Origin of the sequence: Polaribacter sp. P097 (assembly GCF_036864555.1) — a bacterium.
Lineage (GTDB): Bacteria > Bacteroidota > Bacteroidia > Flavobacteriales > Flavobacteriaceae > Polaribacter.
The window spans coordinates 115,343-230,685 of the sequence record NZ_JAZETJ010000003.1 but is presented as its reverse complement, the minus strand read 5'-3'; the positions used below and the strand labels follow the sequence as shown (position 1 = coordinate 230,685).

Annotated in this window: 93 protein-coding genes and 4 tRNA genes (2 of these 97 running past the window's edge); 40 read left to right on the top strand and 57 right to left on the bottom strand. The window is 30.7% G+C overall.

Annotation, left to right across the window (positions count from 1 at the left end):
* The 14 genes from tuf to V7R38_RS12650 all read right to left on the bottom strand — a co-directional run.
* Positions 1–430, bottom strand: partial view of an elongation factor Tu gene (gene tuf / locus V7R38_RS12715; RefSeq protein ID WP_015480736.1) — the 5' portion only. The gene continues 758 nt to the left of window position 1, outside the view; the window shows 430 of its 1,188 coding nt (coding positions 1–430); its start codon is at positions 428–430; its stop codon lies beyond the left edge, outside the window.
* A gap of 60 nt (positions 431–490) precedes the next feature.
* Positions 491–563 (bottom strand) — tRNA-Thr (locus tag V7R38_RS12710).
* Between the two features lie 17 nt (positions 564–580).
* Positions 581–653 (bottom strand) — tRNA-Gly (locus V7R38_RS12705).
* 14 nt (positions 654–667) lie between these two features.
* Positions 668–749, bottom strand: a tRNA-Tyr gene (locus V7R38_RS12700).
* 41 nt (positions 750–790) lie between these two features.
* Positions 791–864, bottom strand: a tRNA-Thr gene (locus tag V7R38_RS12695).
* Between the two features lie 97 nt (positions 865–961).
* Positions 962–1,270, bottom strand: a complete 309-nt coding sequence (hpf, locus tag V7R38_RS12690; protein WP_015480737.1) for a ribosome hibernation-promoting factor, HPF/YfiA family — start codon at positions 1,268–1,270, stop codon at positions 962–964.
* A gap of 3 nt (positions 1,271–1,273) precedes the next feature.
* A complete protein-coding gene (locus V7R38_RS12685; RefSeq protein WP_334059071.1) occupies positions 1,274–2,161 on the bottom strand; it encodes a tyrosine-type recombinase/integrase in 888 nt (295 codons plus the stop codon).
* Between the two features lie 100 nt (positions 2,162–2,261).
* A complete protein-coding gene (gene rpsU, locus V7R38_RS12680; protein ID WP_015480739.1) occupies positions 2,262–2,459 on the bottom strand; it encodes a 30S ribosomal protein S21 in 198 nt (65 codons plus the stop codon).
* A 307-nt stretch (positions 2,460–2,766) separates the two neighbouring features.
* Positions 2,767–3,933 carry an acyl-CoA dehydrogenase family protein gene (locus V7R38_RS12675; protein ID WP_334058986.1) on the bottom strand — a complete coding sequence of 389 codons (1,167 nt, stop codon included), beginning with the start codon at positions 3,931–3,933 and terminating at the stop codon, positions 2,767–2,769.
* Positions 3,934–3,953: 20 nt separating this feature from the next.
* On the bottom strand, positions 3,954–4,859 hold the full coding sequence (locus V7R38_RS12670; protein WP_334058984.1) for a helix-hairpin-helix domain-containing protein: 906 nt from the start codon (positions 4,857–4,859) through the stop codon (positions 3,954–3,956).
* Positions 4,860–4,870: 11 nt separating this feature from the next.
* The gene (locus tag V7R38_RS12665; protein WP_334058982.1) at positions 4,871–6,463 is read right to left on the bottom strand and encodes an alanine/glycine:cation symporter family protein; all 1,593 of its coding nucleotides are present in this window, start codon (positions 6,461–6,463) and stop codon (positions 4,871–4,873) included.
* 88 nt (positions 6,464–6,551) lie between these two features.
* Positions 6,552–7,451: an SDR family oxidoreductase gene (locus V7R38_RS12660; protein WP_334058980.1), complete on the bottom strand. Its 900-nt coding sequence runs from the start codon at positions 7,449–7,451 to the stop codon at positions 6,552–6,554.
* Positions 7,452–8,450, bottom strand: coding sequence for a potassium channel family protein (locus tag V7R38_RS12655; protein WP_334058978.1), 999 nt, complete (start codon positions 8,448–8,450; stop codon positions 7,452–7,454).
* A 2-nt stretch (positions 8,451–8,452) separates the two neighbouring features.
* Positions 8,453–8,689: a PspC family transcriptional regulator gene (locus tag V7R38_RS12650; protein WP_015480745.1), complete on the bottom strand. Its 237-nt coding sequence runs from the start codon at positions 8,687–8,689 to the stop codon at positions 8,453–8,455.
* 100 nt (positions 8,690–8,789) lie between these two features.
* Here V7R38_RS12650 and uvrA point away from each other — a divergent pair, with 100 nt between their 5' ends.
* The 6 genes from uvrA to V7R38_RS12620 all read left to right on the top strand — a co-directional run bounded on the left by uvrA (position 8,790) and on the right by V7R38_RS12620 (position 21,609).
* On the top strand, positions 8,790–11,612 hold the full coding sequence (uvrA, locus tag V7R38_RS12645; protein ID WP_334058975.1) for an excinuclease ABC subunit UvrA: 2,823 nt from the start codon (positions 8,790–8,792) through the stop codon (positions 11,610–11,612).
* 54 nt (positions 11,613–11,666) lie between these two features.
* Entirely contained in the window at positions 11,667–12,374 is a 708-nt protein-coding gene (locus tag V7R38_RS12640; protein WP_334058973.1) for an LOG family protein, read from the top strand.
* A gap of 4 nt (positions 12,375–12,378) precedes the next feature.
* Positions 12,379–13,656: a T9SS type A sorting domain-containing protein gene (locus V7R38_RS12635; RefSeq protein WP_334058971.1), complete on the top strand. Its 1,278-nt coding sequence runs from the start codon at positions 12,379–12,381 to the stop codon at positions 13,654–13,656.
* A 1-nt stretch (position 13,657) separates the two neighbouring features.
* The gene (locus tag V7R38_RS12630; RefSeq protein ID WP_334058969.1) at positions 13,658–16,465 is read left to right on the top strand and encodes an aminopeptidase; all 2,808 of its coding nucleotides are present in this window, start codon (positions 13,658–13,660) and stop codon (positions 16,463–16,465) included.
* A 144-nt stretch (positions 16,466–16,609) separates the two neighbouring features.
* Positions 16,610–19,063 (top strand): alpha-ketoacid dehydrogenase subunit alpha/beta, encoded by a 2,454-nt coding sequence (locus V7R38_RS12625; RefSeq protein WP_334058968.1) that lies wholly within the window; start codon positions 16,610–16,612, stop codon positions 19,061–19,063.
* 122 nt (positions 19,064–19,185) lie between these two features.
* Positions 19,186–21,609 carry a zinc-dependent metalloprotease gene (locus V7R38_RS12620; RefSeq protein WP_334058967.1) on the top strand — a complete coding sequence of 808 codons (2,424 nt, stop codon included), beginning with the start codon at positions 19,186–19,188 and terminating at the stop codon, positions 21,607–21,609.
* Between the two features lie 3 nt (positions 21,610–21,612).
* On the opposite strand, the gene V7R38_RS12615 is transcribed toward V7R38_RS12620, so the two are convergent.
* Positions 21,613–22,884, bottom strand: coding sequence for a DUF2851 family protein (locus V7R38_RS12615; RefSeq protein ID WP_334058966.1), 1,272 nt, complete (start codon positions 22,882–22,884; stop codon positions 21,613–21,615).
* A gap of 110 nt (positions 22,885–22,994) precedes the next feature.
* Between V7R38_RS12615 and V7R38_RS12610 the strand changes: the two genes are divergently transcribed.
* The 10 genes from V7R38_RS12610 to V7R38_RS12565 all read left to right on the top strand — a co-directional run bounded on the left by V7R38_RS12610 (position 22,995) and on the right by V7R38_RS12565 (position 31,766).
* Positions 22,995–23,627 (top strand): NAD(P)H-dependent oxidoreductase, encoded by a 633-nt coding sequence (locus tag V7R38_RS12610; protein ID WP_334058964.1) that lies wholly within the window; start codon positions 22,995–22,997, stop codon positions 23,625–23,627.
* Positions 23,628–23,710: 83 nt separating this feature from the next.
* On the top strand, positions 23,711–25,174 hold the full coding sequence (locus V7R38_RS12605) for an aminoacyl-histidine dipeptidase (RefSeq protein WP_334058962.1): 1,464 nt from the start codon (positions 23,711–23,713) through the stop codon (positions 25,172–25,174).
* A gap of 177 nt (positions 25,175–25,351) precedes the next feature.
* Positions 25,352–26,116 carry a ParA family protein gene (locus tag V7R38_RS12600; RefSeq protein WP_334058960.1) on the top strand — a complete coding sequence of 255 codons (765 nt, stop codon included), beginning with the start codon at positions 25,352–25,354 and terminating at the stop codon, positions 26,114–26,116.
* Between the two features lies 1 nt (position 26,117).
* The gene (locus tag V7R38_RS12595; RefSeq protein WP_015480756.1) at positions 26,118–27,002 is read left to right on the top strand and encodes a ParB/RepB/Spo0J family partition protein; all 885 of its coding nucleotides are present in this window, start codon (positions 26,118–26,120) and stop codon (positions 27,000–27,002) included.
* The gene (locus V7R38_RS12590) at positions 27,003–27,602 is read left to right on the top strand and encodes a DUF5683 domain-containing protein (RefSeq protein ID WP_334058957.1); all 600 of its coding nucleotides are present in this window, start codon (positions 27,003–27,005) and stop codon (positions 27,600–27,602) included.
* Positions 27,603–28,304 carry a 4-hydroxy-tetrahydrodipicolinate reductase gene (dapB, locus tag V7R38_RS12585; protein WP_334058955.1) on the top strand — a complete coding sequence of 234 codons (702 nt, stop codon included), beginning with the start codon at positions 27,603–27,605 and terminating at the stop codon, positions 28,302–28,304.
* An 81-nt stretch (positions 28,305–28,385) separates the two neighbouring features.
* Positions 28,386–30,086 (top strand): signal peptidase I, encoded by a 1,701-nt coding sequence (gene lepB / locus V7R38_RS12580; RefSeq protein ID WP_334058953.1) that lies wholly within the window; start codon positions 28,386–28,388, stop codon positions 30,084–30,086.
* 36 nt (positions 30,087–30,122) lie between these two features.
* Positions 30,123–30,719: a WbqC family protein gene (locus V7R38_RS12575; RefSeq protein WP_334058951.1), complete on the top strand. Its 597-nt coding sequence runs from the start codon at positions 30,123–30,125 to the stop codon at positions 30,717–30,719.
* A 44-nt stretch (positions 30,720–30,763) separates the two neighbouring features.
* Entirely contained in the window at positions 30,764–31,339 is a 576-nt protein-coding gene (locus tag V7R38_RS12570; RefSeq protein WP_334058949.1) for a Crp/Fnr family transcriptional regulator, read from the top strand.
* Positions 31,340–31,460: 121 nt separating this feature from the next.
* A complete protein-coding gene (locus V7R38_RS12565; RefSeq protein WP_334058947.1) occupies positions 31,461–31,766 on the top strand; it encodes a DUF6122 family protein in 306 nt (101 codons plus the stop codon).
* Here V7R38_RS12565 and V7R38_RS12560 read toward each other — a convergent pair.
* The 7 genes from V7R38_RS12560 to V7R38_RS12530 are packed head-to-tail and all read right to left on the bottom strand — an operon-like array spanning position 31,747 to position 40,055.
* A complete protein-coding gene (locus V7R38_RS12560) occupies positions 31,747–33,243 on the bottom strand; it encodes a lipopolysaccharide biosynthesis protein (RefSeq protein WP_334058945.1) in 1,497 nt (498 codons plus the stop codon). The two genes, V7R38_RS12565 and V7R38_RS12560, sit on opposite strands and share 20 nt — an antisense overlap.
* Positions 33,244–34,503 carry a glycosyltransferase family 4 protein gene (locus tag V7R38_RS12555; protein ID WP_334058943.1) on the bottom strand — a complete coding sequence of 420 codons (1,260 nt, stop codon included), beginning with the start codon at positions 34,501–34,503 and terminating at the stop codon, positions 33,244–33,246. It lies immediately after the preceding gene.
* A gap of 6 nt (positions 34,504–34,509) precedes the next feature.
* A complete protein-coding gene (locus tag V7R38_RS12550; RefSeq protein ID WP_334058941.1) occupies positions 34,510–35,721 on the bottom strand; it encodes a glycosyltransferase in 1,212 nt (403 codons plus the stop codon).
* Between the two features lies 1 nt (position 35,722).
* Positions 35,723–36,814 carry a non-hydrolyzing UDP-N-acetylglucosamine 2-epimerase gene (gene wecB, locus V7R38_RS12545; RefSeq protein ID WP_334058939.1) on the bottom strand — a complete coding sequence of 364 codons (1,092 nt, stop codon included), beginning with the start codon at positions 36,812–36,814 and terminating at the stop codon, positions 35,723–35,725.
* On the bottom strand, positions 36,815–37,333 hold the full coding sequence (locus V7R38_RS12540; protein ID WP_015480767.1) for a methyltransferase: 519 nt from the start codon (positions 37,331–37,333) through the stop codon (positions 36,815–36,817).
* On the bottom strand, positions 37,323–39,755 hold the full coding sequence (locus tag V7R38_RS12535) for a YfhO family protein (protein WP_438825605.1): 2,433 nt from the start codon (positions 39,753–39,755) through the stop codon (positions 37,323–37,325). Before V7R38_RS12535 ends, V7R38_RS12540 begins: the two co-directional genes overlap by 11 nt.
* 45 nt (positions 39,756–39,800) lie before the next feature.
* Complete coding sequence (locus V7R38_RS12530) at positions 39,801–40,055, bottom strand: DUF4834 family protein (RefSeq protein WP_015480769.1); 255 nt, start codon at positions 40,053–40,055, stop codon at positions 39,801–39,803.
* A 163-nt stretch (positions 40,056–40,218) separates the two neighbouring features.
* Between V7R38_RS12530 and V7R38_RS12525 the strand changes: the two genes are divergently transcribed.
* From V7R38_RS12525 to V7R38_RS12500, 6 genes are all read left to right on the top strand, one after another.
* Positions 40,219–41,238 carry a transporter gene (locus V7R38_RS12525; protein WP_334058935.1) on the top strand — a complete coding sequence of 340 codons (1,020 nt, stop codon included), beginning with the start codon at positions 40,219–40,221 and terminating at the stop codon, positions 41,236–41,238.
* A 19-nt stretch (positions 41,239–41,257) separates the two neighbouring features.
* Positions 41,258–42,379, top strand: a complete 1,122-nt coding sequence (locus tag V7R38_RS12520) for a GTP cyclohydrolase (RefSeq protein ID WP_334058933.1) — start codon at positions 41,258–41,260, stop codon at positions 42,377–42,379.
* Between the two features lie 34 nt (positions 42,380–42,413).
* Positions 42,414–43,121, top strand: coding sequence for a 16S rRNA (uracil(1498)-N(3))-methyltransferase (locus tag V7R38_RS12515; protein WP_334058932.1), 708 nt, complete (start codon positions 42,414–42,416; stop codon positions 43,119–43,121).
* 39 nt (positions 43,122–43,160) lie between these two features.
* Positions 43,161–43,802, top strand: a complete 642-nt coding sequence (locus V7R38_RS12510) for a DUF4159 domain-containing protein (RefSeq protein ID WP_334058931.1) — start codon at positions 43,161–43,163, stop codon at positions 43,800–43,802.
* A complete protein-coding gene (locus tag V7R38_RS12505; RefSeq protein ID WP_334058929.1) occupies positions 43,786–44,721 on the top strand; it encodes a bile acid:sodium symporter family protein in 936 nt (311 codons plus the stop codon). Before V7R38_RS12510 ends, V7R38_RS12505 begins: the two co-directional genes overlap by 17 nt.
* A 124-nt stretch (positions 44,722–44,845) precedes the next feature.
* Positions 44,846–45,898 carry a lysophospholipid acyltransferase family protein gene (locus V7R38_RS12500; RefSeq protein WP_334058927.1) on the top strand — a complete coding sequence of 351 codons (1,053 nt, stop codon included), beginning with the start codon at positions 44,846–44,848 and terminating at the stop codon, positions 45,896–45,898.
* Between the two features lie 71 nt (positions 45,899–45,969).
* Here the strand turns inward: V7R38_RS12500 and V7R38_RS12495 are convergent, their stop codons facing one another.
* From V7R38_RS12495 to V7R38_RS12480, 4 genes are read right to left on the bottom strand one after another with little or no spacing between them, the layout of a single operon-like run.
* A complete protein-coding gene (locus V7R38_RS12495; RefSeq protein ID WP_334058925.1) occupies positions 45,970–48,888 on the bottom strand; it encodes a glycoside hydrolase family 3 N-terminal domain-containing protein in 2,919 nt (972 codons plus the stop codon).
* A 21-nt stretch (positions 48,889–48,909) separates the two neighbouring features.
* On the bottom strand, positions 48,910–49,395 hold the full coding sequence (locus V7R38_RS12490) for an ABC transporter ATPase (protein WP_334058923.1): 486 nt from the start codon (positions 49,393–49,395) through the stop codon (positions 48,910–48,912).
* Between the two features lie 26 nt (positions 49,396–49,421).
* Positions 49,422–50,249: an exonuclease domain-containing protein gene (locus tag V7R38_RS12485; RefSeq protein WP_334058921.1), complete on the bottom strand. Its 828-nt coding sequence runs from the start codon at positions 50,247–50,249 to the stop codon at positions 49,422–49,424.
* A gap of 55 nt (positions 50,250–50,304) precedes the next feature.
* Positions 50,305–51,159 carry a PPK2 family polyphosphate kinase gene (locus tag V7R38_RS12480; protein WP_334058919.1) on the bottom strand — a complete coding sequence of 285 codons (855 nt, stop codon included), beginning with the start codon at positions 51,157–51,159 and terminating at the stop codon, positions 50,305–50,307.
* A gap of 161 nt (positions 51,160–51,320) precedes the next feature.
* Here V7R38_RS12480 and V7R38_RS12475 point away from each other — a divergent pair, with 161 nt between their 5' ends.
* The gene (locus tag V7R38_RS12475; protein WP_334058917.1) at positions 51,321–52,274 is read left to right on the top strand and encodes a hypothetical protein; all 954 of its coding nucleotides are present in this window, start codon (positions 51,321–51,323) and stop codon (positions 52,272–52,274) included.
* Here the strand turns inward: V7R38_RS12475 and V7R38_RS12470 are convergent.
* Positions 52,271–54,001: a glycosidase gene (locus V7R38_RS12470; RefSeq protein ID WP_334058915.1), complete on the bottom strand. Its 1,731-nt coding sequence runs from the start codon at positions 53,999–54,001 to the stop codon at positions 52,271–52,273. The genes V7R38_RS12475 and V7R38_RS12470 overlap by 4 nt on opposite strands.
* Before the next feature lie 7 nt (positions 54,002–54,008).
* Positions 54,009–54,929: a carbohydrate kinase family protein gene (locus V7R38_RS12465; protein ID WP_334058914.1), complete on the bottom strand. Its 921-nt coding sequence runs from the start codon at positions 54,927–54,929 to the stop codon at positions 54,009–54,011.
* 188 nt (positions 54,930–55,117) lie between these two features.
* On the opposite strand from V7R38_RS12465, the gene V7R38_RS12460 reads away from it, so the two are divergent.
* Positions 55,118–56,767 carry a solute:sodium symporter family transporter gene (locus V7R38_RS12460; protein WP_334058913.1) on the top strand — a complete coding sequence of 550 codons (1,650 nt, stop codon included), beginning with the start codon at positions 55,118–55,120 and terminating at the stop codon, positions 56,765–56,767.
* 10 nt (positions 56,768–56,777) lie between these two features.
* Positions 56,778–58,439 carry a glycoside hydrolase family 13 protein gene (locus tag V7R38_RS12455; RefSeq protein ID WP_334058911.1) on the top strand — a complete coding sequence of 554 codons (1,662 nt, stop codon included), beginning with the start codon at positions 56,778–56,780 and terminating at the stop codon, positions 58,437–58,439.
* Between the two features lie 7 nt (positions 58,440–58,446).
* On the opposite strand, the gene V7R38_RS12450 is transcribed toward V7R38_RS12455, so the two are convergent.
* From V7R38_RS12450 to V7R38_RS12360, 19 genes are all read right to left on the bottom strand, one after another.
* Positions 58,447–59,613, bottom strand: coding sequence for an MFS transporter (locus tag V7R38_RS12450; RefSeq protein WP_334058910.1), 1,167 nt, complete (start codon positions 59,611–59,613; stop codon positions 58,447–58,449).
* A 4-nt stretch (positions 59,614–59,617) separates the two neighbouring features.
* The gene (locus V7R38_RS12445; protein WP_334058909.1) at positions 59,618–61,651 is read right to left on the bottom strand and encodes a glycoside hydrolase family 65 protein; all 2,034 of its coding nucleotides are present in this window, start codon (positions 61,649–61,651) and stop codon (positions 59,618–59,620) included.
* Positions 61,652–61,663: 12 nt separating this feature from the next.
* A complete protein-coding gene (locus V7R38_RS12440) occupies positions 61,664–62,701 on the bottom strand; it encodes a cellulase family glycosylhydrolase (RefSeq protein WP_334058907.1) in 1,038 nt (345 codons plus the stop codon).
* Between the two features lie 22 nt (positions 62,702–62,723).
* Complete coding sequence (locus V7R38_RS12435) at positions 62,724–64,574, bottom strand: trehalase family glycosidase (protein ID WP_334058905.1); 1,851 nt, start codon at positions 64,572–64,574, stop codon at positions 62,724–62,726.
* The gene (locus tag V7R38_RS12430) at positions 64,574–65,800 is read right to left on the bottom strand and encodes an MFS transporter (RefSeq protein ID WP_334058903.1); all 1,227 of its coding nucleotides are present in this window, start codon (positions 65,798–65,800) and stop codon (positions 64,574–64,576) included. The genes V7R38_RS12435 and V7R38_RS12430 overlap by 1 nt, the downstream gene beginning before the upstream one ends.
* 15 nt (positions 65,801–65,815) lie before the next feature.
* The gene (locus V7R38_RS12425; protein ID WP_334058901.1) at positions 65,816–67,150 is read right to left on the bottom strand and encodes an MFS transporter; all 1,335 of its coding nucleotides are present in this window, start codon (positions 67,148–67,150) and stop codon (positions 65,816–65,818) included.
* Between the two features lie 312 nt (positions 67,151–67,462).
* Complete coding sequence (locus tag V7R38_RS12420; protein ID WP_334058899.1) at positions 67,463–68,809, bottom strand: vanadium-dependent haloperoxidase; 1,347 nt, start codon at positions 68,807–68,809, stop codon at positions 67,463–67,465.
* Between the two features lie 13 nt (positions 68,810–68,822).
* Entirely contained in the window at positions 68,823–72,050 is a 3,228-nt protein-coding gene (locus V7R38_RS12415; protein WP_334058898.1) for a VCBS repeat-containing protein, read from the bottom strand.
* A 2-nt stretch (positions 72,051–72,052) separates the two neighbouring features.
* Entirely contained in the window at positions 72,053–75,298 is a 3,246-nt protein-coding gene (locus tag V7R38_RS12410; RefSeq protein WP_334058896.1) for a VCBS repeat-containing protein, read from the bottom strand.
* Positions 75,299–75,302: 4 nt separating this feature from the next.
* Positions 75,303–75,881: a hypothetical protein gene (locus tag V7R38_RS12405; protein WP_334058894.1), complete on the bottom strand. Its 579-nt coding sequence runs from the start codon at positions 75,879–75,881 to the stop codon at positions 75,303–75,305.
* Between the two features lie 4 nt (positions 75,882–75,885).
* The gene (locus tag V7R38_RS12400) at positions 75,886–79,149 is read right to left on the bottom strand and encodes a VCBS repeat-containing protein (protein WP_334058892.1); all 3,264 of its coding nucleotides are present in this window, start codon (positions 79,147–79,149) and stop codon (positions 75,886–75,888) included.
* A gap of 191 nt (positions 79,150–79,340) precedes the next feature.
* Entirely contained in the window at positions 79,341–80,948 is a 1,608-nt protein-coding gene (locus tag V7R38_RS12395; RefSeq protein WP_015480796.1) for a RagB/SusD family nutrient uptake outer membrane protein, read from the bottom strand.
* Positions 80,949–80,960: 12 nt separating this feature from the next.
* Complete coding sequence (locus V7R38_RS12390) at positions 80,961–83,945, bottom strand: SusC/RagA family TonB-linked outer membrane protein (protein ID WP_015480797.1); 2,985 nt, start codon at positions 83,943–83,945, stop codon at positions 80,961–80,963.
* Positions 83,946–84,109: 164 nt separating this feature from the next.
* Entirely contained in the window at positions 84,110–84,892 is a 783-nt protein-coding gene (locus V7R38_RS12385) for a 3-keto-disaccharide hydrolase (RefSeq protein ID WP_334058888.1), read from the bottom strand.
* A 25-nt stretch (positions 84,893–84,917) separates the two neighbouring features.
* Entirely contained in the window at positions 84,918–85,976 is a 1,059-nt protein-coding gene (locus V7R38_RS12380) for a sugar phosphate isomerase/epimerase family protein (RefSeq protein ID WP_334058886.1), read from the bottom strand.
* Between the two features lie 20 nt (positions 85,977–85,996).
* Positions 85,997–87,136, bottom strand: a complete 1,140-nt coding sequence (locus V7R38_RS12375) for a Gfo/Idh/MocA family protein (protein WP_438825604.1) — start codon at positions 87,134–87,136, stop codon at positions 85,997–85,999.
* Positions 87,137–87,142: 6 nt separating this feature from the next.
* Positions 87,143–88,372 carry a nucleoside permease gene (locus tag V7R38_RS12370; protein WP_334058884.1) on the bottom strand — a complete coding sequence of 410 codons (1,230 nt, stop codon included), beginning with the start codon at positions 88,370–88,372 and terminating at the stop codon, positions 87,143–87,145.
* 17 nt (positions 88,373–88,389) lie between these two features.
* Positions 88,390–89,385 (bottom strand): sugar phosphate isomerase/epimerase family protein, encoded by a 996-nt coding sequence (locus tag V7R38_RS12365; RefSeq protein ID WP_334058882.1) that lies wholly within the window; start codon positions 89,383–89,385, stop codon positions 88,390–88,392.
* An 84-nt stretch (positions 89,386–89,469) separates the two neighbouring features.
* A complete protein-coding gene (locus V7R38_RS12360) occupies positions 89,470–90,489 on the bottom strand; it encodes a helix-turn-helix domain-containing protein (RefSeq protein WP_334058880.1) in 1,020 nt (339 codons plus the stop codon).
* Positions 90,490–90,607: 118 nt separating this feature from the next.
* On the opposite strand from V7R38_RS12360, the gene V7R38_RS12355 reads away from it, so the two are divergent.
* From V7R38_RS12355 to V7R38_RS12345, 3 genes are read left to right on the top strand one after another with little or no spacing between them, the layout of a single operon-like run.
* A complete protein-coding gene (locus V7R38_RS12355) occupies positions 90,608–92,323 on the top strand; it encodes a GMC oxidoreductase (protein ID WP_015480804.1) in 1,716 nt (571 codons plus the stop codon).
* A 10-nt stretch (positions 92,324–92,333) separates the two neighbouring features.
* Complete coding sequence (locus tag V7R38_RS12350; RefSeq protein WP_334058878.1) at positions 92,334–92,930, top strand: gluconate 2-dehydrogenase subunit 3 family protein; 597 nt, start codon at positions 92,334–92,336, stop codon at positions 92,928–92,930.
* Positions 92,931–92,977: 47 nt separating this feature from the next.
* Positions 92,978–93,769 (top strand): 3-keto-disaccharide hydrolase, encoded by a 792-nt coding sequence (locus tag V7R38_RS12345; RefSeq protein WP_334058876.1) that lies wholly within the window; start codon positions 92,978–92,980, stop codon positions 93,767–93,769.
* A gap of 14 nt (positions 93,770–93,783) precedes the next feature.
* Here V7R38_RS12345 and azu read toward each other — a convergent pair whose 3' ends face one another.
* Positions 93,784–94,320 (bottom strand): azurin, encoded by a 537-nt coding sequence (azu, locus tag V7R38_RS12340; RefSeq protein ID WP_334058874.1) that lies wholly within the window; start codon positions 94,318–94,320, stop codon positions 93,784–93,786.
* A 120-nt stretch (positions 94,321–94,440) separates the two neighbouring features.
* Here azu and V7R38_RS12335 point away from each other — a divergent pair, with 120 nt between their 5' ends.
* The 4 genes from V7R38_RS12335 to V7R38_RS12320 all read left to right on the top strand — a co-directional run bounded on the left by V7R38_RS12335 (position 94,441) and on the right by V7R38_RS12320 (position 96,989).
* On the top strand, positions 94,441–95,484 hold the full coding sequence (locus V7R38_RS12335) for a LacI family DNA-binding transcriptional regulator (protein WP_334058872.1): 1,044 nt from the start codon (positions 94,441–94,443) through the stop codon (positions 95,482–95,484).
* A gap of 76 nt (positions 95,485–95,560) precedes the next feature.
* On the top strand, positions 95,561–95,722 hold the full coding sequence (locus V7R38_RS12330; protein WP_015480809.1) for a hypothetical protein: 162 nt from the start codon (positions 95,561–95,563) through the stop codon (positions 95,720–95,722).
* Positions 95,719–96,507 carry an SGNH/GDSL hydrolase family protein gene (locus V7R38_RS12325; RefSeq protein ID WP_334058869.1) on the top strand — a complete coding sequence of 263 codons (789 nt, stop codon included), beginning with the start codon at positions 95,719–95,721 and terminating at the stop codon, positions 96,505–96,507. Before V7R38_RS12330 ends, V7R38_RS12325 begins: the two co-directional genes overlap by 4 nt.
* A complete protein-coding gene (locus V7R38_RS12320; RefSeq protein WP_334058867.1) occupies positions 96,489–96,989 on the top strand; it encodes a cupin domain-containing protein in 501 nt (166 codons plus the stop codon). The genes V7R38_RS12325 and V7R38_RS12320 overlap by 19 nt, the downstream gene beginning before the upstream one ends.
* A gap of 59 nt (positions 96,990–97,048) precedes the next feature.
* On the opposite strand, the gene V7R38_RS12315 is transcribed toward V7R38_RS12320, so the two are convergent.
* The 3 genes from V7R38_RS12315 to V7R38_RS12305 form a co-directional block, all read right to left on the bottom strand.
* Positions 97,049–97,306, bottom strand: a complete 258-nt coding sequence (locus V7R38_RS12315; RefSeq protein WP_334058865.1) for a DUF6952 family protein — start codon at positions 97,304–97,306, stop codon at positions 97,049–97,051.
* Positions 97,307–97,309: 3 nt separating this feature from the next.
* Entirely contained in the window at positions 97,310–97,618 is a 309-nt protein-coding gene (locus V7R38_RS12310; protein WP_015480813.1) for a thioredoxin family protein, read from the bottom strand.
* Between the two features lie 62 nt (positions 97,619–97,680).
* Complete coding sequence (locus V7R38_RS12305) at positions 97,681–98,322, bottom strand: peroxiredoxin (protein WP_334058863.1); 642 nt, start codon at positions 98,320–98,322, stop codon at positions 97,681–97,683.
* Between the two features lie 231 nt (positions 98,323–98,553).
* On the opposite strand from V7R38_RS12305, the gene katG reads away from it, so the two are divergent.
* Positions 98,554–100,758 carry a catalase/peroxidase HPI gene (gene katG / locus V7R38_RS12300; protein WP_334058861.1) on the top strand — a complete coding sequence of 735 codons (2,205 nt, stop codon included), beginning with the start codon at positions 98,554–98,556 and terminating at the stop codon, positions 100,756–100,758.
* Positions 100,759–100,970: 212 nt separating this feature from the next.
* Here the strand turns inward: katG and V7R38_RS12295 are convergent, their stop codons facing one another.
* The 5 genes from V7R38_RS12295 to V7R38_RS12275 are packed head-to-tail and all read right to left on the bottom strand — an operon-like array spanning position 100,971 to position 106,139.
* The gene (locus tag V7R38_RS12295; RefSeq protein ID WP_334058859.1) at positions 100,971–102,134 is read right to left on the bottom strand and encodes a sigma-54-dependent transcriptional regulator; all 1,164 of its coding nucleotides are present in this window, start codon (positions 102,132–102,134) and stop codon (positions 100,971–100,973) included.
* On the bottom strand, positions 102,135–103,007 hold the full coding sequence (locus V7R38_RS12290) for a DUF6268 family outer membrane beta-barrel protein (protein WP_334058857.1): 873 nt from the start codon (positions 103,005–103,007) through the stop codon (positions 102,135–102,137).
* A gap of 5 nt (positions 103,008–103,012) precedes the next feature.
* Positions 103,013–103,879, bottom strand: a complete 867-nt coding sequence (locus tag V7R38_RS12285; protein WP_334058855.1) for a mechanosensitive ion channel family protein — start codon at positions 103,877–103,879, stop codon at positions 103,013–103,015.
* Positions 103,880–105,205, bottom strand: a complete 1,326-nt coding sequence (locus tag V7R38_RS12280) for an ABC transporter permease (RefSeq protein WP_334058853.1) — start codon at positions 105,203–105,205, stop codon at positions 103,880–103,882. It abuts the gene before it with no gap.
* A 4-nt stretch (positions 105,206–105,209) separates the two neighbouring features.
* Entirely contained in the window at positions 105,210–106,139 is a 930-nt protein-coding gene (locus V7R38_RS12275; RefSeq protein ID WP_334058851.1) for an ABC transporter ATP-binding protein, read from the bottom strand.
* A 178-nt stretch (positions 106,140–106,317) separates the two neighbouring features.
* Between V7R38_RS12275 and V7R38_RS12270 the strand changes: the two genes are divergently transcribed.
* The 7 genes from V7R38_RS12270 to V7R38_RS12240 all read left to right on the top strand — a co-directional run bounded on the left by V7R38_RS12270 (position 106,318) and on the right by V7R38_RS12240 (position 114,899).
* Positions 106,318–106,773 carry a MarR family winged helix-turn-helix transcriptional regulator gene (locus V7R38_RS12270; RefSeq protein WP_015480822.1) on the top strand — a complete coding sequence of 152 codons (456 nt, stop codon included), beginning with the start codon at positions 106,318–106,320 and terminating at the stop codon, positions 106,771–106,773.
* A gap of 17 nt (positions 106,774–106,790) precedes the next feature.
* A complete protein-coding gene (locus V7R38_RS12265) occupies positions 106,791–109,196 on the top strand; it encodes a 3-hydroxyacyl-CoA dehydrogenase/enoyl-CoA hydratase family protein (protein ID WP_334058848.1) in 2,406 nt (801 codons plus the stop codon).
* A 4-nt stretch (positions 109,197–109,200) separates the two neighbouring features.
* On the top strand, positions 109,201–110,391 hold the full coding sequence (locus V7R38_RS12260) for an acetyl-CoA C-acyltransferase (protein ID WP_334058847.1): 1,191 nt from the start codon (positions 109,201–109,203) through the stop codon (positions 110,389–110,391).
* A 21-nt stretch (positions 110,392–110,412) separates the two neighbouring features.
* The gene (locus V7R38_RS12255) at positions 110,413–112,221 is read left to right on the top strand and encodes an acyl-CoA dehydrogenase family protein (protein WP_334058845.1); all 1,809 of its coding nucleotides are present in this window, start codon (positions 110,413–110,415) and stop codon (positions 112,219–112,221) included.
* Between the two features lie 104 nt (positions 112,222–112,325).
* Complete coding sequence (locus tag V7R38_RS12250; protein ID WP_334058843.1) at positions 112,326–113,297, top strand: M20/M25/M40 family metallo-hydrolase; 972 nt, start codon at positions 112,326–112,328, stop codon at positions 113,295–113,297.
* Between the two features lie 133 nt (positions 113,298–113,430).
* Positions 113,431–113,877 carry a KTSC domain-containing protein gene (locus tag V7R38_RS12245; RefSeq protein WP_334058841.1) on the top strand — a complete coding sequence of 149 codons (447 nt, stop codon included), beginning with the start codon at positions 113,431–113,433 and terminating at the stop codon, positions 113,875–113,877.
* Between the two features lie 113 nt (positions 113,878–113,990).
* On the top strand, positions 113,991–114,899 hold the full coding sequence (locus V7R38_RS12240) for a septum formation inhibitor Maf (protein ID WP_334058839.1): 909 nt from the start codon (positions 113,991–113,993) through the stop codon (positions 114,897–114,899).
* 55 nt (positions 114,900–114,954) lie between these two features.
* On the opposite strand, the gene trxB is transcribed toward V7R38_RS12240, so the two are convergent.
* Positions 114,955–115,343, bottom strand: the end of a protein-coding gene (gene trxB / locus V7R38_RS12235; protein ID WP_334058837.1) for a thioredoxin-disulfide reductase. The gene runs 559 nt beyond the window's last position; 389 of the gene's 948 nt are visible here — the last part of the coding sequence; the start codon falls outside the window, past its right edge; its stop codon occupies positions 114,955–114,957.

Here is a 115,343-nt window from a genome sequence, read left to right as displayed (position 1 = left end):
CATCATCCACCATATCAACTTTGTTTAAGAAAACAACGATACGAGGAATACCTACCTGACGACCTAATAAGATATGCTCTCTAGTCTGTGGCATTGGCCCATCTGTTGCAGCAACAACTAAAATAGCACCATCCATCTGTGCAGCACCTGTTACCATGTTCTTTACATAATCCGCGTGACCTGGACAGTCAACGTGAGCATAGTGACGATTTGCTGTTTGATATTCAACGTGAGAAGTATTAATTGTAATACCTCTTTCTTTTTCTTCTGGTGCATTATCAATCTGATCAAAAGATCTAGCTTCAGAGAATCCTGCATCAGCTAATACTTTAGTAATAGCCGCAGTTAAAGTTGTTTTACCGTGATCTACGTGTCCGATAGTACCAATATTTAAGTGTGGTTTCGAACGGTCAAAAGTTCCTTTTGCCATAATTATTGATTTTAATTCTTAGTTTAAATATATTTAGTGTCTAATAATACTTTTCAAATGAGCCAATGATGGGATTTGAACCCATGACCTCATCCCTACCAAGGATGCGCTCTACCAACTGAGCTACACCGGCTTTGTTGATTTTTTTAGAGCGAAAGACCGGGTTCGAACCGGCGACATTCAGCTTGGAAGGCTGACGCTCTACCAACTGAGCTACTTTCGCAAAAATGTAAATTGTGGGGAGAGCAGGATTCGAACCTGCGAAGACATAGTCAACGGAGTTACAGTCCGTCCTCGTTGGCCGCTTGAGTATCTCCCCTCAAACTTACTATTTTAATGAACTTTTGTTTCTTTTATTAGAGCCGATGGAGGGACTCGAACCCACGACCTGCTGATTACAAATCAGCTGCTCTAGCCAGCTGAGCTACATCGGCTTTTAGTTGAAAAAAACAACCCGCTATTTCTAACGGATTGCAAATGTATAAAGTTTTTTTAAATTCCAAAACTTTTTATTATTATTTTTTTATTTTTTTATGAAATTAAAGAATCTCTTAATTTCTCTTTCGATTTCTTTAACTGCCTCTTTAAATTATCAACCGCTGAATTGATGCCTTCTTCAAAGGTTTTTGTTTCTCTTTTTACCATTAATTCACTTCCAGGAATATTAATTTTAACTTCTGTAATTTTATTTTCTTTATCGCTTGTATTTTGAACTTTTAGAAAAACTTCTGCATCAACAATTTTATCATGAAACTTTACAAGGCTCTCTACTTTTTTCTCAGCGAAACTGATTAACTTACTATCTGCATTGAAATTGACTGATTGGGTAAATACTTTCATAATCTATTCATTTTTTTTGCTCTTAGGATGAGCTTGGTTATACACTTGTTTAATCGCATCTAAACTATTGTGAGTGTAGACTTGAGTAGAAGCTAAAGAGGAATGCCCTAACAACTCTTTAACCGAATTTAAATCTGCCCCCTCATTCAGCAAATGAGTTGCGAATGAGTGCCTCAGCATGTGTGGACTCTTTTTTACTTTTGAGGAGACTTTACTAAAGTAGGAATTTATAACTCTATAAACAAGGGTTTCATATATTTTGTTTCCTTTCTCTGTAATGAATAAGTATTCTGAATTATTACTTATATTTTTTCTGTGATTCAAGTAAAGATTCAGTGTCTTTAAAACTGAATTTAAGATTGGCACCAACCTTTCCTTATTTCGCTTTCCTAAGACTTTTAAAACGTTGCTGCCACTATTTATATCTTTTAATTGAATATTTATCAACTCAGCTCTTCTAATACCTGTAGAATAGAAAATTTCTACCATTAATTTATTTCTAATAGAAACAAAACTATTTTCAGTATTTGACTCCAATACAGTTGCTACCTCTTTTTGAGAAAAAGGCACCTGCACTTTTTTTGCAACTTTTAAGGCTTTATGCTTTTGCAGTGGATTACTTTTTATCTGCTCTGTTTTTTGGAGAAACTTATAAAATGATTTTAACGAACTAATTTTTCGGTTAATGGTTCTATTTGAAATCTCATCTTCAACCAAACTTACAATCCAACTTCTTATTTGTGAATAATTTACTTCTAGCAAATCCTCTTGACCAAAATTTATTTGGATAAAACTTTTAAAAGAATTTAAATCTTTTTGATAGGCAATTACAGTATGCTTTGAGTAGTTTTTCTCATGAGACAAATAATCTAAGAAGGCTTTAATCAAAATTATTCTTTTTGTGTAGAGGATAAATTTACAAAAATAGAAGCATAAAAAAACTCGTATCAAAAGAATTGATACGAGTCTAGTTTTATTTGAGGTTAATTGACTAACCTACTTCTTCTTGTGTTCTTAATCTTTGAACGTAAGAAGCTTTAATTCTTTGAGCTCTTTTAGCTACTGAAGGCTTTGTAAAGTTTTTTCTGTTACGTAAGTTCTTCATCGTCTTTGTTCTGTCGAATTTTCTCTTATAACGTTTTAAAGCTCTATCTATATTCTCTCCTTCTTTTACAGGTATAATTAACATAAGTTGGCACCTCCCTTCATAAGTATCTTAAATATTTTAATTGCAGTTAAACTGCTGATTTATAATTTTTGGACTGCAAATGTACTTATAAAAAATGAAATACAAATTTTTATATGATTTTATTTTAGACTAGCAATTTGCGTTAGGGATTGAAATGGCATCCTTTTTTGTTTTTCTCAAAAAAGATATAATGAAAAGCCCGACCTTTAGGTAACACACTAAGAAATAAAAAAGCACTCCTATTTTCTTTTACAAAAATCTGAGTGCTTTCTTAATATTATCCAAAAACAAACTAGCTCACAAAAAACTATGTTGCTGGTTTATACTCCTTTTTATCAATTACCATTTTTGCGATAATCTCTTTTAAAATTTCTGATGTACCACCACCAATTGGACCAAGTCTACTATCTCTTAATAAACGAGCCATAGGATACTCTTCCATATAACCATAACCTCCTAACAATTGAAGAGCATCGTAAATAACTTCATCTGCTATTTTTGTAGATAATAATTTAGACATACTTGCTTCTTTAACCACGTAAGTACCTTGATCTAATCTTTTGGTAATAGAATAGTTATACTCTCTACACATATCTACTTTACTCGCCATTTCTGCAACTTTATGTCTTAAAGCTTGAAACTTGTCTAAGGATTTACCAAACGCGATTCTTTCTTGCATATATTGCACTGCATAATCTACTGCGAACTCTGCTCTTGCATGTGCATTAACACCCATTATTAAGCGTTCTAATGCAAAATGCTGCATAATGTAAGGGAAACCCAGACCTTCTTCTCCCATCAAATTTTCAGCAGGAATTTCTACATTATCAAAAGCGATTTCTCCAGTATCTGATGCTCTCCAACCTAGTTTATCTAATTTGGTTGCTGAAATTCCTTTAGAATCTCTATCCACAACAAAAATACTTATGCCTTTATACTTGTCTGAAGGATCTGTTTTTGCAGCTACTATTAAGTAATCTGAATAAACTCCGTTTGTTATGAATGTTTTAGATCCGTTTAAAATGTACTTATCTCCTTGTTTAACAGCAGTAGATCTCATACCTGCTACATCTGAACCACCAAATGGTTCTGTAATACATAGACAGCCAATCTTATCTCCTTCTACACTAGGCACCAAATACTTTTCTTTCTGTTGCTGATTACCTTCTTTATTTAAATGTGTCATGGCTAAATATTCATGAGCCCACATTGCAGCAGCAAAACCACCTGAGTTAATTTTTTGTAATTCTTCTAAAAAAATCACAGTATAAAATAGATCTAAATCCATACCTCCAAACTCTTCTGGAGTAGACAAACCAAAGTAACCCATTTCACCAAACTTCTTCCAGATGAAACGTTCTATAGAACCTGTTTTCTCCCATTTTTCTATATGAGGCACAACTTCTTTTTGTAAAAAATCTTTGAAACTAGCACGAAAAGCTTCATGCTCTTCAGTAAAATACATACTGCTCATTTGAAGTGAATTTTTAATTATTATTCAGCTATCAAATATAAGACTATTCTATCATATTTATCTAAAGGAAACCCTTTGATATTTTTTAATTCTGATATGTTTTGAAGCTCTGCAACTTCATCTCTATAGTTAAATATTTTCTTACACAGCTCATAATCTATAAATGGATTTTTGAGTAACTGCTTGAACTCAACAGTATTTACATTCTGTTTTTTAATTACAGGTAATTCAATTATTTTAAAAACGGCTAATACTTTATCTGCGATTTCTGGCTCTAAACCCCAAACTTCATACAATTGAGATGGGTATGAAAAACCTTGTAATTTAGAACGATACTTAATAATTCTTTCTGAGAATGATGGCCCAATTCCGTTTATTGACCTTAAATCTTCAGCTGTTGCTTTGTTTATATCCTTAGTAGACAATTTGTAACCAACTGTTTTATCAGTTGAATAAGCGTTATTAGACCTATTTTTATTTTGATTTTGCTTTAGTGCGTTATTCCTTTTTACCACCCAATCTGGAAATTTAAAATAGGGTGAAATTTTGTTTAACAAGGAATCTGAAACTTTGGTGATCTTTTGAAAATCTTCTTTTGAATTTATAAATTTATTCGATTTTCTAAAAGCATGCAACCTATCAATCTCTTCTAGAGACATGCCCAATTGTTCGCCTTTAAAATCTGAAATATAATTTGGATTAAAAGGATATATTTTAGGCTTTCTATTTTCAATTTCAACAATTTTTAAACTATCAATTCTATGTTGAAAAGCAATTAAATCATTATCATTTATAGTTACCTTTTCTTCAGACGAAAAAGGTTTGACAAATATGATTACCTGTAGAATTGCTATTAAAACAACTAAAAGAAAAATCCCATTTCTTTGGCTTTTGTTATACCAGAAATGGGATTTAAATATTTTCATAAAACTAAATCTTATGCTTCGCTACTTTTAATAGCATTCATGTATTTTTTTAGCTCTTCTTTTACTTTAGGGGCTAATATTATTAGACCAATCATGTTTGGAACCATCATTGCAAAAACCATAGCATCAGAAAAACCAATTACTGATCCTAAACTTGCTGCAGCTCCAATTACAACGAATATACAAAAGATCACTTTATAGGTATATTCCATTTTTTTAGATCTACCAAATAAATAAACCCAACCTTGAAAACCATAGTAAGACCATGAAATCATTGAACTAAATGCGAACAATACAACTGCAACTGTTAATACATATGGAAACCATGATATAGATGATGCAAATGCACTTGATGTTAATAAAATTGCTTGAGCATCATTTGCTGGTGGATTTAATGGATCTACAAAACCAGTAATAATCAATACTAAAGCTGTCATTGTACAAACAACAACAGTATCTATAAATGGCTCTAATAATGCAACCATACCTTCACTTGCAGCATATTTTGTTTTTACAGCTGAGTGTGCAATAGATGCAGAACCAATACCTGCTTCATTAGAGAAAGCTGCTCTTCTAAAACCTTGAATTAAAACTCCAACTGCACCACCTGCAATTCCTTCAGGGCTAAATGCTCCATTAAAAATTTGACCAAATGCAGCTCCAATCATATCATAATTTGCAAAAATCACAAATAATGCAGCACCTACATAAATAGCTACCATGAATGGTACAATTTTATCTGTAACCTTGGCAATTTTCTTAATACCACCAATAATTACAATACCCACTAAAACTGCCATGATTAAACCAAACAACCATCCTTTACCTGCTAAAACAGACTCATTACCTCCTGTTATATTTTGTACTAATTGAAATGCTTGATTTACCTGAAACATATTACCACCTCCAAATGAACCACCAATTACAAATATGGCAAATGCACCTGCTAAAATTTTACCTAATACTTTAGATTTTAAACCTTTAGTTAAGTAATACATTGGTCCACCATAAACGGTTCCGTCTGCAGCAATATCTCTATATTTAACCCCCAAAGTACATTCTACAAACTTAGAAGCCATACCTAAGAAACCAGCAATTATCATCCAAAACGTTGCTCCTGCCCCACCAATTGAAACTGCAATTGCAACTCCAGCAATGTTACCTAAACCAACTGTAGCAGAAAGTGCTGCTGTTAACGCTTGGAAATGAGAAACCTCTCCATCATGACCTTCAACTCTTACAGTATCAGGGTTATCACCTGTATCTGTGGTAGACACATTACCATCTACTTCTATTGCTTTTGCTTCACCTTTTCCTTCTAAACCATCGTATTTACCTCTTACAATATTTATAGAAGTAAAGAAACCTCTAAAGTTGATAAAATTGAAATAGAAAGTAAAATACATAGCTCCTAATATTAGAGGGAACAATACCCAATAAATGCTAATTGTATCTGTAAATGGAATTTGATAAAAAATAAAGTCTACGAACCATCCTGTTGCGCTACCAAAAGCTTCATCAATTTGCTGATCTAAGCCTTTTTCTTGGGCGATTGTAAATAATGGAACTGCTAAAAAAAGTAATGAAAGAAATTTTTTCTTCATAATATATCTATGTTAGATTTTGAATTAGTAAGGCGCAATATCTTAAAAAATTGAAGTTTTGACAACTTTTATACGTTAAATATGATTTTTACATTAAGGTTTCTTTAAATCTCTGTAAATCGTCTTTAAATGTCTTTGGATAGAAGTTGAGTTCTTTATTTGTTTTTGATAAATCAAACCCTGTTTTAATTGGTCTATTTGCAGTTTGATTTAATGTTGCAGTTGAAATTGATTTTATATAAGAATCATCTAAATTAAAAACTGCTGCAACTTGCTTTGCAATATCAAAAATACTTAACAATTCTGAAGATGAGATATTAAAAATACCTGTTGCATTCTTATCCATAGAGATTTTACAGGCCAAAGCCAAATCTTCTACATAGGTTGGGGTTCTATATTGATCATCTACAATAGTTATTTCTCTTTTGTTTTCTAAAGATTCTTTAACCCAAAGTACAATATTACTTCTGCTCATATCAAACACTTTACCATACACCAAAATGGTTCTTAAAATGGTATAATTAATGTTCGATTTTTCTAAAACCTGTTCTGACTTTAATTTAGATAAACCATAATAGCTTAATGGATTAGGTTCATCTGTTTCTTTATACCAACCTTTTTTACCATCAAAAATAAAATCTGTAGAAATATGAATTAAATGCGCACTTAATTCTTGGCAAATAGCTGCCAACCACTCTACAACCTCAACATTTAGAATATCACATTTTGCTTTATCATTTTCACAAGCATCAACTTGAGTCATTGCAGCTGTATTTATAATATAATCTGGCTTGATTTTCAACAGTTCTTCAGTAAGCTGACTTTTATTAGTAATATCTATTGAAATGTATTGAAAATCATTTCTACCACTTCTATTAACTCCTCTAGAAAAACCATAAACATCATATTTATCATTCTCCTTCAGCAATAAATTTAAAAGCGATTGACCCAATAAACCATTACTGCCTGTTATTACAACTTTAATCATTTAAAACAATTCTCTTAGTTTCATTATTTGTTCTGGTCTACCTAAAACAATTAGGTGAGCACTATCAACCAAAACAGTAGATGCTTCTGGGTTTATCACATAATCTTTATCTGGATTTCTAAAACCAATTACTGTACACCCTGTTTGCCTTCTTAAATCTAAATCTAATATTGTTTTACCTCTATATTTTTGTGGTAAATCATCTACAATAATTTCTTCTAAGTTAGCAGTTGTTTCTCCTTCAATCGTAAGTCGATCTACAAACTCTATTACATCTGGAGTAGTCACTAAAGAAGCCATATGATCTCCTCCTAATTTATCTGGCATAATTACATTATCTGCACCTGCAATTTTAAGTTTACTGTAAGAACTTTCATTCGATGCTCTACTAATAATTTTCATTTGACTATTTAATTGCCTTGCACTCAACACCACAAATAAATTATTTGCATCTGAAGGCAAAGCCGTAATTAAATTATCTGCTTCTAAAATACCAGCCGCTATTAAAGTTTCATCTAAAGTAGCATCACCTTGAATACATAAATGCCCAGCAGCTTCAATTTCTTCAACAAGTTCTTTGTTTCTTTCAACTACAACAAATTCTTTGTTGTAATTCATCAATTTTACAATGGCTTGTCTTCCATTTCTTCCATAACCACAAACAATTGAATGTCCTTTTAATTTCGTTATTTTTTTCTCCACTGTTCTATGTTTAAAATAATCAAATAACTTACCACTTACCAAATATTCAGAAAAAGTAGATACTGCATAACCTAAAATAAAAATACTTGTTAAAATTAAGAAAATGGTAAATATTTTATCTTGAGGTGTAAAAGGTTTAACCTCACTAAAACCAACTGTTGTTACAGTTATTACAGTCATATACAATGCGTCTACAAAAGAATATTTAGACAAAACCATATAACCAATAGTACCTGTACCTAAAACAGATAATATTAGAAAAACAATTCTATTGATTTTTGAATCTAAAACACGCATAATTATAAATCGAATACAGAGCTTCTTTTTGTATAAATTAAATCTTTTAATTTCATTGCAAAAGCAAAGGTTAGATAAAACCCAAAAGATAAACCTACAGTAAAAAACGTAACATAGATAAAATAGATACGTACGTTTTTAGCACGCATTCCTAATCGATCTGCTAATCTTTGAAAAAAACCAAAACCATGTCTTTCAAAAAAATGACGAATTGTATGTATAAACTTGTTGTTTTTCATTTTAATGCAAGATAACAATTCTATTGATTTTTGTTCTTCAGTTTTAAATTAAAAATGCTTAGGAATCCTTAACTTTGTTCTTTTGCAAAAAACACCTTATTTGAAAGATCAAGAATACATAGAAGTTTACGGAGCAAGAGCGCATAATTTAAAAAATATTGACGTAAAAATTCCAAGAGAAAAACTGGTTGTAATAACTGGTTTAAGTGGTAGTGGAAAATCATCTTTAGCTTTCGATACAATTTATGCTGAAGGTCAAAGACGTTACATAGAAACGTTTTCTGCTTATGCACGTCAATTTTTAGGTGGTTTAGAAAGGCCAGATGTAGATAAAATTGATGGCCTATCTCCAGTAATTTCTATAGAACAAAAAACAACAAATAAAAGTCCAAGATCTACTGTTGGTACCATTACAGAAATTTACGATTTTTTAAGACTTCTTTTTGCAAGGGCAGCAGATGCCTACTCTTACAACACTGGAGAAAAAATGGTAAGTTATTCTGATGAGCAAATTAAGCAATTAATTACTACTGATTTCGCCAACAAAAAAATTGCAGTTTTAGCGCCATTAATTAAATCTAGAAAAGGGCATTATAGAGAACTTTTTGAGCAAATATCTAAACAAGGCTTTGTTAGAGTAAGAGTTGATGGTGAAATTAGAGAAATAGAAAAAGGCATGCGTTTAGACAGGTACAAAACGCATGATATAGAAGTAGTAATCGATCGTCTTTTGGTGAACGAAAAATCAGAAAAAAGACTTGAAGAAACCATAAAAACAGCATTGTATTCGGGTAATAATATAATGATGGTTATTGATGTTGATAATGAAAAACCTCGTTATTTTAGTAGAGAATTAATGTGCCCAACAACAGGAATTGCATATCCAAATCCTGAACCAAATACATTCTCATTTAACTCACCTAAAGGTGCTTGTGCTACTTGTAATGGCTTAGGCACAACTCAAGAAATTAATCTTAAAAAAGTAATTCCTGATGATAGTATTTCTATTAAAAAAGGTGGAATAGCTCCTTTAGGAGAACAAAAAAGCAGCTGGATTTTTAAGCAAATTCAAAATATTGCAGAACGTTATCAATTTAAATTATCAGATGCCATTAAAGATATTCCTAAAGACGCTTTAGACATTATTTTAAATGGTGGCAATGAATCTTTTAATATAGAATCTAAAGTTGCAGGAGTCACCAGAAATTATAAAATTGATTTTGAAGGCATCATTTCTTTTATAGATAATCAGTACAATAATGCAGAAAGCACCTCTATAAAACGTTGGGCAAAGGGTTTTATGGATGAAGTTACCTGTAAAACTTGCGAAGGCAAACGTTTAAAAAAAGAAGCGCTACATTTTAAAATTACTGATAAAAACATTAGTGATTTAGCTCAAATGGATGTTACAGAATTGGCTAAATTATTTGAAAATATAGAACAATCTCTTTCCCAAAAACAAAACACAATTGCATCAGAAATACTTAAAGAAATAAGAACTCGAATTCAGTTTTTATTAGATGTTGGTTTAGATTATTTAACTTTAGACAGAACATCTAAATCGCTTTCTGGTGGTGAAGCACAAAGAATAAGATTAGCTACCCAAATTGGTTCTCAATTGGTAGGTGTGCTATATATCTTAGATGAACCAAGTATTGGTTTACATCAAAGAGACAATCAAAAACTAATAGACTCTCTTGTAAAATTAAGAGACGTTGGTAATTCTGTTTTGGTGGTTGAGCATGATGAGGATATGATGAAAAAAGCAGATTATGTTTTAGACATTGGGCCTGGTGCAGGAAAGCATGGAGGAGAAATTGTAAGTATTGGCACTTATGAAGACATCATAAAAAACGAAACATTAACCACAGATTATTTAACAGGCAGAAAAAAAATTGAGGTTCCTAAAAAACGTAGAGAAGGAAATGGAAAATCTATCACACTAAAAGGTGCTTCAGGTAACAATTTAAAAAATGTTTCTGTTGAGTTTCCTTTAGGAAAAATGATTTGTGTTACTGGAGTTTCTGGTAGTGGAAAATCGACATTAATTAACGAAACCCTCTACCCTATATTGAATGCTAATATTTATAGAGGAGTTAAAAAACCAATGCCTTTCAAAAAAATTGAAGGCCTGGAACATGTAGATAAAGTAATTGATATAGATCAATCTCCTATTGGTAGAACACCAAGATCTAACCCAGCAACGTACACAAAAACTTTTGATGAAGTTCGCAGCCTGTTTGCAAAAACTCCAGAAGCTGCCATTCGTGGTTACAAACCAGGTCGTTTTTCATTTAACGTAAAAGGTGGTAGATGTGAAACTTGTCAAGGAGGAGGAGTTAGAGTTATTGAAATGAACTTTTTACCTGATGTACAAGTTGAGTGTGAAACTTGTCAAGGAAAACGTTTTAACAGAGAAACTTTAGAAATACGTTACAAAGGAAAATCAATTTCTGATGTTTTAGAAATGACAATAGAAGATGCTACAGAATTCTTTAAAAACATTCCTAAAATTCATAGAAAATTAAAAACAATAAAGGATGTTGGGCTAGGCTATATAACCCTTGGACAACAGTCAACAACACTTTCTGGTGGTGAAGCTCAGCGAATTAAATTAGCGTCAGAATTATCTAAAAGAGATACTGGAAATACTTTCTATATCCTTGATGAACCTACTACAGGATTACATTTTGAAGATATACGTGTTTTAATGGATGTGCTTAACAAACTAGCTGATAAAGGAAACACTGTACTTATTATAGAACATAATTTAGATGTTATAAAACTAGCAGATTACATTATTGATGTTGGTATGGAAGGTGGAAAAAAAGGTGGGAAAATTTTAACCAAAGGTACTCCTGAACAAGTTGCAAAACACAAAACTAGCTACACAGCTAAATTTTTAAAGAAGGAATTAAATTAAACTTTTTAATAAGCTTTAATTAACTAATTTAGCAAGCCTTAAAAAAAAAGACTTATGAATAACGACGATAGAAAAATAAGAGAAAAACTTCAACAAAAAACTTGGAACGAAATTAAAACCAATGACTCTTGGGCCATTTTTAAAATTATGGCTGAGTTTGTAGAAGGTTATGAACGTTTAAGTAAAATTGGACCTTGCGTTTCCATTTTTGGATCTGCAAGAACAAAACCAGACCATCCTTATTATAAATTAGCAGAAGAAATTGGTTATCAATTAACACAAGCTGGTTTTGGAGTGATTACTGGTGGAGGACCAGGAATTATGGAAGCTGGTAACAAAGGTGCCAATAGAGGTAAAGGTCTTTCTGTAGGTCTAAACATAGAATTGCCTTTCGAACAACATGATAATCCTTGGATAGATCCAGGTAAAAGTTTAGATTTTGATTACTTCTTTGTTCGTAAAGTAATGTTTGTAAAATACTCTCAAGGTTTTGTAGTAATGCCTGGTGGATTTGGAACTATGGATGAACTTTTTGAGGCAATCACTTTAATACAAACTAAAAAAATAGGTCGTTTTCCTATTGTATTGGTTGGTTCTAAATTTTGGAGTGGCTTATTAGATTGGATCAAAGACACATTAATTACAGAAAAAAATATAGGATTAGAAGATTTGAGTTTGTTTAGAGTTGTAGATACAGCAGAGGAAGCTGTAGAGCACTTTAATAAATTCTATGCTAAATATAAGTTGAAACCAAACTTCTAAACCCATGTTTCTAAAGAAGCATCTGCTTGTTTTATTTGTTTGTTTTGCATCACTTTTAAACGGTCAAACAAACATTAAAGCCATGTTTTACAACACCTTAAACTACAATTCAGACACACAAAGTCAGGAACGTACTCCTTATCTAAAAACCATTTTAGATGATTTGCAACCAGACATTTTTATGATTTGTGAGTTAAAGAATGAAATAGCCTCAAACTATATGTTTGATAATGCTATTTTACCTTTTAATGCTAACTTTAAGAAGGCAGAATTTAAACCAAGTGAATCACCAGCAACAGGTCTTTTACAAATGATTTACTACAATTCTAATAAACTAGAATTAGAGTTTAATGAGGTAATTCCTACAGGTATCAGAGACATTAATCATTATACTTTTATTGTAAAAAGCGAAGATGACAATAATGAAAATGTAAGAATTGAAGTTTTTGCAACGCATCTTAAGGCCTCTAGAGGGTTTGATAACATGGAGAAAAGACTAAATTCTGTAGAAAATTTCACAAGAGAATTAGACAGATTACCTAAAGATAGTTTTGTATTATTTGCTGGAGATTTTAACTTTTACACAAGCAACGAGCCTGGTTTTCAAAAAATTATTGATGAGAATAATTCCATTCAATTAATCGATCCTATTAACAGACTTTGCCCAAGTTTTCCAAATGATGGTGTAGACTATTTTAATGAAAACAATTTCGACTCAACTTATTTCTGGAACAACGAATCTTTTGCTGATGTACACTCTCAATCTACGAGAAATGGCCAAGTGAATGGTGATGGCTCTGGAGGTGGTATGGATGATAGATTTGATTTTATAATGATGTCTAAAAATTTTACCACCAGCTCTACTCTTTCTTACAAACCTGATAGCTACAAAACAGTAGGTAACAACAGTAATTGTTACAATTCATTTGTCAGTAATTCAACTTGTACAGGCGAATTTTCTCAAAATCTAAGAAATGCATTGTACTTTTTTAGTGATCATTTGCCTATAACCCTAGAAATGGAATTTAATCCAAGTGCTTTAAATGTAGAAAGTAATGAAGGGGTTAGCTTTTTAAGCTCAAATATTGTCAAGAATAACCTTCAATTGAATGTATCTGAAAAAGTAAATCGAATTTTTATTTATAATCAACTTGGTCAGAAAATAATTCATTTAAAAAATGTAAATTCGAAAACTTTAAAAATTGATACTGAAACCCTTAAAAAAGGGGTCTATTACATTAAAATAGACAACTATAAAGTTCAGAAATTTATAAAAATTTAATTTGAAACAAGTTTTTAATATCTTATTTGGCATTCTCTTTTGCGTTGCATGTTTTTCGCAACAGAATGCTATTAAGATTAAAGCTTCTTTAAATCCACTTGAAAACCAAATACTTGTACAGCAAGAAATAATTTTTTATAATAGTTCAGATTCAATTTTAAGTAATATTTACCTACACAACTGGGCCAATAGTTTTAGAGATAGAAAAACTCCACTTTCTAAAAGGTTCATCAAAGACTACAACAAAAATTTATACTTTGCTCCTGCTTACAAATTAGGTTACAGCAACATTAAAAACTTAAGTGTAGACTTCGAAAACATCTTTTTTAAAGAAGTAGAAGATAGAGCAGATATTCTTAAAATAAAATTATCAAAACCTTTAAAACAGAATGATACTGTAAAAATTAACATCACTTATACAATTAAAGTTCCAAGCGCAGAATTTACAGGTTATGGAAAAACAGAAAATGGTTATCATTTAAGATTTTGGTATATAACTCCAGCAGTTTATCATGAAGGCTGGGAACTTATGAGCAATTTAAATATTGATGATTTGTATGAAAAAGCGACAGATTTTGATATTCAAATGAGTGTACCTAAAGGTTATGTTTTAGAAAGTACTTTATACCAATACAAAACTGAAAAAGAACGCACAGACGACTATTATTTAATAGGTAAAAGCAAAACCGATGTTATTTTAAGTATTAATAAAAAGAAAATTTATACTGTATATAAAACAAATAACATTAATGTTTACACAGATATTTCTGATGATGATATCACACAAAAAGTATCTACAGTAATCTTAAACAAACAATTAAAATTCATTGAAAAATTTTTAGGCAAGTATCCTTACAAAGAAATTTATATTGATAGAATTACACAGAGCAAAGACCCTGTTCATGGGTTGAGCCAATTACCAGATTTTTTAAGTCCATTTCCAGAAAATTTTAAATGGGATTTCACTTTATTTAAAGCCCTAAGCAGAAAATTTATTGAGAACACTTTACTATTTAACAAGCGAAAAGATTGCTGGTTTTTAGACGGTTTGCACAATTATTTAATGTTAGAATATATAGAGCAAACCTACCCAAACACAAAACTTTTAGGACGTTATTCAGATTATTGGTTTCTAAGATCTTTCAATTTATCTAAATTAGAGTTTAACGATAAATATCCTTTAGTATATCAATTTAGTTCAAGAAGATTTTTAGATCAAGCACTTACAACATCAGCAGATTCTTTATCAAATTTTAATAGAAAAATAGCAAACAGATACAAAGCTGGTTTGGCTTTTAAATATTTAAAAGGTTATTTAGGAGATAGTTTGTTGAACAGCAGTATTAAAGAATTTTATCAAGAAAACAGAAATACAATTGTTGCTAGTTCTGATTTTAAAAAATTGATAAAATCTAAAACAGACAAAGAAATAGATTGGTTTTTTGCCGATTTTATCCAAACAAATAAAAAGATAGATTACACCATTAAAGATGTACAAATTAAAGACGACAGTATAGCTGTTTCTATTAAAAATAAAAGAAATATTACCACACCTGTTTTATTATACGGTTTAAACGATCGTGAAATTAAATATAAAAAATGGGTAAATGATATTGACAAATTAGACACTGTAAATATTCCTAAAGAAGGCATAAATAAAGTGGCCTTAAACTATGAAAATTATTATCCAGAATTAAACACCTTTGACAACTGGAAAAGTCTCGAAAATAAAATCTTTAACAAACCATTAAAAATGAGTTTAATTAAAGATGTAAATGATTCTTACTACAATCAAGTTTTTTACCAACCAAGTTTTGGCTATAATTTTTATAATGGAATTATTCTTGGTGTAAAACTACACAACAAGGCTTTAATTAAACGTAATTTCGAATTTGCGTTTAAACCTTCTTATGCTTTTAAAAGCAAAAGTATAATTGGTTCTTTTTCTGGAATATATAATCAATATTTCGAAAAAACCAAGATTTACAAAATTATGTATGGTATTTCTGGTGTAAATTTAGATTATGCACCTAACTTAAGTTACCAATCTTTGCTTCCTTTTGTGAATGTTATCTTTAAAAGAAAAAGTTTACGAGATGCAACATCAGAATCAATTAGAGCAAAATTAGTACATATTGACAAAGAAATTCCTGAAGGACAAATTAGAACAAACGAAGATAATTACAGTGTTTTTAGTTTGCGTTACAATTATGTAAATCCAGATATTATAAAAGAATTTAGATATGATTTTGGTTTAGAAGTAGCAGCAAAATTCTCTAAATTAACTGCAGATATTAGGTACAGAACTTTGTCATCATCAGACACACAATTAGACTTTAGAGTATTTGTGGGTGCTTTCTTAAAAAACAATTCAACTGGAGATTACTTTAGTTTTGGTTTAGACAGAGCTAATGACTACTTGTTTCAGTTGAACTACTTTGGTAGATCTGAAGATACAGGAATTTTTAGTCAGCAATTTATCATTGCAGAGGGTGGTTTTAAATCTGTATTACCAGTTAGGTTTGCCAATCAATACATGATGGCTTTCAATTCGAGTTTTGGTATTTGGAAATGGGTTGAATTTTATAATGATGTAGCGTTTTTAAAAAACAGAGACAACCCATTATATTTTGGTTACAATAATGGTATCCGTTTAAACTTTATTCATAATATTTTAGAAGTTTATTTTCCTATCTACTCTAACAATGGCTGGGAAATTAGTCAAGAAGCGTATCCTCAAAAAATTAGATTTACACTTACAGCCAACGTAAACCAGATTTACAATTTCTTTAGAAGAGGATTCCTATAATAACAAACAAAAGAGGTTTAATTGTATAATTCTCAACAAAACCTAATTTTACCCCGTCAATTTTAACATATTCTTAACCAGATCAAATATTTTTAAATATCAACTAAAAAAACTATCTTTGCATTCGTAAAAAACTAAAAATATATGTCAACTAAAACTGCTACACAGAGTTCTCAAGAAATTTCTTTCAGTGATTTTAAAAAAGAAGTATTGCAAGATTATAAAATTGCAAAAATTAGTAGAGAATGTAGTTTGTTAGGAAGACGTGAAGTACTTACAGGTAAAGCCAAGTTTGGTATTTTTGGCGATGGTAAAGAAGTACCACAATTAGCCATGGCCAAGGCTTTTCAAAAAGGAGATTTTAGATCTGGTTATTACAGAGATCAAACATTTATGATGGCAATTGGTGAGTTAAGTGCTCAGCAATTTTTTGCTGGTTTGTATGCACATACAGATATTGAAGCAGACCCAATGTCTGCAGGTAGACAAATGGGAGGGCATTTTGCAACACACAGTCTGCAAGAAGATGGTAGTTGGAAAAACCTTACGCAACAATACAATTCAAGTTCAGATATTTCTCCAACTGCAGGTCAAATGCCTCGTTTATTAGGTTTAGCGCAAGCCTCTAAAGTTTATAGAAATGAAAAAAGTGTAGCTCATAAAACTAATTTTTCAAATAAAGGAAATGAAGTTGCTTGGGGTACAATTGGTAATGCAAGTACCAGTGAAGGTTTATTTTTTGAAACAATTAATGCTGCTGGTGTTTTACAAGTACCAATGGTTATGAATGTTTGGGATGATGAATATGGTATTTCTGTACACGCAAAACATCAAACTACAAAAGAAAGTATTTCTGAAATTTTAAAAGGATTTCAGAGAGATGAGAAAAATAAAGGTTATGAACTCTTTGTAGTAAATGGTTGGGATTATGTTCAATTGATGGATGTATATCAAAAAGCATCTAAAATTGCAAGAGAAGAACATGTGCCAGTATTAATTCATGTCAAAGAATTAACTCAACCTCAAGGTCATTCAACCTCTGGTTCTCATGAACGTTACAAAGATCAAGACCGTTTAAAATGGGAAAAGGATCATGACTGTTTAACTAAAATGCGCGAATGGATTTTAGATTTTGAACTAGAAACAGAAACTGGAGAAACATTACGTTTTGTAGAAGGTGAAGAAGAATTAATCATTCTAGAAAAAGAAGCTAAAAAAGAGGTTACCAATGCAAAAAGAAATGCATGGAATGCCTTTTTAAATGAGATAAAATCAGAACTTTTAGAAGTTTCAGACATATTAAAAAGAGTAGCTGCAAAAAGCGTTAATGAAAACTTTATCAACAAGTATATTAACGATTTAAATGCAATTACAGAACCAACTAGAAAAGATGTTTTATCTGTAGCTAGAAAATGTTTATGGTATATTAGAGATGAAGATATTGCTGCTAAAATAGAATTGCAAAACTTTATTAAAGAAGCATTAACTCAGGCTCATGATAAATATTCATCTCACTTATTAAGTGAAACAGAAGCAAGTGCTTTAAAAGTTTTAGAAGAAGCACCAACGTATGCTCAAGAGCAAAATCTAGTAGATGCTAGAATTGTTATGAGAGACAATTTTGATGCCATTTTAACCAAGCACAAAGATGTTCTAATCTTTGGTGAAGATGCAGGTTTTATTGGTGATGTTAATCAAGGTTTAGAAGGTTTACAGGAAAAATTTGGAGACATTAGGATTTCTGATACAGGAATTAGAGAAGCTACCATTTTAGGCCAAGGAATTGGTTTGGCAATGAGAGGTTTAAGGCCAATTGCCGAAATTCAATATTTAGATTACCTTTTGTATGCACTTCAAATAATGAGTGATGATTTGGCTACTTTACGTTATAGAACATATGGTAAGCAAAAGGCACCATTAATTATAAGAACAAGAGGTCATAGGCTAGAAGGTATTTGGCATGCAGGTTCACCTATGGGTGCTATTATTAATAGCTTGAGGGGTATTCATGTTTTAGTACCAAGAAATATGACTAAAGCTGCAGGATTTTACAACACACTTTTAGAAGGTGATGATCCTGCTTTAGTAATAGAATGTTTAAATGGTTATCGATTAAAAGAAGAATTACCAACAAACTTAGGAGATTTTAAAACTAAAATCGGAGTTGTGGAAACCATTAAAGAAGGTAAGGATATTACAGTAGTATCTTATGGTTCAACTTTAAGAATTGTAGAAGATGCAGCTAAAGATTTAGCACAAGTTGGTATAGATATCGAAATTATTGATGCACAAAGTTTATTACCTTTCGATTTAAATCACGATTGTGTAAAAAGCCTTGCCAAAACTAATAAATTATTAGTAGTTGATGAAGATGTACCTGGAGGAGCTTCAGCATATATTTTACAAGAAATTTTAGAAACACAAAATGGATATCAATATTTAGATAGTAAACCAGTTACATTGTCTGCAAAAGCACATAGACCAGCTTATGGTACAGATGGTGATTACTTTTCTAAACCATCTTCAGAAGATATTTTTGAAAAAATTTATGCGATTATGCATGAGTTTAATCCTAATAAATTCAAGAGCTTATATTAAGTTTTCAGTTATAAAAAAAATCCCAATCAGCAATGATTGGGATTTTTATTTTAACAGAATCTATATTCCATTTCTTTTTAGTTTTTCTTAATTTAGAAAACTTAAATTCAAACTAAACTTTCATGAGAAAACTACTACTATTTTCTTTGATTTTAACTTTCTCTTTTCAAACTGAAGTTATTGCTCAAAAAAAGAAATCAAGAAAAAAACAAACTGAACAAGTTGCTCCAAAACCGAAAAAGAATAAAAAACCAAAGTATTCAGATTTTGTAAAATCAAGCACAAAAACCGATGATGGTTTATTTAAAGTACATAACAACAATGGAAAATTTATGTACGAAATTCCAAAAACTCATTTTGGTAAAGAAATGTTATTGGTTACCAGAATTAAAGATATTCCTGCAGGTTTAGGTGGTGGGTATGTAAACGCTGGTTCAAAAATCAATACTCAAGTTGTAGTTTGGGAAAAATTTCAAAACAAAATTTTATTAAAAGTAAAGTCTTATAATGCAGTTGCTAATGATTCTTTACCCATTTACAAATCTGTAAAAGCTAATAACTTAGAGCCTATAATTTATGCATTTGACGTTAAAACAGAAAATACAGATTCTACATCAGTTTTAGTAGATGTAACTAAGTTCTTTACTTCAGATATTAAAGCAATTTCTGCTTTACCTGCAAGATATAGAAGAACGTATAAAGTGAGAAGATTAGATGCTTCTAGAAGTTTTATCAACTCAATTAAAAGTTACCCAAACAATATAGAAGTAGTACAAGACTTTACTTTTGATGCAGATGCACCACCTAGCAATTCAAGAACGAATACTATAACAATTCGTGTAAATCAATCAATGATTGTTTTACCAGAAGATAAAATGATGCCTAGAATTTACGATAGACGAGTTGGATATTTTTCTATTGGAAATGTAGATTACAGCTCTGAAGCTTTAAAAGCAGATTCTAAAAGATATATTAGAAGATGGAGGTTAGAGCCAAAGGATATCAACGCTTATAATCGTGGAGAATTGGTAGAGCCAATTAAACCCATTGTATATTATTTAGATCCTGCAACTCCAGATAAATTAAAGAAATTTATTAAGCAGGGTGTAGACGATTGGCAAAAAGTTTTTGAAACAGCTGGGTTTAAAAATGCAATTATGGCTAAATATGCACCAACTAAAGAAGAAGATCCAGAATTTAGTATGGAAGATGTTCGTTATTCATCTATTAGATATGTTGCCAGTACAACTAGAAACGCAACAGGACCAAGTGTTTCTGACCCAAGAACAGGAGAAATTTTAGAGAGCGATATTATTTGGTATCACAACCATTTACGCTCATATAGAAATAGATATTTATTAGAAACTGGGGCTGCAAACCCTTCTGCAAGAACTTTAGATACACCTGAAGAAGAAATTGGTGAAATGATGCGTATGGTAATTTCACACGAAGTTGGTCATGCACTTGGGTTACCTCATAATATGGCAGCTAGTTATGCATACCCTGTAGATTCTTTAAGATCTGGAAAATTCACACAGAAAATGGGAATTGCTGCTACAATTATGGATTATGCTCGTTATAATTATGTAGCACAACCTGGAGATGAAAACATTAGATTTATTCGTCAATTAGGACCTTATGATCATTATGCCATCAATTGGGGGTATCGTAAACTTTCTTGGGCTAAAAATCCAAAAGATGAAGTTAAAACTTTAGATAAATGGATTGAAAGTAAAGCTAACGATCCTATTTACAGGTTTGGTGGCCAACGTTTTGACCCTTCAGCACAGACAGAAGGTATAGGAAATGACCAAGTAAAGGCGTCTACTTATGGTATAAAAAACCTTAAAATAGTTGCTAATAATTTACCTGCTTGGACCTCAAATCAAACCAATAATTATGAAGATTTATCTGAATTGTATGGTGAATTACTGGGTGTTTGGAGCAGATATGTAGGGCATGTTTCTGGAAATATTGGTGGAGTTTATGAATACAATAAAAAACCAACCCAGAATGGTTTTGTATACAAAGCAGTTTCTAAAGAAAAACAAAAAGAAGCCATGGTTTGGTTGCAAGAAAATGCATTTCAAACGCAAGAATGGCTGCTAGATGATAAAATCTTAGCAAATATTGATGAGAGTGGTTATACCAACAGAATGTTACGTTTACAAAACAGACAGCTAAATGGTTTATTAAACAAATCAAAATTAGAAAGAATGATTGATGCTTCTGTAATTGAACCTACAACATACCAAGCAATTGATATGATTAGAGATTTAAGAAACGGAATTTTTAAAGAAGCAAATTATACAAGAAATGTAGATGTGTTTAGACGTAATTTACAGAAATCGTTTATTGACAGAATGAGCTATTTACTTAATTCTAAAAATGCACAGCATGCAGATATTAATTCTATTGTTAGAGGTGAATTAGAATCACTAAACTTTCAATTAACACTTGCAAAAAACAGAAAGGTGAATAGGATTACCAGATACCATTATAAAGATTGTATAGCAAAAATTAAGGAAGCTTTAAACCCTAATTAAGAATTAACTTCTTAACAAATTATTACCTATTGCACAGTTTAAGCATTGCTTTTCTGTGCAATAGTTGTTTTTAAGCTGTAGTAATGCCTGACTTTCCATAGCATTTTTAGCAGTTATTCCTAAATCAGAAAACTTAGAAATGATATTATTCTTCTCCGACGATACTTGTTGAATTAAACTTAAAAAAGTTTCCTCATTAACCTCTCCTCTATTTTTTAAATAAACAAATTGAAAAGGAACAACCGTATTTATTAAAATTAAATCGATAAAAGACTTGGTTAGTTTCTTAGCTGATTTTTTTGATGAAGTTTCAAAAGTATAATGCACTTTCCAAAAATCATCTAAATTGAAAGAGAACAATTTGTAAAAATCTTCTTTCTTATCAATATTCATAAGCTTAGAAAATAAATTCTGATGTTCAGAAAATAAGGCTGCCAATTGTGCAATTCTGATTGTTGGAAAATTTGAAGGCCTCATTCTAAAAAATTGGAAAATATTACTGGTCTTAGGTGTTAATTGAAATTTGTGTTTTAGATAATTAAATTCTACTACTAAAGATTGGTAATATTCATTTTCAATATCTTTAGTTAAAAATCCTGCCATTCCAAAAAACAAAGCAGTAAGACTTTTTTTATCATGTGCCACTTTTCGAATTATGGAAAAATGAACAGATTTTGCCAAATCTAAAAAAGCTTCACCATTAATTTTAAGACCAAAGTTTTTAGCTATTAATTGAAATAATACTGCTTCATAATCAAATTTAAGATCAATTAATAACGCTTCTATTCCAATTGCCTTTTGCTCTAACCTTTCAAAATACAAACGCTCCAGCCAATTTTTTACTAAAAAAGAATCAAGTGTTTGCAATTGACCTTCACAAGGAATCCAATACTTGTTTGTATAAAGTAAATTATTATAATTCTTCAATACTGAATTAGCAACATAATCTTTAAGTACTAATGTAGCTAATGGTGCGTTATTTTGAGTATATATAATCGCATCATTTTCCCAAACTACATGTAAAATAACTGCATCATAATTAGCATCTGTTTCATGTTTATGCAAATACCAATCTGAAGCTTTTACATGCATTTCCACATTACCAGACCATAATTGACCATCAATAATTAATTGAGCATTTAAAAAATCTGGACCTTCATTTTTGTTTAAAGTTCCTACCTTTTTTATATCAATTAATTCATTTTGTACTGTGTATAATTTAAAGTTAGAGAAAAGTTTGTATTGCCAAACGTAATACAAGAATTCTTCTTTCATTGCTTTTTATTTTCAATGTACAAAAAATTTATAAGCTCATAAATTTAAGTAATGATTATAGCAAAACGTATTGCGTTTTATACACTATTTTTGCAGTCTAAATAAAAAAGATGAACACAATAGAAAGTTTAAATTGGAGATATGCTGTTAAGAAATTTAATAACAAAAAATTTCTTAGCCAAAAGCAAATAAATCTTCTTAAAGAAGCTTTTAACCTAACAGCTACCTCCTATGGCTTGCAGCCTTTAAAGCTTTTGGTCATAAAAAATAAAGAAATTCAAAAAGAATTGGTTGCGCATTCATGGAATCAACCACAAGTTTTAGAAGCCTCTCACCTATTGGTAATTTGTATTCCTACAAATTTTTCAAAAAATGAGGTTGAAGCCTATTTTAATTTGGTTCAAGAAATTAGAAATACACCTATTGAAATTATAAAACCATTTAAAGAATTCTTAACAGCAGAGATTGATAAAAAGTCGCAAGAAGAATTATTAAGCTGGAACAAAAACCAAGCTTATTTAGCCTTAGGTAATTTACTTACAGTTTGTGCTTTAGAAAAAATTGATGCTTGCCCAATGGAAGGTTTTATACCCGAAAAATATGATGAAGTTTTAGGTTTACATGAAAAAAACTTAAAATCAACCTTAGTGTTACCAGTTGGTTTTAGAGCAGATGATGATTATATGAAAGACCTTAAAAAGGTAAGAAAGAATACTGATGATGTTGTCATAGAATTTAACTAAAATAGCTAGCCTTCTTTATATAGAAGGCTTTTTTTTGGCCCGTAAAAAGCGTATTTTTGAGGTCTAAAAACAGAAACATCTTTATGAGCCAAGATATCAGAAATATAGCACCAGAAATAGTATGGAATCACTTTGCAGATTTAAATGCAGTACCAAGACCTTCTAAAAAAGAGGAACGAGTAATACAGTTTATGGTAGATTTTGGTAAAAGTTTACAACTTGAAACCTCTGTAGATAAAGTTGGTAATATTATTATTAAAAAACCAGCTACTTCTGGCATGGAAGATAGAAAAGCTATTGTAATGCAAGGTCATGTAGACATGGTACATCAAAAAAATGCAGACACTAATTTTGACTTTGAAAAAGAAGGTATTAAAATGTTTGTTGATGGTGATTGGGTAAAAGCAGAAGGAACCACTTTAGGTGCAGATAATGGTTTAGGAGTTGCAGCAATTATGGCTGTTTTATCATCTACTGATATTGCACATCCTGCAATTGAAGCGCTTTTTACTATTGATGAAGAAACTGGGATGACAGGTGCAATGGGTTTAGAGGCCAATGTTTTAAAAGGTGAAATTTTATTGAATTTAGATACTGAAGAAGATGATGAAATTGGTATTGGTTGTGCAGGTGGTGTAGATGTTACAGCAACTGGTAATTATACTTTAGAGCCAATACCAGAAAATACTAAAGCATTTAAAATTGCAGTAACTGGCTTAAATGGTGGTCATTCAGGCATGGATATTATTAAAGGCTTAGGTAATGCCAATAAAATAATGAATCGATTATTTTTTGACGGGTATGAAAAATATGGATTACGAATTGCTAAATTAAATGGGGGTAGCTTGCGTAATGCAATTCCTAGAGAAAGTTTTGCAACTATAGTAATTGACAAAGCATCAGAAAAATCATTTTTAGAAGAAAGTAAAGAATTGATTGCTAAAATTAAAAATGAGTTTGCATCGTTAGAAGAAAACTTGAGCATAGATATTTCAGAAACTGAAATGCCAGAGAATATTATGGATGTTCTTTCTCAAAGCAATTTGGTTAAAGCAACTTATACTACTTTAAATGGAGTATATAGAATGAGTCCAGATGTTGAAGGATTAGTGGAAACTTCTAATAATGTCGCTAAAATTACAGTCGAAAATGGCGCAATTAAAATTTTATGCCTAACAAGATCATCTTCAGAAAGTAATAAATGGGATTTAGCCAACGCTGTAAGATCTGCCTTTGAACTTGCAGGTTTTACAGTAGATTTTTCAGGTTCATATCCTGGTTGGTTACCAAACATGAAATCATCAATTTTAAAAGTGGTTGAGAGTACATATAAAAACCTATTTAATGAACAACCAAACGTAGCTGCCTGTCATGCAGGTTTAGAATGCGGAATTTTAGGTAAAAATTATCCAGAAATGGAAATGATTTCTTTTGGGCCAAATATAAAAGGAGCTCATTCTCCAGATGAAAGAGCACAAATTTCATCAACACTAAAGTTTTGGAAATTGTTAATAGAAGTTTTAAAAAACATACCTAAAAAAAGCTAATTTAAAATGGTACAGTGCTAAAATTAGGTTTAGACAATAAATTGTTTAAAAACTTTAGAAAAAGAGGTTTAACAAACTAATTCACAAAGAACTAGTCTTTTATAGTTTTGTTAACATCTTTCATTTAATTTAAACAGAAAAAAATGTAATTTTACTCTTCAGTCATAACCACTTTTCATGGGAAAAATTATAGCTATTGCAAATCAAAAAGGAGGTGTAGGTAAAACTACTACAAGCGTAAACTTGGCAGCTTCTTTAGGTGTTTTAGAAAAAAAAGTTTTACTGATAGATGCTGACCCTCAAGCAAATGCATCTTCTGGTTTAGGTATAGATGTAGAAGCTGTTGAGCATGGAACGTATCAAGTTTTAGAACATACAATTTCTGCAAAAGACGCTATTGTAAGTACAAGTTCACCTAACGTAGATATTATTCCTGCGCATATAGATTTAGTAGCTATAGAAATTGAATTGGTAGACAAGCAAGAAAGAGAATACATGCTCAAAAAGTCTATTGAAGCACTTAAAAATGAGTATGATTATATCATAATTGATTGTGCACCTTCTTTGGGCTTAATCACTTTAAATTCTTTAGTTGCTGCAGATTCTGTTATTATACCTATTCAATGTGAATACTTTGCATTAGAAGGTTTGGGTAAATTACTGAATACAATTAAAAGTGTTCAAAAAATACATAATGCAGATTTAGATATAGAAGGTTTACTTTTAACCATGTTCGATTCGCGTTTGCGTTTATCTAACCAAGTTGTAGATGAAGTTAGAAAACATTTTTCTAGTATGGTTTTCAATACAATTATTAGAAGAAATACACGTTTAGGAGAAGCACCAAGTTATGGTGAAAGTATCATTGCTTATGATGCAACTAGTAAAGGTGCTGTAAATTACTTAAATTTAGCACAAGAATTATTAAAAAAGAATTCATAACATGGCAAAAGCAACCAAGAAACAGGCTTTAGGAAGAGGATTATCTGCTTTGTTACAAGAAAGCCCTAATATAAATTCTGCCTCAGACAAAAATGCAGATAAATTAGTGGGTAATATTATTGAAATAGAATTAAGTGCTATTGAAGTAAACCCATATCAACCAAGAACTTATTTTGATGAAGAAGCCTTAAGAGAACTTGCAAGTTCAATTAAAGAGCTGGGTGTAATACAACCAATTACAGTAAGAAAGTTAGAAGGCAATAAATTTCAACTCGTTTCTGGAGAACGAAGATTTAGAGCCTCAAAATTAATAGGTAACAAAACAGTACCTGCTTACATTAGAATTGCAAACGACCAAGAAATGCTAGAAATGGCATTGGTAGAAAATATTCAGCGTAAGAACTTAGATCCTATTGAAGTAGCGCTTTCTTACCAAAGATTAATTGATGAAATTCAATTGACACAAGAAGAACTAAGCACAAGAGTTGGTAAAAAACGTTCTACAGTAACTAATTATTTAAGACTATTAAAATTAGACCCAATTTTACAAACGGGTATGAGAGATGGTTTTATATCAATGGGTCATGGACGTGCAATGATTAATGTAGATAATACAGAAGATCAATTAGCCATTTATGAAAAAATTCTACGCGAAAAATTATCTGTTAGACAAACAGAAGAACTCGTTAAAAGTTTAAAAACAGGTAAAGTTACCAAACCTAAAAAGAAGACTATACCTGCTTTTGTAAAGAATAATAAACAAACGTTTAATGATTTTTTTGGTCATAAGATTGATATTAGTGTAGGTTCTAATGGTAAAGGAAAAATTACAATTCCCTTTCATTCAGAAGAAGATTTTAATAGAATTAAAAAATTACTAGAGTAAGTGTTTCCCAAAAAATCGATACTTTTTTTTGCTATTGTATTTTTTTCTGTGAGTTTGTATTCACAGAAAGATTCAATTACAGATGTAACAAAAATTCAAGATTTAAAAATTAAAGGTAACATTAACACTTCTCAAGGCATTTACGATCCTTTAGCACCCTCTAAAGCAGCTTTTTACTCTGCTATTTTTCCTGGTTTAGGTCAAATTTATAACAAGAAATACTGGAAAGCACCCATTGTTTGGGGAGCCATGGCTATACCTGTATATTATTATCAAATTAACAATAGGGATTATAGAAGATTTAGAACTGCATACAGATTAAGGCAAAATGGTTTAACAGACGAGTTTACTATAGATGGCGTAGAAACAGTATCTACAGAAACTCTAGAAACAGCACAAGAACAACTTAGTGAAAATAGAGATTTTTCTTTATTATCAGGTATCGTTATTTACATATTACAAATTGTAGAAGCAAGTGTTAATGCACATTTAATGCAATTTAACACTGATGATAATCTAACTTTTAAACCAACATTAATTCAAGATCCAATTTCTTTTGATGCACCCACAGTTGGTTTAACTATTAAATATAACTTTTAAATGAAGATTGCACTATTAGGCTATGGAAGAATGGGAAAAGAAATTGAGAAAATTGCAATTTCTAGAGGGCATGAAATAGTAATTCGTAAAGAAGCAAATACAGAAATAGATATTACTGAAGCTGATGTTGCTATTGATTTTAGTGTACCAACTTCTGCATTTGAAAATATTACAAATTGTTTTAAAAACGGAGTTCCTGTGGTTTCTGGCACAACAGGATGGTTAGATAAATATGATGAAGCTCTTACAGTTTGTAAGGAAAATAATGGTGCTTTTATATATGCTTCTAATTTTAGTGTTGGTGTAAATATTTTCTTTGAATTAAATAAGCAACTTGCTAAAATGATGAGTAACATAGAAAATTATTCTATTGCTATGGAAGAAATTCATCACACCAAAAAGCTAGATGCACCAAGTGGAACCGCAATTACTTTGGCAGAAGGTATTATAGAAAACACCTCTAAAGAAAACTGGGACTTAGATAAAGCATCATCAGAAAATAATATTCCAATAGTTGCCAAAAGAATTCCAGAAGTTCCTGGCACACATTCAGTTTGGTATAATTCCGATGTTGATAGTATTGAGATAAAACATACTGCTCACAATAGAAAAGGTTTTGCTCTAGGTGCTGTAGTTGCTGCAGAATGGCTTCATGGTAAAAACGGAGTATTTACAATGAAAGATGTGTTAAACATCTCTTAAATACTGTAACTTTTTTTATTATTTTGCGCCCTATAAAACATTAATAGTCCTTTCTTTTTTAAAAGAAATAAAATATACGTTATGACATTTACACAATGGTTTCTATTTTTCTTAGCTGTACAATTAATTCATTTTTTAGGAACTTGGAAATTGTATGTAAAAGCAGGTAGAAAGGCTTGGGAAGCAGCAGTACCTGTTTACAATGCTGTAGTATTAATGCAAATTATTAATCGCCCAAAATGGTGGGTAATTTTGTTATTTATACCTATTGTAAATTTATTAATGTTCCCTGTAATTTGGATTGAAACCATAAGAACTTTTGGTTTTTACAAGAAATTAGATTCTCTGCTTGTTATAGTTACATTAGGTTTTTACATTTATTATATCAACTATACTGCAGAAGCTAATTATAACGCAGAAAGAAGTATAAAACCAAGATCTGAATTAGGAGAATGGATAAGCTCTATAACATTTGCCATTATTGCAGCTACTTTAGTGCATACTTATTTTATGCAGCCTTTTACTATACCAACTTCTTCTTTAGAGAAATCATTATTGGTAGGAGATTATCTATTTGTTAGCAAATTTCATTATGGAGCACGAGTACCATCTACAGTTATTGCTGCACCTATGGTTCATGATTCTCTGCCATTTACAGGTACTAAATCTTATTTGAATAAACCCCAATTACCATACACAAGATTACCAGGTTTACAAAAAATTAAGAATAATGATATTGTTTGTTTCAATTGGCCTGCAGATTCATTAGCTACAATGTGGGGTGATACTTCAGGTAAATTCACTTACAAACCTTTTGATAAAAAGACAAATTACGTAAAACGTTCTGTAGGTATAGCTGGTGATTCTTTAGAAATGAGAGATGGTTATATTTACATTAATGGTAAAAAGAACGACCTGCCTTATAGAGCAAAACTTCAATTTTACTACACTTTCGAAAGTAAAGAACCTATTAGTCAAAGTACGTTTCCAAAGTTTTTATTAGATAAAGAAAGAACAGGAGTTTATAAAATTTTATCTGAATATTGGAACAATGACAAAGTTCAGAAAGCCATAAAAGAAAACGGAAGTTTATCTAAAATTGGAGAAGATTCTTTATACACAGAAGTGGCAGGAGGTATAAATCCGCAATTTGCACAGCGCTTAAAAATGATTAATGTCGAGAATAAAATCAACATTAATATGACAGCTAAAGAAGTAGAAAGACTTAAAAACTATCCACTAACAGTATCTGTAAAAAAGGTAAATCATGGTGCAGATAAAGCAATATTTCCTCATGTTGAAGAATTAGGTTGGAGTCAAGATAATTTTGGTCCAATATACATCCCTAAAAAAGGAGCTACTGTAGCACTAAATTCAGAAACAATTCCTTTTTATGAGCAGATTATTAAGAATTACGAATCGAATGATTTAGCTATTAATGGAGAAGATATTTTTATTAATGGAGAAAAAGCTACTAGCTACACTTTTAAACAAGATTATTACTACTTAATAGGAGATAACAGACACAACTCTTTAGATGCTCGTTATTGGGGCTATGTACCTTTTGATCATGTTTTAGGAAAACCAGTAATGATTTGGTTTAGTTGGGATGCAAATGCACCTTCTTTCGCTGCAAAATTAAAGTCTATTAGATGGGACAGAATGTTTACCACTGTGCATGGAGATGGAGAGCCTGTTTCTTACAGATACCTAGTTTTTGCTTTAATTGCATTATACATAGGTTATAGTTTTTATAAAGGAAAAAAGAAAAAGACTGAATAGTAAAATTACTATAACCCTTTAAACACTTACTGGCCAATGTCGTTATTCATTCCTACCTATTTCTCACCTATTTCTCAATATTCAGAAATAATTAAATCGGATGAAATAGTATTTGAAATGGAGGATAATTTTCAGAAACAAAGCTATAGAAATAGATGCTATATCTACAATTCTAATGGTAAGCAGTTATTAAGCATACCTGTAAAACACATCAACCAAGAAGGTCGTAAAAAAACCAAAGATACTCTTGTAGAAAATGATTTTCCTTGGCAAGACCATCATTTCAAATCACTAAAATCTGCTTATAGAACATCACCTTTTTTTGATTTTCTAGAAGATGATATTGCACCTATTTTTCAAAAAAAATATAAATATTTACAAGATGTGAATATAGACACCTTTTTGTTTGTGAAAGATACATTGCAATTAGATCAAACTTTTAAGAAGACCAAATCATATCAAACAGATAGTGTTGCTAAGGATTTTAGAATTCTTGCTGATAGAAAACATCAATCTAATAAAACAATTGAGCCTTACATACAAATGTTTGATGACAAGCATGGGTTTCTGCCAAACTTATCAATATTAGACCTAATTTTTATGGAAGGCCCGAACGCAATTAGTTATTTGTAATTGCTATTCATTTTTTTATTACCTTTAAGAAAGCTTAAAATAGTATGGAATATCTTAAAAATGCTTTTCTTAGAATTCACCCAATACCAGAAGAGAGTTTAGACAAATTAATAAGTATTGCCTCTATTGAAACTTATGAAAAAGGTTATTTACTTGCAGAAGTAAATAAGTTTACCAAAAATTTTTACCTATTAAAAAAAGGATTAGTTAGCTCTTTTTACTCTGACAAAAATAACAGGAAATACATTAGAACAATTTTTACACCAGGTTCTACTACTGGTTGTATACGTTCATTGATAGAGAAAACACCATGTAATTTAACGTATGACTGTTTGACTGAATGTGAAGTATATAAGTTTGATTTTCAAAAATTTGAGGATTTTGCAAAAGACGATATCCATTTAACAAACTTGTATAATAAGGTCTTAAAAAATATATATGTAAAGCTAGAATCTAAAATTTATGATTTAGCTGTACTTAATGCTACAGAGAGATATTTAGATATGAAAAAAGAAATTCCTAATATAGAAAATCTTATTCCTCAATATCAAATTGCATCTTACTTAAATATTACACCTGTGCAATTAAGCAGAATTAGAAAGGAAATATACTCTAAATAGCGCTTCTTAACATATGTTTATATAAACTGGGATATTATTTATTAAATTTGAAATAGATAATAATTAATGTCCCCCAATATTATTTTTGAAAAAAGGTTTATTTTTAATAAACCTTTTTTTTATGGTAAAATTTATAATTCATTACTCTTTACATTTCTTATTTCCTTTGGCTATAGCTTACATCTTCTTTAAAAAGAAATGGAAAACTGTTTATTTTATTTTTTTTGCTTCTATGCTAGTAGATTTAGATCATTTGTTAGCAAACCCAATATTTGCAGAAGACAGATGTAGCATAAATTTCCATCCTTTGCATACTTATTATGCCATGGCTATTTATTTTGTAGGGCTATTTTTTAAAAAAACGAGAATTTTGGCAATAGCTTTGCTATTCCATATGCTTACAGATCTTATTGATTGCTATTTGTAAAACGATTGTACAACCTTGTAATATCATTAGAGATATTGAATTTAATAATGATAAAAAAGTAAATTAGCGTAATTAAAAGACTTTTAAGTGCAATATTGATTATTGGATGAATGGGAAAACCAAATAACTCAACAACAGGCACATTAAAATCCCAAAAATTGAATACCAAATACATCATTGCAATAATTAAAATCATAATGAAAGATTTATTGGTAAATGGAGTCATAGAAAACTTACTTTTCACAAACAATATCTTACCTGTATTTGCTGTGAAAATTACAATTAATGTTGCTAAAGCTAAACCATCTGTACCCATCTCTAAATCATAATAAAATAATTTATTTAAAAAGTAAACAGATAAAGCCATTCCTACACTAAAAGGTAAAGTTACTTTGTAGTACTTCGAATTATTAATAATAGCACCATTATTACCTAAAAATCCATTATACATTTTAAGTAAAGAAATCATAAATACAACTAGTACACCACCTGCATATTCTTGAGGTAATAAATTAAATAACTGCTGAACATTTGTATTGATTATCACAAAAAAGAAACCACTTATTAAAAGTAAATTTATAGAGCTTTTCTTGTAAAGTGAAGCAACCTCAGCATGATTTTCTTCATTCAAAGTTTTTGATGTTAAAGGCTGTAAAATATTTAACATTGCTCTACTTGGTGCTTCTATAAACGAACCTATAAAAACAGCAACAGAATAATAGGCGGCTTTTTCTAAAGACTCTTTACCTGGAATCATAAATTTATCGATATCTAAAATGATAGCACCTGCACTACCTGCAAGAATAATATAAATAGAATAACGCATGATTTCATTAAAGTTCTCTGGTCTTGAAAATGTAAACTTTGGAAAGTACAAACGAAATGCATAAAACATCATTATAAACATTCTTAGAAAGTATGCAGCTGTTAAGTAATAAATGAATTCAGCTTTAGAGATGAACTCAAAATAAACAGCAAAAAGCAAAATCATTACCACTACCCTATTCCATAATTCTTTTAAAATATTACCAAATACAGATTGAAATTGCACTTTAGCCCAAGCATAAAAAACTTCGAAATAAGCACAAGTAAAAGCAATAAGGTAGATTACGAACGTATAATTTTTTATAATCGGATTTTCTTCTGACAAGTAATTGCTAATCTGTTCATAAAACGCATTACCTAAAAACCCCATAGGTAAAGCCACCAATAATGGTAAAAATAAAATTGCAGATAAAAACTTATCCTTTTCAACTTTTGTATAATAACTAGAGAAAAATTTGACGATTGTATGATGTATACCTAATGCAATCAAAGGCATTAATAAGTTTGATGATGATAGCAAAAAAGTAACTAACCCATAGTATTCATCTTCTAAAAAGCGAGTGTATAAAAACAAGGTATTTATTCCACCAAAGACAAAGCCAAGGTAAATAAATAAGGTATTTTTAAAAGATTGCTTTAATACAATTCCCATTTAAAGAGATTTTATAATTTTTGCTAGTTGCTCCGTGAGCTGTTTTCTATGAAATTGATCAATATTTTTAGAACCTACCTTTAAATCATCATTTAAATAATCATGATAGAGAGCTAAAATTTTATTCTTAAGAGATAGTTTATCTTCATAGTTAAAAACCTCACCAGCCTTGGTATTTTCTAAAATTACAGACAAATCACCATTTTTTGGCCCAAGTGCTAAAATAGGTCTTTTTGCAGTTAAATATTCAAAAAGTTTTCCTGTTAAAATACCATCTGCATTTTCTACATTCGGAATCAATAATAATAAAACTTGTGATTTTTTTTGATATTGAATTGCCTTTTCATGAGATACGTAACCAATAAAATTTGCATTCTCTTTTAACTGATTTCGCTCTATTTCTTTTAAAACTTCATTAGAAATATCACCAATGAAATTCAATTCTAAATCATTCTTAAAATTCGCTTTTTCTAAACTAATTTCTTTTAATACTTCGAATAATATTTTAGGATTACTCTGCTTAGGTAGCAAACCAATATAAGAAATCGAAAATTTGGAATCTAAGGTAACCTCAGTATTCAGAAGAACTTCATCATCAAAACCATTTGTAATTACTTCTACTCTTTTTGAATTAAATTCAAATTCCTTTTTTAAAGAATTACTAACCGTAATTACACAATCTGCATTTTGTAAAACACTTTTTTCTAATATTAAATGTTTCTTTTTGGCAAAGGAAAGTTGATTAAATTCTTTATTGTAATACAAATTTGTCCATGGATCTCTAAAATCTGCAATCCATTTTAGTTTGTGTAACTTTTGCAGATGTTTAGCAATAAGGTGCATGCTATGAGGAGGACCCGTAGAAATTATTGCATCAACTTTATGGTTCTCTAGGTACTTATTTAAATACTTAACAGAAGATTTTACCCAAAATATTTTAGGATCTGGAATAAAAAAATTCCCTCTTATAAATGCTAACAACCCATTATTAGTACTATTGGAAATATCCTTTTTTTGTTCTTGCTTATTTTTCCAAAATAAAACATCAGTAGGTTCCCAAATTGGTTGTTTTAGAATGGTAATATTTTTAGGAATTTGTTTTTCTAAAGAAGCATCTGCTTTCGGATAATTCGCGTTTTCTGCTGTATAAATTACAGGTTCAATATCAAAATTTTGCAAATACTTTACAAATTTTAACCAACGTTGAACGCCAGAACCACCTGCAGGAGGCCAATAATATGTTATAATTAATACTTTCAATAAGATTTAATCTGTGTATAAACTTAATAATTTAATACTTTCTGCTTCCCAATTTTCATTTTTTTGCATTACTGCATTAAATGCATTTTCTGTTTTTAATTGATATTTACTATAATTCTGATAAATATCCACAACTTTTTTAGCAAAATCATTGCTATCATTTGCTTTAAAAACAATGCCTGCATCGTATTTATTTACAACTCTTTGTAAGGGTTTGCAAGAACTTACTAAAAGTAAGCTTTTACTCATCATAATTTGAAATAATTTATGTGGAATTGTATTATCTGTATGTTCGTTTGCTAAATGAGGAATAATGTTGATATTGGTTTTTTGCATAATGATTGAAACTTCATCAAAAGGCCTGTATCCAACAAAAACAACTGAATTCTGAAGATTGTGCTCTACAACCAATTGCTTTAAAGTATGCTCTACATCTGCACTGCCTTTTCCAATTAAAAACAGCTTCGCTTCAGGAATATTTTTAAGAATGTTTGGCATTGCTTCTATGGCTGTTTGCAAACCTCTATGAGGCCCAAATCCGCCAACATAGGTTATAGAAAACTCTTTATCTGTAATAATCTTTTGAGCTACAGCATGCTTAAAATTATCAGCAAATTCTTTTTTCTCATGATTAGAAACCACCACTAATTTGCGTTCATCAATTCCGAAATTTGCAATTAATTTGGTCTTCATTTCTTCAACTACACAAATAACCTTATCATATTTTTTACAGTACTTTTCTTCTTTCTTAGACCATAATTTAGGGTTCATGAATAGCCTATTTTTGAACTGGATTAATTTACTTTGTTTCCACAAAAACCAAGTTTTTAAAGCTTCTGGGTAATTTTCATGTAAATCTAAATAAATATGCTTTACATTATTCTTAAACATAAAACCTGTACCTGCTAAGGGTAGATCATGCACATGTAAATACGCTATCTGATATTTTTGAAAAGCCAATTTTAATCCTTTATAAAAAAGTGGATTGATATTGGTTACACTTTCAATAATATCATAAATGCCTTTTTTTGAATTGGTATAATTACTTCCAATTCTAAAAACAGTAACATCATTTATAATTTCAGATTGCACATCATCCTTTTTTCTAGGACAAACAACCAATACATTTTTACCATTTTCAGCTAAAGATTCTGCCTCTTTTCTTACTCTAATATCATTAGGATAAGCACCATCAACAATCATGCAGATATACTTCATTTTATAAATTCTGTATGGTTTCTAAAACACGTTTTGTAGCATTACCATCCCAAAATTTTGGAACCTCGCCATTTTTGAAATTACCATTGGTAATGGCTAAAATAGTCTCTGCAATTTTTTGAGTATTAAAAGGCATTAAAACATTGGTACCTTCCTCTAAAGTAGATGGTCTTTCTGTATTTTCTCTTAGAGTAATGCAAGGTATTTTAAGGAATGTTGTTTCTTCTTGAATACCTCCACTATCTGTAATTACACAAAATGAATATTTAATTAATTTTTGAAAAGCAAAATAATTTTGAGGTTCAATTATTTTTAATTGATTGATACTTTCTAATTCACCTATGAAATTGAACTTTTCAAAGCTATTCTTAGTTCTAGGGTGCATGGAAAAAACCACCAAATGCTTGTTAGTAATATTCTTAAATAAATCTATAATTTTTAATAAAGCTTCTTTTGTATCTACATTTCTTGGCCTATGCATGGTAACTAAAATATACTTACCCTTTTTCAAAGCTATTTCTTCTAATATTGAAGATGCTTCAATTTCATTATTAAAATGAACCAAAGTATCTATCATTGTATTGCCTACAAAGGCAATTTGATTTTCAGCTTTACCAATTTGTTTAAGATTTTCTATTCCGCTTTTTTCGGTAACAAAACAAATATCCGAGATTTCATCTGTCAAAATTCGGTTTACTTCTTCTGGCATTTGCCTATCTAAGCTTCGTAAACCACTTTCTAAATGACCTAATTTTACTCCTAGTTTATTGGCTGATATTGCAGCAGCCAAAGTAGAATTTACATCACCTACACATAGTAAAATATCTGGCTCATAAGATTGAATCACATTTTCTAAAGCAATAATAATTTCACCAATTAAGCTATTGGCAGATGTAGCTGAAACTCCTAAAAAATAATCAATTTCAATATTAAATTGCTTTAAAAAGACAGCTGACATTTTTTCATCATAATGCTGACCAGTATGTGCAATTTTTACTTCTAAACCAGGAAAGTTCTTTGCTACTTTTTTAAACTGTGTAATTTTTACAAAGTTGGGTCTAGTACCAACTACAATCAATATTTTTTTTGTCATCTAATTTCTTATTGCATGAACTGCATAATATCTTGGAGTAAATTTCCTTAAAATTGGCCTAAATCCTATTTTGCTTATTGGACTTGTCCATTTTTCTTTTTCTTGAATCGACCACCCTGATTTTTCTAACAACCAATCAAATTGCCAATCTTCAAATTCGTGATAATGCCTATCCCACATATCCGTTTTACTTCTATATGCTTTGGCAAACCATAAATCTAATGGTATTGTTGCTATTAAAGTAGTAGCTTCTATAGCTCTCAACACATTAAAAGGAGCCAATAAATGCTCAAAAATCTCAAAAGCAGTTACAGCATCTACCTTGTGCTCTTTTACAATTTCTGGTAATAAATCTAGATCTTCACCATTTGTATTTATCACAGTATAACCATTTTGTTCCATAATTTCAGAAAAAGGATTTCGTATTCCTAAATCTAAAATTGTAGCTGGTGCTGGTAAAACTTTTTGAAGAAATTCTAGTGTATGCTGATATCTTTTAGTTGGTAATTTACTGTACATTAAAAGTCGTTTTTTTCTTTTTACGATCATCATAAAATAACCAACCAATCGTAATTGCAATTAACAGTCCATAAGAAATTAAAGAAACCAAGCTACCTTTTTGAATTACTTTAGGTTCGAACTTAAATACAATTTGATGCTCACCTGAAGGAATTATCATTCCTCTTAAAACGTAATTTACTCTGTAATGTGGTGTTAATTCTCCATCAACATAAGCATTCCAGCCATCTTTGTAATAAATTTCTGAAAATACTGCAAACTGTTCTTTTTGGGTTTTTGAATTGTAAGTCAGTTTTGTAACATCATAACTTTCTAAAAAAATATTTGCTGTTGAATCTTTTTCAAAGGTAAACGAATTACTTTCCGCTAATTTACTTCGATCTATAACTGCAGTAGTTTTTGTATTTAAAGTATCTAAAGCACTAATTTCTTGATCTGCAGAATCTACAAGAACTACATTGTTTACAAACCAAGCATTACCATAAGCGTCTTGATTTAATTGAGCTTGTGGTTGATTATTTTGATTGGCAACAATAAAATATTTTGTGTTTAACATATTTAAAACACGCATATTATTCTTTGCTATTTGGTAATCGAACAATTCTTTATACCTACCCATTTTTGCTGCATGATACCCTCCAATTGATTGATGAAAATAAGAGGTTGAACCATCTTGCATTGGGTCTACAGTAAAGTTTGCAACCCTATAATGAGATGTATCTTTTAGTATTTGTTTATCTGCATTTGTAGCTATAAATGGTTTTTCTATCTTTCTAGAAGACTTAAAATCAGATTCATTTACATATCGTTTGTCTACAGAAAGTAAATCAACCAACATAAATACAACTAATGCAATTATTGCATATTGTTTTTTCAATTTATCTTTCAAAGTAAACCTTAAAATACCCGCTGTTAATATTACAAATATGATCGATCTAATAGAATCTATCAATAACATAGATTTTCTATCTGCGATGACAGCATCAATTAAACCTGGCAACTCATTGTAATTAGAATCTCTTAATCCTTCAAAAGTTGAAAAACTCTGAGCCAACAAATAACCAAAGACAATTAAACCTGCAAAGGTGAAGAATGCATTCTCTAAAGCTTTCTTTTTTTCTTTATTGGAAACTTCTTTTGAAAAGAACTGTTTTAATGCTAAAACTCCTAAAATTGGCACACATAACTCTGCTATTATTTGTATGGATGACACTGCCCTAAATTTATTATATAGAGGAACATAATCAATAAAAATATTAGTTAAAATTTCGAAATTTCTACCCCAACTTAATAAAATAGAAAATACTGTAGCTGCAATTAACCATTGTTTTAGCTTACCTTTTACCAAGAAAATTCCAAGGAAAAACAAAAAGAAAATAACTGCGCCTATGTAAGCTGGAGCTTCTATTATAGGTTGATCTCCCCAATAAGTTAATACTGATTTTGAATAGTCATTAGCAACTTTTTTACCAGCTGTTTTTTCAATTAATTGATAAAAATTAGAATCGTCTCCCAACTCTTCTACTGTTCCTCCACCCATGTATCTTGGAATAAACAAATTGAAAGTTTCTAATTTAGCATAGCTGTATTGTGTAATATAGTTTTTATCTAAACCTTGTTTTTCTACCTTTTTAGATCCGTCTGCATTTATGGTTAATTCAGATTTTCCTCTTGTACTAAAATCGGAATACTCTTTCATTGCCATAAGTCTTGGAGCATTTGCACCAATACCTAAAATAACAGCAGCTATAATAACTGCAGCCTGTTTAATAAAAGTTGATAATTTATCTTCTTTAATGGCATGAATTAATTCTACAATTCCTAAAATTAGCAAACAGAATCCTAGATAATAGGTCATTTGTATATGGTTTGCAAAAATCTCTAAAGCCATAGCTAAACCAGTAACAATAAAACCTAGCACAAATTTTCGCCTAAAAACAAGTAAAACACCTGCTAATACCAATGGCATATATGCAATTGCATGCGCTTTAGAATTATGACCAGGAATAAAAATGATTATCAAATACGTTGAAAAGCCAAAGGATAATGCTCCTAGAATTGCCAATCTCCATTTTACCTTTAGAGCCAGCATTAGAACAAAAAAGCTCAAAAAATACAAAAATGTATAATCTGCTGGTCTTGGTAAAAAACGTAAAAGTTTATCTAACGATCTTACAAAATCATAAGGATAATAAGCACTAATTTGATAAGCAGGCATTCCACTAAAAGAAGCTCCTGTCCAATAAGGTTCAGAATCATTTTCTGCTCTATAATCTACAATCTCCTTAGCCATACCCGTAAACTGAGTAATGTCTGATTGCGATAATTTTTGACCTTTTAAAACAGGATGAAAATATAATAGAGAAGCAACTATAAATAATACAATTGCAACAACGTATGGTAAAATCTTTTTTGGTTTCAAGCTTAAAATTTAATGTGATGTGTAAAAAATATGTAAACAGTAGCGCTATTCAATCTCTTCAAAATCTACATACTCTCCAACTGAATTTTTACTTTGTGATTGGTTTCTAGGTGCTTTATCTATAATCGTTTCACCTTCTCTTATATTACTTTTAGGTTGCTGCCCCCCAAATTGTTGCTCGGCCTTTTTCTGCATAGTATCTGCAACTTTACTTAATAAAAAAGGCGCTAAAAATTTGGCGATTACCTTAAAAGCATAGTAAAATAATAATATAAAAAAGATAGTTTTTAATAAACCCATTTAGTACATGCTTTAAATAAGAATCAAAAATAACAATTTGACAACAATTGTTGCGTTAACAAACTATAAAACTTTAACAATTGTAAAAAAGTATACATTGCTTTTTAAAATAGCAATTTTGTTCTATGTTTGTTTATCATATAAATTTAAAACTATTTTTTTGATGATGAGAAATCAAAAATCGAAATTCTTAATTTTCTTATTTCTTGTTAGCTTTTCATCAATTTATAGCCAATATACAAATGTTATAAACTCTAATAAACCTGGTTTTTCAGAAAGTCCTTACAGTGTTGGAAAAGGAGTTTATCAATTTGAAACAAACCTATTTTTTAGAAATACTTCTATAGAACCAACTTTTTCTACTCCAAGCTCATTTGGAATCGATTTATTATTTAGAACAAGTTTCTTGTCTGAAAAACTAGAGTTAAATACTCAAATTAGTTATCAAAGAGATGAAATTGCATTCAAAAATATTTTCACCTCTTCTTATTATACAAACGGCTTAGGTAGATTTACAATTGGAGCCAAATACCTGCTTTTTCAGCAAGAATATGAAGACAAAACAAAAGAGGTAAGAAGTTGGAAAAGAAGAAATGCTTTCGATAAAAAAAGGTTAATACCTTCTGTAGCCATTTATGCTGGGCTAAATACAGACATGGTTAATGATATTTACAAAACTGGAAGCATGTCTCCTAAAGCAGGTATCTTACTTCAAAATAATTTGAGCTCTGATTTTAATATTATAACCAATGTGTTTTATGACAGAATTGGAACTGATTTTGCTGAGTTTTCTTACATCTTAACTGGTACCATTAATATTAGCGACAGATGGTCTACATTTTTTGAAAATCAAACAATATTTCAAAAAGAACAAACAAACTCAAATTTAGGTACTGGTTTAGCCTTTTTGTACAGTAGAAATTTACAAATAAATGCATCAGGAAGATTTTTGTTTGAAGGTAAATCTCAAGGCTTTTTTGCAGGACTTGGAGTGTCTTATAGAATCGACAAGCATAAAGATAGTTTTAAGGAGTTAGATGAAAATGGTAAGGAAATAAAAGACTCACCAATTTCTGAGTATAACAAAAGAAAGAATGGCTTTTTTAATAGGCTTTTTAGTATTTTTACCAAAGATAAAAGCAAGAAAAAAACTAGGAAAAGAGTAAAAAGAAAGAGAAACTAATAAAAGTAAGCATCATTAAATGATTAGCATAAAAGAAGTGACCACAAAAAGTGAAATGAAACAATTTGTTTTATTTCCTTTTTCTATTTATAAGGATAATGATTATTGGGTACCACCAATAATAAAAGATGAAATTGCCAATTTTGATGTTAATAAAAATCCTGTTTTTAAAAATGCAGATGCTCGCTTTTTTCTAGCCTATAAAAACAATAAAATTGTTGGTAGAGTAATTGCTATCATCAATTGGTATGAAGTTAATAAACAACAAATAAAAAAAATGCGTTTTGGTTGGTTTGATGTTATAGATGACATTGAAGTAACAAAAATACTTTTAGAGAAAGTAAACGAAATAGGGAAGCAAAATAATTTAGATTATATAGAAGGTCCTGTAGGTTTTAATAATTTAGATAAAACAGGGGTTTTAATTGATGGCTTTAATCATATTGGCACTATGATTACTTGGTACAATCACCCCTATTATAAATTACATTTAGAACAATTAGGTTTTGTAAAAGAAAAAGAATACTTAGAAAATAAGTTCAAATTTGAAAATGTAGATGGTACTTACTACAAACGCATTAGTAACATTATACAAAGAAGATTTAAGCTAAAAGCTTTAGATTTTACAAAAACCAAAGATATTTTACCTTATGTTGATGAAATGTTCGAAGTTTTTGACGCAACCTATTCTAAGCTATCTACTTTTGTACCCATTTCTGATGCTCAAATAGCTTATTTTAAAAAGAAATACATCTCATTTATAAATCCTGAATATATAAAGTTTGTGGTTGATAAAAATGAGAAACTAATTGCTTTTGCTATTGTAATGCCTTCTTTTTCTGAAGCCTTGCAAAAAATGAACGGAAAACTTTTTCCATTCGGTTTTTTACGATTACTAAATGCAAGAAAGCATTCTAAAGACGTTACTTTTTATTTAATAGGTGTACATCCAGACTATCAAAATAAAGGAGTAACTGCTGTAATTTTTGATCAATATGCTACAACTTTTAAAGAAAAAGGTATTGTTAATTGTATTAGAACACCTGAGTTAGAAGATAATGAAGCCATCAAAAAAATATGGGAAAACTTTAACCCCATCACTCACAAGCGCAGAAGAACTTACAGAAAAAATATCGTTTAATTTTAGAAGATTAACTGCCTACAATTAAAATATTATGCAACTATTTTACAATGCTGAACTTACCAAAGAAACTACTCAAATTATTTTTGATAAAATAGAAAGTAGGCATATTGTAAAAGTGCTTAGAAAAAAAGAGGGCGACATCTTAAAAATAACCAATGGTAGGGGTTATCTATTTGATGCAGAAATTACGATTGCAAGTGATAAAAAATGTATTGTACAAATTAAGTCTGCAACCAAAAAATTAAAACCTTGGCCTTACTATTTGCACATTGCAATTGCACCTACTAAAAACAATGATAGAACTGAATGGTTTTTAGAAAAAGCTACAGAAATAGGTATAGATGAAATTACACCAATTATTTGTAGTAATTCAGAAAGACGAGTTGTAAAATTAGAACGGTTTGAAAAGATTATTCAATCTGCCATGAAACAGTCACTAAAATTTACACTTCCCAAGTTAAACAAAGCTATAAAGTTCAATGAATTTATTCAACAAGACATACCAGGCTTAAAATGCATAGCGCATTGTGAAGATCAAGAAAAAAACGCTTTAAAATTAGTTGCAAAAAATACCGATAAAATTACCATACTTATTGGCCCTGAAGGTGACTTCTCTGTCGACGAAATTAAAAAAGCATTAAATGCGAACTTTACACCAATTTCTTTAGGTGAAAGCAGATTAAGAACAGAAACTGCTGCATTAGTCGCTGTAAATACAATTTCTTTAGTCCAAGAGTAAAATCATTTTTGCTATCTTGCTTTTCTATTTAATTTAAATATGAAGCAACACTTATTTTTACTTGCAACCATCTTAACATTTAGCATTTACGCTCAAGATGTTGCTATTTTAAAATATAATGGTGGTGGAGATTGGTATGCTAATCCAACAGCTATACCCAATTTAGTAGCTTTTACCAACCAAAATATAAAAACTAACATTTCTAAGAATCCACAAACAGTGGCTGTTAACAGCAATGATATTTACAATTTTCCTATTCTGTTTCTAACAGGACATGGAAATGTATATTTTTCAGATGAAGAAACTTCTAACCTTAGAAACTACCTAATTTCTGGAGGCTTTTTACATATTTCAGACAATTATGGTTTAGATAAATTTATTAGAAGAGAATTGAAAAAGGTATTTCCGTCTTTAGAATTTAAAGAAATTCCAAGCAATCATCCTATTTATAATCAGACCTTTAAATTTCCAAACGGGATTCCAAAAATTCATGAACATGATAAAAAATCTGCACAGGGTTTTGGCCTGTTTTACGAAGGTAGGCTTATCGTTTTTTATGATTATGAAACCGATTTAAGTGATGGTTGGGAAGATGAAATAATTCATAATAATCCTAAAAAAGTAAGAGAAAAAGCTTTAAAAATGGGATCTAACATTATAGAATATGCTTTTACAAACTAGTACTAATATTAATATTGATGATATTAAAATTAACTTCGATTCTAGTGGATTATGGGTTTTAAATATTGCTATTGCCATTATAATGTTTGGTGTTGCACTAGCAATTACTGTAGATGATTTTAAGAGATTACTAAAAAATCCAAAAATAGTTTTTGTTGGAGTCTTATCTCAATTCATACTCTTACCTCTGTTTACTTTTCTAGGTATTTTATTAATAAAGCCTCATCCTAGTTTTGCATTAGGAATGATGATGATTGCAGCTTGCCCAGGAGGAAATGTATCTAACTTTTTTAGCAAAATGGCGAAAGGAAATGCAGCGCTTTCTGTTAGTTTAACAGCATTTGCAACTTTAATTTGCATTTTTATGACACCCTTTAATTTACAATTTTGGGGTAGTTTGTATGAACCAACCAATGAAATATTAAAAACGGTAGAATTAAATTGGGTTGATTTATTGAAATTAGTCTCATTGATTTTAGGAATTCCCTTGCTGTGTGGAATGCTCATAAAACATTACCATTCTGAAATGGCAGGTAAAATAGAGAAAGTTTTAAAACCATTATCTATGCTAGTGTTTATCGCTTTAATTTTTATTGCTTTTTCACAAAATTTAGATGTCTTTGTAAATCACATTCATCATGTTTTATTATTGGTGGTATTGCATAATATTTTTGCCTTTATTTTGGGTTATATTACAGCCAAAGCTTTTGGATTAAACAAACAAGATTGTAAAACAATTTCAATGGAAACAGGAATTCAAAATGGAGGTCTTGGCTTGTTATTAATCTTTGGCTTTTTTGATGGTTTAGGAGGTATGGCTTTACTAGCTGCTTTTTGGGGTATTTGGGATGTTTTCTCAGGAATGATTCTAGCTACCTATTGGGGTAGAGATAAAAAAGCATCTCTAAAAAAATCTTAAGTGAGAATTAGGGAATGCTCCTCACTTAAGAAAAAATGAATTGGGGGCATCAACTCTTATTATTTAAATTTACAACTAAAGCCAAAAACTAATTATGACTTTTATCATGATTTAAAAAGTACTTATGATTTTAAAAAAAATATGGTATAATTCAGTAAAACTATTCTTAAGAATAAGTTTGAACTTCTATGCTAAAGAAATTAAAATTATTGGCAGGAAAAACATTCCTAAAAAAGGAGCCATTTTATTCGCAATAAACCATCCTAATGCATTGATGGACCCTTTGTTTGTTACTACATTTAATCCAAGAGAAAATCATTTTCTAGTAAGAGCAGATGTCTTTAAAAAACCATTAATAAAAAAAGCATTGGCTTCTTTAAATCTTATGCCAATTTATAGAATTAGAGATGGTAGAAAACAACTTTCTAATAACGAAGAAATATTCAATAAATGCTTTAATATTCTAGCCAAAGAACAAACCCTAATAATTTTTCCACAAGGAGGTCATTCAAGAGATAGAAATATAAAACCATTAAGTAAAGGTTTTACCAGAATTGTATTTGGTGCCTTAGAACAAAATAAAAATCTCGATGTTAGTGTTATCCCAACAGGAATTACCTATCAAAATTCATCTACTTATCCAAGTAAGGTTTGTGTTCAATTTGGTGAACCAATTAATTCTAGAAATATTTATGATAACAATGAAAAAGCGAAAGCTATAAATATTTTAAAAGAACAAGTGAGTCATCAATTGAAAAAATTGACGGTTCATATACCTGATGATGAAAAATATAAAGAAACGTTGCAAAAATTAAATGCGGCTAATGTAGATTTTACAGATGTTGAAAGCGTTAATAAAATGATTCAAAAACAAGTTTTTCCTAAGCCTATCAACAAAAAACAAAACTATCTAAAACCATTATTTTATTTAATTCTTGCAAATAGTATCATCCCTTATTTTATTTGGAAAAAATTCTCAAAAAATATTGGCGAAATTGAATTTGTAGACACTCTAAAATATGGTATAAATGTGATTACTATTCCATTATTCTATATCCTTCAAGCATTTGTTATATCTTACTTTACACCATCAAAATATGCTGTAATTTATTTATTTATATCAGTTCTAATAGTTTATGGCTATACGAAATTAGCGCCTGCGAATGCAGAAAAATAGAATTCTGAAGATTAAGAATTACCTTAAAAGAATACATCTTATTAGATTGAGGTTATAAAAATCAGTAGGTCCTAATCTATAATAGCATCTTGAATAACTTGCTGAATAACAGTTCTCATATTCGACTTAATTAAACCTCTGTTACTCATATTAGGATAAGTTCTGTTAGATAAAAATACATATACAATTCCACTTTGTGGATCTGCCCAAGTATAAGTTCCTGTAAAACCAGAATGACCAAAACTTTCGTCTGAAACACAACCACAAGTTGCTTCTACTTTCGGATTCAATTGTGGCTTATCAAAACCTAGACCTCTTCTTACTTTTTTATCTTCATAATAACGTGTATTAAACTTGTCTATAGTTTCTGACTTTAAATATCTTCTACCCCCATAAAATCCTTTTTGAAGATACATTTGCATAACCTTAGCAACATCATTTGCATTAGAAAACAAACCAGCATGACCTGCTACACCTCCCAACATTGCAGCTCCCATATCATGTACATTTCCATGAATGACTTGGTTTCTGTAATAATCGTCTTTTTCTGTAGGTATAATTTCAGATTTGTAAAACTTTTTCAAAGGCAAGTATGTCATTCTATCTGCACCCAAGGAAGCGTAAAACTCCTCATCTACTAACTTATTTAAAGGCTTATCATATTTGTCTTCTAAAGCTTCTTTAAACAAATAATAGCCTAAATCACTATACTTGTAACCTTCTCTATCTCTCTGCTCTACCTCTTTTATAAATTTATAAATACTGTCTTTATAAGAATGCTTTAAGTATAAATTTTCGGCTACTTTAACATCGTAATTTTTAGTTTTCCTTCTGCTGTAAAATTCTTCAGAATTTAAACCTGTTGTGCTATCTTGAGTTGCTTTATAAAAGGGAATCCAAGCTTTTAATCTTGCAATGTGAGATAAAATCTCTTTAACAGAAACATCTGCTTTATTTGTATTTTTAAAGCTTGGCAAAATTTCTTGTAAACTTGCAGAAAGCGGAATTTTCTCTTCTTCTTCAGCTTTCATAATTAATGGTAATGAGGCCAAAATTTTAGTTAAAGAAGCTAAATCATATACATCTGAATTCTGTACTTTTCTTTCTTGTTTTTCTGTGTGATAGCCATAGCTTTTTTGCAGAAAAACCTTACCATTTCTCGCTGCTAATATTTGAAAACCAGGCGCCATTTTTTTTTCTAAAATAACATTTGCTAAACTGTCTATTTCTTTCAATTTTACAGAAGACATATTTACAGCTTCTGGAATTGTATATTCCATTCTGCTTAAACTGTACGTTTGCAAACCAAAGCCCTCTTTAAAATCGTCTTTAATTGAAACTGGTAATTTTCCATTCGCAGGAAAAGCGCCAAAAAACATTTGTGCAGAAAGCTCTTGAGCTAGTTTACTATTTTGATACGATACTACAATTGCCTCAATATTGGTAAAACTTTTAATTTGCAGTAAACTATAAGGACTTGCAAATACGTCTAAAATCACTTCTTTTTCTCTCGCAATTTCTTGCAACCAAACCAATTCTTTGCTTTTAAACTTGTAACTTTTCCATGGATGATTGTTTGACTTATGAAACCCAATAATAACCTTATTGTAAGGGTCTAATCTCTTTTTTAAATCGCTTAAGTTTGTGGCAGAAATAACATCTATTTTTGTATAGTTTTTAAGCATTTTTAGAAAATCACCACCATTGGCATCACCCAATTTAACATAAGCTATTTTTTGTTTTTCTAAATTTGAGAAAGGAATACTTTGATTTTCGTTTTTTATAAGTGTAATTGATTTTTTTACTAATTCTCTATGTAATAATTCATCTTCTACTCTATTTAAATCATTGCGTAAATTTTCTAAAACTATTGGCTGATAATTGTTTAAGCCCATCCAATATTTAGCCTTTAAAATTTTACGAACAGAAAAATTTAAGCGCTCTTCTGTAAGCGTATTTAATAATAGCGCTTGCTTTATAATATTTACAGTTGCTGGCACATCTTGTGGAATTAACAACATATCATTACCAGCTTGAATGGCTGCTAAATCTATTTCTGCAGAAGTTGCATAATCACTAGCGCCTTTCATATTTAAACCATCAGTAATAATTAATCCATTAAAACCTAATTCTTGCTGCAACAAATTTGTAACCACATTTTTAGAAAGTGAAGTTGGTAAATTTGCATTAGATTCTAAACTAGGAATATTTAAATGCGCTGTCATTACACTACCTATTCCTGCATCAAAAATTTTCTTATAGGGATATAGTTCTATTGAATCTAATCTTGCTTTATCAAAATCTAACAAAGGTAATGTGTGATGTGAATCTGCTGCTGTATCTCCATGACCTGGAAAATGTTTTCCATTAGCCATAACTTTATACTTTTGTATTCCTTGTGTAAAAGCAATTGCTTTTTGAGTTACATTTTCTTTACTCTCACCAAAAGAACGATTACCAATTATGGGGTTTTCTGGATTTACATTAACATCTAAAACTGGTGCAAAATTAATATGGATACCTAACCTTTGGCAATGTTGCCCTAAATGTTCGCCAAATTCTTTTACTAATGAATCATTTCTAATAGCACCTAAAGTCATGTTCCAAGGAAACCTGTAAGTATCATCTAAACGCATATCTAAACCCCACTCACCATCAAAACCAATCATCAATGGCAACTTAGAAACTGCTTGATATTTGTTGTTTAATTCAGCTTGTTTCTGTGGTGTTCCTTGCATAAAAATTAAATTACCAACATGATATTTAGTAATCATATTTGTAATAAAATCTTCGTGTTTTTGATCTAAATTAGAATAGGCTTGCACCATAAATAGCTGACCAATTTTTTCATCAATGGTCATGGAATTCATGATACTATCAACCCAAATTTCTTGGGCTTCATAATCATTAGTTAGTAAAGGATCTACTCTTTGCGATTGTGCTTGATAAGCAAAAACAAGCAAAAATAATAGCGCTATTCTTTTTCTCATATTCTTTTTCAACTTCAATATTTATACCAAAAAACGGTTATGCCAGCTATCTTTTGCAGGAACCTCCCAATTTTGTTCAAAATCTTCTTTTGTATTTACCATGTTATTAAATACAATAGTGTCTTTTGTTATTTTATTTTCTTTAGCATACTTCTGAAAATCAGATAGCTTCACTAAATTAATGGTGTCATTATCTTTGAATGTTACATTCATTTTATCCATTAAATCAATATTTAAATCGTTTTGCAACTGCTGTACAAAATGCACAGAACTGTCTATAGAACAACCAGAAACATTGTTAATACTTTCATCTACAGCCAATACTAAAAATTGATTGTATTTTATGGTAAATGATCCTTTTAAATTATCTCCATGCCTTGTCCAAGAATTAATGAACTGCTGTGTTTTGGTCGATAAAAAATCAACTTCTTTATTTGTAAATTCTCTGTTTGCTTGATAAATCCAAACTCGAGCATTTTTCGGTAAATTTTTATATTCTGTAAACATATTTTTTGCTTATTAGAATTTAGCTATTATCTTAAATTAAACTTCTGCTGTAAAGCTTTTAACTTGTCTTCATCAGACATAGTGTCTTTTGGTGCAGACATTCTTGCTTTTATTTGTTTTAATACCTTTTTGGTATATAGAGGAAAATCTGCATTTTGAATCCAATTATTATACCCAGGATTTTCTGTCAACACCTCTTCTACTGTTCTTCCTTTATATTTTCCGAAAGAAAAAATCTCTTGATTCTCATCATTAAACAGAATAAAACCTGCAAAATCGGCTCTTTTTCCATGTGTTGAAAACTCACTTAAAGCATCTACAGAATTGCCTATATCATCGTATTTTTTCACTTGCGCCAACAGAATTTCGTAGGTAGCATTGGTATCTGCTTCTGCACCATGAGCACCTTCTAATTCTTTACCACAATAAAACTGATAACCAGCACCTAAAGTTCTTTGTTCTTTTTTATGAAAAATTACTTGAACATCTATGGCTTTTCTGTTTTGCATATCAAAATCGATTCCTGCACGCATTAATTCCTCTGCTAGCAAAGGAATGTCGAATCTGTTTGAATTAAAACCAGCCAAATCACAACCAGCAATCATTTCACTAACCTTACCAGCTAACTCTTTAAATGTTGGTTCTGTAACTACTTTTTCGTTCGTAATACCATGAACATCTGTTGCGCCTTGAGGTATTTCTATCTCTGGATTTACAAGCCATGTTTTACTTTCTTTATTTCCATTTGGAAACACTTTTAGAATTGAAATTTCTACAATTCTATCTGTGGCAATATTTACGCCTGTTGTTTCTAAATCGAAAAATACAATAGGTTTGGTTAAGTTTAAATTCATATGTAGGTTTGGTTAATTCTTAAATATTTATTTAAAAATTATCGTTTTAATGTTCTTATTCTTTATTTAATTCCGCTTTAAAACTATCTAACTTTTCTACTAACTTACTAGATAATTTAGGCGCTTTAAAATTACATTTCTCCATTTCTTTTAGTAAAATTTCTGCAAAAATTAAACGAGCTGTTGGTTTATCATCTGCAGGAATTACAAACCAAGGTGCCTCTTCTTTAGAAGTGTTGTTTAAAACAGCTTCGTAGCAAGTTTGATATTCATCCCACAATTTGCGTTCTTTTAAATCACTAGGAGAAAATTTCCAGTTTTTCTCTGGTAAATTTAGCCTTCTCAATAGTCGGTTTTTTTGTTCATCTTTAGAAACATTTAAGAAAAACTTTAAAACTTTTGTTCCGTTTTTTACCAAATGCTTTTCAAATTGATTTATTCTGTGCATTCTATCTAAATAGAAATTATCATCTAAATCATCAATACTGCTTACAGATGGAATGTTTTCTGAAAAAATATATTCTGGATGTACTCTAGTTACCAAAACATTTTCATAGTGTGTTCTATTAAAAACACCAATTTTACCTTTTTCTGGTAGCGCTATGTAATGTCTCCACAAAAAATCGTGCTTTAGCTCTTGTTCTGTAGGAACTTTAAAACTATGCACTTCTACACCTCTTGCATTAACATCTTTAAATACTTCTCTTATTAGACTGTCTTTACCAGAAGTATCCATGCCCTGTATACAAATTAGAAAGCCAAATTTGCCTTCTGCATACATGGTATCTTGCAATTCTGATATTTTTTTACGAAGCTTTTTTAAACTTTTTTTAGCATCAGTTATTACTTCTTTCGTTTCAAACTGATTTAGCTTAACAGTATTTTTTACTTTATATTTTTCTAGTTGCATTCGTAAATAAATTATTCTTTAAATATAAATAAATTAGTACTTCTAACCTCGTTTTTAGCAGATGGTTTTTAGGAAAAAGTCTTAATTTTTTCTTAATAAATTATCTCTAAAAATAACTAACTTTACAACCTTGATAACAAAATGATTAAACAGTTTTTCTAATGAGATACCTTTCTATTTTTATTGTTTTAATGTTTTTTTCATGTGAAAGTGAAATTAGAGAAAAAGAGGTAATTAGTGTTGCAGGTAAAAATTTAAGGGCCATAAACCATACTTACTATAATTATTTGTACGATAATGAACCAGCCACAAGAACATACACTTCTAATTTAACCATTAGTGATGATGGAATTGTTGCTATAAACAATACTGTGTTCCATTATTTTAATGATGATCCTACAAAAAACTACATATACACCACTAATTTAAATTACGTTTACAATTCTTTTAACCTAGTAGCTGAAGTACAAACAGAAAGTTTTTCTGATTTAAATGCAAACGTAAAAATTGTAAACACTTATGATTTTATTTACAATGCTAATAATGAAGTTATTGAAATAAATTATAGAAATAGTTTTGGAGATGTGCTAACCAAATACGTATTTAATTATGTAAATGATGCTATTAACAAACGAGTTGAATATTATGACAGTTTTGGTTTGGTATATTACAATGAAATAGAATTGTTAAAAGATAATACTGGTAAAATTTACAAACAATCTTCTAAAGGGCCAATATTAACAACCACTAATATAGACGCACTTTCTGAAGTTGTTCAAAAAGCAACTTTTGATACTTCTAATAACCTAGAAAGCCTCTCTATTAATAGTGAAATATACAGTGATTTTGCATACAGAAATAATGAAATTCCTGATTTTTTAAAAAATATAAATCTACCTTTTTTAGATGCTTTTCCTCATCATATTTTAATGAGTGATTTTAGCCAAATTGTGGCCGCCAACAATACTCATTTTGTTCATGCTGAATTGGCCAAAGATGCTTCGTCTTTTGATAAGCAGTACAAGTATACCTTTAGTTTAGAAGAATATCCTTTAACTGTTGAAGTAACATCAAACAATAGAACCATTGCTGAAACTGTTTACACTTACAACTAAATAATAGATGTTGTAAGCCCTTCTTTATCTTTATGATTTACCCTTAACTCTAAAGTATTTAGATTTACATATAGAGAGGCTTTTTCGTTTGCTAAAGACCAAGTGATATCTATTACATCATCACTATTAGAATTTATATTTATTGTTCCTGAAAATACGTTAGATGTATTTCTAAATCGAATTAGGTTTAGTTGTTTTAAAACGACCTCTTTTTGCAAACCTATGTTGATTTGATCTAATGATAAGTTAGTTCTATTAATTTCTTTATGACCTCCACTTCCTGCTTTGTCTGCAGCTTCATAATCATTTTTACCTGCAAATAAATCTAAATACCAAATTTGAGGAATTCCAGGCATAAACATTTGAATTGCTCTTGCAATTAAAAGCTTAGTTTCATCTTCATTTAAAGCACTAAAATAAGTAGCATTTACTTGGTAATAAGATATTTTATTGCCTTCTGCATCATATAAATTTTTAACCCTACCTCCTCTATTTAATATAGTTGTCATTATATTCTCAATTTCCTCATCTTTCAAAAGTCCTTGGTTATACTCACCTTCAACCTCTTTACCTTTTAAGTCTAAAACTGGAATTCCATCATGACAACCTAACATATTCACAGTTTTATAGTTTTTGTCGATAATTTCATGAATCCATTTAAATAAGGCTGTATTATTCTTAGATTCTATGGTATGAATGGTTAAACCTGGCAAGAAAAAATCGTAGATAAAGTAACCTTCTTTTGCAACTTCTTCATGTAACTTTACACCATATTCTGCATGAATTTCTGGCAATAACATTAAGTTATAATCATCTGCAATTGTTTTAATTTTACTTAAATAATCCCAAGTTCCTGGCTTATTAAAAAAGTTAGTTTCACCTACTTGTTTGTGTAAATACGCGAAAGCATCTAATCTTAAAATTTTTCCTCCAAAGTTGCTTACCTTTTTCAGAGTTTCTTGATAAAACTCCCAAATTAAATCAGATTTTGCGTTTACATCCATCTGACCTAAAAAAGTCGAATTCATATAAACATGATGCAAAACTTCTTGTTTAAAGTTATCGAAAGAACCAAAGTTTATGTTCTCTAGATTCTCCTCATCCTCAATTGCTTGATTAATTTCATTCAACAATTGATTTACGTCAACATTACTTTCTTGAACTATATTTTCAAGATCTTTTAGTTTGATAGGGTTTGGAGTAACTTTTTGATAAAAGGTATTCCAATAAGGTTTTAGAGATCCATCAGGAAATGGAACTTGCAAAACTGGCAAGCCAGATTTTCGCATAAAAAGTTTGTCTAAATATTCCTTTTCTGGAATCATGATTCCATTTTCATCTAAAGACCCTTTTCCTTCCCAAAAGGTATTCCAATTGATAAAAAAATCTTTGTATTTAGAGGCTTCACCTTTTTCTATTAAATCTTTAAATTGAGGTGATGCAACTGATAAATGATTTAGAACTATGTCGAATTTTAATTCGATATTTAATTGCTTTAAGTCAACTAAATCTTCTTTAGAAACCAATTCATCATTTAAATTATAATCGATGATAGAGAACCCTCTATCTAAATCGCTATTAAAAAAAGTAGGCAGCACATAGAATAAAGAAAAAACATCTTTAAACTCTGGTCTTTGAAAAAGTTTTACTGTATCACTAAGTTTAGTACCTATACTATCTGGATATGCATTAAACATTACTCCATTAGAAATTGCTTGATCTTTCATACAATAATTATTCTTTCAAATTAATTTCTTCTGGCAATCTGCCAACATTTTGAAGTTTTAAAGCTGCCAAATTTAACGCAATTTTCAGGCATTTTTCAATATCCATTTTTTGTATATATGCATACAAAAATCCAGACCAGAAAGCATCTCCTGCACCTGTTGCATCTAATACTTTATCAATCTTTACAGCTGGCATTTCTATAATTTCCTTGTCTTTTTGAGAAAGCTTTACACCTTCACTACCTAATGTTAAACAAATTAAATCTACACCTGCATTATGAAAATAGGTGAAAATTTCATCATGTGGCAGTATTTCTCCAAAGAATCTGCGCATATCATCTTCACTAATTTTTAATAAGGGATTATACTTACAATAAGCTTGTATTATTTTTACAGCTTCCTCTTTATTATCCCATAATTTATTGGCAAAGTTTAAATCGATACTTAATTTACATCCTAATTTATAAGCTTCTTCTGCTTTAGTAATGATTGTAGTTTGTGCTGGTTTTTTACTTAATGCAAAACAGGTTGTGTGAAAAACTTTAGCCGATTTTAATGCCTCTGTACTAATTTGTGATTCTGTTATAACACAATCTGCTTCTCTAAATGGTATAAAATCTGGAGTTCCAGAAGTTCTAGACACAAAAATGACAGACGTAGGCTTATCTTTTATAACTTGAACATAATCTGTTTTAACATTAGCCGTATTTAATTTATCTAAAACGTAATCTCCAAAACCATCTTTACCAACTGTAGAAATGAGGTAGGTATTTAAACCTAACCTAGCAGTGTTCATAGCAACGTTTGTGGGTGAACCTCCAAGATACCTATGGTAATCTTTGGTTTCGTTAATCTTCTTTTCAGATTGATGCCCAATAAAATCGATTAGCACCTCTCCTACACATAAAATATCAATAGGCTTAGACAAAATAATACGTATTTAGTTTCGTCTAAAACTACAATACATTATTATTTAAGAGATAGTGTTCTAAAAATAATTATCGTTTAAGCTTACGAAATGGTTTTCGTAAATGTAAAAATCAAGTATTTTTTGAAATAAAATATTAAATGGTATTTTTTTCTATCTTGTAATTCTAATCAACTAAATTATATTGAATGTTATCAATAATTACTTTTATTGGCTTTACAGCCCTGGTTGCTTTTATAGCCTGGTATGCTACTAGAAAAACAGATGAAACCACTGCAGATGGCTACTATTTAGCAGGCAGAAGTCTAGGTGCAATTACAATAGCAGGCTCATTATTACTAACCAATTTATCAGCAGAACAAATAGTTGGTTTAAATGGTGCTGCTTTTAAAGAAGGATTAATGGTTATGGCTTGGGAAACTTTGGCAGCTATTGCAATAATATTTGCAGCCATTTTTCTACTACCAAAATACATGAAGTCTGGTATTACTACTATTCCAGAGTTTATTGAAACAAGATTTGACAAGCAAACTAAGGGCCTTTTATCTCTTTTATTTTTAATTGCCTATGCTATAGTATTGTTACCTACTATTTTATATTCAGGGTCTATTGCTTTTAGTACTATGTTTGATTTACCTGCAGTTTTTGGTATTTCTGAGTGGAGTGTAATTTGGGTTTGTGTATGGAGTATAGGAATAATCGGAATTTTTTATGCCATTTATGGAGGTTTGAAAGCTGTTGCTGTTTCAGATTTAATAAATGCAATAGGACTATTAGTTGGTGGAATATTAATACCCGTTTTTGGATTATTACTGGTAGGTGATGGAAGTATTGCTGATGGCTTAGAAACGTTATGGAACAGCAATCCAGAGAAATTTAATATGGAAGGTGCTGTAGATTCTTCTATACCTTTTGGTACGCTTTTTACAGGTATGATGTTGGCTCAGATTTATTATTGGGGAACAAACCAATCTATTTTACAGCGTGTTTTTGCTGCTAAAAGTTTAAAAGAAGGTCAAAAAGGAATGATGCTAGCTGCCCTAATAAAATTTGTAATTCCGATTATAGTAGTAGTTCCAGGTATTATTGCTTTCCATATTTTTGGAAATGAGTTGGGTAATCCAGATCAGGCTTATCCTGCATTAGTTAAAAAGGTATTACCCACTGCTTTTGTTGGCTTTTTTGCAGCAGTTTTATTTGGTGCAGTATTAAGTTCTTTTAATAGTTTATTAAATAGTAGTGCAACTTTATTTGGTTTTGACTTGTATAAAATGTACTTTAAAAAAGATGCAACAGAGCAAGAAACTGTAAAAGCGGGTAAACGATTTGGACTTTTAGTTGCAGTAATTTCTATGACAATTGCACCCTTTATAGTACATGCTCCAGATGGTTTATTTAGTTACATACAACAATCTTTAGGTAGTTTAAGTGTGCCAATTCTAGCTGTTGTAGTGGTTGGTGTTTTTTCCAAGAAAGTACCTGCTATTGGAGCTAAAATTGTTTTAACTATTGGTGTTGGTTTGTATTTAGTAAGCCTTTTAATCTTAGAACCATTATATAGAAATGCTGCTGTAGAAGAAGCTATGGCTCAAAATATTACAGATGCTGCACAACTAAGCATTATTAAAGCAGAGGCTTACCCTCATTACTTGCATGTAATGGGTATTTTATTTGTTTTTAATGTATTGGTAATGTTTATATCTAGCAAAATTAAACCTAAAAAAGACGCTTATATACCTAAAGTCACAGATTCTTTAGACGTAACTCCTTGGAGATATACCATTATTTTTGGAGTTATAATTGCAATTCTTGTTTTAGGAACTTACATTATTTTCTAAACTAAAAGTCATGAAAAAAACTTGGTGGAAAGAGGGTATTGTTTATCAAATTTATCCTAGATCTTATAAAGACAATACAGGTAATGGTGTTGGAGATATTCTAGGAATAATAGAAAAGTTAGACTACATAAAATCTCTTGGTGTAGATATTATATGGCTATGCCCTGTCTATGAATCTCCTAACGATGATAATGGTTATGACATTTCTGATTATAGAAATATTTCTGATGAGTTTGGAGGTAATGACGCCTTTGATAGCTTGCTAGAAGAAATGCATAAAAGAGATTTAAAACTAGTAATGGATCTAGTTTTAAACCATAGTTCTGATGAACATAAATGGTTTAAAGAATCTAGAAAATCTAAAGACAATCCTTATCGTGATTATTATTTTTGGCAAGAGGCTAAAAACGGCAAGGAACCAAATAATTGGAAATCTTTTTTCAGTGGCTCTGTTTGGCAAAAGGATGATATTACAGATGAATATTTTCTTCATCTATTCACAAAAAAACAACCCGATTTAAATTGGGAAAATCCAAAAGTTAGAGAAGAAATTCACAATATTGTTGAATTTTGGTGTAAAAAAGGAGTTGATGGTTTTAGAATGGATGTAATTTCTTTAATTTCTAAACAGACTGATTTTCCTGATAGTCATGTTCCAGATAATTATGGAGAAACAATTAAAACTTATTATGCAAATGGACCAAAAATTCATCAATATTTAAATGAATTAAACCAAAAAGTTTTGTCTAAATATGATATTATGACTGTTGGTGAAGGCCCAGGAATTGATTTAGAAACAGGACTAGATTATGTTCATGAAGATAGAAATGAACTGAACATGATTTTTCACTTTGGTCATATGTTTATAGACAATGGTGTTGGTGGCAAATACGATCCTATTGAGGTTTCATTACCAACATTTAAAAAAGTATTTAATGATTGGGATGCTAAAATTTATCCTAAAGGTTGGGGAAGTATATTTTTAGGCAATCATGATTTTTCTAGAATGGTTTCACGTTTTGGTAATACAGAAGAATATCATAATAAATCAGCTAAATTATTGGCGCTATTATTATTTACCATGAGAGGAACAGTATATGTTTATCAAGGTGATGAAATTGGCATGACAAACGTAGCTTATCCTGATATTAGTTATTATAATGATGTAGAAACCTTAAATAGCTACAAAGAGGCATTGGCTAAAGGTAGAGACATGGATGCTTTTCTTAAATTAGTGCATAGGCAAAGTAGAGATAATGCAAGAACTCCTATGCAATGGAATTCCTCTAAAAACTCAGGGTTTTCTGATGCTGTACCTTGGTTAGAAGTCAATTCTAATTACACACAAATCAATGTAGAAAATCAAGAGAAAGACAAAGATTCTATTTTACATTTTTATAGAAAAATGAGCAGATTTCGTAAAACAAACAAAGTAATGGTTTATGGGGATTATGAGTGTTTGAATGAGGATGATACCAACCTCTATTTTTACAATAGATATAATGATGCAGAAACTTATATTATACTATTAAATTTTAGTAATAAAAAACAAACTTTAGATTTCGCAAAATATGATTTAACGAATACTGATCTTGCTTTATCTAATTATTCAGAAAATTTTGATGCCTTTCTACAACCTTGGGAGGCTCAAATTAGAAAATATAAATCTTAGAAGGTATTTAATCTTTTTTTGAACTCATCATCAGCTTTACTGTAATTAGAGCAACTACAATTGTAAGAACTAAAAGGGTTAGAAAACTTATTTTTAAATTAAAGGTATTAGAAATATATCCTAAAATTACTGGCCCTAAAAGAAAACCACCAAAACCAATTCCTGAAACCATAGAAATACCTACAGATGCCTTTACACCATCAATTTTACCAGCAACTCTGAATACTTCAGGAATAATTACAGATAATCCTAACCCAATTACACCAAAACCAATTGCAGTTATGATAAAGTTGGTTGTTAATACACAGCTATAACCTGCAATTGCCAAAAGACTTCCTAAGAATATAATTTTTACAGATCCTATTTTTGCACTTATTCCGTCACCAAAAAAACGACCAATAGTCATCATAATAGAAAATAGCAAAAAGCCAATTCCTGATAAACTCGTATTTTGAATATTTACAATTTCTAATAGGTAAATACTGCTCCAATGTTCAATTGCACCTTCACTACTCATAATAACCAAAGCAATAATAGCAATAGGTATTACTGGTTTTAATACTTTAAAAGAGAAGCTATTACTTTCTTTAGTTTGATCTGCTTCATTGATAAATACATAATTTCTAAACAGAAATAGGTTCACGAGAATAATTGCTGCTGCAATTAATATCATATGATAAAAAGGCACATTAATTACACCAATTAAAATACTACCAATTGATGCCCCAATTACGCCACCTAAACTAAAAAAACCATGTGCTGAAGACATAATGTTTATATCGTCTCTTTTTTCAATTTCAGATACTAAGGCATTCATTGCTATATCTGTTATTCCAGAAAATATACCCACAATAAAAAGTGAAATACAAAGCGCAACATAACTCGTTACAAAAACAGGTAAAGTAAAAGCTAAAGCAAAAATGACAATCCCTAAAAAAGTTAGTATACCTAAACCTATTTTCTTTATTAATAGGGGTACTAAAGGTAAAAAGGATATGATACCAAGAGCAACACAAAATAATGCAAAACCAATTTGAGCATCATTTAAGTTTAGATTTGCTTTTACATTGGGTATGTAAAGCACCCAAGTACCAATCATTATATTTAAAGAACAAAAAACCCAAACTACTGAGAAATATCTTTTGTTCGTAAGAATGAGTTTTAAAGAATTCATCTAATTATTTATTTATAGAAATTGTTTTTTCATCTACCCCAACTCCTTTTAAAATTAAAGAGTTCCATTCTTTTGGCAATTTTACTTTTAACTCTTCAACACCTTTTTCTGTAATGTCTAAACCTCCTAAACCAAATAAAACAGATTGTAACATACCACCTGCTCCTGTAGCAAAATAGGGATTTGTACCACCAGCAGTTTCAGCTAAGACTCCAAAAGGGGCCAACTCATTTGGCTGATAACTTTTCTCAAATAAATTATATGATTTTTTTACATCACCTAACCTAGCATACAATACAGACAAAATTGCATTACCCATTGCTGGTCCTGTTTTAGACAATTTAGGTTCGTAATATTCTAAGTCTTTTAAAATATTTTCTTTATCTGTTACTACTTTTAAAGGATATGCCAATAAATTAACATCTGCCTGCTTAATAATTACTCCATCATAGGTTGCGTTTTCTTTTGTTGTGCCATCAGGAAATTTTAAAATTGGAATATTTTTAGCTACATGTCTCCAATCAGGATTTGGAGTTTTGCCTAAGGCTTCAGAAGCTTTGGAGGCATATTCTAAAACCGTTTTTACCATACCATTTGTAAAGGCATTGTTGTCTATATTTTCTTCCCATTCATTAGCGCCAATTACATTTTTAATTTCGTAATTGTTTTCGCCATTTCTTTCTACTCTGCTTGACCAAAAATCGGCAACTTCTTTTAAAACAGGATACCCTCTTGAAGCCAACCATTCTTTGTCTTTTGTAACTTGATAGTATTTATAGAAAGCCCAACCTACTGTAGCTGTAATATGCTGCTGAAATGGGCCAGTTAATGCCCAAACAGGAGTATCTTCTGAGCCATCTTCTGCAGATTCCCAAGGAAACATTGCCCCATCATAACCATGTGCAAATGCATTATCTTTTGCTGCTTGTAGTCTTTCAAACCTGTATTCCAAAAGTGATTTTGCAATTTCTGGTTGTAACACCAATAATGGTGGATACATCCATAATTCTGTATCCCAAAAAACATGACCATTATAACCTAAACCAGATAATCCCATAGGCGATAATGAATAAGCTGTACCTTTTCTAGCAAAGCTATACAAATGATATAGTGCAGACCTAACTGCTTTTTGTGATCTTAAATCGCCATCAATTTCAATATCACTTTTCCATAAGTTTTTCCATGCATTTTCATGTGCTTTTTCAAGACGATCTATACCTTCTAATCTTGCAAAAATAGTTAACCTCTCTACTTCATTATGAGGATCGTTATTGTGTACAGAAGACATACTGCTACCTACTAAGGCAAATCTATAGGTTTCACCTGCCTTTAATTTTTTCTTAAACTTCATTAAGTGCATGTTGTAATCCCAATCTTCGTGAATAATTTTTGGTTCATTTCCATGATCCTCAGGAAAAATGAAAGAAGTTGATGTGGCTACTTTTTTTCTTCCAGGACTAAAAGCTACAGAAGACATTAATGGAATTAAAACATGAGGTCTATCTATTTCTGCATATAAATTACGAACATCTTGTAAATGATCTGGAGCAGAAATAAAGTTAATAGGCACAATTTCTACATCTTTTTTTGCAGTAATCTCTACAATACCCATTGAATTGAATGGTAAATTTCTTAGTGACATCATTTCTTGCTTTACACTAATTTTATCACCTACATTAAAAGTGGTAATTAATTTAGCTGTTTGCATATTTAAAGTTTGCCTGTAATCTGATATTGTATTTTTAGAAATACGGTTTCCATCTACCTCTAAATGCATATTCATATGACTAAAGGTTTTTAAAATATTACTTACTCTACCTCTTTGATAATAATCGTAAACGCCATTAAGAATAACTTCATTCACTTTCAAAGGTTCTGGAGATGAAACCATACCTACCATTCCATTTGCAACTGTTATTCCATAGTAATTATTGGCATCAATATTTTTACCTACAATATGCCAAGGAGATTGCTCTAAATCTTGAGCTTGTAAAAAAGAACAGCATAAAATACTTAAAATGTAAAATTTTATTTTCATGATTATTTAGTTTTAATTCTTAGGATTTCGCTCTTTTAAAGCGAGCGTTCTATAAGTACTTCCCCAATTATTGTTATTTACGTTATTTGGATTACCATCTTTGGTTAATAATGCATCTTGATCATCTTCATCGTACTTCCATAACCAAGCCGTTAAAGAAATTCCAGACTCACTTAAAAGTTTTAACATGATACTTGGATTCATAAGCACACCTGAATTTACAGGAGCTATTTCACCAAAAAATATGGGTAACTGATTATTTTCTAGAGCCAAAAGTCGTTGAGAAATATCGTCTTCAGATTCTAACAACCATTTTTCATAGGCATGAATATCAAACAAAACATTTGTTTTACCACTTAAAAATGAATTACCAACATTGAGTAAAACGCTTTCATCTTGACCTTGCTCTGCACATGGAATTAATACAATATTCGAAGATTTATTACGAACAAGATTATACAACTCAGTCATGTCGTTCATCCAAATTTCATCTGTATAACCATCTGCTCTGTCAAAACGATAGGGTTCATTCCAAACTTCAATCCAAACATCATCGTCATTCTGAAAAGTAGCAGCCCATAATTCTAATTTTGCTTTAAAATCGTTATAAAAAAAAGTTTCAGTAGGCCTTTTGCCTGTGAATAAATGATCAGGTGTACCATCCCAACCAAAAGGGCATAAAATAGTAATTAAATTATTTGCTCTATTTTCTGCAACAATAGCTTCTAAAGAATGTAGCCATTGATTGTTTGCATCTAGAATTGGTGCACCATTAATAGGATTCTCTTTAACATTACCTATAAATTCTCTTGTAATGTCTAAATTCCAAGTTTGTAAATCTTTGCTACCCACACCAAAACTTTGCAAAGTGTTTGCCCCTATTAATTGCAAGTTCTTTCCATTTAGCATGATTTTATCATCAGAGATATTATAACCCTCAGATATACCATTATCAGTTGGTTCATCTTTACTACATGCAAAAATGGCAAATACAATCAAACTTATCAGAATGATATATTTTGTAATGCTATGTAGTTTAGAAAAATTCATTTTACACAATTAACTAAGCTTTTTAAAATAGTTTATCTGGTTTTACTAATTTATTTAAAGATGAAATATTAGCTTCTGAAAGTAGTGATAACCCAAATTGAAAAGAAGCGTTCATCCAACCAAAACCTTCTTGGGTAATGTACTCAAAATCGGTGCCTACATTTCCATATTCTGCAAACACTTTGTGAGTTGCAGCTACAACATCGTATTTTTCAGGTATTGTACCATTATAATTTACGGCATTGATGGTTATCATATACAACCATCTGTACACTAATTCTTGTAATTCCTCTTGAAAATCACGGGCTTTTAGGCCTTTCCAAATCATCATTTGATGAGGAGCCCAACCATTAGGATAATCCCATTGACGTTGAATTGCATTATTGGGTAAGTTAGCATTCATGGCTCTTGAAGTACCTGCAATACCACCTGATTCTTTTAGTTGATTCATTAGAGAATGAACCATTTTTGGAGCATCGTTTTTGTGAATACCTGTCCATAGAGGAACAAAATTAGAAGCACTTACAAAATGAGTTTGTTGTTTAGTTTTAAAGTTATAATCAAAAAACTGACCTTTTTCTTGATTCCACATCAAAGCATACATTGTTTCTAGCCTTTTCTCAGCCTTATTTTTCCATTCAGTAGAAGTGTATTTATCGAATTTATCATTAAAATAAGTAGCAATAATATGTGCAAAATCAGATTCGTATTTATACAGTAAACTATTTAGTGTTACCGTATTTAAATCTGCACAAACATTATCTAATCTCCATGATGTATCATGACCAGATTCACGTAAACTTCTATCATGTGTAAAATAGCTATCTAATTCTGATTCTTTTATTTTACCTAATTGATATTGCTCTATAAATTCTTCAATATTCAATTTATATTTTTCAGCATATACAGCTAAAACATCATCAAAATGGCCTTTTTCAGTTTCTGGAGGAATGCCTAAACCTTCTGCAAAATATCTATTTAAACCATTATTTGTTAATCGTTTACCTTTAACCATCCAAACAGTTTCGTATTCTTTAATTGCAGTTGTAAGATGACTCTCTAACCAATTGGTATTTTGTGTAACCTCAAACACATCTAAAACTAAACTTGTGTAAAATGGAGGTTGAGTTCTAGTTAAATAATAACTTCTATTTGCATTTAAAATTTTACCATAATTCTCAATCTGATATTGAAAATTATCTGCCATAGCTTGAGCTAATTCAACTTTACCATCACAAAGTAAACCAATAGCCTCAAAATAACTGTCCCAACCATACATTTCATTAAATCTACCTCCAGGAACTACGAATGGCACTGCTTTAATTTCGTTTTGATTTTCCTCTAATTTCAAGCTTAATATACCAGGTTTATTATTAATTGATTTTACAAAATCTGGAGTAATATCAACAGGTAACTTGGTTGTTTTAATAGGTAATTTATTTTCTAAACTTGTGTAGTATGTGTAAGCCAACTCATCTGAAAAAGGCACGTAAACTGGTAAAACACTTGCTGTAAGTTCATCATTTTTAGTATCAGAAATCAGGGCTTCAATACCTAATTCATCCATACTTCTTGTTAGGCCTTTCCAATAGAAATCTTTTATCATTCTAGAAATTCTATTGGCAGGTAATTCAATAATATTTTTAAGTTTGATATCAGCAAAGGTTTTACCTAATTGCTTCTGAATTACTAATTCTTGTAATAAGTTTGATAAATGATAAGTACCTTCAATAAGCATTGATTGGCCATCTTCTGAAATTAAGTTAAACGCTTTTGGACCTTGATCTTCAATGGTAATTTTTTTATCACCATCTGTATCTTCCTGATTCAACAAATTATTAATATTATTTTGTATATGAACTTTAAAAGTCATTAGGCAACCACCGTTTTTTTCTTAGACATTCTATCTATCAATAAAACAAAAATAATTAGCAAAATCATTGGAATTAATAAAAAGTAAAAGGCATTTGCTCCACCCACAGTTTCAAATAATTCACCAACTACTCTTGAGCCAATTGTACCTCCTAAAGCAGAAAAAATGATGATTAATCCAGACATTGCAGAATGTAATCTTTTGGGTAAAGAACTTAATACTGTAGAGTTTAATAGTGGATAAATTGGAGCTATAAACAAGCCTATTAGCGGTAAAATAAAACCTAAAATTGGAACATCACCAATAGCTGTAATTTCTACAAGATCTGTACTTTCTTTTAATTGAGGTAGTACAAAAAGTAAAATTGCCCCAGAAATTACAATGCAGATTACTACCAATATTACCCAAGAAATTCGTTTGGTTAAATAACCTGCTACAAATCGACCAAGAGCCAAAGAGAGTGCAAAAATTATAGCCATTTGTACACTTAATTTTTCTGAGAAAAAGAAAATCTTTTCATTAAAACGTGGAAGCCATGTCATAATTCCCTGCTCTATCATCACAAAAAGAAAGGCAGAAATGATAAAGACTAAAACTAAAGGCACTATAATTAATTTAGCAGATGCTTTTATATCCTCTTGTAAACTATTTCCTGACTTTTCAACTTGATATTCCACCTTTGAAAAAAACAGAAATAAAAAAGAAATTAGAATTAAAAAACATAAAACGTAATAAACATTTAACCAGCTATTAGGATCATCTGAATAAAAGAATGGAAATAAAATATAGGCTAATGCAATACCAACCATGAAAAAGCCTTCTATAGAACTCATTAATGATGAATGTTCTTCTTTTGTTTCTGTAACCAACCCAATTAAGGAATACACAGATAATTTGATTAGTGCAAAACTAACACCAATTGATAAAAACAGCACTTTAGTATACACAAATGAGTTGCCAAAAATCATTACTAAGCAACCAAAGAAAACAATGGCTAAAGCTGTTAACATTGCTTTTTTGTAACCAAACCTTGGTAAAAAAGAGGCTATAAAAAAGGATACAATTGCAATTGGCAAATCTTTAAATGCTTCTAAAACCGAAGCTTGCGATTCAGAGACGCCATAAACATTTATAGATTTTGCGATAACAATACCAACACTATTTAAAAGAATAGCAAATACAAAGTAATTTAAATAAATTGAAATTTTGATTCCTAGGTTTTTCATAAATTTCAGCTTTAATTATTCCTTAACTACTTCTACATCATTATCAATTGAAGTTTTTGGAACATTTAAACGACTTGCTAAAAAAGCAGATATCACAAAGAACACACCTGCAAATAACATTGCGTTAACGGCATTATCACCTAAGATATATTTATAGATTGGTCCAAAGCTTAATGTTTGAATAAACATCGGAATTACAATCATCATATTTAAAATCCCCATATAAACTCCTCTTCGATCTTGAGGAACAATTTTAGAAACCATAGTATATGGAATTCCCATCATTGCAGCCCAGCCAATACCAAATAAAACCATAGGCACTAAAACTAGATTTGGATCTGAAATATATGGAATGGCAAACAAGGCTATTGCTGTACCTAACAAACTTAAAGCATATATTTTTTTACCACCAAATCTAAGAGTTAATGGCACTAATGCTAAAGCAACTAACATTGTTACTGTATTGTAAGTTAAACTCATTTTTGCTGCTTGAGAAGCGGCTTCTGATGTTGTATAGCCTAAGGTCTTTTTAAAAAGTGGTGTTGTAAATTGCCAGTAAATAAATAATGCATACCATTGAAAAAGATAAACCCCTCCAATTTTCCACATAAACTTTGGCATTTCTTTTACTGCATCTATAATCTCTGTAAATGGCTGTGTAATTCTTTGAGTAAAGGGCAAACCTTTAATCTTATTAATTTCTTCTAATTCTTCTTCTGCTGGTGGAATTTCTGGTGTTTTAAACACAGAGTATAATATAGTTGTAAGTGATAAAAACGCCCCTATAAAGAAGGAATAATACAACCACTGAGGAATTGTACCTGCTTCTTCTACAGATTCTCCTCCAAACCAATATTGAAACAGAACTATAGAGCCATTGGCCAATAAAATTCCTGCTCCTACAAATAAACTTTGCATTTGATAACCCAAACTTAGTTGTTTCTCTGGCAATTTATCGCCCACAAAAGCCCTGTAAGGCTCCATAGCCATATTGTTACCCACGTCTAAAATCCAGAGTAAACCAACTGCAAACCAAAGTACAGGACTATGAGGAAATGCAAACAAACAGATACTACCTAATAAGGCGCCTATTAAAAAGTAAGGTTTTCTTCTTCCCCATCTTTTAGACCAAGTTTTGTCTGACATAGCTCCAATAATTGGTTGTACAATTAAACCTGTTACTGGACCTGCAATATTTAAAATTGGAAGCATATCTTCTGGAGCTCCAAGGTATAAGAAAATAGGATTTATTGCTGTTTGCTGCAATCCAAAACTATATTGAATTCCTAAAAATCCGACATTCATATTAAAAATCTGCCAGAAAGATAATTTTGGTTTAGCTAGTTTCATATTTTGTATTTTAATCTTTAAAATAAAAACCCTATTTGGCCTTTATAAACACTCATTATTTTATCAATAAAGCTGATTTTTAAACGAGTTACAAGTATTAGTTAATTAAGCGTGTATCAGCAATCTATTTAATTATTATTATAAATCAGAATTAATTAAAAATAAAATTAAATTGAAACACCGAAAACGATTTAGATGCTTTCTAAATCGTTTCAATTTAATATTTAATTTCTAAATAAACTTAAACTAAAAAGGTCTTATTCATTTTTTACTGAATAAGACCTTTTCTAAATTATAAATTCTCTTATAACTTTAATTTGTAACAGCTAACTTTTGAGTAATATAAGAACCTACATTTCTACCTTGTTCTACTCCCACTTCTACAGCAGCTCTATAATGAATACCTCCATACATTCTGCTAATTGCAGCTTCATCTGCAGCATCTGCAAAAGAATCAAAACTTCTAATTGGTAATCCAAAAGGTACTTCTGTATCATCATCAAAAGCAAAGTTATCACCAAAAATTGAGGTTAACACGGTTGACGCTGCTCCTGAGACTACAGAGTGTCCACTTGTGTATTCTGGAAAAGGTGGTGTTTGTAAAATTGGCACCCAATCTGGATCTATATTTTGATTGATTAATGTTTCTGGACGAATTAAATTACTTCTGTATTTTTCATCCCAACAACTAATAAAAGCATCTGCTATAGCTAAAGAGGTTTTAGTGTATGCATTTACAGTTTCCATAAAATTTGCATCGGTTTTTCTTGCTGCAATTTTTACAATTCCAATCCAATGAGCACCTGGAGAAATTTTCTTTGTAGCAAACATAAAGTGACCTCTAGTTACTGATACAAAAGGATTACAGTCCCAAAATTGAGCAATTGCAATCTCTTCTGATGTATCACCTTCTTTCGTAATTTCTTCGCTAATTGTATATACTTCTAATAATTCTTTATAGAAATCTGAGTCTTTATCTAAAGAAAATTTTGGCGGTGGAATAGGCTTAAACTGGTCTGCAGTTTCTAACAGAAATGGTCTTATTTTATTCCAATGAGGTTCTATACCTTCCATATATGCAGGAGGTGTTGGTTGCCAACGAGAAGGATCGTCTGTATCTACAGTAAATTTTTCCATGGTTCTTGTTTGGCTATAATTGTCTTTATCCATCCAAGATTTTACATGTTTTACTACTTCTGATGCGTAATTTTTAGACGCAAGAAATTCTTTCTTATTGCTGTTTTCCCACTTTGCAAATAAAGAATCTTTTACAATATCAATTTTATCTTCCGAAAAAACCAACATTTTGCTAATTTCCATATGAGCAATTAGTGCTGATAATTTTAAATTAATTGGAACATCACTATTTGCTTTAGGTATTGCTTTTAAACCAGTAACAGTATTTGCTAAAGATGAATATACACTATCTTCTTGTACCATAATTTCGTAAGCAGCTATATTTGGATAAGCAAAAACTCTACTTGCTACTGGAGGAGAAAAGATATCATGAATCATTATTTGAGATACTTGATCTACTGAAGCATGATAATCTTCTGCTGAAATATTTATAGGTTCGTTAGAAGTATTACAGCTATAGAAAACTGCAATCACAAAAACGAACTTTACTGTTTTTAAAACGTTTTTTAATAAATTACTCATACATCTATTACTCTTATTTATTAGTATTTGTAATGAACGATTGCCCATTATTAGATAGCACTAACAAACTATCTTTTTTAATCGGAATTATTTTTCTACCAAAGAAATTTGTTGGAAGTTGTAACGATTTATTATTGGTGAAATCACCATTTACAAATTGAAACGAACCTCCTGAATTTGAACTACTTTTACCTAATTCCGTTACAAAACCATCAAAATTACCAGTATAATAAATTTGATTTCCATTGATATAAAAATCTTCAATAGTACTATACTGAGCTTCTTTTGGTAAAGGAAATTTTAGAAATGATTTACCATCATTTATAAATGCCATAGAACGTAATTCAAAAAGGGTTTTAGTGGTTAAAATATCTTTTTCTTCTTTTAACTCTAAATCTTCAATAGAATTTACCTCTGCAAAAGTAGCATATTTTAAAAACTTTTTCTTGATTATTGGTAACTGCTGAATAAGTTTTTCTTTAGTTGCAAAAGGTACGTTTGTTCCAAAATAGTCGTAAAAAATGATTGGGTCTATTTTGTAGTTTTTGTCAAAATCATCTACATACATCGTTACTGGTTTTGCAACACTAGCCTTCCATTTAAAATTTTGACCTGTATTCCCTGCTAAAATATCTAAGTTACCATCGTTATTTAAATCTTTTAAATCAATAACATTCCACATTCCATTGGTGTTTTCTAAACCAAATTCTTTTGTTTTATTTTCTAAATTACCCTCTTTATTGATAGACCAAACAGTTATTGGCATCCAGTCTCCTGCAAGAATAAGTTCTACAAAACCATCATTATTTAAATCGGCCCATTTACTGTCTGTAATCATTCCGAATCTTTTCTTAAACTGAATTTCGAAATTGTTGTTTCCAGTGTTTTTTAAAATGTAGCTAAAAGGTGATAAACCATAAGCATTTGGAATAGATCTACTGCCTATAAATAAATCTTGTAAACCATCATTATTATAATCATAAGAAGAAACAGAACCGCCATTTGTTGCTAAAAGCGTTGCATTCAATTTCGTAAAGTTGGCTTGACCATCGTTAATATAAACTCTATCTTCTAATAAAGGATCTCCCTCTTCGTAATCACTTCCACCACTTAAAGCGTAAATATCTAAATCATTGTCATTATCTATATCTAAGGCAATTGCATCTACATCTTCGTACATAGCATCCTCTTTAAAGATGGGCAATTCTTTTGGAGTAAAATTTCCTTTTGCATTTTGCATAAATAATACTGGCTCTTGGTTTCTTGCACCTCCTATAAAAAGATCTTTTAAACCATCTCCATCAAAATCTGCTTGCACATAAGAAGGCCCTTCTGTAGATAATTTTTCTGGAATTAAACCTTCTTTTTCATAATCTAAAAAAGTATTCTCTTTATGTTGATACGAAAATTCTTGAGGTTGAGATTTATCAACTTTATTGTAAGAATAAACTGATGTTTGTTTCTTTACAACCTCATGTTCTTTATTTACAGCAAGGTCTTTTAAGACGGTCTTAGTATTATCACTCCAAATAATTTGAAGGGAGTCTATTTTTGCGATATCTGCTAAACCAAAATGTACTTTTCGAGTAGAACTAGATAAAAAGCCTTTTACAGTATGCTGTTCTTTGTAAAATGTTTTTCCTTTAGCAAACAAATAAAGCTTTGTTCCATTTGAATTTAAACCTTTATTTTCCTCAAAAATATTTAAAGAAATATAATTTCTATCTTCTGATTTATTTTCTAAAATTGTTGCCTTTTCATTTATATTATTGACAACAATATCTAAATCTCCATCCAAATCTAAATCTGAATAAGCAGCTCCATTAGAATAGGTTTCTGAGTAATTTTGTTTGCTTTTATTAAATTTTAAATCGCCCTTATTTGTAAACAACACATTTTGAAGTTTCAAAGTAGGCATTACATCTATTAACTTTTGCTCTAAAGTATCTTGCAAAGTTTCTGTGTACTTTGCAAAATCGACGTTACTGATATAATTGATGTAATCTAAATCGTTAGGCCTTTTGTATATTCCGTTTGTAATGTAAATATCATTTAAACCATCATTATTATAGTCTAAAATAAGAGGAGACCAGCTCCAATCTGTAGCATGTGTATTTGTAAAAAGAGCTACATCTTTAAAATAAGTGTCATGATTTAATTGCAAATGATTTCTAGAATATTGCTGCTGAAAGCCAAAAGACTTTTTAATTTCATTTACTTTATCTGAATCTTCACCTCCAGATTTTAGAAATACATCTGCTTTGTAAGGCATCATGTCTAGAGTAATAATATCTGGTTTTGTATCATTATTTAAATCGCCAGAATCTACACCCATTGTAAATCTAGAAGTATGATTAAAGTAAGTTTCACTAGATTCTGTAAAAGTTTTATCGCCATTATTGATGTATAAATAATCATTTTCATGAAAATCGTTCCCAACATAAATATCGATAAAACCATCTTGATTTACATCTGTTGTTGTAATTGCCAAACCATAACCCAAAGCACTGTTATAAATACCTGCGTCTTTGGTTACATCTTTAAATTTAATTTCGCCTTTTTCTGATTGATTTTCAAACAAAATATCACCAGCTAAAACATCACTTTTATTTCTTAACTCTTTATTTCCATACGAGTATGTAGAATGTACAGAATGATTTAAAAGATACATATCTACATCACCATCTTTATCATAATCAAAGAAAGAAGCTTGTGTAGAAAATCCAGAAAAATCTAAACCATATTCTTTGGCTTGCTCTTTAAAGTTGTTGTTTCCTTGATTGATGTACAGTTCGTTTTTAGCCTGTAAGCTTTTGTAATTACCCACTTTACAAACGTAAATATCTAGCAAACCATCGTTATTGATATCTACCATTGTTACTCCTGTAGACCAAGTATTTTCTTTACTAATATTAGCGGCTAAAGAAATGTCTTCGAACTTTAAATTTCCTTTGTTCAGGTATAATTTATCTGCTTTTTGATTGGCTGTAAAGTAAATATCGTCTAAACCATCGTTATTAATATCACCCAGAGCAACTCCACCACCATTGTAATAATATAGATATTCAATAATATTTAAATCTCCTTTTGGTGATAATTCATTTGAAAAATCAACACCAGAAAAGCTAGCTTTAACTTCTTTAAACTGAGTGTCAAGTTTATTTTTTGAATCTTTATTCTCTTTATTTTGAGAACAGCCAATTAGAGCAAGTAACGTTATTAAACCTAATTTTTTAATCATAATTAATAGTTGTAAACGTTTATAGAATCATTATTTCTAGTAATAAATAATTGATTGTTAATAATTTTAAAATCTCTTATTTGACCTTTTACTTTTAACCCTTTTCCAGACTTATAAAATTCAAAATTTAGGTTTCCATTATTTTCTAGATAAGTACCAAATGAGGCATCATATCTACCAAATTCTGGTTTTACTCCATTTAAATTACCACCCAAAATAATATCTTGATCACCATCATTATCAAAATCGGATATTGCTATTGCATAAACTGGAGAAAGTTGCGCTTCTAAAGGTAAATTTAAAACATCGAACTTAAAATCTCCTTGGTTAATTACTATTAAAGAACTTAATGTATTTGCCTCTAGCTTTGTACTCTCCTGCAACTGTGTTTCTGTAAAAATATCTGTTATTGATGCGTTTTTAAATGATTGATAATCTGGATATTTCTTACTCAAATATTTTAGCTGATCTACTAAATTATGACGAAGTGCATAAGGATACAATTTACCATCTTCACCTGTGAATGATAATATTGGATCTAAGAATCCATTTTTATCATAATCATTAACAAACAATTGAATAGGATTTTCTTTACTGGCCTTAAATCTACTATTTAAACCATGATTTCCTAGTACCAAATCTAAATCTCCATCATTATCTAAATCTGCTTTTTCTAAAGTATTCCACCATCCTTTTAATTCTGCAAGTGGATGATTTTGCAACTTAGAGAATACGCCGTTTTTGTTCTGAAAAACATGAATTCCCATAAACTCGCCAACCACCACTAAATCTTCAAAACCATCTTTATTTATATCGATAAATAAAGCATCAGTAATCATTCCTAAATCCTTAAAGACGTTTGTGTTTGAATTTTCAAAATTTCCTTTACCATCATTTAGTAATAAAAAACCTGAACCTGGTACTCCATAAGAATTAGGTATTGCTCTTTCACCTACAAACAGATCTAAATCATTATCATTATCTACATCAGCAACTGTAACTGTACTAGAACTATGGTAACCTTGTTTGGTAGGCAATTTTTGTTTTGACAAGGTGTAATTACCTAAACCATCATTTATATACAACTTATCTAAATAGTTTGCACTAAATTTTGTAGTTTCTATACCTCCACTACAAACATATAAATCTAAATCACCATCTGAATCTGCATCAAACAAAATGCTCTCTGCATCTTCTGCAGCTCTTTGTAGTTTGAAACTTTCGTTCTCTTGTTGTACAAAATTATTGTCCTTTTGTAAAAATAAGGTAGATGTTTTTCCTTTAGAACCTCCTATAAAAATATCATCTTTACCATCGTTATTGACGTCTCCAACACTCATTTTAGGGCCTTCAGTACTTCTCATAAAAGGCAACAAACGTTCTACATTAAAATCTACATAATTATTTTCTTTATGCTTAAAATCTAAAACATTTTCTGCTTTCGTAAACAGTATATCATTAAACTTTGAAGGTGCTACTGCATCTGTAGCATCTTTTTCGAATAATGTTACTGTTTGATCTGCTTGCAAATCACTAACGAAAGTAGATTTACCTGAAGGCCAAGTAACGATTAATGACAATTCACCAGGGTTTATAAAACCAAAATTTGGTCTATTATCCATAGAAGACTGGAAACCTCTTACAGGTTGTTGCTCTAGAAAATAGTGCTCTGTATCATTAATTAATTCTAATTTAGCTCCTATAGCATCTTTGTTAACTCCTTCTCCTTTTAAAATTACTTTTAAAAAATGCGTGTTCTCTGCATTGTTTTGGTAAACAAACAATGGCATATTTACGTTATTCACAATAAGATCTAAATCACCATCATTATCTAAATCACCATAAGCAGCACCGTTAGAAAAGCCTTTGGTATCTAAACCATTTTGTGTTAGTTCAAATGTTAAATTTCCCTGATTTAGGTATGCATGATTTTTTACCTTATTAGAAGGAATAATATCAATTAGTTTTTTATAATCTACCTTGTCATTAGTAACGATAGATTGAATAATTTCTTGGTTTGATACGTATCTTAAATAATCTTGATCCGTAAGGTCTTTATAAATTCCGTTTGCGATAAATAAATCTTTTAAACCATCATTATTCATATCAAAAAAGATGGCACCCCAACTCCAATCTGATGCTTCTACACCACTAAATCTACCTATTTCATTAAAGGTTAAATCTGTATTATTTAGCTGTAACATGTTTCTGGTAAACTGATGATAATAATCGTTTTTTAGATTGTATTGGTATTTGTTCCAATCTTCAAAAGTGGTTACTGTTTTTAATCTTTCATATTCGCTTGGCAACATTTCTGTTACAAAGATTTCATTAAAACCGTCGTTATTAATATCTGCAGCATCTGCACCCATAGATGCACCGCTAATTGAATTAATTGAAGTAGTTAACTGCTCTTTGAAAGAACCATTTTGCTGATTGATGTACAAGTAATCTCTCTCGAAAAAATCGTTAGAAATATACATATCTTCCCAACCATCATTATTAAAATCGCTAACTGTAATTCCTAAACCAAAACCAATTACACTACCATAAATTCCTGCTTTTTCACTTACATCTACAAATTTTCCATCTCTGTTTTCGAAAAATTTATCACCTCCTAAAACATCTCTTTTTGGTCTTTCGTTTTTGGTAAGGTTAAAACTTCCAATAGCTTGATAAGAGTTATTTAAAAGGTATACATCTAAATCTCCATCTTTATCATAATCAAAGAAAGATGCATGTGTAGAAAAGCCTAAATCTGCCAAACCATATTCCTCTGCACTTTCTGTAAAGGTTAAATCTCCATTATTGATAAATAGTTCATTTTGTTTGTTATCTCCTTGAACATCACCAGAATTACAAACATAAATATCTAAAAAACCATCTGCATTTATATCTACCATAGAAACACCTGTAGACCATGCCTTTGTGCCTACTATTTTAGAAGTTTCAGAAATATCTTCAAATTGAAAATTACCTTTATTTAAGTATAACTTATTATCTGATAAATTTGAGGTTAAATACACATCTTGCAAACCATCATTATTGATATCACCAATAGCTACACCTCCACCATTATAAAAATTTCGATATTTATACACATTAAAATCATTGGTAGATTCTAAGTTATTTTCGAAGCTAATACCAGTTACTTCTGGAGGTAATAACTCGAATTGTGTTTTTTCTTTTTGCTCATTATTACATGCAAAAATTATTAGTAGTAGAATAAATGGGAGTTTTCTTAACATTCTTTTATTTAACTAGTGAATTGTATTTGTATTCTAAATTTTCGATTAACACAGAAATATCTCTATCTGATTCTATTTTAACCTGAATTTGTCTGTTGCCATCTACTTTTACAATAGCATTGTTCTTTGTGGTGATAAATTCGTTTCCTGGATACCATTTTAGCAACGTATCTTTAACTACAGGTAATAATTGATCTGATTGTAAATCTTTATTCCAAGGAGCCCAAGCAGAATACGAGAATTTCATATCCATAGCTGTAATTTTGTTGTACGCATTAAATCTTGCATAGAACAACATTACCATTCTTTTAGTAGCTTGTGTGCTATCTTTTGGCTCTAAAATAGTTTGTACATAATCATTATTCTGGCCATGAGTAGCAACACCTTCTTTATTCAATTGCCAACAAATATCATAAAATTCTTTTCTTGTTTGCCCAAACTTTAGGCCGTGAAAAATAGAATCGTATCTTTTATTACTCGCCAACTCTTTCTTAACCAGTTTTGTGTAATCTGATTGACAAGATTGGATTAGAAAAAAACTAAATATAAAAATTAGAAGTTTATAAATTTTAAATGTTCTCATTGTTCTATTTGCTATCATTTATCTTTAAAAACACTAAGTTTTCGTTGTTAACTGTGGTTAAAATATAATTTTTATTATTAATTTTTGTTTTATGAAAATCTCTAATTTGGCCTTTTACATTCAGAGAAGTAATTTTTCCAAATTTTTTACCATAAGCATCATCACCTAACATCAACCAGCCATAAGAAGCGTCTTGACGTCCAAACTGTGGTTTTACCAAATACTGGTTTCCTCCAAATATAATATCTAAAACACCATCATTATTTGCATCCACAGTTTCAATAGCCTCAATATTTGAATATTGAATTTTACTTGGCAACTCATACATTGTAAATGTATTATTTTCATTTAAAAACAAAGCTGATTTTGTAAGCATAATATCTCCAACTATAGCTTGATTTAATTGCTCTTTGTTAAATATTGAAGACATGCTAGCATTTGCATAATCTTTATAATAACGAAGCTTAGATTTTAAACTTACAATTTGAGAAATTAATTCATCTCTATCTAAAATTGGATAGTATTTGCCATCTTTTGCATAACAAATAATCTGCTCTACCTTTCCATTATTATCAAAATCGGACACATAAATGCGTAGCTTATTTTTAAGAAATGTATTATCACCTTTATTACCTGCTATAATATCTAAATCGCCATCTTTATCAATATCTATAGTTTTCAGAGTTTTCCAAAAACCAGAATAACCGTCTAAATTATATTCTTTTGTTTTGTTAATTAATTGACCATTGATATTTAAAAATACAGAAATTGGCATCCATTCTCCTGAAATTATCAAATCTTTTCTTCCGTCTTTATTAATGTCTTTCCATTCAGAATCTGTAATTAAACCAAGGTTATTCAATGCGTTTTGCTCTGAAATTATAAAATTATTATCGCCTTTATTTTCTAACAAATAACCACTTACAGGCACACCATAAGCTTCTACCCTAAAACGTTCACCTACAAAAACATCTTCATCTCCATCATTATCAAAATCATAAACACTTACTGTAGATGAACTTATAGGTTGATTGAATGGTAATGCGTTTTTGGCTTTGGTAAAATTACCATTACCATCATTCAAATAAAGACGATCGTGTAACAAATAATCGAACTTAGAATACGCTTTGCCACCACTTGTTACATATAGATCTAAATCACCATCATTATCACTATCAAAAAATACTGCATCTGTATCTTCTGATGATTTGTTTACAGTAAAAGGTGCTGTAATAATTTCAAAATTTTCTGAATTTTGAGAAAGAAACAACTGCCCTAATTGCCCTTTTGCTCCACCAATATAATAATCTAACTTACCATCTTTATTTACATCTGCGCTTGCAATGTTTGGTCCTTCATTACTAAACATCTCTGGCAAAAGTTGTTCTCTGTTAAAATCTACAAATTTATTCTCTCGATGTTTAAAACTAAAAATAGAATCGGCTTTTAAGATGTATTCTTCTTTTAAATTGATTTTAGAATCAACCTGGTCAGTTTCTTTTTCTGGTTGTTGAAATGAGTATTGCTGATTGGATTTTAATTTTTTATACTTTGAAATTGATGCATTGGGCCAAGTAATTACTAAACTATCAATAATATCTGAATCTCCTAGACCAAAAATTAAGTTTGTGGTTACCGAGCTTTGAAAACCTCTTGATGGGTAATTTTCTAAAACACTGTATTTATCATCGTAAAAAATTTCTGCTTTTGCACCAATTGCAAACTTGTTTGTTAAACCTCCTTCTAATTTTAGGGTGATACTTTTATATTTTGTACTATCTGTTTGGTTTTGATAAATAAAGGCTGGCATGTTTACATTATTTACAACTAAATCTAAATCGCCATCATTATCTAAATCTGCATAGGCACTTCCATTACTAAAACTTGGTTTGTTCAAGCCCCAATCACTGGTTTTTTCTTCAAAATTAAAATCACCTAAATTTTGATACATAGAATTTGGAAGAGCTTGTGAGGGCATTAACTCAATTAAATTTTGAATTACATTGCCATCTTTAATCATTTCCTTAATTCGCTTTCCATCTTCCATGTAGTTTAAATAATCTCTATCTAAAAGATCTTTATAAATTCCATTACTGATAAAAACATCTTTAAAACCATCATTATCTGCATCAAATAATAATGAAGACCAACTCCATTCTGAAGCTGCCACATTAGAGAATCTGCTAATTTCTAAAAACTTTCCAGACCCTAAATTTTGATGTAATGCATTTCTACTAAACTGTTGATGGTATTCATTTTTTACAGCTGCATCATATTTGTTCCAAGACTCAAAAATGGTTTTGGTACGTTGCCTTTCTAAATTTTTAGGCAACATTTCTGTAACCATAATATCTGTGTAAGAGTCATTATTTAAATCTGCAGCATCTGCACCCATAGAACCCATAGAAATAGATTCCATTTGATTGGTTAATTCTTCTTTAAATTTTCCGTTTTTTTGGTTGATATATAAATAATCGCGCTCAAAGAAATCATTAGAAATGAAAATATCAGGCCAAGAATCATTGTTATAATCGCTTACAGTAATTCCTAAACCAAAACCAATTGCACTTGAATAAATGTTAGATTCCTTAGTAACATCTGTAAAAAAACCATCATCATTTCTTAAAAGTTTATTGCCATTTGCAGAAGGTATATTTCGTTGGTCTTTAATTAAATCATAATTACCCACAGAACGAATTGAGTTATTTAACAAATAACAGTCTAAATCACCATCTTTATCATAATCAAAAAAATTGGCTTGCACAGCTAAACCTGTAATATCTAATCCATATTTTGCAGACTGCTCTGTAAAAGTTAAATCGCCATTATTAATATATAGTTCATTATGTCTATTTTTTTCTCTTGGAGGCCCAGCTTTACAAACATAGATATCTAGAAAGCCATCATTATTAATATCTACAAAACTTACTCCTGAGCACCAACTATCTTTAGAATTAACTTTAGCGATATCAGTAATATTTTCGAATTTAAAATTACCTTTATTTAAGTATAATTGATTATCAACCAAGTTACCTGTAAAAAAAACATCGTCTAAACCATCATTATTAATATCTCCTAAAGCAACTCCTCCTCCATTGTAAAAATTCTTATAGGTATATGGATTTAAAGCTTCTGTAACCGCCAAATCATTAGAAAAAGTAATGCCAGAATTGGTTTGCTCTAAAAATAGCGATTTATCATTTTTAACGTCTTTACAAGAGGCAAAAATTATTAGAAGTATTAGATAAATTCTATAATTAATAGTCATTAAATGATAAAAATAAATTGATATATGAAAGATATAAAAATCGATTATTTGATTGAAATATAAAAATATGACGAGGGTAAATTTTAGATAATTTCAGCTTTTTATTACCAAAAATTTAGAATTATAAAAAAGTAAAACGGGTTGCTAATAATTAAGCAACCCGTTCTTGATATTAAACAAAGTTTAGTAAATTAATATCCAGGATTTTGAGTTAAAGTTCCTCCACTTGCATCAATCTGCTCTTGTGGAATTGGAAACAATGTTTTGTGAGCATCGCTATTGGTTTTCTCCCACCAAGAATCTCCCCATTTTCCAAAACGGATTAAATCTTGACGACGAGTAACCTCCATAAACATCTCTCTACCTCTTTCTGCTAAAAATTCATCAGCAGTTAAAGAACCTAAAGGAGTTGTTAAACCAGCTCTATTTCTTATTGTATTTACATCTGGTAAAGCCATGTTCCAGTCTCCTGCAGCTCTTGCTAAACCTTCTGCTCTAATTAAATATAAATCACCTAAACGTATAATTGGGTAATCGTTATCCATGTTATCTTGTCCTCCTTGTCTGAAGCTAAACTTTCCTAAACGTGCACCACCTTCTCTAGAAGCATTTGGCTCTAATTCGTTTATTTCTGCAGTATATGTTAACTCTAAATCAGAAGATTCTGCATAATCTACAATTACTGAACCTTGGTAATCTAATTGAGTACCAATAATAAAGTTTGCTTTCTTACGAACATCAGAATCATCATAAGAATTATAAAATTCTTCTAAAGCTGAGTACCCATTCCAAGGCTGAGATGATAAGTTGTATGTAAACTGGTTTGCATAGTGCAAAGTCATACGTGCAAAGTTCATATTTGGACCTGAAACGTTGTCATAAGGAATAGACCAAACCATTTCTGGATTGCTTTCGTTGTTTGGTGCAAATATTGTTGCATAACCACTTAACATATCTGGGTCTGATGCTACTGCTGGTCTTTTACCTGGGTTTTCTACTTGGTAACCACTATCTACTAACATATAACCACCATTGTCAATTACATAACCTGCAGCCATTGCAGCTTCTGAATATCTTGGAGTTCCTGTATAAACCTCTGCATTTAAGTATAATTTAGCTAGTAAACCTAAAGCTGCAAATTGGTTAATTCTATAAACCTCTTGATTTGTAGTTAACGGACTAGCTGATAAATCCATACTAGAAGTAATTGAAGGCACACCTAAAGCAGCTAACAATTCTGTTTCTACGAAATTGAAAACTTGTGCTCTAGTTGATTGAGGAGCATCTACACCTGGAGTTGTAACAATTTTTACGTTACCCCACATATCTAATAATCTGTAGTAGAAAAATGCTCTTAATGCTCTAACTTGAGCAGTTTGATTAGCATCTAAACTACCTGCTAATAGGTTATTACACTCACCAATTGCACTATACTGCTGACCCCATGCACCGTTAATTGGTCCATTAGTAGAAGTATACGTATGTCTGTGCATGTCTATCCAAATTCCACCATCAAACCAGTCACCACCTTTTTGTGTAATAGCCATTTCATCTGAAGATACAGATTGTACTGACCAATATCCACCATGGTTTGCAGATCCTGATTCTCTCAATTGAGCGAAAGCTGAATTTATTGCGTCTGAAGGTCCTGCACCTCCACCATCAAAACTACCAAAAGATGGTTCTGAGCCGTTAAATGATTCTGTTTGTTCACCAACGAGTACCTCATCTAAATCTGTACAAGCGTTGAATGATATCAGAACACAAGAAACTGTAAATAATAAAAGTATTTTTTTCATTTTTATGTGTTGTTAAAAATTAATGTTAATTCCTAATGTAACTGTTCTAGAAGCAAAGTAATTATATCTTCTATCAATACCAGGAGTTAATGGATCTGCACCAGCAGTTAAGAAACCTCCATTGTCAACTGAACCTCTATCCGTAAATGCAGGTTCTGGATCTGCACCTGAATAGTTAGTGATCGTAAATAAATTTTGTCCTGTTAAAGATACTCTAATATCTTTAAAATATTTGCTATCTTCAGAGATATCGAATGAATATCCTAAAGAAATGTTATCTAATTTAAGGAAATCTGCTTTCTCAACATATAAAGAACTAAACTTCGCATTTGTGATGTTTGGATCTGCATATTCTGTGTTGATAAAGTTATAAGAACCTTGAGAACCAACTCTTGGCTCATAAAACACTCTAAAGTTGTTTACTAAACTATGACCAAATGCTCCTCTAAAGAATGCGTTTAAATCCCAATTTTTATATCTAACAGTGTGTGTCCATCCTAATTCGAAATCTGGAATACCTTTACCTAATTTCGTTAAATCTCCGTCAATAACTCCATCTCCATCAGAATCAACTGCATTACCAAATTCTTGGTTTACATCAATACTACCATCTCCATTTACATCTACAAAGTTCTGGCTACCATTAGTCACAGTACCATCCCATAAAGCTCCATAAATTTGACCAATTTCTTGACCTTCTGCAACTAAGATTACGTTAGTATCATTTTGTCCTGGTGCTCCTAAATTACCTCTTAAACCAGGAAGGTTATAAGAATCTAAAGTAGTTTTGTAGCTAGATAAGATTATTCCTGAATTATAAGTTAAATCGTTGTTTTTAATGATATCATAGTTTACTGCTAATTCAAAACCATTAGTAGATAAATCTCCACCATTTTCAACTCTTCTTCCTGAAGGATATACAGCAATATCTACTGCTCTTTCTAAAATAAAGTCAGATACTTTTCTTGTATATAAATCTAAAGTAGCATTTAATCTACCAGACGTAAATTCAAAACCTAAGTTAGTTTCTGCTTTTTCTTCCCATTTTAAATCTGGGTTAGCATCTGTTAATCTTTGGTTACTTAATAAATCTGAAGTTGGCTCAAATTTAGAGTAAGCTAAACCATAATCAGATGGTAAAGACCCTGTAACACCATAACCTAAACGTACTTTGAATAAATCTACGTTATCTAACTGTAAATATTTATTAAGATCTGCACCAATACCTAATGCTGGGAATAAACCCCATTTGTTGTTTTCTCCTAACTTACTAGATCCTTCTCTTCTTATAGAAGCATTAAAATAAATAGCGTCATCAAAAGTTACATTTAATCTTGTAAAGAATGCTATAATCTTCTGATCTGGAGATTTGTTACTATTAACTTCAATAAAACCACCATTTAATTGATCTTGAGACCATTCTAAAGCGTTGATATACGCTAAATCATCATTTGGAAAATCTCCTGCAGCTAAGAAATAGTTAAAGAAATTTTCTTGTTGCCAAGAGTAACCAGCAGTAAGTTTAAAGTCTAACTTGTCTGTTGGCTTAAAATTATAGTCTCCATAAACTTCAAATAATTTAAAGTCTCTGTCTTCTGTATATAATCTTGCTAAACCTTTACGAAATGGGTTATCTGCACCACCTCTAAACAAAGAAGTAGTTTTGTAGTACTCACCATTTGTTAAGTTTGTTGATTGTTGAGAGTATAATGCATTTAAGCTAATATCATCTGTAACAGTATATTTGAAGTTTGCAGAATAAGTAAACTCACTTCTCTCTCCATAATTCTGATTTTGATCTTGAATTGATACTGGATTAAAACTATCAAATAAACCTAAAGTTTCGAAGTAACCTCCATAAGGATCTCCATTATAAGGATAAGGTGAATCTGCACCTAAAACTGGAGCAGTTGGATTATACAATACTGCATATCTTAAAGCTTCATTAAATCCGAAATCAGATTCTCTTTGCGTATAAGATGCATTAAAATCTACTTTTAATTTATCATTTAATAATTTAGTACTTGCTTGGAATCTAGTATTGAATTGATCGAAACCAGAATTCTTTAAAATACCTTCTGCATTTCTAAAGTTAGCAGATACTCTAAAGCTAGTATCATCATAACCACCAGTAATTGCAACATTATTTACTGTTGTTACAGCATTTCTTGTTACTAAGTCTAACCAGTCTGTTCTACTTCCTAAATCTGTACCACCTGCAGCAACAAATTCATCACCAGTCATGTTCTGAACTTGATTTTGAATTGATGACATTGCAACTGAACCATTGTAAGAAACTTGCGTTTCACCAGCTCTACCTCTTTTAGTTGTAACAATAATTACACCACTTGAACCACGAGAACCGTAGATTGCAGCAGCAGAACCATCTTTTAAAACTGTCATACTAGCAATATCACTTGGATCGATATTGTTTAAAGAAGCACCAATAACACCATCAATAACAATTAATGGTTGTGAGTTAGAACCTACAGTAGAAATACCTCTTAATCGAATAACTGCGTCTGTGTTTGGGTCTCCACCTTTATTATAGATACTTAAACCAGATACCTTACCTTGAAGTAATTCTGAAGCACTGTTTACAGTACCCTTGTTAAAAGACTCTTCATCTACCTTAGTAACCGAAGATGTAATTTCTTTTTTGGTAGTACTACCATAACCAACAACGATAATTTCGTCTAATTGGTTACTTTCTTCTACCATTGTTAAATTAATTGTGGAAGATGTACCAACTGTTCTCTCTTCAGTTTTGAATCCTAAAGATCTAAAAACTAACACATCTCCTTGATTTGCTTTAATAGAATATTTTCCATCAAAGTCTGTCTGAGTACCTGTGCTAGTGCCTTTTATATTTACACTTACACCAGGTAAACCACCTGTGGCATCAGAAACAACACCAGTAATAGTTTGACCATACATAATACCACCAACCAAAAAGAGGAATGGTAGAATTAATTTTTTAAGTAACTTGTTTTTCATTTAAAGATTGGGTTTTAGTTAATTATTTTCAAAAACTACATATTATGCTATTGATGAAAACTGATTAAATTTAATGTAATATTAACAAATTTTTATGATTACGTTATGAAATTAATAAAATTTTACCGAAAAAATTATCTAAAACGTTTTCGGCAATGTGGTTTTTAGAGTCTTCTTACCCATATATTTCTATAGCTAACACCACTATTATCTTGATGATCCTGCAATTTTATAGGTTGCTCACCATGAGCGTTATACTTAGGCCAGCCAATATATTCTGTAGAACCCTCTAATGTAAAATTATCTTGAACTAGAACTCCATTATGCAAAACTGTAATTGTTGCTTTTTGCTCAATTTGACCATTTTCATCGAAAATGGGTTGATGATAAATAATATCATAGGTATTCCAGTTTCCTGTTTTTGATGAAGCTTTAACTAACGGAATTGATTGCTTATAAATGGAACCAACTTGACCATTTACATAGGTTTCGTTATCGTTATTATCTAGTATTTGAACTTCGTATCTATTTTGAAGAAAAACGCCACTATTGCTCCTATTTTGCCCATCTGCCCTAACCTCTTCAGAAGATTTCCATTCTAAATGCAATTGTACAGAACCAAAGTTTTGTTTTGTTTGAATATCACCCGCTTTATTTTTAACGGTCATACTTTTATCTTCATTCAAAATCCATTGTATCTCTGTAGAATCTTTAGAGGAAATCCATTCGTTGAAATCTGAACCATCAAAAAGAATTATAGCATCCGAAGGTATTTTAGTTTCAGAATCTACACTTACAGTTGGTGGTTTAGGTTCCCAAATTTCTGTTTCTTCTGGTTTGGTTGGTTCTGCTACCTGTTGCTCTAATATTGCTGGTTCTTTTTCTGCACTTTGCTTACAACTAAGCATAAAAAGCCCTATTGAAAAAAGTAATATGATTTTTTTCATCCTATTTTATTTATAAATTTTGTTTTTAAATTCCTAAAATTCTATTCAAGCGATTTTGATCAATTTCATCTTTACTACCAGCAAAATCATCAAATCTTTTGCTAGTAACTTCTATAATATGATCTTTTATAAACTGTACACCTTCTCTTGCTCCTTGTTCTGGACTTTTAATAATACATTCCCATTCTAAAACAGCCCAAACATCACATCCATACTCAGTAAGCTTGGAGAAAACTTTCTTAAAATCGACCTGACCATCTCCTGGAGACCTATATCTACCTGCTCTGTCTTTCCAATCATTATAACCACCAAACATCCCTTTTTTTCCTGAAGGATTAAACTCTGAGTCTTTAACGTGAAAAGCCTTAATAAATTCATGGTAATGATCTATATACTCTATATAATCTAACTGTTGTAATACAAAGTGAGAAGGATCATATAAAATATTTACAGCTGAATGATTATTTGTAGCTGCTAAAAATCGCTCAAAAGTATCACCATCATGAATATCTTCTACAGGATGTACTTCATAGCAAACATTTACATCATTGTCTTTAAAAGTATCCAAAATAGGTAGCCATCTGTTAGCTAATTCTTTAAAACCTGTTTCTACTAAACCTTTAGGTTGTTGTGGCCAAGGATGCATTACTGGCCATAATAAAGATCCTGAAAAAGTTGCATGGTTATTTAGACCTAATCTTCTGCTCACAATACCTGCTTTTTTCATTTGATCAATTGCCCACAAAGTTCTTTCTTTAGGTTTGCCTTGCAATTCTTTAGGTGCAAATACATCAAACATTAAATCATGTGCTGGGTGCACTGCCACTAATTGACCTTGAATATGCGTTGATAATTCTGTAATTTCTAATCCAAAAGAATTTATTTTCCCTTTAAATTCATCACAATAAGTCTGACTTTCTGCTGCTACATCTAAATCTATAATAGACTTATCTAATGTAGGTATCTGTATACCTTTATAACCTAAATTGGCAGCCCATTTGCACAAACCTTCTAAAGAATTAAACGGTTCCTCATCACCCATAAACTGCGCTAAGAAAACAGCAGGTCCTTTAATTGTAGTCATATTTCTAAATAGCTTACTTATTAATAATTATGGATATCTACCCAAACATTTCCTTTTTTATGAGATTCTACGGCTTTTTCAATAAAGCTCATGCCTCTTACACCATCTATAATTGTTGGGAATTCAGCTGAATCATAAGACTCTTTTAAAATTGCTTTAGCAACACCCTTATAAATATTACCCATAGAATCAAATATTCCTTCAGGATGACCTGGAGGCAATTTTGTACCATCTAAAGACAAATCTGAATTGTAATCATGGCCTGGCTTTAATACCTGCAAAGGTTTACCATCTTGCATTAAATACAAGTAATTTGGGTTTTCTTGCTCCCATTTTAAACCTGCCTTCTTTCCGTAAACCTTAACCACAAAACTATTTTCTTCTCCTGTTGCAATTTGGCTAGCGCAGATTACTCCTTTTACCTTATTTGAACATCTTAATAAAACTGTTCCATCAATATCCATTTGATTGTCTGAATAGAGGTAATTTAAATCGGCTAAAATGGATTCTATTTTTAATCCTGATACATATTCTAACATATCAAAAGCATGCGTTCCAATATCTCCTATACAACAACTAATGCCTGATTTCTCTGGATTTAATCTCCAAGTTGAAGACCTTTGCTCCTTATCATGAATAATTGGATTGATCCAACCTTGATAATATTGCGCATCTACTTTTTGTATTTCTCCTAACTCTCCATTTTTGATCATCTGTTTCATTTGACGAATCATAGGATAACCTGTATACGTATACGTTACTGCAAAAACAGTTTTTGCTTTTTGTAATGTTTTATATAATATTTCAGCTTCTGCAAATGTGGTAGTCATTGGTTTTTCACAGATAACATTAAAACCATTTTCCAAAAGACTTTTAGCCATTGGGAAATGCAAAAAATTAGGAGTTAATATTGAAATTACCTGCATTCTTTCAGCCTCTGGCAAAGCCAACTCTTGCTCAATCAACGAATCTAAATCTTTATATACCCTATTTGATGATAAATCTAATTGCTCAGCAAACTTTAAGTTTTCCTGATAATCTAAATTAAAAACACCACCAATTAACTCAAATTTATCAAACATTGATGATGCTACTCTGTGCAAAACACCAATTAATGAGTCTGAACCTCCTCCTAGGATACCTAATTTAATTTTACTCATTATTTATTAAGATTTATATTCTACTTTCTCGTTTTTGAATAAAAAACCAAATATTAGCATCACTACTACAGCAAAAATTGCTGGGAACATCCAAATATTCTGCCATCCATGAACGTCATCAGCAATAATGTTTTGATCTACAATTTTACCTGCAACCCAAAAACCTACTAACATTCCTACTCCATAAGTTGCTAAGGTTATTAAACCTTGAGCTGCACTTTTAATTTTATCACCAGCTTTAGAATCTGTATAAATTTGACCAGAAACAAAGAAGAAATCATAACATATACCATGTAATGCAATTCCAATAATCAGCATAAAAAATAAATCGCCACTATTACCATAAGCAAACAGTAAGTAACGAATTACCCAAGCCAACATACCAAACAGAACCGTTTTTTTAAAGCCGTATTTTTTAAAAAAGAAAGGCAACAATAACATAAATGCAACTTCTGATATTTGACCCAAAGAAGCCCAAGCTGTAGAATTATCAACCTTATATTCTGTTAAAAACAAACTAATGTTTTGATAATAAAAAGCCAGTGGAATACATATTAAAAACGATGAGATAAAAAACACGAAGAAGTTTTTGTCTTTAAATAATTTTAAAGCTTCTAAACCTAGAATATCTGATAAAGATGCTTTTTCATCTTTATTCGCAGAAGGTGGCGTTTTTGGTAAAGAGAAACTAAATACACCTAAAATTGCTGATGCAATAGCAACCATCAAAAAAGTATTCGACAACATTCCTGCTGCAATATTTGCTTCAGAATCCCATTTAAAGACAAAGCTAATAGCCAAACCTGCAATAATCCAACCAATTGTACCCCAAACTCTAACCATTGGAAACTGTTTTGATGGATCTTTCATTTGATTAAATGAAACCGAATTTACCAAAGCTAATGTTGGCATGTAAGCTATCATATACCCTAAAACATAAGGGTAAAAGACTGCAAATTCTGTAGCTTGCGCCATTAAATACATTAATGCTGCGCCTATTAAATGAAGAATTGCTAAAATCTTTTCTGCATTGATATACCTATCTGCAATTAAACCAATTATAAAAGGTGCTATAATTGCTCCCCAAGATTGGGTAGAATAAGCCATACCTGTTTCTGCACCAGTAGCACCTAAATTATTTCCTAAGAATGTACCCATAGTTACAAACCATCCTCCCCAAATAAAAAACTCGAGGAACATCATAAATGATAGTTGATATTGAATTGATTTTTTCATTATTATCTTTTTCTTTTTTAATTCTTAAGTTGCGTTGATGCTTTTAACAATAAATCCTTAATAGCAATTATTCCCTCTTTTTCAGACAATCTATCACCTTCATATTCCACACCTATAAAACCAGAATAACCAGCATTCTTAACAGTATTTAAGATCCTTACAAAATCTAGAGTCGTTTCATTTCCATTTTCATCAAAATCATAAGCTTTAGCACTAACAGCTTTGGCCTCTGGCATCATTAGCTCAATTCCTTTGTATTTATCTTTATACTCCTCTTCGCATTCACCCCATTTTGCACCATCCTTTCTTTTTACACACCAATTACCAAAATCAGGCAATGTTCCGCAATTTTCCATATTTACCTCATTAACAGCTTCCATTAATAAATCTGCATCCGAAGATAGCCAACCATGATTTTCACAAAGTACATTTATATTTTTTGTTGCAGCATAAGCTGATAATTTTTTCAAACCATCTACAACAGCGGTTTTCCAGATTGCAGGATCATTCGTACCAAATGTATTTACGCGTATTGAATGGCAACCAAGTTTTGCAGCAGCATCAATCCACTTTTTATGATTCTCTACAGCCATGTTTCTTACATCTTCACTTGGATCTGCTAAATCACCTTCACCATCTACCATAATTAACACATTCTCTATTGCATATTTTTTACTTAGGGTATTTAACGAATCTATAACTGCATCAAAACCCATTTCTTGAATTTGATTTATGTATAAATGATTTACATATTCTAAACCTTCAAAACCCATATTTTTAGACATTTCTGCAAACTTAAAAGGACTCACACCTTCATCGTTAAAAGTTCTATGCAAAGACCATTGAGCTAAAGACAATTTAAAAAATGGCTCTGAGTTTTCATTTGTTGAAGTGGTTTCAATTTCGGTTTCTTTTAAAGCTTTCTTTTCTTCATTTTTACAACTGAAAATGAAGAAAGAAAATACAATGAGTAAAACTGGAAATTTCAATTTTTTAGTGAAAATAATGTTCATTTTCTAGGATATTTTTGGTTGATTGAGAACTAAAATTATAAAACTGAGTTTATTTTAGTGTCTATAATTATTCAGTGAAAAATTTTAAACACTTTCTAAAACCCTTTTTCTAAAGATTATTGGCGTACATTTTTCTTGTTTTTTAAACATGGTTGCAAAGTACTGACTTGTAGAAAATCCGCATAAATATGCAACGTCACTTATATTGATATCAGGTTGCTCAATTAAGATATTTTTAGACATTTCTATACGCTTTAGCATTAAAAATTTCATAGGAGTTAAATTGGTTAATTGCTTGCAATGATGTGTAAATCTTGTTAAACCAACTCCAGATGATCTTGCCATTTTTTCAACAGTCCAATTCTCTGTTAGATTTAACTCTAACTCCTTTAAAAATAACTTTACACTTCTGGAACTGTTGGTTAAATTTTCGTTTAAAGATACTTCATCAACAATTAAAAGATCTAATAAAAGCAAAAGTAAATTATTAACCAAAATCCTAATTTTAGAAGCCTTATCTCCTTCTTTATCAGAATCTACAGCTTTGCCTATTTTTTGAAAACACTCACGAATTCTCTTATCTGCCTTCCAACAAATCTTTTCATTGTGTCTTAAAATAGTAGTTAATTTCTCTAAATCTTTTGGAGCTAAACATATCCAATCTGGCCATTTCCAGTTTTGATGTGGCCTTCTAACATTCAAATCTAAAATTAGCCAATAGAATTTGCCCATACCAATAGATGGGCTGCCTACTTTATGCATTTCCCAAGGTCTAGTAATGGTTAAACTGTTAGGAACCAACTCCATTTCCTCTCCTTGTTGAGCATAAGGCATTGTACCAGATTCTAAGAAATGAATCTCTATACCTTCATTTCTATGCCAATCTAAACCCCAATCTTGTGGCTTATTAGCATCCCAATAACCAATACTATTTATACCTAATGTATCGTCTGTTAATCGATCTCCAGGATAGGTATATCTAGCCAATGCTTTAAACTTTAATTTATTTCTATTTACGGCATCAATTAAAGGCAAACAAGTGTCTGCATGATACTCAATTTCGCCTACTTTAAATGGTGTTATATTTTGTACATTTAATTTCATTGAAAAATATTGAACATTATAAAAGTGCAAAATAAGTAATATTGAATTATGAATTATTAAAATTTCTTAATTTTAATTTTTGAAATTCATAATTAATCAACGTAAAAAGCTATATATCATGAATGATAACAATAAGAATTTGGAAGATCAGCAATATGATGCCATTGTAGTTGGTACTGGAATTTCTGGTGGCTGGGCTGCTAAAGAACTTTGTGAAAATGGTTTAAAAACATTAGTTTTAGAAAGAGGAAGAATGGTAGAACATGGAGATTACCCTACTGCTTATTTAGATCCATGGGATATGCCAAATGGAGGTAAAGCTACTCAAGAAATTATAAATCGTAAACCAAAACAACATAGAACAGGCTACACCACTCAAGCTGCTAGAGAACACTTTTTTGTTGATGATGTAAAACATCCTTATAATGAAGATAAAAGATTTGATTGGATAAGAGGATATCATGTTGGAGGAAGATCTTTAATGTGGGGTAGACAAAGTTATAGATTAAGCGATATTGATTTTGAAGCAAATAAAAAAGACGGAGTTGCTGTAGATTGGCCAGTTCGTTATAAAGATATTGAGCCTTGGTACGATAAGGTTGAAGAGTTTATTGGTGTTAGTGGACAAAACTTAGGCCTTAAACAATTGCCAGACCAAAAGCTTTTAAAGCCAATGAATTTGAATTGTGTAGAACAACACCTACAAGCAAAAATTGAAGAAAATTTTGATGATGATAGGGTTTTAACCATTGGTAGAACTGCACATATCACAGAAGGAACTAAAGAAGGAATGGGTAGAAGTACCTGCCAATTCAGAAATCGATGCATGAGAGGATGTCCTTTTGGTGCTTATTTTAGTAGTAACTCATCTACTTTACCAACTGCAGCTGCAACTGGTAATATGACACTTAGACCAAACTCAATTGTACACGAAGTTATTTATGATGATGTTACAAAGAAAGCCACTGGAGTAAGAGTTATTGATGCCGAAACTAAAGAAACACACGTATATAATGCTAAAGTTATCTTTTTATGTGCTTCTGCTATTGCATCAGCCTCAATTTTATTACAATCAAAATCAGAACGTTTTCCAAATGGTTTAGGGAATGATAGTGGAGAATTAGGCCATAATATTATGGATCATCATTTTCATGTTGGAGCTTCTGCAAAAGTTGATGGTTTTGAAGATAAATACGTTAAAGGTAGAAGACCTAATGGCTTATATATTCCAAGATTTAGAAATTTGGGAGGAAAAACAAATGTAGATTCCTTTATTAGAGGTTATGGTTATCAAGGTGGAGCTAGTAGATCTTCTACTTCTGAAATGGTAGCAGAATTAAAATATGGACCTAAATTAGCAGAAGAAATTTTAAAGCCTGGAGAATGGAGAGTTAACCTTTTAGCTTTTGGAGAAACTTTACCAGATCATAAAAATAGAATGTATTTAGATGAGAGCAAAAAAGATGAATGGGGCTTACCAACTATAACTTTTGATGCTGAATTTGGTAAGAATGAATTTGCAATGCGTAAAGACATGCAAGAGCAAGCAATAAAAATGTTAGAATCTGCAGGCTACAAAGATGTTCAAGGTTATGATAATGGTGGAATGGCTATGGGATTAGGTATTCATGAAATGGGAACTGCAAGAATGGGGAGAGACCCAAAGACCTCAGTATTGAATGAAAATAATCAAATTCATGCCTGTACAAATGTATATGTTACAGATGGTGCATTTATGACTTCTTCTGGTTGTCAAAACCCTTCTTTAACTTATATGGCTTTTACAGCAAGAGCAGCAAATCATGCAGCTAACGAATTAAAAAAGAACTCATAAAACTAGAAATATGAAACGTAGAGAAGCCATAAAGAATATAGGATTTGCAGCTGGATTTGCAGTAATTGCTCCGAGTTTTTTGAGTATGTTACAAAGCTGTACTACAGAAAAACTTTGGACACCTAAATTTCTAAAGGAGGATGAACAAAAAGCATTAATTAATATTGTAGATATTATTCTGCCTAAAACAGAAAACACACCTTCTGCAACAGAAATGAATGTACCTCAATTTATTGATAAATATATTGATGAAGTTCTAGAGTTAGAAGATCAAGAAATTACAAGAGCTGGCTTTGCCAACATTATTTCAAAATTAAAAAGCAATCCAGAAGACTCTATAGATGATGTAATTGCAGAACAATACACAGCATTACTAGATAAATACATACTTCTAAAAGGAGAAGATGATGCTGAAAGATTGGCTAATCCCGAAGGTGAAATGATGACAACATCTGAATTTTTAGGACAAATAAAGTGGATGACGATCAATGCCTTTTTGACATCTGAATATGTAGGAGAAAACATTTTGGTTTACGAACCAATACCTACTGCTTATTATTGTGGAGATCTTCAAGAATTAACAGGAGGAAAATCGTATTCTTTATAAGACATAAAACAAAAAAATCAACTAACCATTATTTTTTACAGCAAGAAATGAAACAACATTATCTATTAATATTCATTTTATTTTTTGCTGTTTTTTTTAGCTGTAAAAATCAAAAAGCAACTTCAGAAAAAGCTGAATGGAAATCTATTTTTAACGGTAAAAATCTAGATGGGTGGACACCTAAGATAGCAGGCTATGCATTAGGTAACAATTATAAAAATACCTTTAGAGTTGAAAACGGAATTTTAAAAGTTTCCTATGATAATTACGACACGTTTACCAAGCAGTTTGGCCATCTATTTTATGAAAAATCGTATCAAAACTATAGACTAAAACTTCAATATCGATTTGTAGGTAAGCAAGTTAATGGTGGCGAATCTTGGGCCACAAAAAACAGTGGAATAATGTTGCATTGCCAAGAACCAAAAACCATGCTTTTGCAGCAGGAATTCCCTATTTCTTTAGAAGCACAATTGCTAGGTGGCACTAACGTAAATATCAAAAGACCTTCAGGAAACCTTTGCACGCCAGGAACTCATGTAGAAATCAATAATGAAAAAATTACAGAGCATTGTATAATTTCTGATAGTGAAACTTTTTATGATGATGAATGGGTAGATGCAGAAATAATAGTAACAGATACTATAATTAAGCATTACATCAATAATAAATTGGTAATATCTTACAACAACCCCACTATTGGTGGCCAATTTTTAGATACAGCATCAAAAGATATTCAAGATAATAGTGGTGAAAAATTAAAAGGTGGCTTCATCTCTTTACAAAGCGAAAGCCACCCAATTGAATTTAAAAATATTCAAATTATGGAATTGCAATAATTCCAATTTCTAATTTACTTCACAATAAACTTACCTTTCATCATCGCAAAATGTGCAGGAAAACTGCAAATAAAATCGTACTCACCAGCTGCTGGTGCCGTAAATTCTATAGTTGTAGATTCGCCTCCACCAATCATTTTAGTATGTACAATAACATCATCAGAAGATTCTGGTATATAATCATTTTCTTTAGAGACTGCTGCAGCTGCTGCAAAGGTAGACATTTTTACACCTTGCTTTAAAATCACCACATTATGACCCATTATTTTTTTATCTAATTTACCTGTATGGGTTAAGGTTAATTTTACTTTTTGATTCGGTTTTACATTAATTTCTTTAGTACTAAATTTCATTTTATCACTCGTAGAAATAAATACATTTGCAACACCATTTTCATCTACAATTACGGTTGGTTTTTTCTCTTTCTTTTGCTTCTTTACCACTGTCTTTTTTGTAACCTTTTTTTCTGCAGATTTCTCTTCTTCTTTCTTACTTTCTCCACAACTAAAAAAGAGGGTAGCTCCTATTAATACTAGTAAAATTCGTTTCATTCTATCTTAATTTTATTATTTAATAAATATATAAATTTTTGTCCTAAAAGCATATAGTTTACGCTCTAAATTTTTCTAAATAAAGAATAAAAATAGTACCTTTCTAAAAAGTTTTAAAAGATGCATAAGACTAATTTAAAAGAGATTGCAAAAACGCTTGGATTTTCTGTTGCTACAGTTTCTAAAGCATTAAATGGCTACTCTGATGTTAGTGAAAAAACAAAAAAACTAGTCTTAGATTTAGCTGAAGAATTAAATTATACACCAAATTCTTTTGCTGTTAATTTAAGAACTAATGAATCTAAAACCATTGGTGTTATTATACCAACAATGGTGCATTATTTTTTTTCTAATATTATAGATAGTATTTTAAAAGAATGTGAAGAGCGAGGTTACATGGTTATTATCATGCAATCGAATGAAAATTATGAACTTGAAAAAAAACAAGTAGATCTATTATTAAGCAAAGGTGTAGATGGTATTTTAATCTCTTTATCTAATAAAACAAGAGATACTTCTCACTTAAAAAAAATCAAAAATTCAGGAATTCCACTTATTCTTTTTGATAAAATTGATAAAACTGTACAATGTTCTAAAATTATAAATGACGATAGAAAAGCGGCGTATGAAGCTGTAAGTCATTTAATTAAAAATGGAAATAAAAGGATTGCACATTTTAGAGGAGCATTGAATCCTCAAAATTCTATAGATCGATTTTTGGGTTACAAAAAAGCCTTAACAGATCATAATATTGAATATGATCCTTCTTTAGTATATGAATGCAAGAACAACAATAGAGATGATTTTGTTGAAGGTGCAGAAATTGCAAAGCAATTAATGGAAGATCATAAAAGTAATGTAGATGCAATTTTTACTGTAAACGATCTAATTTCTATTGGAACCTTAAACTATTTTAACAAAAACAACATTAAAGTGCCTGATGAAATTGAACTTTTTGGTTTTAGTAATTGGTTTATGACCAATGTTACAACACCATCAATCTCATCAGTAGAACAAAACGCAAACAAAATAGGTAAAAAGGCTGCAGAAATTCTATTTAGAGAGTTAGAACAAAAAGCTAAGGAAGAAGAAATTACCTACGAAACACATATTATAGAAACTGAATTAATTTTTAGAGATTCTACCAGTAATAAAATAAAATAAATTACTTTAGAAGTTTAAAATCAGTTGGGAAACCGATTTTTTAAACGCAGCTTGTCCCTACCAAAATCTAAGAAATATGCCAAAAAAAGGGAAAGAAAAAAACACTCTTAATAAAGCAAAACATTCTAAACTGATGCAACAAAAAATCAGTAAAGTGAAGTTAAAAAAACAACTTCATAAGGAACGTTTAAAAGCTATTATTCAAAAAGTTAATCAAGAAAAGAAGAGCGAAGAATGAGTTTAAAATATTACTTAGGTAGTATTGTTTCTCTACCGCTTTTACCCATTTTAATTTTTCAAGGAAAAAAAATTAGAGCATCTGTACCAAAGCTACCAGAAGCAAAAAATCCTAAAGGATATATTAAAAAAACATCGTCAAAAACATTAAAAATGTTAGTTATTGGCGAAAGTACAATTGCAGGAGTTGGAGTTGACTTTCATGAAAATGGATTTACAGGAATTTTAGCAAAAACACTTGCTGGTCAAAATGAGGTTTCTGTTTTATGGCGTGTTTATGCAAAGAGTGGTTATACTGCAAAAATGGTTAGGAGAAGATTACTTCCAAAAATAGAAGACACTACAGCAGATTTAATTGTAATTGGTTTAGGTGGTAATGATGCCTTTAAATTAAATTCACCTGACGTTTGGATTATTCAAATTAATAAACTGATTAAAGATTTAAAGAGAAAATACCCTAAAACTCCTATTTATTTCACGAATATGCCTCCAATAAAGGAGTTTCCTGCCTTTACAAAAACTATAAAGTTTATTATTGGTAATTTGGTTGAACTGCTTGGAAAACGTTTGCACAATAGGGTCAAAAACAAAGAAAACGTTTACTATAATAACGAACTAATAACCTTAGAAAGTTGGCAAAAAAAATACAATCTAGGAGATGATGTATCTGCTTTTTTTAGTGATGGTGTGCATCCTTCCAAACTAACTTATCAACTTTGGGGAAAAGATATGGCTAATTTTATCATGAAAACCAAAAGCTTTCAAACATGGTTGCAGAAGAAATAATTAAACATTTTCAATTACAAGAACATCCAGAAGGTGGCTTTTATAAAGAAACGTATAGAAGTGATATTACAGCAAAATCAAAAAACTTGGCTAATGAATTTGATGGAGATAGAAATTTATGTACCAGCATTTTGTTCTTATTGACATCAGAAAAATTCTCCGCTTTTCATAAAATTAAGCAAGATGAAATCTGGAATTTTTATAAAGGCACTACATTAAAACTGCATCTAATTTCACCTGAAGGAAATTACAGTTTTCAACTTATTGGAACAAATTTTAACTTGGGTCAAATACCTCAATTTACAGTGCCAGCTCATTGGTATTTTGCTGCAGAAGTTTTACAACAAAATTCATTTTCGTTTGTAGGTTGTACAGTTTCACCTGGTTTTGATTTTAGAGACTTTACTTTACCTTCTTGCAAAGAATTAGTAAAAGAGTTTCCTCAACACCAATCAATTATTGAAAAACTTACACATCATTAAAATAAAAAAGCTCTGAATTATAATAATTCAGAGCTTTTTTATTGATAGATTTTAGGATTCTATTTATCTATAGACCCCAAAACACGTTTCATAAAATTATTCAATGCATCTTTTTTTGGAGCACCTTCCTTTATCATTTTATCAACTTCAATAGCTCCATACATATTAGAAATTAATTCACCAATAACATCTAATTCTTCATCTTTTAAAGAAGGAACTTCTGTTAAAGCTTCTAAGGTTTCAATAGTTTCTAAGACGTAGTCTTGATCGTTTTCTTCAATAAAACTAGTTAAATGTTTAATTACTGGTAATTTCATAACTTATTGAATTTCAGAAACTAATTCTTTTAAAACATCAAACTTATTGGTTTGTGTTTGATTTTTTTTCTCTCCACCTACAAAAGTTGCAAAAGTTGGTAAATTGCTTACATCTGCTAATTTTCTACTTTCAGGAAATTTTTCAGCATCTACCATTACAAATTTTATATTGTCATTTTCATTAGCCAATTTTTTAAATTTTGGCTTCATAATTCTACAGTTACCACACCAAGTAGCAGAATACTGTACAATTACTTTTTCATTACCTTCTACAATAATTTGTAAATTATCTTCTGTTAATTCTTGTACCATAATAATTTTGTTAGAATTATGGGTTGTAGAATAAATTCTACAACCCACAACTTATATTAAATTTAGTGACTAGCTAAATACTCTTTTGTTCCTTTCGCATTTGCTTGCATTGCATCTTTACCTTCTTCCCAGTTTGCAGGACAAACTTCTCCGTTTTTCTGTACGTGAGAATAAGCATCAATTAAACGTAAAAATTCATTTACATTTCTACCTACAGGCATGTGGTTAATACCTTCATGAAATACTGTACCTTCTTCGTCGATTAAATATGTAGCTCTATAAGTTACATTATCACCCTCTACTTGCACTGTACCAGTTTCTTCATCATATACTTCGTTAGAAATGTCTAAAATTCCTAATATTGAAGATAAGTTTCTATTACTATCTGCTAAAATTGGGTAAGTAACACCTTCTATACCTCCATTATCTTTAGAAGTACTTAACCAAGCAAAGTGAACTTCTGCAGTATCACAAGATGCACCAATTACTACAGTGTTTCTTTTTTCAAATTCTGGTAATGCCTCTTGAAAAGCATGTAACTCTGTAGGACATACAAAAGTAAAGTCTTTTGGATACCAAAATAACAATACCTTCTTGTTATTGTTTACTGCCTCTTCTAATACATTTAATTTAAATGTATCACCCAAATCATTCATTGCGTTTACATTAAGATCTGGAAATTTTTTACCAACTGCTGTTGCCATATTAATTATTGTTTATGATTATTCTATTTTACAAGCACAAAGATATTTGGATTGTTCTCATTTTAAATGGCATCCTGAATTAATTAATTTATAGTAGAATAAGCTTTGATTATTTTGTTTTTTACAAAACATTACCATCACTTATTCTTATGATAAAATAATAATTATAGATAAAAATTATTTAAAAAAATATTGTAGCTTTGAACTATCAAATTTTAAAAACCAAATCTTATGAGCAACACAGACAATTTTGATATTAATAAAGATACTGGTAAATGCCCTTTTTTACATGGTACACCAACAAAAACTGCTGGAGGTGGAACTACGAATCGTGATTGGTGGCCAAACGAATTAAAATTAAACGTTTTACGTCAGCATGCTTCTAAATCTAATCCTTTAGGTGAAGATTTTGATTATGCAGCTGCATTTAATAGCTTAGATTTTAACGAATTAAAGCAAGATGTTCTTAATTTAATGACAGATTCACAAGATTGGTGGCCTGCAGATTACGGACATTATGGAGGATTTATGATTAGAATGGCTTGGCATAGTGCAGGTACTTATAGAGTAATTGATGGTAGAGGTGGTGCAGGATCTGGAACACAAAGATTTGCTCCTTTAAATAGCTGGCCTGATAATGGAAATTTGGATAAAGCAAGATTATTACTTTGGCCAATAAAACAGAAATATGGTAATAAAATTTCTTGGGCAGATTTAATGATTTTAGCCGGAAATTGCGCATTAGAATCAATGGGTTTTCCTACAAAAGGTTTTGCTGGTGGTAGAGAAGATGTTTGGGAACCTGAACAAGATATTTATTGGGGAAGTGAAACAGAATGGGGTGCAAATGAAAAAAGATATGAAGATGGTGAATTAGAATCTCCCTTAGCAGCTGTTATGATGGGTTGGATTTATGTAAATCCAGAAGGTCCTAATGGTAATCCTGATCCTTTAGGTTCTGCCAAAAATGTAAGAGAAACATTTGAGAGAATGGCTATGAATGATGAAGAAACTGTAGCTTTAGTTGCAGGAGGTCATACTTTTGGAAAAGCGCATGGGGCAGCAGATCCAGATAAATATGTTGGCAACGAACCTCATAGAGGTAAAATTGAGGAAATGAGTACTGGATGGAAAAACTCTTTTCAATCTGGAGTTTTAGATGATACCATTACAAGTGGTATAGAAGGTGCTTGGACACCAAATCCTACTCAATGGGATGCTGACTATTTTGATGTATTATTAAACTATGAATGGGAATTAACTAAAAGTCCTGCAGGTGCTTATCAATGGACGCCAACAGCAGAATCTAAAGCTAAAATGGCTCCAACAGCTGGAGATCCTAATAAGAAACAGGCGTTAATGATGACTACTGCAGATATTGCACTAAGAATGGACCCTAAATACTTAGAAATTTCTCAACGTTTTCATAAAGACCATAAAGCATTTGAAGAAGCTTTTGCAAATGCATGGTACAAACTAACTCATAGAGATATGGGACCTACAGAACGTTATTTAGGCCCAGAAGTACCAAGTGAGGAATTATTATGGCAAGACCCAATACCTAAAGTGGATTACACATTATCAGATAATGACATTGACACCTTAAAAGCGCTTATTTCAGAAAGTGATTTAACTGTTTCTGAATTAGTAAAAACGGCTTGGGCATCTGCATCGACTTATAGAGGTTCAGATAAACGTGGAGGAGCTAATGGAGGTAGAATTTGCTTAGAACCTCAAAGAAATTGGGAAGTAAATAATCCTGAAGAATTAGAAAAAGTTTTAACAACTTATGAAGCAATCCAGAAAAAATTTGAGGGTGAAATTTCAATAGCAGATTTAATTGTTTTAGGAGGTTCTGTTGGTGTAGAAAAAGCAGTTAAAAATGCTGGATACAATTTTAATGTAGCTTTTACAGAAGGAAGAGGAGATGCAACTCAAGAACAAACAGACTTAAAATCATTTAGCTATTTAGAACCAATTGCAGACGGATTCAGAAACTATATAAATTCTGATTTAAAAATGGCTGCTGAAGATTTATTGATTGATAAAGCAAACTTACTAACGTTATCTATACCTGAAATGACTGTTTTAGTTGGTGGGTTACGTATGTTAGGCGCAAATTATGATGGATCTAATCATGGAGTTTTTACTGATAAGAAAGAGACTTTAAGTAACGATTTCTTTAAGAACATTTTAGACTTCTCATATACTTGGAAAGCCGCAAATTCAGATGAAAAAGAATTTATTGGTAGGGATAGAAAAACCAATGCCTTGAAGTTTACTGGAACTAGAGCTGATTTAATTTTTGGATCTAACACTGAACTTAGAGCAGTTTGCGAAGTTTATGGTGCAGCAGATGCTGAAGAAAAATTTGTTAAAGATTTTATTGCTGCTTGGACGAAAGTGATGAATTTAGATCGATTCGATTTAAAATAGAAACCAATTATTATAAAGTTAAAAAGAGGAAATATTTAAAATATTTCCTCTTTTTTTATTCTTCCTTTTGTTCATTATCACTTTGAATTAAAGGATGATCTTCTATGTTTAATCCAACCACTTTAATTATACTAATTACAGCATTAAACAGCATTAAAACAAGACTAATGAACCCTTATTAAAGTTTAGAAACAAAATTTTAAACACAGCCATTACTTACTAGCAAATAGTTTAATATCATTTGCAGAAACTTCTTTTTCACCTAAAATAATTAAACGTTCTACAACATTTCTAAGTTCTCTAATATTACCTGTCCAATCGTATTTCTGTAACAAGACAATTGCTTCTTCAGAAAAAACTTTTCTTGGGGTACCTTGTTCTTCAGAAATTTTTGTTGCAAAAAAGTCTACCAATAAAGGGATGTCTTCTCTCCTATCATTCAAAGCTGGTACTTGAATTAAAATTACAGCCAATCTATGATACAAATCTTCTCTAAATCTGCCCTCTGCAATTTCTTTTTTTAAGTTTTTATTGGTTGCTGCAACTACTCTAACATTAACTTTAATATCTTTGTCTGAACCTACTCTACTAATTTTATTTTCTTGAAGAGCACGTAATACTTTTGCTTGTGCAGACAAACTCATATCCCCTATTTCATCTAAGAAAATGGTTCCTCCATTTGCAGCTTCAAACTTACCTGCCCTATCCTTATTTGCTCCTGTAAAAGAACCTTTTACATGACCAAAGAGTTCGCTTTCTATTAATTCAGAAGGAATCGCAGCACAATTAACCTCGATCATCTGTGCTTTAGAACGTGAAGATTTTTCATGCAGCCAATGTGCAACTAGTTCTTTACCTGTACCATTAGGTCCTGTAATAAGAACTCTAGCATCGGTATCAGCTACCTTTTCTATAATATCTTTAATGTGAGAAATTGCATCACTCTCACCCACCATTTCATAATTCTTGCTTACCTTTTTCTTAAGCCTTTTATTTTCAACAACTAAAACTTTTTTATCTAAAGCATTTCTTACTGTATTTAAAAGACGATTTAAATCTGGTGGTTTAGAAATATAATCAAATGCGCCTAAACGCATTGTATTTACTGCTGTATCTAAATCTCCATGACCAGAAATCATTACAATAGGTACTTCTGGTTTTATCTTTTTTGCTTTTTCTAAAACCTCAACACCATCCATTTTTGGCATTTTAATATCACAAAGAACTAAATCATAATCATTATTCTTAATCATTTCCATTCCTTGTAAACCATCTTCTGACTCTTCTACATTATACGCATCATTTTCTTCAGAAATAATTTTCTTTAGTACTCTGCGAATTGCAGCTTCATCTTCTATAATTAATATTTTTGACATCTATATTTTAAATTTTATTCCTGTTCTTAAATAAAAGGCATTTACTCTATCTAAAGTAAATACATTCTCTCTGTCTTTATCTCTTAAAACATTGTTCATTCTCAGGGTATACCCTGTATAGGCATACAAAACTAAATGCTTGTTTAGTAAATATTCATAACCTAAACCAGAAACCACAACCGATAAAGAAACATTATCTACTTGCTTGTTTAACACTGCAGTAGGCCTTTGCAAATGGGCAAAATAACCATCTATACTTACAAATGCTTGTACTGTATTTTTTTCTTTAAAGTAATATTTTACGTTCGATTTTGGAACACCTGCATTAAAAGACCAAGATTCATTTACTTGCCTAAAGTAACTTACAAATGGTAATGGAAAAGGTATACCTGTTGTTGTATTATAGGTTAAACCTAAAATTAGCCTGTAAGGTCTTTTTATAGTTGTGGCCATTGTTCTATCATTCACAAAAAATATACCACCATTTAAAAAAAGATCATCTCCTGATATTTTTTCTGTTAATGTTGATGCTAATCTTGGTGTAATTTTAAAACCTGTTCTCCACCTTTCATTAATTTTAAAAGTGTATCCTAAATTAATATCTATTACAGTTAATGTTTCTAAAAGTGATTTATCAAAAGGATAACTATCGTTTAAATTTAAAAAAATTCTGTTGTATTCTGCACCAACAAAAATATATCTATCTTTTTTTAATTCTATAGGATAATTAAGTAGTGCTCTAATTCTAGTGTATTGATCTTCTGAGTTACTTTTAGGAATAAAAGAGTATTCTAGCCTTGCTAAATCTGTTAACTGGGCATTAGTAATACCTGCTGATAATAGAAACAGCAGCACTAAAATACTCTTTTTCATAGTTATTATTTTTCGCTAAACATATGCACATCTCTTTGAGGAAAAGGAATGGTTATGTTGTTTTCTCTAAAAGCTTTATCAATTTCAAAACGAATATTGCTTTGGGTAAATCTTACTTCGAAACTATTATTTAATGTAAATGCAACTTTAAAATTTAGACTACTGTCTGCAAAATCTGTAAATAACACTACAGGTGCAGGATTTTCTAAAACAGTAGGTTGTGCCTCTACAACCTCTAACAATATTTTTTTCACCAACTGAACATCTGAGCCATAGGCTACTCCAACATCAACACTTTCTCTGGTTTCTGTTCCGTTTTCTGTCCAATTAAACAAAATGTTGGTTAAATATAAATGATTTGGAATTACTAGTACCTTATTGTCTATGGTTACAGCTCTAGTAGTACGCAATCTAATATCTAAAACACGTCCAACTTTACCTTCTAATTCTATAATATCACCTACATGAACAGATTGATCTACTAAAATTATAATTCCAGAAAAAATGTCTTGAAACAACGTTTGCAAAGCCAAACCAACACCAATTAAAAGTGCTGCTGACGCTGCAAAAACAGCAGTAACATTTACTCCTGAAGTATGCATTGCAATTAAGAAAATAATTAAAAAGACAATCCATCTAATATAGCCAAACACGCTAACAAACTTCAGCTTGTCATTATTAGGCATTTTTCTAGTAATGAATTTTCTAATCAAGTTTAAAATAAATGAGGTAACCAATAAGGCAACTACTACAAATAACAAACCTCTTACTGTAATACTTATCTCATCACTAAAAACAAATGTAAAGTCTAAAATTGAGGTGGTTTCATCTACAATTGTATCCTTAACTTTCTCTAACGTTTCTTGCTGCATTTATCCTTTATATTTTAACCATTTGTATAAATCTTTATAAGTTGGTTTCTTACCATACATTAAAATACCTACTCTGTAAATTTTTGCAGCTAACCAAACCATAAAAACAAATGTAACTAAAAGTAGGGTCATAGAAATTACCAATTCATACCAAGAAACTCCAAAAGGAACTCTCATTAACATTACAATAGGACTAGTTAATGGTATGTATGAAAAGGCTACTGAAATTGGACCATGAGGATCGCTGATTACAGTTGCAAAACCAACGTAAACTGCCAAAATTAAAGGCAACATAATTGGTAACATAAATTGTTGAGTATCTGTTTCGTTATCTACAGCTGCTCCAACTGCCGCAAATAATGAACTGTAAAGCATGTAACCCCCTAAGAAATAAAAGATAAATAATAGAAATAATTTTAAAATTGGCAATCTTAAAATTTCTTGAACTACTACTTGCATTTTGTCTGCTCCTGCAGCCTGTTTAGCAGCCTCTAATTGTTCTGGGGATATATTTTCGGTTTGCATTTCAACCATATCTACACCAAATTTAGAAGAAGCTACAGTTGTAATTATAAAAATTATGATACCCCAAATAAAGAATTGCAATAAACCTGCAGAGGCATTACCTATAATTTTACCCAGCATTAACTGAAAAGGTTTTACAGAAGAAACTATAACTTCTATAATTCTACTTGTTTTTTCTTCAATTACACTTCTCATTACAGAAGTACCATAAACCATTACAAAAACCATGAGTAAATAACCTGCAATTGCTCCTACTCCAATTTTTAAACCGTTAATTAATTTAGAAGATTCCTCGCCAGAAAAATTATACATCTTAATATCCGATTGCACTCTAGATGCATTAATCTTGTCGATATCAATACCAAAATTATTTAATTTTTCATTTCGAATTTTAGATTCTACCTTGCTTTCTAAAGAATTCATTACAGACATTCCTGGTGAATCTTTTGAATAAAATTCAATAGATTTGGCAAGTATTTCTAAACTGTCCTGTTGTGGAATAATTAATGCTCCATAAAAATCACCCTCTTCAACTTTCTTTTTGGTTTCCCCTATACCATAAGATGTAAAATCTTTATAGTGTAATGTTTTGGTATTTTTAAAATCATCTTGAGAAAACAAACCAGAATTATCTACATAAACAATTTGTTTCACTTTTTCATCGTTCTTTTTCATTAAGAAAAAGACCAAAGCACCCATCCCTACCATAATTAGAGGACTTAAAAAAGTCATCACTATAAACGATTTATTACGAACCTTAGCAATAAATTCTCTTTGTATAATTAGTTTTAACTTGCTCATTTTCTTATTGATTTTTGCTTACAGCTTGAATAAAAATATCGTTTGCACTAGGTATTAACTCAACAAAATGTTGCACTTGACCTTTGCTTGTTAAAAATGATAATAAATCATTAGAAGTATCATTGGCTCCTAACTTCACATTCATTGTAAGTTCATTACCTAACAGTTTAAAATCTGCAGGAAATGCTGTAAAATTTTCTTTTAAACTTGCCTCTACCTCTTTTGGATTAGCAGTATGTAACCCCACTTGAAAGGTATTGGTTCTAAATTCACGTTTTATATCAGATAGTTTACCATCTAGTATTTTATTAGATCTATTAATAAGTGCAATTTCATCACACATCTCCTCTACAGATTCCATTCTATGCGTCGAAAAAATAATAGTGGCTCCTTCATCTCTTAATTGCAAAATTTCTTTGGCTATAATTTGTGCGTTGATTGGATCGAATCCAGAAAAAGGTTCATCAAAAATCAACAACTTAGGATTGTGCATTACAGTAACAATAAATTGCACTTTTTGAGCCATACCTTTAGAAAGTTCTTCAATTTTCTTGTTCCACCAAGCCATAATATCAAACTTCTCAAACCAATATTTTAAGCGTTTTTTGGCTTCAGTTTTACTCAAACCTTTTAATTGAGCCAAATACAAAGCTTGCTCACCTACTTTCATAGATTTGTACAAACCACGTTCTTCTGGCAAATAACCAATATCTGCTGTATGTTTTGGCGCCAATGGCTCACCATCTAAAAACACAGAACCAGAATCTGCCATAGTAATTTGGTTAATAATTCTAATTAAAGAGGTTTTACCAGCTCCATTAGGCCCTAATAAACCATAAACACTTCCTTTAGGTATGTGGAGAGACACATCATTTAATGCTCTAAAATCCCCATAGTTTTTTACAACATTATTAATTTCTAATAAATTACTCATTGGCTTTTTTATTAATTGTATTTCAAAATAAGAACGCTTCTTACAAACTTACATATTTTAATTAGTAAAGAAAACATAGATAATGTTACAAATAAATAAAATGTTAAATTTACTATGCGTGCATAACTTTTTTTAAATTTACTATGCATGCATAGTAAATTTTTATATCTTTGATGTCATGGATAAAAATAAATCTATAGATCATCAATTAAGAGCAACTTGGCAAGCCGTTGCAAAAATGTATAACGAACAAGCTACAAATTACAGTAGCACAATGTCTATGGCATTTGTTCTACTTACTATAGATAAAGAAAAAGGCACACCAAGTACTGCTTTAGGCCCTTTAATGGGGATGGAACCTACAAGCCTTTCTAGAATATTAAAATCTATGGAAGAAAAAGGGGCTATCTCTAGAGAAAAAAACCCTGAAGATGGTAGAAGTGTAATTATTAAACTTACAGATTATGGTTTAGAAATGCGTAAATTTTCTAAAAGCCATGTGTACCAATTTAATAATGTAGTAAGAGAATATGTTACAGAAGACGAATTAGAATCTTTCTTTAAAGTAATGGTTACTATCAACAAACTTATTGCTGAAAAGAAAATTTTTGAACCTATTAATCAAGATAAATAAAATCAAACTATAAACAAATGACAAGAAGAATTAAAAAAGTAGCCATTATTGGATCTGGAATTATGGGATCTGGTATTGCATGTCACTTTGCGAATATTGGTGTAGAAGTTCTTTTATTGGATATTGTTCCAAGAGAATTAACTGATAAAGAAAAAGCGAAGGGACTTACGTTAGAAGACAAAGTAGTTCGTAATCGTTTAGTAAATGATGCTTTAGCAGCTTCTTTAAAATCAAAACCATCACCTATTTATAGTCAGAAATTTGCAAGTAGAATCACTACTGGAAATATTGATGATGATTTACACTTAATTAAAGATGTAGATTGGGTAATGGAAGTTGTTGTAGAAAGATTAGATATTAAAAAATCTGTTTTCGAAAAAATTGAAGAGCACAGAACACCTGGTACTTTAATTACTTCAAATACTTCTGGTATTCCTATCAAATTCATGAATGAAGGCAGAAGTGAAGATTTTCAAAAACACTTTGCTGTAACTCACTTTTTTAATCCACCAAGATATTTAAAACTTTTCGAGGTTGTTCCTGGCCCTAATTGCAAACAAGAAGTTACAGACTTCTTAATGATGTATGGTGATAAGTTTTTAGGTAAAACATCTGTTTTAGCAAAAGATACTCCAGCATTTATTGGAAACAGAATTGGTATTTTCGGTATTATGAGTTTATTTCATGTAGTTAAAGAAATGGACTTAACTATAGAAGAAGTAGATAAATTAACAGGACCAGTAATTGGGCGTCCAAAATCTGCAACTTTTAGAACTATAGATGTTGTTGGTTTAGATACTTTAGTGCATACTGCAAACGGAGTGAAAGACAATTGTCCTGAGGATGAAATGAGAGACCAGTTTGTTATTCCTGATTTTGTTAATCATATGATGGAAAACAAAATGTTAGGTAGTAAAACCAAACAAGGTTTTTATAAAATGACAAAAGACGCTAATGGTAAAAAGAACATTTTATCATTAGACTTAAATACTTTAGAATACAGAGAAAAGAAACGTGCAAAATTTGCAACTCTTGAGTTAACTAAAACCATAGATAATGTTGCTGATCGTTTTAAAGTACTTGCAGCAGGTAAAGATAAAGCTGGTGAATTCTACAGAAAATCATTTGCAGCAATGTTTGCCTACGTACAAAACAGAATTCCTGAAATTTCTGACGAATTATATAGAATAGATGATGGTTTAAGAGCAGGTTTTGGTTGGGAGCATGGACCATTCCAAATTTGGGATGCTATTGGTGTAGCCAAAGGTGTAGAAATCATGAAAGCAGAAGGTTATGAAATTGCATCTTGGGTAGAAGAAATGTTATTAAACAATAACGATGCTTTCTATACAGTAAAAGATGGAGCAACATATTATTACGATGTTGTAACTAAAACGCAAACTAAAAAACCAGGTCAAGACTCATTCATCATTCTAGATAACATTAGAAAATCAAACGAAGTTTGGAAAAACTCAGGTGCTGTAATTGAAGATTTAGGAGATGGAATTTTAAATTTAGAATTCCAATCTAAAATGAATACAATTGGTGGTGATGTTTTAGCTGCAGTAAATAAAGCAATAGACTTAGCTGAAAAAAATTACCAAGGTTTAGTAGTTGGTAATCAAGCAGCAAACTTTTCTGTTGGTGCCAACATTGGTATGATTTTTATGATGGCTGCAGAGCAAGAATATGATGAGCTTAATATGGCTATCAAATATTTCCAAGACACAATGATGCGTATGCGTTATTCTGCAATTCCAACTATTTCTGCTCCTCATGGAATGGCTTTAGGTGGTGGTTGTGAAATTTCTTTACATGCAGATAAAGTTGTTGCAGCTGCAGAAACTTACATGGGTCTTGTAGAGTTTGGAGTTGGAGTAATTCCTGGTGGAGGTGGTTCTAAAGAAATGGCTTTAAGAGCTTCTGATAAGTTTGATAAAGGTGACGTACAATTAAACGTACTACAAGAACACTTTTTAACTATTGGTATGGCTAAAGTAGCAACCTCTGCTTATGAAGCTTTCGATTTAGGCTTATTACAAAAAGGAAAAGATGTAGTGGTTGTAAACAAAGACAGACAAATTGCACAAGCTAAAAAGCATGCAGTTTTAATGGCTGAAGCTGGTTATACACAACCTGTAAAACGTAAAGATGTTTTAGTGTTAGGTAAGCAAGCATTAGGAATGTTCTTAGTAGGTACAGATTCTATGGAAGCTAGTAACTACATTTCTGCTCACGATCAAAAAATAGCTAACAAATTAGCTTACGTAATGGCTGGTGGAGATTTATCTGAACCAACTAAAGTATCAGAGCAATATTTATTAGACATTGAACGTGAAGCATTCTTAAGTTTATGTACAGAGCGTAAAACTTTAGAAAGAATCCAACACATGTTAAAAACAGGTAAACCTTTAAGAAACTAAGAAAATGAAAACAGCATATATAGTAAAAGCATATAGAACAGCAGTTGGTAAAGCACCAAAAGGACTGTTTAGATTTAAAAGAGCAGATGAATTAGCTGCAGAAACCATTCAATATATGATGAATGAACTGCCTGATTTTGATAAAAAAAGAATTGATGATGTAATTGTAGGTAATGCAATGCCAGAAGGTTCTCAAGGTTTAAACATGGCACGTTTAATTTCTTTAATGGGGTTAGATATTGTTGATGTACCTGGAGTAACTGTAAACCGTTTTTGTTCTTCAGGATTAGAAACAATTGGTATGGCTGTTGCAAAAATTCAAGCAGGAATGGCTGACTGTATTATTGCAGGTGGTGCAGAAAGCATGAGTTCAGTTCCTATGACAGGTTTTAAACCAGAATTAAACTATGATACAGTTGCATCTGGTCATGAAGAATATTATTGGGGTATGGGTAATACTGCAGAAGCAGTTGCCAATGAATTTAATGTTTCTAGAAAAGATCAAGATGAATTTGCTTTAAACTCACATTTAAAAGCTTTAAGAGCCTTAGAGGAAAATAGATTCCAAGATCAAATTGTACCTATTGATGTAGAGCAAACTTATGTTGATGCTAATGGTAAAAAAGCAACTAAAAAGTATACAGTAAACAAAGACGAAGGTCCACGTAAAGGTTCAAACATTGAAGGTTTAGCTAGATTACGTCCTGTTTTTGCAGCAAATGGTAGTGTAACTGCAGGTAACTCATCTCAAATGAGTGATGGTGCTGCTTTTGCCATGATTATGAGCGAAGACATGGTTAAAGAACTAAATCTAGAACCAATTGCAAGAATGGTAAGTTATGCTGCTGCAGGTGTACCTCCAAGAATTATGGGTATTGGTCCTGTTGCTGCAATTCCGAAAGCATTAAAACAAGCAGGATTAGATCAAAATGATATAGGGCTTATTGAATTGAATGAAGCTTTTGCTTCTCAATCTTTAGCTGTAATTCGTGAATTAGGCTTAGATAAAGACATCATTAATGTAAATGGTGGTGCAATTGCTTTAGGACATCCTTTAGGTTGTACAGGTGCAAAATTATCTGTTCAATTATTTGATGAAATGCGTAAAAGAGAAATGAATAACAAATACGGAATGGTAACCATGTGTGTTGGAACAGGACAAGGTGCAGCAGGTATTTTTGAATTTTTAAATTAAACTTCCCAAAAAAACAAAATTATGGAAACAACAAATAAAGAAATTTTAAGAGGAGGTCAATTCCTTGTAAAAGAATCAAAGTGCGAAGACATATTTACTCCAGAAGATTTTTCTGAAGAGCAAATAATGATGAAAGAAGCTGTAAAAGAATTTACAGATAGAGAAATTGTAGCTCACAGAGATCGTTTTGAAGCTAAAGATTATGCTTTAACAGAAGAAGTGATGAAAAAAGCTGGAGAACTTGGCTTTTTAGGTGTAGCTGTTCCTGAGGAATATGGAGGAATGGGTATGGGCTTTGTATCTACCATGATTACTTGTGAATACATTTCTAGTGGAAATGGTTCTTTAAGTACTGCTTTTGGTGCGCATACAGGTATTGGTACTATGCCAATTACATTATATGGTACAGAAGAGCAAAAACAAAAATACGTGCCTAAATTAGCTTCTGGTGAGTGGATGGGTGCCTACTGTTTAACTGAACCAGGTGCTGGTTCTGATGCAAACTCTGGTAAAACTACTGCTGAGTTATCAGAAGATGGTAAATCGTACAAGATTAACGGACAAAAAATGTGGATCTCAAATGCAGGTTTCTGTAATTTGATGATTGTTTTTGCACGTATTGAAGATGATAAAAACATTACTGGTTTTATTGTGGAATATGATGCAGCAAATCCAAATGGAATTACCTTAGGTGAAGAAGAGCACAAATTAGGTATTAGAGCAAGTTCTACAAGACAAGTATTTTTTAACGATACTGTTGTACCAGCAGAAAATATGTTATCTGTTAGAGGTGGTGGATTCAAGATTGCTGTAAATGCATTAAACGTTGGTCGTATTAAATTGGCTGCAGCTTGTATTGATTCTCAAAGAAGAGTATTAACAACTGCCTTACAATATGCTAACGAAAGAAAACAATTTAAAACTCCTATTGCAGACTTTGGAGCTATAAAAGCAAAATTAGCAGAAATGGCTACTAACTGTTACGCAGGTGAATCTGCTAGTTATAGAGCTGCTAAAGATATTGAAGACAGAATTGAAATGAGAATGGCTGCAGGTAACTCTCATCAAGAAGCAGAATTAAAAGGTGTAGAAGAATATGCAATTGAATGTTCTATCTTAAAAGTTACTGTATCTGAAGATGTTCAAGCCTGTGCAGATGAAGGTATCCAAATTTTTGGAGGAATGGGATTCTCTGAAGAAACACCTATGGAAGCTGCTTGGAGAGATGCAAGAATTGCTCGTATTTACGAAGGTACAAACGAAATTAACAGAATGCTTTCAGTAGGAATGTTAATTAAAAAAGCAATGAAAGGTCATGTAGATTTATTAGGCCCTGCAACTGCAGTTGCTGATGAATTAATGGGAATACCATCCTTTGATACTCCAGATTATTCTGAATTATTTGCAGAAGAAAAAGAAATGATTGCTAAACTTAAGAAAGTATTTTTAATGGTTGCAGGTTCTGCAATTCAAAAATACGGACCAGATTTAGAAAAACATCAACAGTTATTATTAGCTGCTGCTGAAATTTTAAATGAAGTATATATGGCAGAATCAACTTTATTACGTGCAGAGAAAAATGCAAAACGTTTTGGAGAAGATGCTCAAGCAGGACAAATTGCAATGGCTAAATTATACTTATACAATGCAGTAGAAATTGTTGCTAAAAATGGTAGAGAAGGTATTGTTTCTTTTGCTGAAGGAGATGAACAACGTATGTTATTGATGGGATTAAAGCGTTTTACTAAATACGCAAACTACCCTAATGTAGTTGCTTTACGTAACCAAATAGCAGACATTATGAAAGCTGAAAACAAATATTCTTTTTAAATAAAATTCAAATTATTTACTTGCTAAAAAGGCCATTTTTATTAATGGTCTTTTTTATTATATTTGCAAGGATTTTCCCCGATTTTATTAGAGTCATGAAGCCAATGAAAACAAAACTATTTACTGTTTTTACTATTATTATTCTATTAATGGGTTGTAGCGAACCTAGAGTTATAGATATTGATAGTGATAAATTATTATCTGATTTAAAAATCTTAGCAGATGATTCTCTACAAGGAAGGGCATTTTCTAAGGAAGGGAATCTGAAAACTCAAAAAATCATTATAGACGAATTTAATAAAATTGGTTTACAACCAGTTATTGGTGGTAACTTATTACACAAATTCGATCATAATTTTACAGGTAAAGTTAGGCAAGAAGTTTTTCCTATAGAAAAACCATTAGAAGACTTATCTAACGTAAAAGACACTGTTGTATCTGGAGCAAACATTGTTGGTATGCTTAAAGGGCAAACCAATAAAACTTTTGTTATTACTGCTCACTATGATCATTTAGGTGTTAGGAAAGGCAGAATTTACAATGGCGCAGATGATAATGCATCTGGTACTGCTGCTCTTTTTACAATTGCCAAATATTTTAAAGACAAACCAACAAAGCATAATTTAATTTTTGCTGCTGTAGATGGTGAAGAAATTGGCTCTATTGGAGCAGAATACTTTTTAAAAGATTATCTTAATAAAGATAAAATTAGCTTAAACATCAATATGGATATGATTGCACATAGCGATTACGATCCTGAGTTATTTGCAAGTGGCTTGCACCATTATCCAGATTTAAGAGATCCTTTAGAGGAAATTGAATCTGAAAAAATTATGTTATTATTTGGGCATGATGATCCAGACAATAAAGAACAGTCAGATTGGACCTTTTCTTCTGATCATAGGGTTTTTCATAGAGAAAAAATTCCTTTTATATACTTTGGTGTTCCAGATCATAGAGACTATCACAGACACACAGACACCTATGGTACTATAAACCAAGAATTTTATATAGAAGCTGTTAAGATAGTGATACAAGCTATTGAAAACTTTGATGAAGAATTAGCCGAAGACTAAAATTTAAAAAAGATTACAATTTGTAATCTTTTTTTTTGCTTTATAAATCACCTTTCGTAAAAATAAAGATTCGAAAACAAATCTCTTTAATTCATTTATTATGAATACTTTTGCGCCAAATTTGAAACAATAAATGAAACGAATTAAAGAATATAAAAAACTTTTTAATGTAGAAGGTAAGATAGACCTTAAAGAATTAAAAAGTACCTATAGAGGATTAGTCAAAGAATGGCATCCTGATAAATTTACAGATCCTGAAAAAAAAGCTGAAGCAGAAATTGTAAGTACCAGAATTATTGATGGTTATCATTTCTTAGTTAGTATAGCTCCAGAAACAAAAGAAGCGAACTTAGAAGCTTATAAAACTACCATTACTGAATACCAAGTTGCAGACTGGCACCATAAAAGTATGTTGTTAGAAGTTACTTTTACAGATGGCAATACTTATGAATATTTTGGAGTTAGTAAAATTTTGTTTGGCAAGTTTATCAATGCCAAATCTATCAACAACTTTGGTAAAAGAAACATTTTTAACAAGTTCTTATACAGAAAGTCTAAAAAGGCTGCTGCTATGGCCTAAAAAATATATCTATATTATAATTAGAGAGATTACTATTCCTAGTAATCTCTTTTTTTTATGTCAAGAAATTCACTTTAAAAAGTTGTAAATTAGTGCTTATTAAATTGATTTAAATGAAGAAATTTATGAACTTTTACACTCCAATTATCCTTAGTTTATTTTTTGTGTTTTGCTCTGAACCTAAGAGTTCAAAAAAAGAAGAAGTTAATACTACTATAAAAGTTGTTCAGAAGAACAAAAACTTTAATAACTATTGGTATCAAGGAAAAGCAGAAATCACTTCTTATAAACTTTTGCAAGCAAGATATGGTGAATTACATGAAGGCACTGCTGTACTAATTTTTGTAACGGAAGATTTTCTACCTGAAAAACAAGTAAAAGCAGACTATAAAAATGATAAAAATGTACCTGTATTAAAACTAAATAGTACCAAGAAATTTACAACAGGTATTTATCCTTATTCATTAATGACAAGTACTTTTACACCTATTGATTTAGAGAAAGAAACTATCAAAATCTCTTTTTCAGCCCAAGAATGGTGTGGAAATACATTTGTACAACTAAATAATAGATCGAGCTACGAAATTAAATTTTTCTCATATTTTGAAAGCGATGCTGATAAAGAAATAACCTTAGATAAAAACAAGTTGGAAAATGAAATTTGGAATACCCTAAGAATAAATCCTAATGCTATTAAAACAGGAAATTACAAAATGATACCTTCTTTTGATTATTTAGCTTTAAAACATAAAAAGATTAAAGCTTATGATGCTATTGTAAACCTAAATTCGTCTGATGGTTTTATCTTTTGTACCATAAATTACCCTTCTTTAAATAGAAAATTATCTATACAACTTACCAAAGATTTCCCATATACTATTGAAGGTTGGGAAGAAACCATTTTAGAAAGAGGAAAAAAACTCACTACCACTGCTCAAAAAATAAAAACAATACAATCTGCTTATTGGAGTAAAAATGGCAAAGAAGACACACAGGAGCGTAGAGCACTAGGATTAGATTAATAAAAAAAGGAGATTTCTACATAGAAATCTCCTTTTTTAATATTTTGAATTAATGTTATTCTAATGCACCTAAATAACGTTCTGCATCTAAAGCAGCCATACATCCAGTACCTGCAGCTGTTACAGCCTGTCTGTATTCTTTATCCTGTATGTCTCCAGCAGCAAAAACACCTGGCATATTTGTTTTAGTGGTTTTACCTTGAGTAATTAAATACCCTGTTTCATCCATATCTAAAACACCTTTAAATAAATCTGAGTTTGGTGTATGCCCAATAGCTATAAAAACTCCTGTAACCGCAATTTCTTTAGTCTCTTTAGTTTGATTATTAATAGCCTTTACTCCTGTTACTACATTTGTACCTAAAACCTCTTCTACTTCTGTATTATACAAAACTTCAATATTCTCAGTTTTATCTACTCTATGTTGCATTGCTTTAGAAGCTT

Excerpts from the sequence above, each read along its gene's own strand:
- V7R38_RS12275 (WP_334058851.1), bottom strand. The coding sequence starts at position 106,139 with ATGAGTAATTTATTAGAAATTAATAATGTTGTAAAAAACTATGGGGAT.
- V7R38_RS12475 (WP_334058917.1), top strand. The coding sequence starts at position 51,321 with ATGAGATACCTTTCTATTTTTATTGTTTTAATGTTTTTTTCATGTGAA.
- V7R38_RS12240 (WP_334058839.1), top strand. The coding sequence starts at position 113,991 with ATGAAGAAATTTATGAACTTTTACACTCCAATTATCCTTAGTTTATTT.
- V7R38_RS12385 (WP_334058888.1), bottom strand. The coding sequence starts at position 84,892 with ATGAAAAAAATCATATTACTTTTTTCAATAGGGCTTTTTATGCTTAGT.
- V7R38_RS12400 (WP_334058892.1), bottom strand. The coding sequence starts at position 79,149 with ATGACTATTAATTATAGAATTTATCTAATACTTCTAATAATTTTTGCC.
- V7R38_RS12480 (WP_334058919.1), bottom strand. The coding sequence starts at position 51,159 with ATGCAACTAGAAAAATATAAAGTAAAAAATACTGTTAAGCTAAATCAG.
- V7R38_RS12470 (WP_334058915.1), bottom strand. The coding sequence starts at position 54,001 with ATGAAAGATCAAGCAATTTCTAATGGAGTAATGTTTAATGCATATCCA.
- V7R38_RS12460 (WP_334058913.1), top strand. The coding sequence starts at position 55,118 with ATGTTATCAATAATTACTTTTATTGGCTTTACAGCCCTGGTTGCTTTT.
- V7R38_RS12380 (WP_334058886.1), bottom strand. The coding sequence starts at position 85,976 with ATGACTACAATTAAAGGACCTGCTGTTTTCTTAGCGCAGTTTATGGGT.
- V7R38_RS12640 (WP_334058973.1), top strand. The coding sequence starts at position 11,667 with ATGAATAACGACGATAGAAAAATAAGAGAAAAACTTCAACAAAAAACT.
- V7R38_RS12345 (WP_334058876.1), top strand. The coding sequence starts at position 92,978 with ATGAAACAACATTATCTATTAATATTCATTTTATTTTTTGCTGTTTTT.
- V7R38_RS12265 (WP_334058848.1), top strand. The coding sequence starts at position 106,791 with ATGACAAGAAGAATTAAAAAAGTAGCCATTATTGGATCTGGAATTATG.
- rpsU (WP_015480739.1), bottom strand. The coding sequence starts at position 2,459 with ATGTTAATTATACCTGTAAAAGAAGGAGAGAATATAGATAGAGCTTTA.
- V7R38_RS12410 (WP_334058896.1), bottom strand. The coding sequence starts at position 75,298 with ATGTTAAGAAAACTCCCATTTATTCTACTACTAATAATTTTTGCATGT.
- V7R38_RS12540 (WP_015480767.1), bottom strand. The coding sequence starts at position 37,333 with ATGTACAGTAAATTACCAACTAAAAGATATCAGCATACACTAGAATTT.
- V7R38_RS12575 (WP_334058951.1), top strand. The coding sequence starts at position 30,123 with ATGTCGTTATTCATTCCTACCTATTTCTCACCTATTTCTCAATATTCA.
- V7R38_RS12650 (WP_015480745.1), bottom strand. The coding sequence starts at position 8,689 with ATGAAAAACAACAAGTTTATACATACAATTCGTCATTTTTTTGAAAGA.
- V7R38_RS12675 (WP_334058986.1), bottom strand. The coding sequence starts at position 3,933 with ATGAGCAGTATGTATTTTACTGAAGAGCATGAAGCTTTTCGTGCTAGT.
- V7R38_RS12290 (WP_334058857.1), bottom strand. The coding sequence starts at position 103,007 with ATGAAAAAGAGTATTTTAGTGCTGCTGTTTCTATTATCAGCAGGTATT.
- V7R38_RS12330 (WP_015480809.1), top strand. The coding sequence starts at position 95,561 with ATGCCAAAAAAAGGGAAAGAAAAAAACACTCTTAATAAAGCAAAACAT.
- V7R38_RS12520 (WP_334058933.1), top strand. The coding sequence starts at position 41,258 with ATGATTAGCATAAAAGAAGTGACCACAAAAAGTGAAATGAAACAATTT.
- V7R38_RS12420 (WP_334058899.1), bottom strand. The coding sequence starts at position 68,809 with ATGAGTAATTTATTAAAAAACGTTTTAAAAACAGTAAAGTTCGTTTTT.
- V7R38_RS12260 (WP_334058847.1), top strand. The coding sequence starts at position 109,201 with ATGAAAACAGCATATATAGTAAAAGCATATAGAACAGCAGTTGGTAAA.
- V7R38_RS12455 (WP_334058911.1), top strand. The coding sequence starts at position 56,778 with ATGAAAAAAACTTGGTGGAAAGAGGGTATTGTTTATCAAATTTATCCT.
- V7R38_RS12655 (WP_334058978.1), bottom strand. The coding sequence starts at position 8,450 with ATGCGTGTTTTAGATTCAAAAATCAATAGAATTGTTTTTCTAATATTA.
- V7R38_RS12310 (WP_015480813.1), bottom strand. The coding sequence starts at position 97,618 with ATGGTACAAGAATTAACAGAAGATAATTTACAAATTATTGTAGAAGGT.
- V7R38_RS12325 (WP_334058869.1), top strand. The coding sequence starts at position 95,719 with ATGAGTTTAAAATATTACTTAGGTAGTATTGTTTCTCTACCGCTTTTA.
- katG (WP_334058861.1), top strand. The coding sequence starts at position 98,554 with ATGAGCAACACAGACAATTTTGATATTAATAAAGATACTGGTAAATGC.
- lepB (WP_334058953.1), top strand. The coding sequence starts at position 28,386 with ATGACATTTACACAATGGTTTCTATTTTTCTTAGCTGTACAATTAATT.
- V7R38_RS12390 (WP_015480797.1), bottom strand. The coding sequence starts at position 83,945 with ATGAAAAACAAGTTACTTAAAAAATTAATTCTACCATTCCTCTTTTTG.
- V7R38_RS12490 (WP_334058923.1), bottom strand. The coding sequence starts at position 49,395 with ATGTTTACAGAATATAAAAATTTACCGAAAAATGCTCGAGTTTGGATT.
- V7R38_RS12560 (WP_334058945.1), bottom strand. The coding sequence starts at position 33,243 with ATGGGAATTGTATTAAAGCAATCTTTTAAAAATACCTTATTTATTTAC.
- V7R38_RS12250 (WP_334058843.1), top strand. The coding sequence starts at position 112,326 with ATGAAAACAAAACTATTTACTGTTTTTACTATTATTATTCTATTAATG.
- V7R38_RS12495 (WP_334058925.1), bottom strand. The coding sequence starts at position 48,888 with ATGAGAAAAAGAATAGCGCTATTATTTTTGCTTGTTTTTGCTTATCAA.
- V7R38_RS12510 (WP_334058931.1), top strand. The coding sequence starts at position 43,161 with ATGAAGCAACACTTATTTTTACTTGCAACCATCTTAACATTTAGCATT.
- V7R38_RS12525 (WP_334058935.1), top strand. The coding sequence starts at position 40,219 with ATGATGAGAAATCAAAAATCGAAATTCTTAATTTTCTTATTTCTTGTT.
- V7R38_RS12450 (WP_334058910.1), bottom strand. The coding sequence starts at position 59,613 with ATGAATTCTTTAAAACTCATTCTTACGAACAAAAGATATTTCTCAGTA.
- V7R38_RS12515 (WP_334058932.1), top strand. The coding sequence starts at position 42,414 with ATGCAACTATTTTACAATGCTGAACTTACCAAAGAAACTACTCAAATT.
- V7R38_RS12435 (WP_334058905.1), bottom strand. The coding sequence starts at position 64,574 with ATGACTTTTAAAGTTCATATACAAAATAATATTAATAATTTGTTGAAT.
- V7R38_RS12595 (WP_015480756.1), top strand. The coding sequence starts at position 26,118 with ATGGCAAAAGCAACCAAGAAACAGGCTTTAGGAAGAGGATTATCTGCT.
- V7R38_RS12395 (WP_015480796.1), bottom strand. The coding sequence starts at position 80,948 with ATGAAAAAAATACTTTTATTATTTACAGTTTCTTGTGTTCTGATATCA.
- V7R38_RS12500 (WP_334058927.1), top strand. The coding sequence starts at position 44,846 with ATGATTTTAAAAAAAATATGGTATAATTCAGTAAAACTATTCTTAAGA.
- V7R38_RS12270 (WP_015480822.1), top strand. The coding sequence starts at position 106,318 with ATGGATAAAAATAAATCTATAGATCATCAATTAAGAGCAACTTGGCAA.
- V7R38_RS12615 (WP_334058966.1), bottom strand. The coding sequence starts at position 22,884 with ATGAAAGAAGAATTCTTGTATTACGTTTGGCAATACAAACTTTTCTCT.
- V7R38_RS12305 (WP_334058863.1), bottom strand. The coding sequence starts at position 98,322 with ATGGCAACAGCAGTTGGTAAAAAATTTCCAGATCTTAATGTAAACGCA.
- V7R38_RS12375 (WP_438825604.1), bottom strand. The coding sequence starts at position 87,136 with ATGAGTAAAATTAAATTAGGTATCCTAGGAGGAGGTTCAGACTCATTA.
- V7R38_RS12280 (WP_334058853.1), bottom strand. The coding sequence starts at position 105,205 with ATGAGCAAGTTAAAACTAATTATACAAAGAGAATTTATTGCTAAGGTT.
- V7R38_RS12255 (WP_334058845.1), top strand. The coding sequence starts at position 110,413 with ATGGAAACAACAAATAAAGAAATTTTAAGAGGAGGTCAATTCCTTGTA.
- V7R38_RS12285 (WP_334058855.1), bottom strand. The coding sequence starts at position 103,879 with ATGCAGCAAGAAACGTTAGAGAAAGTTAAGGATACAATTGTAGATGAA.
- V7R38_RS12610 (WP_334058964.1), top strand. The coding sequence starts at position 22,995 with ATGAACACAATAGAAAGTTTAAATTGGAGATATGCTGTTAAGAAATTT.
- V7R38_RS12360 (WP_334058880.1), bottom strand. The coding sequence starts at position 90,489 with ATGAAATTAAATGTACAAAATATAACACCATTTAAAGTAGGCGAAATT.
- V7R38_RS12660 (WP_334058980.1), bottom strand. The coding sequence starts at position 7,451 with ATGATTAAAGTTGTAATAACAGGCAGTAATGGTTTATTGGGTCAATCG.
- V7R38_RS12425 (WP_334058901.1), bottom strand. The coding sequence starts at position 67,150 with ATGAAACTAGCTAAACCAAAATTATCTTTCTGGCAGATTTTTAATATG.
- V7R38_RS12570 (WP_334058949.1), top strand. The coding sequence starts at position 30,764 with ATGGAATATCTTAAAAATGCTTTTCTTAGAATTCACCCAATACCAGAA.
- V7R38_RS12350 (WP_334058878.1), top strand. The coding sequence starts at position 92,334 with ATGAAACGTAGAGAAGCCATAAAGAATATAGGATTTGCAGCTGGATTT.
- V7R38_RS12440 (WP_334058907.1), bottom strand. The coding sequence starts at position 62,701 with ATGAATTTTTCTAAACTACATAGCATTACAAAATATATCATTCTGATA.
- V7R38_RS12245 (WP_334058841.1), top strand. The coding sequence starts at position 113,431 with ATGAAACGAATTAAAGAATATAAAAAACTTTTTAATGTAGAAGGTAAG.
- V7R38_RS12370 (WP_334058884.1), bottom strand. The coding sequence starts at position 88,372 with ATGAAAAAATCAATTCAATATCAACTATCATTTATGATGTTCCTCGAG.
- V7R38_RS12415 (WP_334058898.1), bottom strand. The coding sequence starts at position 72,050 with ATGATTAAAAAATTAGGTTTAATAACGTTACTTGCTCTAATTGGCTGT.
- V7R38_RS12625 (WP_334058968.1), top strand. The coding sequence starts at position 16,610 with ATGTCAACTAAAACTGCTACACAGAGTTCTCAAGAAATTTCTTTCAGT.
- V7R38_RS12355 (WP_015480804.1), top strand. The coding sequence starts at position 90,608 with ATGAATGATAACAATAAGAATTTGGAAGATCAGCAATATGATGCCATT.
- V7R38_RS12485 (WP_334058921.1), bottom strand. The coding sequence starts at position 50,249 with ATGAATTTAAACTTAACCAAACCTATTGTATTTTTCGATTTAGAAACA.
- azu (WP_334058874.1), bottom strand. The coding sequence starts at position 94,320 with ATGAAACGAATTTTACTAGTATTAATAGGAGCTACCCTCTTTTTTAGT.
- V7R38_RS12365 (WP_334058882.1), bottom strand. The coding sequence starts at position 89,385 with ATGAACATTATTTTCACTAAAAAATTGAAATTTCCAGTTTTACTCATT.
- V7R38_RS12505 (WP_334058929.1), top strand. The coding sequence starts at position 43,786 with ATGCTTTTACAAACTAGTACTAATATTAATATTGATGATATTAAAATT.
- V7R38_RS12635 (WP_334058971.1), top strand. The coding sequence starts at position 12,379 with ATGTTTCTAAAGAAGCATCTGCTTGTTTTATTTGTTTGTTTTGCATCA.
- V7R38_RS12600 (WP_334058960.1), top strand. The coding sequence starts at position 25,352 with ATGGGAAAAATTATAGCTATTGCAAATCAAAAAGGAGGTGTAGGTAAA.
- V7R38_RS12665 (WP_334058982.1), bottom strand. The coding sequence starts at position 6,463 with ATGAAGAAAAAATTTCTTTCATTACTTTTTTTAGCAGTTCCATTATTT.
- V7R38_RS12295 (WP_334058859.1), bottom strand. The coding sequence starts at position 102,134 with ATGTCAAAAATATTAATTATAGAAGATGAAGCTGCAATTCGCAGAGTA.
- V7R38_RS12320 (WP_334058867.1), top strand. The coding sequence starts at position 96,489 with ATGGTTGCAGAAGAAATAATTAAACATTTTCAATTACAAGAACATCCA.
- V7R38_RS12530 (WP_015480769.1), bottom strand. The coding sequence starts at position 40,055 with ATGGGTTTATTAAAAACTATCTTTTTTATATTATTATTTTACTATGCT.
- dapB (WP_334058955.1), top strand. The coding sequence starts at position 27,603 with ATGAAGATTGCACTATTAGGCTATGGAAGAATGGGAAAAGAAATTGAG.
- V7R38_RS12405 (WP_334058894.1), bottom strand. The coding sequence starts at position 75,881 with ATGAGAACATTTAAAATTTATAAACTTCTAATTTTTATATTTAGTTTT.
- V7R38_RS12605 (WP_334058962.1), top strand. The coding sequence starts at position 23,711 with ATGAGCCAAGATATCAGAAATATAGCACCAGAAATAGTATGGAATCAC.
- hpf (WP_015480737.1), bottom strand. The coding sequence starts at position 1,270 with ATGAAAGTATTTACCCAATCAGTCAATTTCAATGCAGATAGTAAGTTA.
- V7R38_RS12335 (WP_334058872.1), top strand. The coding sequence starts at position 94,441 with ATGCATAAGACTAATTTAAAAGAGATTGCAAAAACGCTTGGATTTTCT.
- V7R38_RS12550 (WP_334058941.1), bottom strand. The coding sequence starts at position 35,721 with ATGAAGTATATCTGCATGATTGTTGATGGTGCTTATCCTAATGATATT.
- V7R38_RS12315 (WP_334058865.1), bottom strand. The coding sequence starts at position 97,306 with ATGAAATTACCAGTAATTAAACATTTAACTAGTTTTATTGAAGAAAAC.
- V7R38_RS12620 (WP_334058967.1), top strand. The coding sequence starts at position 19,186 with ATGAGAAAACTACTACTATTTTCTTTGATTTTAACTTTCTCTTTTCAA.
- wecB (WP_334058939.1), bottom strand. The coding sequence starts at position 36,814 with ATGACAAAAAAAATATTGATTGTAGTTGGTACTAGACCCAACTTTGTA.
- V7R38_RS12565 (WP_334058947.1), top strand. The coding sequence starts at position 31,461 with ATGGTAAAATTTATAATTCATTACTCTTTACATTTCTTATTTCCTTTG.
- V7R38_RS12670 (WP_334058984.1), bottom strand. The coding sequence starts at position 4,859 with ATGAAAATATTTAAATCCCATTTCTGGTATAACAAAAGCCAAAGAAAT.
- V7R38_RS12430 (WP_334058903.1), bottom strand. The coding sequence starts at position 65,800 with ATGAAAAACCTAGGAATCAAAATTTCAATTTATTTAAATTACTTTGTA.
- V7R38_RS12445 (WP_334058909.1), bottom strand. The coding sequence starts at position 61,651 with ATGAAAATAAAATTTTACATTTTAAGTATTTTATGCTGTTCTTTTTTA.